This window comes from Streptomyces sp. NPDC091280, assembly GCF_044768565.1.
Classification (GTDB): Bacteria; Actinomycetota; Actinomycetes; order Streptomycetales; family Streptomycetaceae; genus Streptomyces.
Genome location: NZ_JBIVUZ010000014.1, coordinates 1 through 115,343, shown reverse-complemented (window position 1 = coordinate 115,343; position 115,343 = coordinate 1). Strand labels below are relative to the sequence as shown.

Here is a 115,343-nt window from a genome sequence, read left to right as displayed (position 1 = left end):
AGAACACCGGCAAGCCGATCGGGCTGACCCGCTCCGAGGAAATCCCGCCGATGGTCGACCAGATCCGCTTCTTCGCGGGCGCGGCCCGCATGCTCGAAGGCCGCTCGGCCGGCGAGTACATGGAGGGCATGACCTCCATCGTCCGGCGCGAGCCGGTCGGCGTCTGCGCGCAGGTCGCGCCGTGGAACTACCCGATGATGATGGCCGTGTGGAAGTTCGCGCCGGCGCTGGCCGCGGGCAACACGGTGGTGCTGAAGCCCTCGGACACCACTCCCGCCTCCACCGTCCTGATCGCCGAGATCATCGGCTCGATCGTGCCCAAGGGCGTCTTCAACGTCGTGTGCGGCGACCGCGACACCGGCCGCGCGATGGTCGAGCACCCCACCCCGGCGATGGCCTCCATCACCGGCTCCGTGCGCGCCGGCATGTCCGTCGCCGAGTCCGCGTCCAAGGACCTCAAGCGGGTCCACCTGGAGCTGGGCGGCAAGGCCCCGGTCGTCGTCTTCGAGGACACCGACATCGCCAAGGCCGTCGAGGACATCTCGGTGGCGGGCTTCTTCAACGCGGGCCAGGACTGCACGGCGGCCACCCGCGTGCTCGTCCAGGAGGGCATCCACGACGAGTTCGTGGCCGCGCTCGCCAAGGCCGCGGCCGAGACGAAGACGGGCCAGCCAGACGACGAGGATGTGCTGTACGGGCCGTTGAACAACCCGAACCAGCTCAAGCAGGTCACCGGCTTCATCGAGCGCCTGCCCGCGCACGCGAAGGTGGAGGCGGGCGGCCACCGGGTCGGTGAGGTCGGCTACTTCTACGCCCCGACCGTCGTCTCGGGTCTGCGCCAGGACGACGAGATCATCCAGAACGAGGTCTTCGGACCGGTCATCACCGTCCAGTCCTTCACCGACGAGGCCCAGGCGGTCGAGTGGGCCAACGGCGTCGACTACGCCCTCGCCTCCTCGGTCTGGACGAAGGACCACGCCCGCGCGATGCGCCTGTCCAAGGCCCTCGACTTCGGCTGCGTGTGGATCAACACCCACATCCCGCTGGTCGCCGAGATGCCCCACGGCGGCTTCAAGAAGTCCGGCTACGGCAAGGACCTGTCGGGCTACGGCTTCGAGGACTACACGCGGATCAAGCACGTGATGACGTCGCTGGGCGAGTAGGCGTCGGCAGGGCAGGTCGGCAGGTCGGCAGGGCAAGCAGGCAGGGCAAGTGCGCGGCCCCGGACGGGAGTTGACCGTCCGGGGCCGCGCTGCCGCGCGCGCCGGGTGTGAACGTCCGGTTACCTCACAGCCAACCGATCGACAAGGTGTCGGGTCCGCGGGGAGCCGCTCGACGCAGCGTCCATTGATCGGACACCGGCCGCCGGGTCATGCTGCGCGGGTGCCCAAGACTCCCAAGCCGTACTCGCCCTCCCGCCGCTCCCTGCTGCGCGCGCTCGGCGGTACCGCCGCGCTCGGCGCCCTCGCCGGGTGCGGTGTGCCCGCCGCCTATGTGAAGGCGGGCGATCGTGCCGGTGCCGATCTGTCCACCCAGGACAAGCGGCTGACCTGGGCGAACTGGCCGCTGTACATCGACACCGATGACAACGACGCCACCAAGCGGCCCACGCTGGACGCCTTCGAGAAGAAGACCGGGATCTCCGTCGACTACATCGAGGAGATCAACGACAACGACGAGTTCTTCGGCAAGATCAGCCCGGCCCTCATGAACCACCAGCAGACCGGCCGCGATCTGATCGTCATGAGCGACTGGATGTGCGCGCGGTTCGTCCGCCTCGGCTGGGTCCAGCGCATGGACCGCTCCGCGCAGCCCAACGTGGCGAAGTACCTCGACCCGCAGCTCAGCTCGCCCGCCTTCGACCCGGGCCGCCAGTACACCGTGCCGTGGCAGTCCGGCATCACCGGCATCGCCTACAACCACCGCAGACTCGGCCGCGAGATCCGGCACGTCTCCGACCTGTGGGCGAGCGACCTCAAGGGGCGGGTCACCCTGCTCTCCGGCCTCGACGAGGCGTTCGCGCTGCTGATGCAGGGCAACGGCGTCGACATCACCAAGTGGACGGCCGCGGACTTCCACAAGGTGTGCGACCAGGTCCGGACCCAGATCAGCCGGAACCAGATCCGCCGCTTCACCGGCAACGACTACACCAAGGACCTGGTCAGCGGGGACGTCCTGGCCTGTCAGGCGTACTCCGGCGACGTGATCCAGCTCCAGGCCGACAACCCGGACATCCGCTTCGTCGTCCCCGAGGAGGGCGCCGAACTCTGGGCGGACTCCCTGATGATCCCGGACCTGGCCCGCCACAAGACCAACGCGGAACGTCTGATCGACTACTACTACGACCCCGAGGTCGCCGCCGAACTCGCCGCCTGGGTCAACTACGTGTGCCCCGTCCCCGCCGCGCAGGACGTCCTGGCGGCCTCCAAGGACAAGGACACCGCGGCCCTCGCCGAGAACCCCCTGATCTTCCCGGACGCCACGATGCGCAAGCACCTCGTGATCGCCCGCGACATCACGTCGACGGAGCGGGTCGAGTTCGCGAAGGAGTGGAACAAGATCGTCGGGTTGTGATCCGGGGGGGGGGCTGGTCGTGGGGGCGGGGGACGCGCCGCCGGTGAGACGAGCGAGGACCCTCCCCGCGGGTCCGAAGAGGTTCGGCGGCAGCACGCGTACCCCCGACGCGTGCTGCCGCCTGCTGGGGGACCGTCAGGCGGTCACCGCCCGACGGGCGCGGGAGAGCTTCGGCAGGTCGACCTCCGGTCCTGTGGGCGGGTTTGTCGTGGTGTCCCTTTTGTAGGCGGGGCGCCCGCCCTCCGGCGGCCGTGTTCCAGCCCGCCGTCGCCCGTGCAAGAGCGGTTGCCGCCGCTCCTTGTCTCTGCTAGGTCACGTCCTCCGGGTTTCCGCTGGATGCCTGGTGCGTCCGCCGTGTCCGGAATCGGTCTCGTCGGTGCGGGGGCGGCAGGTCCAAAGTGGAGTGACTTCGGCCGGGCTCAGGTGGGGGCGAACATGACGCATTCGGTCCCGGCCGTGCCCGCGGTCATCGGCTGGACACCCTGGCAGGTGCGGGCCGGCTGGCTCCTGCGCTCCCACCGGCTGTGCCACGCGGATCCGGTGCTGCGGCGGCTGGCGGGCTTCGCCCGCGCGTATCGCGAGGACCGCCGCTATGCCCGGGGTGTCTCTCCCAGCTCCCTGTCACGCTGGGAGAACGGCCTGGTCCCGGTGCCCGCCTCGGCCGTCCGCCGCTACGAGGACGTGCTCGGTCTGAGCGCCTGCCACCTGCTGGCGCCGATCCAGACCATAGCCCGCCACGAAGGAGGCATGACCGCGGCGGCGTTCCTGCGCGCGGACCGCGGCGACAGCCCCTCCGCGAGCTCCGGGCCGCGCATGGAGCACCTGCTCGCCCGGACCCTGGACGGCGGAGTGCTCACCGGCACCGACTGGGACGATCTGACCCGTTGGGCCGCCTACGAGGGCGGACAGGTCTATCCGGGCCGGGTCCGTCACGCGGTCGTACAACGGCTGCTGGAAGAGACCGTGGTGGCGGGCGGAACCGCCTGGATGCTTCGCTTCGAAGCGCTCAACAGGCTGATGGCCGACCCCCTGTGGGGACCGGAGGCGATCGCCGTGTGCGCCGAGGTCGCGCAGCAACCCGACCACGTCGGTCTGATCGAGACGGTGTGCGCGCTGGACGGCAGCCCGCATCCGGATGCCGGCCGGGCCGTGCTGCGTCAGCTCACCGACCCCACGACCGGCGACACCCGCTACGGAGCCCTGCTCGCCGCCGCGCGCAAGACCCGCAAGGGCCACTTCACCGCCGAGCAGACGCGGACGCTGGTCGACGTGGTGCACGGTGTCCTGGCCGGCCCGCGGCTCTCCCAGCCGTCCTCCTTCGCGGAAGCCGCGGCGGTTCTCCTGCACCGCCTGCCGCTGTCCGCCGCTCACCGTGCGCAGCTGACCACTTCGGCCTCCGACCGCGGCTCCGCCGTCAACTCCATCGTGACGCACGGTTCGCTGACCGACCCGGCCACGGCCGCGATCACCGTCTCCCGCGTCCTGGGCCGCCTCGACGACCCGGGCCCCGGACCGGCGGCAACCGTCCTGGGCACGCTGATCGACGACCTCCTCCACCACCCGGTGGCCGACGTCCGGCTCTACGCGGCGATGATGTTGCGCGCCAGCCCCTACGGCCCCCGGATCGCGTCCGCGTTGGCCGCCGACGTGTGCCAGGTCGCGGTCCTGGGCACCGGGGACCGCGCCATCCCGATCCTGCACGCCCTGCGTGTCCTCGGCGGACCCGACCAGCGTGCCGTCGTCGCCGACCTCACTCTGGCGCGGGGCGTTCCCCGGGCGATCGCGCTCGCGGCCGTCCACGCACTGGGACACATCGGGGGCCGCAGCCCGGAGTCCTACTGGCGTGCCGTGTTCCACCAGCACGTCCGCGCCGCGCACGGCACGGCCGACCAGCGTGAGGTTCTCAAGCGACTCGTGTACGCCTTCGCCATGGGAGGCGAACTTGAGCTCCTCACCCGGCTGGTGGCCGAGCCCGAGCCTCGGGGCAGGCCGGCCCGTGACCTGTCGGGCTGGTGGACCAACCTGGACCATCACGTTCGCGACAGCGCCCAGCGGTGAGGCACGTCGCGTAGTCCCACCTGCCGATCCCGGTCACAGGACGCGCCGCCGCCCATCGCCCCTACGCCTCCCCGCCGCCCTCCATGGCCGACGGATTCAGTGACGCCAGCAGCTTGAGCAGCAGCGCGTGCGTCTGCTCCTGCTCGGCCGGTGTCAGGGCCCGGAGCGCCTCCGCGTGGGCCGCGTCCACCGCCTCGGAGGCCTCGGCCGCGAGCCGGACGCCGGCCTCGGTGGCGTGCAGCCGCTGGGTGCGCCGGTCGCCCGGAGTGGTCCGGCGTTCCAGCACGCCCCGCTCGACGAGCCCGTTGACGGCGGTCCCCATGGACTGCGGGGTGATCGCCGCCCGGCGGGCCGCCGTCGCGCTGGAGACCCCCGGATCGAGCACCGCCTGCATCAGGGCCCGGTGCTGGGCGAGGGTCAGCCGCAGCGGGCGCAGGGCGCGCTCCACCCGGGCCGCCATGATCTGGCCGATCTGCCAGGCGACGTAGCCGGTTCGGCGGTCGGGATGCTGCACGGAACGGACCCCACTTTTGGAAGGTGGCTGATTGTGATGTACAAATATTATCAGTTGCCTTCCAATCGAGGACGCCCGATGTCCCAGCAAGTCGCCACCCCGGCCACCGACGCCACCCGACCGTCGCACAGGCACGCCCTGGACGTGGCCCACCCGCCCCCCGGCCCCGGAAACACGCGCGCCGTCCTGCTCCCCGTCGCGGTCGTCCTGCTCATCGGCACCGTCTTCGTCAGCGTCTACCTCGCCGCCTTCCACGCCCCGCACCCGCACCGGCTCCGCGTCGGCACCACGGAGATCGGCACCGCGCAGGCCCACCTGAGCCAGGACCTGGAGCGCGTCGCACCGGGCGGCTTCACCGTCGTGACCTACCCGGACGAGACCGCCGCCCGCGAAGCCGTACAGGACCGGAAGGTCTACGCGGCCTACCTCGGCGACGGCGAACTCCTCTACGGCAGCGCGAACGGCGCCGCCGTCACCGCGACCGTCACCACCGCCTTCGGCTCCGTCGCCCACGCCGAGCACCACGAACTCGCCGTGGCGGACGTGGCCCCGGCCGCGGCGGGCGACACCCGCGGCCTCTCCGTCTTCTACGCCGCCTTCGGCCTGGTCCTAGCGGGCTACCTCTTCGGCATGACGACCTACCAGCTCGCGCCCCGCCTCCAGTACCGCTGGCGGATGGCCAGCCTGGCCCTGTTCGGCACGGTCGGCGGCCTGCTGATCGCGACCATCGCCGGCAGCACCGGCTTCGGCGCGCTGCCCGGCTCCTTCGTACCGCTCGTCACGGTCATCGCGCTGATGGGCGCGGCGGTCGGCGGTACGACCATGGTGCTGCTGCGGCTGTTCGGCTCGGCCGGCGTCAGCCTCGCCTCGATCCTGATGCTGATCCTCGGCAACAGCAGCAGCGGCGGCATCATGCCCGCGGCCTATCTGCCCGGCTGGCTGCGCCCGCTCTCCGAGATCCTGCCGGTCGGTGTCGGCGTCCGCGCGATGCAGGGCCTGTCCCGCTTCCAGGACGACGGCCTCACCCGCGCCCTGGTGATCCTCCCGGTATGGATACTCGGCGCCGCCCTCGTCCTCTACCTGAAGGACGTCTACCGCAGCGGCACACCGACCGCCCGGCCGGCTTGACCCGCCCGGTCCGGGTGACCGGCTTGACCCGCCCGGTCCGCCCGGTCCGCCCGGTCCGCCCGGTCCGCCCGGTCCGCCCGGTCCGCCCGGCCGGCCCGGCCGGCCTGACCGGGTCTGACCGGCTTGACCCGCCTGGTCCGCGTGACCAGCTTGACCCGCCCGACTGGCTTGACCCGCCTGATTGGCTTGACCTGCCCGGATTGGCCTGCCTGGCCAGCCCGCCCGGCCTGACCAGCCTGCCCCCAGACCAGCCGGACCAGCCCGCCCGGCCTGCCTGACCCGCCTGACCAGCCCGCCCGCCCGACCAGCCCAGCCGCCCGCCCGGCCTGACCAGCCTGCCCCCGACCGGCCCGACCGGCCCAACCAGCCCGCTCGACCGTCCGGCCCAACCAGCCCGGCCTGCCTGACCGATCGCCCGGCCTGTCCCGCCCGCCGGGCCTGACCTGCCTGACCAGCCCGCTCGCCCGACCAGCCTGCCCAGCCCGCCCGACCAGCCCAGCCTGACCAGCCCGCCCCCCGGACCGGCCCGACCAGCCCAGCCGCCCGCCCGGCCTGACCCGCCCGTTCCGCCTGACGCGGTCGTAGCCGCCCCCATGAAACGATCGGCCGCCGGACTTTGCCCGCTCTTTACAACCCCTCCTCCCCCCGCCTCGTCTCTCCGCTCGATCCCTGACCCGCCCGCCCCGCCGGTGCACCACCGGCGGTCCCGGCGGGCCGACAGACGAGAGAGAGCGATTCATGCGCCGAACTGTCCTCAGCGCCATGGCACTCGCGTGCGGCGCCGTACTGGCGAGCACCGTGCCCGCCTTCGCCCACGGGGCATCCGCGTCGCCCACCCGCGCCGCCACCGCCGTACCCTCCGCCGAGCCGAGCGCCACCAGGGCGGCGTCCCCGGTCCCCAGCGCCCCCGGCGAGGCGACCCGGACCGCGAGCGCCGAGCCCACCGTCGCGCCGAGCGCCGTCCCGAGCCAGGTCGCCACCGTCCCGCGCGGCGCCCCGGACACCGGTGTCGCCCCGGTGTCGAAGTCGTCGGGTGACCTGTCGACCACCCTGATCGGCGGGGGAGCCGCCGCGGCCGTCGTCGGTGGCGGCGCCTTCGTCGTCGTACGGCGCCGGAGGGCGACCGGGGCATGACCTCGTTCTCCAGGCGCGCCTTCGTCACGGTGTCGGCGGCTGCCCTGCTCACCGGCTGCGGTGGCGGAAACGACACCGCCCCGGCCACGAACTCCGCAGCGAAGCAAGGGAGTTCGGCCCCCGCGGCGCGGACCGGTACCAAAGTGGTGCACGCCCTCGCGCGGTCCGTCCCGGTCACCCTGCGCGTCCCGGCCATCGGGGTCGACACCCCGGTCATGCGGCTGGGGCTGGCCCCGGACGGCACCGTGCAGGTGCCGCCGATCACCGCGCACGACCGGGCGGGCTGGTACCGGTACTCGCCGACCCCCGGCGGCACCGGACCGTCCGTGATCCTCGGGCATGTGACGGTCGGCGCGTACGGGGACGGGGTCTTCCGCCACCTCGCGCGGCTGCGCGCGGGGGACCGGATCGACGTCGTCCTGGAGAACGGCACGACCGCGCTGTTCGCCGTCACCGCCGTACGCACGGTCGCCAAGGCCGAGTTCCCCTCGGACGAGGTGTACGGCAACGTGGACCGCCCCGAACTGCGGCTGATCACCTGCGGCGGAACCCGTACCGGTACGGGCTACCCCGACAACGTGATCGTCTTCGCGGCACTGACCGCCGCGCGCCCCTGACCCGGTCCGGACCCCGGACCGCCGGAACCCCCACCGGCGGTCCGGGGTCTTCCTCCGTGAACCTCACCACCCCCTACGGAGCATGTTGAAACGGTCCCGCGAGAGGGCAGCGTCCGAACTGTTCGCCGCCGTCTACCCGCGCCTCGCCGGCTGGTGCCGCCGGCTCGTCGACGACGACGAGACGGCCCACGAGATCGCCTCCGAGGCCTTCACCCGGCTCTGGGCCCGCTGGACGAAGGTCGCCGAACCCCGCGGCTTCCTCTACGTCACCGCGGCCAACCTGGTCCGGGACCACTGGCGCAAACTGGAGCGCGAACGCCGGGCCGTGCGCCGCGCGACCACCGAGGAGGCCGTACGCCCGCCGACCGAACAGACCGACCCGTCCGTACGGCTGCTCGTGCAGTCGCTGCCCGAACGACTGCGCGTCCCGATCCTCCTGCACTACTACGCCGACATGCCGATCCGGGAGGTGTCCGTGCTGACCGGACGCAAGGAAGGAACCGTCAAGGCCGACCTCCACGCGGCCCGCGAACTGCTCCGAGCCCATCTGAGGAGAAGCCTTGACCACACACTTTGACGAGGAGGACGAGGGGCGGGAGCCCGATCTCGCCCTCGACGACCCCCTCACGGTCATCCTGCGGCCCGCCTCCTCCGAGTACCTGGGCCCGCCCCCCGGCAGCTACGAGTCGATCCGCCGCGGCGCCCACCGCCGCCGTCTGCTCCGCGCCGCGGCCGGTGCCGGCGCGACCTGCGCGGTCCTCGTCCTCGCCGCCCTCCCGTTCCGGCTGGCCCACCACGACACCCCGGTGACCCCCACGGTCCCGCTGGCCCCGCCCCCCGCGAGCAGCGCCCCGGCGAGCGGCACCCCCGCGACGCGGCCCTCCCAGGCCGCCGGCGAGGCCGCCACCGCCGCCCCCACTCCCACCCCCGGCGCCGACCGGAGGCGTGCGAGCGTCTCTCCGACAGAACCGTCCAGAACACCCACGGCCTCGGCCTCGACCGCCCCCGAGGCCCGAACCGTCGCCCCCTCGGCCGTACCGACCCCCACGCGATAGCTCCCGCGCCGGCTCCCGTCCGTCCCCGCACGGCATCCGATCCGGCGCGGCGGCGGCCGTAAAAACTGTTATCGCGGCGGCCTTCACACCGTCTCCCTGTGCGTCCGCAGTCTCCTCACGCACCGGAGCCACCCCCATGGCCACGCAGGCACCCGAGCCGACCGGCACGCCCCAGCCGCCCCACGCCCGCAGCACCGCCAACAAGCACCGTCTCACCCGCCGGGGCCTGTTCACGCTCGGCGGCGGGGTCGCGGCGGCCGGAGTCGTCGGCGGCGGGATCGCCGCGCTCGTGTGCGGGGGCGCGGACGCGGCGCAGCCCGGCGCGGTCCTCGGCACCGCCACCGCCCGGCCGCGGGCCCTGACCCACCCGGGCCTGCTGCACAACGCCGGCGACCTGCACCGCGCCAAGGTCCGGGTCGCCGCACGCGAGGACCCCTGGCTGAAGGGCTGGACGCGACTGCTCGACAACCGCCATTCCGCGAGCACTTGGCGGCCCCGCCCGCAGGCCGTCGTCGTACGCGGCGGCACCGGCCAGAACTACGGCATCCTCTACAACGACATCCACGCCGCCTACCAGAACGCCCTGCGCTGGCGGATCGGCGGCACCGAGGCCAACGGCGCCACGGCCGTCGCCGTCCTCAACGCCTGGTCGGCTACGCTCACTTCGGTCGACGGCAACGCCGACCGCTTCCTGGCCGCCGGCATCTACGGCTACCAGTTCGCCAACGCGGCCGAACTCGTCCGCGACCGCCCGGACTTCGAGCTAGCCCGCTTCAAGAAGATGCTGCGCACCGTGTTCCTGCCCATGAACACCGACTTCCTGACCCACCACAACACCGCCAACATCACCAACTACTGGGCCAATTGGGACCTGTGCAACGTTGCCTCCCTCATGGCCGCCGGCATCCTCTGCGACGACCGCGCCACCTTCGGACGCGCGGTGACCTACATGAAGTCCGGCGCGGGCAACGGCTCGTTCAGGCACGCCATCCCGTTCGTCTACGGCGGCCAGAACCTCGCCCAGTGGCAGGAGAGCGGCCGGGACCAGGGCCACACCACGATGGGCGTCGGCCTCATGGGCGCGATCTGCGAGATGGCCTGGAACCAGGGCGTCGACCTCTACGGCTACCTCGACAACCGCTTCATGCGGGCCGCCGAGTACGTCGCCAAGTACAACCTCGGCGCGGCCGTGCCCTTCACGGCGTACGCCTGGCGCAGCGGACAGGGCACCGGCCGCGCCATGGAACAGCCTGTGATCTCCGACATAGCCCGGGGAACCGTTCGCCCGGTTTGGGAGATTCTGCACAACCACTACGCCCGCCGACGCCGGCTGACCACGCCGTTCATCACCCTCATGGCTGAGAAGGTGCGTGCGGAGGGCGGTGGCGGCGACTACGGGCCCAACAGCGGCGGCTACGACCAACTCGGCTTCGGAACACTGCTGTACAGCAAGTGACACCGCCGTACACGACGTGGCACCGGGGAGGGTGAGGGGCGACATGGACGGACGGCGGTGGCACTCCACCATCGAGGCGGCCCAGGCCGGTGACCGGCGGGCGCTGGACGAACTGGTCGCGGGCTGGCTGCCGTTGGTCTACAACGTGGTCGGCCGCGCCCTCAACGGCCACGCGGACGTCGACGACGTCGTCCAGGAGACGATGCTGCGCGCCGTCGACCACCTCGGCTCCCTCCGCGACCCCGACAGCTTCCGGTCCTGGCTGGTCGCCATCGCCATGCGGCAGATCCGCGACCGGGCCCGCCGCCGCAAGTCCCCCGACCGGCTCCCGGACCGACTCCCCGACGGGCTGCCCGGCGACGCCGCCGACTTCGTCGAACTGACCGTCCTGCGGCTCCAGTTGGAGGGCCAGCGACGCGAGGTCGCGGAGGCGGTCCGCTGGCTCGACGACGAGGACCGCCAACTCCTCTCCCTGTGGTGGCTGGAGGTCGGCGGCGAACTCACCCGCCGCGAACTCGCCTCGGCCGTGGGCATCAGCCGTCAGCACGCGGCGGTCCGCGTCCAGCGCATGAAGGAACGCCTGGAGATCGCCCGGTCCATCGTCCGCGCCCTCGACGGCGCCTGCCCCGAACTCCGCGAGGTCACCGCCCGCTGGGACGGCCGCCAGGACTCGGTCTGGCGCAAACGCCTGGCCCGGCACCTACGGGCCTGCGCCTACTGCGGCGACCCGCGCGAGTCCGTCGTACCGGCCGAACGCCTCCTCGTCGGCATCGCCCTGGTCCCGCTCCCCCTCGGCTTCACCCTCTCACTGGCCTTCGGCGCGAAGACGGCGGCGGCCGCGACGGGGCTGGCGGGGGCGACACTCGCGACCGGGGCCGGTGCCGCCGGTAGTTCTGGAATGGCAAGTGGGGCAAGTGGTGTAGCCGGCGCAGGAGTTGCGGGATCGGCGGGCGGCGTCGGCTCGGTCGGTGGAGCTACTGGTGCCGCTGGAGCCACTGGTGCCGGCGGGGCCACTGGTGCCGGCGGGGCCGCCGGCTGGTCGGGCAAGGTGCTCGGGCTGCTGACAAAGCCCGCCGTCGCCGTGACGGCGGGCGTGACGATCGCCGCCGGTGGTGTCTACGTGGCCACCCACACCCCGGACACCTCACCCCCGAAGGCCCTGACCCCCACGGCGGCCACCGACACCCTCGACCCTCCGTCCGCCAGAGCATCCGCGACCACGGCACCCCCCTCCGCATCGGCGTCCCCCTCCGCCTCTCCCACCCCTTCTCCTTCTTCCTCGAAGACGGCCGGCGGCCCGTACGGTTCGGTCGTCGACGCGGTCGACCGCGCCCCGAACCCCGACACCCCGCCCGCCGCCCTCCCGCACCGCCCGGCCGCCGGTCTCACCAGCACCGGCGGAGCGCACGCCACGATGAACCACCGCGGCGACAACGTGACGCTCAGCGGCCAGGGTTACGTCCTCGTCCGCTGGCAGATCTCCCCGCAGTACCGCTCCGGCGCGCTGGTCCCGCCGAGCTGGACCGCCCTGAAGGGCAAGCTCTTCCACGTGGCCTCGGGCGGCGGTCGCCGGATGGACGACCCGGTGAGCACCACCGACCCCACCGCCACCGGCATGGGCAGCACGGCCACCGGCTACGACGTCCTGCCCACCGGCACCCAGCAGATGTGGCAGAACGAGTACTTCTACGTCGACGGCAGCGTCACCCTCACCGTCAACGAACGCGGCGCCGACTACGGCCTGAACGTCTTCCCCACCACCTGGGACGCCGTGGAACAGGACATCACCACCGGCCCCGCCCAGGGCGCGACCCGCTACGGCCTGACCCGCGACACCGGAGCGGACGACACCCCGGTACCCCAGTACGCCACCCGCACCACCCCGTCCGACCCGGCCACGGTCGCGCAGGCGTCCCGCGTCTGACCGTGCCGGGCGCGCGCCGCCCTCACCCCTTCTTCCTGAGCCCGCACAGGACGCCGACGCGGTTGGTGGTGATCGAGTCGACGCCCAGGTCGAGCAGCCGGCGCATCGAGCGGCGGGTGTCCGGGGTCCAGACCGACACGAGGTAGCCGTCACGGTGGATCCGGGCGACGAGGTCCCGGTCCACCAGCGGGAAGCGGTAGTTGAGCCAGCGCGGCCGTACCGCGTCCAGCACCGCGGGGCGCGGCGGCGCGAGCGAGGTCCAGGTCAGGGCGATCTCGGCGGACGGGTCGGCCGCGCGCACGGCAAGCATCGAGTCGGCGCCCGCGCAGTAGTACGCCCGGTCGGCCGCGCCGTACTCGCGGATCACCTCCACGATCCGGCGCGCGGCCCGCGCGTCGGCGGCGCCGGGCAGGTCGACCATCACCCGGCTGCCCTCGGTCGCGGCCAGCGCCTCCACCAGCGTCGGCACCCCGCCGTCCGTGAGCCCGCGCACCTCGTCCACCGACAGCGACTTCAGCGGCCGGTCCACTTCCCACAGCCGTCGCAGCGTCTCGTCGTGCAGCAGCACGGGCACGCCGTCACGGGTCACTCGTACGTCGAACTCGACGGCGTCCGCGCCCTGTTCGAGCGCGGAACGCAGTGAGTCGACGGTGTTCTCACGGGCACGGTAGGGGTCGCCGCGATGGCCCACGGCGGTCACGTTCTCCATGGGCTCATTGTGCTGGTCGGCGGGGGAGCGCCGGGCGTCAGGGCGCGAGCCACGCCGAGGTGTAGGTGTCGATCTCCTCGGTGATGCGGGACTTGCCGGCCGCGTCCAGGAAGGAGGCGGCCACGGCGTTCTTCGCGAGCTCGGCGACACCGCGTTCGTCGAGGTCGAGGAGGCGGGCGGCGACCGCGTACTCGTTGTTCAGGTCGGTGCCGAACATCGGCGGGTCGTCGGAGTTGACCGTGACGAGGACCCCGGCCCGCACGAACTCCCTGATCGGGTGCTCGTCGAGGGTGCGGACCGCGCGGGTGGCGATGTTGGAGGTCGGGCAGACCTCCAGCGCGATGCCGTGTTCGGCGAGGTGCGCGAGCAGCCTGGGGTCCTGGGCGGAACTGGTCCCGTGTCCGATGCGCTCGGCGCGCAGGTCGTTGAGCGCGTCCCACACCGTCTCGGGTCCGGTGGTCTCACCGGCGTGCGGCACCGAGTGCAGACCGGCCGCGACGGCCCGGTCGAAGTACGGCTTGAACTGCGGCCGGGGCACCCCGATCTCCGGCCCGCCGAGCCCGAACGACACCAGCCCCTCCGGCCGCAGCCGGTCGTCGGTCGCCAGCCGCACGGTCTCCTCGGCCGCCTCCAGCCCCGCCTCACCGGGAATGTCGAAGCACCACCGCAGTACGGTCCCGAACTCGGCCTCGGCCGCCTTGCGGGCGTCCTCGATCGCGTCCATGAAGGCCCGCTCGTCGATCCCGCGCCTGGTCGAGGAGAACGGCGTGATGGTCAGCTCGGCGTACCGCACCTGCTGGCGGGCCATGTCCCGGGCGACCTCGTAGGTCAGCAGCCGGACGTCCTCGGGGGTGCGGATGAGGTCGACCACGGACAGGTACACGTCGATGAAGTGCGCGAAGTCCGTGAAGCTGAAGTAGTCGACGAGGGCCTCGGGGTCGGTGGGCACCGTGGAGTCGGCGTGCCGGGCGGCCAGCTCGGAGACGATCCGCGGGGAGGCGGAACCGACGTGATGGACATGCAGTTCGGCCTTCGGCAGCCCGGCGATGAAGGCGTGCAACTCGCGGGCCTGAGGGTCGGCGGACACGGCGCTGTGGTCGGACAAGGTTCCTCCCGGAACGGCGCCCCGGGGAGTGCCCTGCGGGACGCGGGTGATCGGCTGATCGATGACTCGGGATCATCGTAGGCGGGGGTGGGCGGGGACGGGGTGGGGGAGCGGTGGGTGCCCCCTGTGTGCCCCCGCGTGTCCCGCCGTGTCGGGGCGACGCTCTAGCATGGTCGGCCTGACGACGATCGACCGACGCGGACGGGGACGGGACGGGCCATGGGGGACCAGACACAGCCGGACGCCGGCGCGGGACCGAACGACGACCCGTGGGCGCCCCCGGAGAACAAGCCGTCCCTGGAGAAGCGCGCCCAGCCGCCCGCCCCCGGGCCGCAGCCTCAGCCCCCGCAGTCCCCGCCGCCTCCGTCGTCCCTGCACTACCAGCCCACGATGACCGCCCTCCCGTCCGACGGCTTCGCCCCGCCCGCTTCCGGCGCACCCGCCTCCACCCCACCCGTCTCCGGCGCCCCCGGCTACGGCCCGCCCGGTACGCCGCCCGGCCTCCCCGCCTACGGCGCCCCTGGCTACGGCCCGCCCAACGCCCCCGCCGGACCTGCCGCGCCGGGCCCTCCGGGTGCGCCCGGCGGCTACGGCTACCCGGGCTACCCCGGCTACCCGCAGGGCTACGGCTGGCCCGGTATGCCGATGGCCCCGCGGAACAACCTGGGCACCGTGGCCCTGGTGCTGGGCATCCTGTCCTGCTGCCTCTTCTGCATCTACGGTGTCGTCTCCCTGGTCCTCGGTGTCATCGCCGTCGTGCTCGGCGTCAAGGGCAAGCGGCGGGCGGACCGGGGCGAGGCCACGAACCGGGGCCAGGCCCAGGCGGGCATGATCACGGGCATCGTCGGCATCATCCTGGGCCTCGCCGTGATCGCCCTGCTGGTCATCAGCTTCGTGGCCTACGAGCGCGAGAGCGACCGCCGGGACTCCGACTCGACCCCGTCCTACAACTCGGCCCCCAGCGTGTCGGCACCGGTCCTGACCCGGGGCTGACCAGGACCGGCCGGGTCTGACGACGACGGACGAACCGCGCCCGCCCCCATCGGTTCCCCTACCCGAGCCGCCCCCGCGCCTCCATCAACGCGAACCCCAGCAGATTCGGCCCCCGCCACCGCTCCGGATCCTGCGCCGCCGGATCGTCCGCGGCCAGCCCGATGCCCCACACCCGGTCCACCGGGCTCGCCTCCACGAGCACGCGCTCGCCCGTGCCCAGCAGAAAGCTCCGGAGGTCGGCGTCCGCCGTGAACTTGTGGACGCTCCCCTCGACGACGATCCCGAACCGCTCCCTCGCCCAGGTCCCCTCGTCGAAGCCCCGCACCAGGCGCCCCGCCTTCTTCGCCTGGGAGGGGTGACCGGCGGCCAGCACGCGCGCGAGCGCCGCCTCGTCGCCGAACAGCCGGGCCTTGCCCGCCATCATCCAGTGCTCGGCGGTCGCGTACGCCGTCCCGTCCACCGTGAACGGGGACAGCCACCACTGACTCAGACAGCTCGCGCCCACACGGCCGTCCGGGCGGGGTCCGTGGCCCCAGAAGTGCAGATACTTGACCCTGGTACCGGCGCGCACTTCCCTGATCAGGGCTTCCTGCGAATCGATCTTTCGCGCGGCACCCGCCGCGAGCTTCCCCGTGATCCCGTCCATACACGCGAGTCTTGCAGGCACCACTGACACTCCGTCCCCCCTTTTCCATACGGACTCGACACCTGGTCGAAGGATTCCGTCGCGTAACCAAAAGGCAACAACGGAATCACTTGTTGGAGTCCCTTTGCTCTGTCAGGATCGGCATTCAAATCGAGCTGGAGCTACGCCACCCGCCAGCGGACGAAGCGGGGCGAAGGCGGAGGAGAGCGACATGCACAACCCGGGCAACGACATCCCGGAACGATTTCCCGCCCAGGAGTACTTCGCGGACGGCGCGCAGTTCATCGCGGGCCGCCTGACCAAGGGCACCTCGGGTCGTACCCACGCGGTCGTCGACCCCGCCACCGGCGAGGACGTGTACACGTACGAGCTGGCCGGTCCGGCCGACGTGGACGCGGCCGTGGCCGCCGCCCGCGCCGCGTTCCCGCGCTGGTCGGGCGCCACCCCCGGCGAGCGCTCCGACGCGCTGCACCGCTTCGCCGCCGTGCTCGCCGAGCGCGCCGACGATTTCGCCCGCGCCGAGTCCCTCCAGTGCGGCAAGCCGCTGAAGCTGACCCGCGAGTTCGACGTCCCCGGGACCATCGACAACACGGCCTTCTTCGCCGGTGCCGCACGGCACCTCCAGGGGCAGTCCGCCGCCGAGTACTCGGGCGACCACACGTCGTACGTACGCCGTGAGCCCATCGGTGTCGTCGGCTCCATCGCGCCCTGGAACTATCCGCTCCAGATGGCCGCCTGGAAGATCCTCCCGGCGATCGCCGCGGGCAACACGATCGTCCTCAAGCCCGCCGAGCTGACCCCGCTGACCTCGCTGATGTTCGCCCAGGCCGCCACCGAGGCGGGCATCCCGGACGGTGTCATCAACATCGTCACCGGCACCGGGAAGGAGGCCGGTGAGCATCTCGTCGGCCATCCCGACGTGGCCATGACGTCCTTCACCGGGTCCACCGCCGTGGGCAAGCGCGTCGCCGAGATCGCGACCGCCACCGTCAAGCGCATCCACCTGGAGCTGGGCGGCAAGGCCCCCTTCGTGGTCTTCGACGACGCCGACCTCGAAGCCGCCGTCAACGGAGCCGTCGCCGGTTCGCTCATCAACACCGGGCAGGACTGCACGGCCGCCACGCGCGCGTACGTGCAGAGGCCCCTCTACGAGGCGTTCGTCCAGCGGACCGCCGCCCTCATGGAGTCCGTCCGGGTGGGCGATCCCTTCGCCCCGGGCACCGACCTCGGGCCGCTGATCTCGCACGTGCAGCGCGACCGGGTCGCCGCCTTCGTCGACCGGGCGCGCGGCTACGCGCGCGTGGTGACCGGCGGCGAGGCTCCTCAGGGAGATCTCAAGAACGGCGCGTACTATCGCCCCACCCTGGTCGCGGACGCCGCCCAGGACAGCGAGATCGTGCAGTCGGAGCTGTTCGGCCCGGTACTCGTGGTCCTGCCCTTCGACACCGACGACGAGGGCATCGCGCTCGCCAACGACACCCCGTACGGACTCGCCGCCTCCGCCTGGAGCCGGGACGTCTACCGGGCCAACCGCGCGACCCGCGAGATCAAGGCGGGCTGCGTGTGGATCAACGACCACATCCCGATCATCAGCGAGATGCCCCACGGCGGCTACAAGGCGTCCGGCTTCGGCAAGGACATGTCCGCCTACTCGTTCGAGGAGTACACCCAGGTCAAGCACGTCATGTTCGACAACACCGCGGTCGCCGCGAAGGACTGGCACCGCACGATCTTCGGGGACCGATAGCAGAACTTGACGGCCGCCACAGCCGCGGCCGTCTCCTCCCGAAAGGGCAGCACGCGCATGAAGCAGTACGAGCCCGACCGCCTGACCCCGGCCGAAGTGGCCGCCGTGCGGCGCAGCTTCCGCAAGAGCAGGTCCGCGTGGACCCGCCGTTCGGTGCTGCGCGCCTCCGCGGGCGGAGCGCTCGCGGTCGGCGGACTCGGGGCCCTGAGCGGCTGCGGGATCCCCGCGGCAGGTAAGACACAGGGCGGTGTGTCCGCCGACGACCACTCGGCCACGGAGAAGGAGATCGACTTCTCCAACTGGCCCGAGTACATCGACACGGACGACAGCGGCAAGCACCGGCCCACGCTGGACGCGTTCACCAAACGGACCGGCATCAAGGTCAAGTACACCGAGGACATCAACGACAACGACGAGTTCTTCGGCAAGATCCAGCCGCAGCTCGCCGCCGGCCAGTCCACCGGCCGCGACCTGATCGTCCTCACCGACTGGCTGGCCGCCCGCATGATCCGGCTGGGCTACGTCCAGAAGCTGGACGCGTCCAATCTGCCGCACGCCTACGCCAACCTGTCGGACCAGTTCCGCAGCCCCGACTGGGACCCGGGCCGGGCGTACTCGTACGTGTGGCAGGGCATCTCGACCGTCATCGCCTACAACAAGAAGGCGCTCGACGGTGTCGAGGTGAAGTCGATCTCCGACCTGCTCGACAACCCGAAGCTCAAGGGCCGGGTCGGCTTCCTCACCGAGATGCGCGACAGCGTCGGCATGACCATGCTCGACATGGGCAAGGACCCGGCGAAGTTCACCACCGACGACTACGACGCGGTCATCGCCCGGCTCCAGAAGGCCGTCGACAAGGGCCAGATCCGCCGCTTCACCGGCAACGACTACACGTCCGACCTCACCAAGGGCGACTTCGCGGCCTGTGTCGCCTGGGGCGGCGACATCGTCCAGCTCCAGTCCGACAACCCGGACGTCGGTTACGTCATCCCCGAGGCCGGCTACATGACGTCGACCGACAACATGCTGATCCCCAACAAGGCGCGTCACAAGACGAACGCCGAGCGGCTCATCGACTACTACTACGAGCCCGAGCCGGCCGCCGAACTCGCCGCCTACGTCAACTACGTCAGCCCGGTCGGCGACGTGAAGCCGTATCTCGCGAAGATCGACAAGTCGGCGGCGGACAACCCGCTGATCCTTCCCGACAAGGCCATGGCGGCCAAGTCCCACGCCTTCCGCTCCCTGAGTTCGAAGGAAGAGACGGCCTACCAGCAGAAGTTCGCAAAGCTCACAGGGGCGTGACGACGATGAACACCAAGGACAACAGCGGCGACGTCCGCCTCTCCGGCATCAGCAAGACCTACGACAACGGCTTCACCGCCGTCCAGCCGCTCGACCTGACCGTGCCCCAGGGCTCCTTCTTCGCCCTGCTCGGCGCCTCCGGCTGCGGCAAGACCACCACCCTGCGCATGATCGCCGGACTGGAGGAGCCCTCCTCGGGGACCGTCCACCTCGGCGACCAGGAAGTCACCAGCCTCCCGCCCTACAAGCGGCCGGTGAACACCGTCTTCCAGTCCTACGCCCTCTTCCCGCACCTCGACATCTTCGAGAACGTCGCCTTCGGTCTGCGACGGCGCGGCATCAAGTCGGTGAAGCAGCAGGTCGTCGACATGCTCGACCTCGTGCAGCTCGGCGAGCAGGCGCGCAAGAAGCCGCACCAGCTCTCCGGCGGCCAGCAGCAGCGCGTCGCGGTGGCCCGCGCGCTGATCAACCACCCCAAGGTGCTCCTCCTCGACGAGCCCCTCGGCGCCCTCGACCTCAAGCTCCGCCGCCAGATGCAGCTGGAGCTCAAGCGCATCCAGACCGAGGTCGGCATCACCTTCGTGCATGTCACGCACGACCAGGAGGAGGCCATGACCATGGCCGACACGGTCGCCGTGATGAACGCGGGCCGCGTCGAGCAGCTCGGCTCGCCCACCGACCTCTACGAGAACCCGCAGACCACGTTCGTCGCCAACTTCCTCGGCACCTCCAACCTCATCGAGGCCGAGGTCGACTCCAAGTCCGGCGACGACATCGTCCTCAAGGCGGGCGGCGGCAAGCTCGTCCTGCCCGAGGCGCGATGTTCGGCGCCCACGACGACCGGCGGCAAGGTCCTGGTCGGCGTACGGCCCGAGAAGATCACCCTCACGCACGCCGACGACGCGGGCGAGATCCCGGCCGGCCGCAACCGCATCACCGGCCGGATCGCCGACTCCAGCTTCATCGGCGTCTCCACCCAGTACGTCATCGACAGCCCGGTCTGCCCCGAGTTCGAGGTCTACGCCCAGAACGTCGACCGCGACGCCCGGCTGCGGCCCGGCGCCGACGTCGTCCTGCACTGGAACCCGGCCCACACCTTCGGCCTCGACGCGGCGCAGGACATCGACGCGGGCGTCGACACCGAGGAGGAGGCCGCCTGATGGCCGCTGTCACCGAGGCGCCGCCGCTCGCGCCGGCGCCCGAGGAGAAGGCGCCGCGCAAGCGGCGGGGCCGCTGGACGCCGTACTGGCTGCTGCTGCCCGGCATTCTCTGGCTGATCGTCTTCTTCGCGCTGCCGATGATCTACCAGGGCTCCACGTCGATCCAGACGGGCTCCCTGGAGGACGGTTACAAGGTCACCTGGCACTTCGCGACCTACTGGGACGCGGTGTCCGAGTACTGGCCGCAGTTCCTGCGCTCGGGCCTGTACGCCGCCGCCGCGACGATCCTGTGCCTGCTGCTCGGCTATCCGCTCGCGTACCTCATCGCCTTCCGCGCGGGACGCTGGCGCAACCTGATCATGATCCTGGTGATCGCGCCGTTCTTCACCAGCTTCCTGATCCGCACGCTGGCCTGGAAGACGATCCTCGCGGACAGCGGCCCGGTGGTCGGCGCCCTCAACACGCTGCACGTCCTCGATGTCACCAACTGGCTCGGCTGGACGTCGGGGGACCGGGTCCTGGCCACGCCGCTCGCGGTCGTCTGCGGGCTGACGTACAACTTCCTGCCGTTCATGGTGCTTCCGCTCTACACCTCGCTGGAGCGCATCGACGGACGGCTGCACGAAGCGGCGGGCGACCTGTACGCCAAGCCCTTCACCACCTTCCGCAAGGTCACCTTCCCGCTGTCGATGCCCGGCGTCGTCTCCGGCACCCTGCTGACCTTCATCCCGGCGGCCGGTGACTACGTCAACGCCGAACTCCTCGGCTCCACCGACACCCGCATGATCGGCAACGTCATCCAGACGCAGTTCCTGCGCATTCTCGACTACCCGACGGCGGCGGCACTCTCCTTCGTCCTCATGGCCGCCATTCTCGCCATGGTGACCATCTACATTCGCAAGTCCGGGACGGAGGATCTGGTCTAAATGGCAGTCGTACGCTGGCTCAAGCGCCATTTCGTGGTCATCGCGGGCCTGTTGACCCTCGGTTATCTCCTGCTCCCGAACGTCATCGTCACGGTGTTCTCCTTCAACAAGCCGAAGGGGCGCTTCAATTACGAGTGGCAGCAGTTCTCGCTGGACGCCTGGAAGCAGCCGTGCGGTGTCGCCGACATGTGCGGCTCGCTCTCCATCAGCCTCCAGATCGCCGTCTGGGCGACCATCGGCGCCACCGTCCTCGGCACGATGATCGCCTTCGCGCTGGTCCGCTACCGCTTCCGCGCCCGCGGTGCCGTCAACTCGCTGATCTTCCTGCCGATGGCGATGCCCGAGGTCGTCATGGCGGCCTCGCTGCTCACCCTGTTCCTCAACATGGGCGCCCAACTGGGCTTCTACACCATCCTGATCGCCCACATCATGTTCTGCCTCAGCTTCGTCGTCACCGCCGTCAAGGCTCGTGTGATGTCGATGGACCCGCGCCTGGAACAGGCCGCCCAGGACCTCTACGCCGGCCCGGCGCAGACCTTCCTGCGCGTCACCCTGCCCATCGCGGCCCCCGGAATCGCGGCGGGCGCGCTGCTCTCCTTCGCGCTCTCCTTCGACGATTTCATCATCACCAATTTCAACGCGGGTTCGACCGTCACCTTCCCCATGTTCGTCTGGGGCTCGGCACAGCGCGGGACACCCGTTCAGATCAATGTCATCGGTACGGCCATGTTCCTCGTCGCCGTATTGTTGGTGCTCGTTTCCATGGCGATCACCAACCGCCGCAACAAGGTGAAGGCATAACCGCTAGCGCCCTGTAGGGAGTTGAAATCATGGCCCCGAGCGCCATGAGCCGTAACACCAAGTGGACGAAGTCCCTCTCCGAGGCCCGGCCGGTCCCGTACTGGCTGGACGACCCCGGCAGGCCGCATCCCGAGCCCGCGCTCACCGGCGCCGAGACCTGCGATCTGCTGGTCGTCGGCGGCGGTTACAGCGGACTGTGGACCGCGCTCATCGCCAAGGAGCGCGACCCGCAGCGGGACGTCGTCCTGGTGGAGGGCCGCGAGGCGGGCTGGGCCGCCTCGGGCCGTAACGGCGGCTTCTGCGCCGCCTCCCTCACCCACGGCCTGTCCAACGGCCTCACCCGCTGGCCCGACGAGATCCACAAACTGGAGGAGCTGGGCGCCCGTAACCTCGACGCGATCGAGGCGGCGGTCGCCCGCTACTCCCTGGACTGCGAGTTCGAGCGCACCGGCGAGATCGACGTCGCCACCGCGCCCCACCAGGCCGAGGAACTCCACGACTGGTACGGGGAGTTGCGCGGCCACGGCCTCGCCGAGGGGATCGAGTTCCTGGACACCGAGGCCGTCCGCGAACAGGTCGCCTCCCCGACCTTCCTGGCCGGTCTCCACGACAGCCGGGGCGTCGCGATGCTCAACCCGGCGAAACTGGCCTGGGGGTTGAAGCGCGCCTGCCTCGGGCTCGGCGTCCGCGTCTACGAACACACCCCGGCCCTCGCCCTCAAGCCGTACGGCGCGGGCATGGCCGTCCGCACCCCGTACGGCTCGGTCCGGGCCCGCCGGGTCGCGCTCGGCACCAACATCTTCCCGAACCTGGTCAAGCGGGTCCGCCCGTACACCGTCCCGGTCTACGACTACGCCCTGATGACCGAGCCGCTCTCCGCCGACCAGTTGGCGTCGATCGGCTGGAAGAACCGCCAGGGCCTGGGCGATTCGGCGAACCAGTTCCACTACTTCCGGCTCTCCGCCGACAACCGCGTCCTGTGGGGCGGTTACGACGCGATCTACCCGTACGGCGGCCGGGTGCGCGCCGAGTACGACGACCGGCCGGAGACGTACGCCAAGCTCGCCGAGCACTTCTTCACCTGCTTCCCGCAGCTGGAGGGCCTCAAGTTCAGTCATGCGTGGGGCGGCGCGATCGACACCTGCTCGCGTTTCTCGGCGTTCTTCGGCACCGCCCACCAGGGCAAGGTGGCGTACGCGGCGGGCTTCACCGGCCTCGGCGTGGGCGCCACCCGCTTCGGCGCCGACGTGATGCTGGACCTGCTCGCGGGGGAGCGGACCGAGCGCACGGAACTCGACATGGTCCGCAAGAAGCCGCTGCCCTTCCCGCCCGAGCCCTTCGCCTGGACCGGCATCGCGCTCACCAAGTGGTCGCTGGCCCGCGCCGACGACCACGGCGGCCGGCGCAACCTGTGGCTGCGCACGATGGACAAGCTGGGCCTCGGCTTCGACAGTTGAGCCCCCGCCGCGCGGTGTGACCCGGTTCACTCCTTCGGGGTGCCGGAACCCGCGTAATGCCACGTGAGGACCTCCCTCTCTCCTGTGACGCGACCGGCGTCGACACGAGAAAGGGAGGTCTCCTCATGACTGGGGCGAAGACGGCCGTCGAGTGGCTGGCATCGGTGGCTCCGGATCCGGAGGCCTGCCGCTGGGAATGGGAGCGCAACCCGCAGGGGATCGCGCTGCTGCCCGCCGGCAAGGCCTGGGACGTTCTCATCCTGCCGGGTGAGCTCGGTTATCCCACGCTCGATGTGCTCACCCGGGTCATCGACCAACTGGGCCCGGTACTGGTCGACTTCGGCGACGCGCGGATGGGTTTCCTGGTGCCGCCGGGCACCGCGGCCCGCTGGCTCGGCACCGGCATCCGCACGGCCGGACCCGGCACCTGGATCGTGGTGCCGTACCCGGGCCGGTCGACCGGCGGAGTGCGCTGGCTGGTGCCGCCGGACGGCTCCGGCACCCTCACCGATCCCGCGCTCCTCGAACTCGCCATGCACGAGGCGGCGGCGGGGCTGGCGACGGAGGGGGAGGACGGTTAACGGATCGAGGCCTTGACAAGCTAATTGGTCTGGACCAAATTGGGCGCGCTCCACCCCTCCAATTCCCCCATGCCCGGAGGCACTTGTGGAACGCTCCAGACCCGTCCTCGCCGTGCTCACGGCCGCCCTGCTGGCCGTGCCCGGAATCACCGCGCTCTCGTCGGCCGCCCGTGCGGCCGACGCGGACCTGGCGAAGAACGGAGGCTTCGAGTCCGGCCTCGACAACTGGTCCTGTACCGCGAACAGCGGTACGGCTGTCAAGTCGCCCGTGCACGGCGGCGGTTCGGCGTTGCAGGCGACCCCGGCCGGCAACGACTACGCCCAGTGCGCGCAGACGGTGACCGTGAAACCGAACTCGCAGTACTCGCTGGCCGGTTACGTCCGCGGCAGCTACGTCTACCTCGGCGCGAGCGGCACCGGCACCACGGACGTCTCCACCTGGACCCAATCCGCCCCCGACTGGCAGCGGTTGACGACGAGCTTCACCACCGGCCCGTCCACCACCAAGGTCACGATCTACACCCACGGCTGGTACGCCACCGGCGCCTACTACGCCGACGACATCTCCCTCACCGGCCCCGCGGTGGACCCGGGCCAACCCCCGACCGCCCCCACGGGCCTGGCCGTCGGCACGGTCACCTCTTCCTCCGTCGCCCTCTCCTGGTCCGCGGTCACCGGCGCGACGAGCTACGCGATCTACCGCGGCGGGGTGAAAGTCCAGACGGCGAGCGGCACTTCGGCCACCGTGAGCGGACTCTCGGCCGCGACGGCGTACAGCTTCCAGGTCACGGCGGTCAACGACGCGGGCGAGTCCGCGAAGTCGACGGCGGTCACCGCGACCACGTCCACCGGCTCGGGCCCCACCACCGGCCTGCCCACCCACGCCCTGATCGGCTACCTCCACGCGAGCTTCGCCAACGGCTCCGGCTACACCCGCCTGGCCGACGTCCCCGACAGCTGGGACGTCATCGACCTGGCCTTCGGCGAACCCACCTCCGCCACCTCCGGCGACATCCGCTTCAACCGCTGCCCGGTCACGGAGTGCCCGAACGTCGAGAGCGACGCCGACTTCAAGGCGGCCGTCAAGGCCAAACAGGCGGCCGGGAAAAAGGTGTTGATCTCGATCGGCGGCGCCAACGGCCAGGTCCAGCTCACCACGACAGCGGCGAGGGACACCTTCGTCTCCTCCGTCTCGAACATCATCGACACCTACGGCCTCGACGGCCTGGACATCGACTTCGAGGGCCACTCGCTCTCCCTGGACGCGAGCGACACGAACTTCAAGAGCCCCACAACTCCCGTGGTGGTCAACCTGATCGCCGCCCTGAAGACCCTGAAGGCCAAATACGGCGCGAAGTTCGTGCTGAGCATGGCGCCCGAGACCTTCTTCGTGCAGATGGGCTACCAGTTCTACGGCACCGGAAAGTTCGGCGGCCAGGACCCGAGGTGCGGCGCGTATCTGCCCGTCATCTACGCCCTGCGCGACGACCTCACCCTGCTGCACGTCCAGGACTACAACTCCGGCCCGATCATGGGCCTCGACAACCAGTACCACACCATGGGCGGCGCGGACTTCCACATCGCGATGACCGACATGCTGCTCACCGGCTTCCCGGTGGCGGGCGACACGAACAACGTGTTCCCGGCCCTGCGCCCCGACCAGATCGCCATCGGCATGCCGGCGTCGGTCAACGCGGGCAACGGCTACGTGGCTCCGGCGGAGGTCACGAAAACGCTGGACTGTCTGACGAAGAAGGTGAGTTGCGGCTCGTACGCGACCCACGGCAGCTGGCCGTCCCTGCGCGGCCTGATGACCTGGTCGATCAACTGGGACCGCTACTCGAACGGGGAGTTCCAGCGGACGTTCGACGGCTACTTCGGCTGAGCAGGAGCCGCAACGACGAGAGCAGCACCGTACCGAGGCACCAACTGGCCACCACGTCCAGTGGCCAGTGGTAGCCCCGCCGGACCAGCCCGAAGCTGACGCAGGCGACCAGGAGCACACAGCTCGCGACGGCTGCGCGGCGGGCGTACGACGTCCGGAGCCAAGGAAGGAGAACCAGGGCCGAGGCGCCGTAGGCGATCATCGCGGTGGCCGTGTGGCCGGAGGGGTAGTAGCCGGTGCCGGGCGGTACCGCCGGGGTGCCGCCGCGGGCGATCAGTTCCTTGACGGGGACGACCAGCGCCGGGACCAGGGCCATCAGGACGGCCGCCGCGAGCGGCGGCAGCCACCAGCGGTCCGTACCACTGGCACGGCCGCGCCGGGCGACGTGCACGAGGACCACGACGAGAACGGGCACCGCGACCTGCACGTTGCCGAGGTCGGCGAGGAGTTCGGAGAAGCGGTCCGGGTGGACGAGCGCGCGGCTCAGGCGCTCGTCCAGGCGGAGCAGCGGGCCGTCGGCCGCGACCTGCCAGGTGATCACCGCGAACAGCAGCGCGGGAAGGGCGAGAAGCAGCCAGAAGAAGGAGGTCGGCCGGCCCGGAACAGGGGGGGTAGTTCCGAGCCGGCCGTCCGGACCGGATCGTCGGCCGCCCCGGGGGGTTTGGGGCGGCCGATTGTCCGATCGGTGAGGAGATTCGGAGCCGGAGGCTCCTGTTGTGTGCGCGAGGGCACGACCAGGGCGAAGCTGGGGAGGCCTCGTCCTGAAGTCGCCCACAGTCCCCTGTGGGCGGGGTGTATCTCTCATCTGGGTAGAACCTACGGCAGTGACTGGGGGGAAGACAGGCGGATTCGGGTCCCGTCATGCACCCCGCACACCTTCTTCACACGGCCTGCCGTCCGCCCCCGCAGCCTGTGAATCCGGTACGACAGGGATTGGCTCAGATGCGTGCGAACGCCTGCTCGATGATGTCGAGGCCCTCGGTCAGCAGGTCGTCCCCGATGACCAGCGGGGGCAGGAAACGCAGCACGTTGCCGTAGGTGCCACAGGTCAGGACCAGCAGCCCCTCCTGGTGGCAGGCCTTGGCCAGCGCGGCCGTCGCCTCCGGGTTCGGCTCCTTCGTCGTACGGTCCTTGACCAGCTCGATCGCGATCATCGCGCCGCGCCCCCGCACATCGCCGATGACCTCGAACTTCTCGGCCATGGCACCGAGCCGCGCCTTCATCACGGCCTCGATGTTCTTGGCCCTGGCGTTGAGGTCCAGCTCCTTCATGGTCTCGATCGAGCCGAGCGCGCCCGCGCAGGCGACGGGGTTGCCGCCGTACGTCCCGCCCAGGCCGCCCGCGTGCGCCGCGTCCATGATCTCGGCGCGCCCGGTGACGGCCGCGAGCGGCAGCCCGCCCGCGATGCCCTTCGCGGTGGTGATGAGGTCCGGGACGACACCCTCGTCCTCGCACGCGAACCACTGACCCGTACGGCAGAACCCGGACTGGATCTCGTCGGCCACGAACACGATCCCGTTGGCCTTGGCGAACGCGCTCAGCGCCGGCAGGAAGCCCTTGGCCGGCTCGATGAAACCGCCCTCGCCGAGGACCGGCTCGATGATGATCGCGGCGACGTTGTCGGCGCCGATCTGCTTGTTGATCATGTCGATGGCCTGCGCGGAGGCCTCGGCACCGGCGTTGTCGGGACCGGTCGGCCAGCGGTAGCCGTAGGCGACCGGAACGCGGTACACCTCGGGGGCGAAGGGCCCGAAGCCGTTCTTGTACGGCATGTTCTTCGAGGTGAGCGCCATCGTCAGGTTGGTGCGCCCGTGGTACCCGTGGTCGAACACGACGACGGCCTGCCGCTTGGTGTACGCCCGCGCGATCTTGACCGCGTTCTCGACGGCCTCGGCGCCGGAGTTGAACAGCGCGGACTTCTTGGCGTGGTCGCCCGGGGTCAGCTCGGCGAGCGCCTCCGCGACCGCCACGTAGCCCTCGTACGGGGTGACCATGAAACAGGTGTGGGTGAAGTCGGCGAGCTGCGCGGTGGCACGGCGGACCACGGCCTCGGCGGAGGCGCCGACGCTCGTCACCGCGATACCGGAACCGAAGTCGATGAGCCGGTTCCCGTCGACGTCCTCGATGATCCCGCCGCCCGCGCGCGCGGTGAACACGGGCAGCACGGACCCCACACCGGCCGCGACCGCCGCGGTACGGCGGGCCTGCAACTCCTGGGACTTGGGGCCGGGGATCGCGGTGACGACGCGGCGCTCCTGCGGAAGTGCGGTCATGAGGGGCTCCTGGGGTGGTGCGGACGCTTGCGCGCTGTCCTGTTTCTTTTTTCCTTTCTCGCAGGCTAGGACCGGGGGCGGGGGGTGGGCATGCTCCATGTGGGCGGTGTCGGCGCCGCGGGTTGTCCGCCGTGGACAGTGCCGGGTTCACCGAGCTTGTTCCGCACCCGGCCGCGTAAACGGTGAACTCCCCTTCCCGGCGCGTTAGATTGACTCGCTGACGATGCACGGAACGGCTGGTCAAGGGGCGAGGGCGAGAGCGATGGACAGCGACGGCACGCGGGACGCACGGGGCACGCATGCGAATCCTGTACCGCGGCCGGCGGGGCCGGTGGGCGGGCCGGCGGAGCACGTCGTACCGCCGAGGCCGACGCACGCCCCGGCCGCGGTCGCTACGACCGTGGCCGACTGGCTCAACGAGTCCCGGCCTGCCGCGAAGCCTGGAATCTGGCGGTTCGGGTACCGCGTGCCCAAGCCCGAGAAGAACACCGAGCGGCTGTCACCCATCACCATCGTCGGCGTCGTCGTCCCGCTCGCCGTGGGCATGGTGCTGTGGTCGCTGTGGCGGCACGGCAGCATCCCCTACCAATGGGCGCTGCTCAAGGTGTTCACCCCCGACGACTGGTGGTGGGCCGGCACCACGACCCCCAAGGGCAAGGGCGTCGACGCCGTGACGGTGGCCGACGGCGTGTTCTTCGGCGTCCTCGTCTACGGCATGGGGCGCCTGGGGAGCTGGCCGGAGATCATCCGGCACGTCGTCACGCGCCGCCCGCAGCCGGCCCGGGCACTGCTCGCGCTGCTGGGCGCCGTGATCGCGGAGAACCTCGTCGTGATCCCGAGCGTCTTCGACGTCAGCTGGAACGCGCTTCCGGTGGCCGGTCCCGTCTACCACCTCATCAACCTCTTCCCGGGCGGCTACGACTTCATCTCCACGCCCCTGACGGGCAACCTGCTCTACCTGGTCATCGGCCTGCTGCTCCTGTGGCCGTTCGCCCGGATCGGCGGCTGGCTGCCACTGCTCCGGGGGCGGCACGCCCCGGGCGACACCGCCGCCGCGACGGCCGCCGCCGAGCAGGCGCGGGCCGCCGGATCAAGGGCCCACTGGCCCGAGCTGCGGGAGGCGGGGCAGTTCGAGGCCGCGGACGTCCTCACCCACGAAGTGCTCGCGGGACGGATGAACGACGTGGACTGCGCGCGCGTCGAGCACGCCTGGGGACGGGCCCGGCGCACCGGCGACCTCTCCTCCTTCACCCGCACCGTGCTGCGGGCCGCCGGCGGTGCCTGGACCCACCCCTCCGGCTCCCGCGACCTCCCCGGCCGCAGCGCGCGGCACGACCTGCTCACCGGGCAGGTGCGGATCGGGACCTGGGTGCCGGGCGAACGCACCGCGCTCGCCTACCGCGGTGTCGGCTCCGCGCTCGGCCCGGACACCCTGGGCACCTCGCTGCTCGTCGTCGGACCCTCCGGTTCGGGCAAGACACGGCACGTGGTGCGGCCGGTGGTCGAGAACCTCACCCTCCAGGCCCTCACCGGCCGGTGCGCCGTCGTCGCGGTGTGCGCGGCCGGTGCGCCGCTCGGCCCCGACGACGCGTTCGACGTGGTCGTCCGCGTCGGGGACCCGGCGTCCGTCCACGACCTCGACCCCTACGCCGAGTCCACCGACCCCGACGAAGCCGCCGCCCTGCTGGCCGAAGCCCTGGTCGGAGACCTCGATTCGGTGGACACCCAGCGGGCCGCCGGAGCCCTGGCCCAGCTCCTCGGGCCCTACCGGGCCGCGAGCGGCAGGTTCCCCACCCTGCCTGTGCTGCGCGAACTCCTTGAGGGCGAGCCGAGGGTGCTGGCGGAGCTGAGCGCCGCGCTCACCGGCGACGAGCACGGCATGATGCGCCGAGAACTCGACTCCCGCATGCGCCACGCCGGCGGCGGCAACGACCCCGGCCAGGCCCTCGCCGACCGGCTCGCGCTGCTCGACCGCCCGGTGTTCGCGGAGTTCTTCGGCGCGGGAGGCGGGACGGCCCGCCCGTTCTCGCTGCGAGCCGTCGCCCATCACCCGCTGCGGGTCCGTATCGACCTGCCCGAGCACGGGCACGACGAGGCGGCCCGGTTGCTCACCCGGCTGGTCCTCGCCCAGTTCACCGCGGTCGTACGGGGCCGTGAGCGCGGGCACTTCGCCTGCCTCGTCCTCGACGACGCCACCGGCACCGTGACCACGGAGTCACTGCGCCGCATCCAGCGGCTGCGCTCCGAGGACGCGGGGGTCGTCCTCGCCCTGCGGACCGTGGGCGATGTGCCCGAGGCCCTGCACGGCCCGCTGTACGGCGCGGTCGGCTGCCGGATGGCGCTGGCCGGCGTCACCACCTGGGACGGCAGCCGCTTCGCGCACGCCTGGGGCACCGAGTGGGTGGAGACCACGGACGTCGCCAAGCACACGGTCTTCGCCGACCAGCCCATGACCCGCGCCATCCACGCCCTCCGCAAGCTGATCACCGGCAAGGCCGTCACCACGGAGGCCGTCACCGTCCGCCAGGTGGAGCGTGAGCGCTGGTCCGCCTCCGAGTTGGCGCACGGTGTCCCGGCCGGGCATGCCGTGCTGTCGCTGACCAGCGTGAAGGGGGAGCACGCGCCGCCGCTGCTGGTGGACCTGCGCGGTCAAGGGCACTGAACCGGACATACGGGGGCGTCACGACCGTACGGTGAGGCAGAATCGGGGCAGGTCGTTCGTACGTGGCGGCCAAATGATCGCCATGATCGGCCGCGCTTGATCGTCCGGTCTTCGGATCTTTCGACCGCCCTCGCTCTGACTCCCGACCTCACCCTCTTCCCGACCTGAAGGCCCCATGCCCCCCACGCTCGCCTCGCTCGTCCACCACTCCGCGCTCAAGCTCACCGTGCGCGCCGGCGAGGACCGCCTGGACGTGCCCGTGCGCTGGGCCCATGTCAGTGAGCTGGCCGACCCGGTGCCGTACATGGAAGGCGGGGAACTGCTGCTGATCACCGCGTTGAAGCTGGACGCGGAGGACCCCCGGGCCATGCGGCGGTATGTGCGGCGGCTGGTGGGCGCGGGTGTCGTGGGGCTGGGGTTCGCGGTCGGGGTCAATTACGACCAGATCCCGAAGGCGCTCGTCGACACCGCCGCCGAGGAGGGGCTGCCGCTGCTCGAAGTGCCCCGGCGGACTCCGTTCATCGCGATCAGCAAGGCCGTCTCCGCCGCCATCGCCGCCGACCAGTACCGTGCCGTGACCGCCGGGTTCGCCGCGCAGCGCGAACTGACCCGGCAGGCCCTCGCCGACGGCCCGCAGGGGCTGCTCACCGTGCTCGCCGCGCAGGTCGACGGGTGGGCCGCGCTCTACGACACCTCCGGCGCCGTCGTCGCCACCGCACCGGAGTGGGCCGGCCGCCGAGCCGCCCGGCTCACCGCGGACGTGGAACGGCTGCGCGAGCGCCCCGCGCCCGCCTCCTCCGTGGTCGGCGGCCCGGACCACGAGGACCGCGTCGAACTGCACTCCCTGGGCACCGGCCGACGCCCGAAGGCCGCCCTCGCGGTGGGTACGGCCGCCGCGCTCGGGACGGCGGAGCGCTACGCCGTCCACTCGGCCATCGCGCTGCTGACCCTCACCACCGAACGTTCCCGCTCCCTCCAGGCCGCCGAGCAGCGCATCGGCGCGGCCGTGCTGCGGATGCTCCTCGCCGGGCAGCCGGACCACGCGCGGGCCGTCGCCGGTGAACTGTTCGGGGCGCTCCTCGACGCACCGTTCCGGGTGATCGTGGGGGAGAGCGGCACCGCCGACCACGACTCCCTGGCCGGGCTCGCCGAGGCGATGGAGTCGGCGGCGGCCCGCTCCGGGGAGGCGGTACTCGTCGTACCGGAAGGGCCGGAAGGGCCGGAGCAGCTGGAACGGTCGGACGAAGCAGCGGGACCGGGGACAGCGGCCCGGCTCGTCGTGCTCGCCGTCGACGGGGGTGCCGCCGTCGACGCCTGCCGTGAGTACGCCTCGGCGCTGGAGGCCGAGCGGGCCGCCACCGACGTACGGGAGCAGGGCGGTGGTGAGGACGAGCCGCCGGTCGTCGGGCTCTCCGCGCCGGCCGGGCCCGTCGCCGCCGCTGTCGCCCACAAGCAGGCCGAGCAGGCGCTGTCGGTGGCCCGGCGGCGCGGTCGGGTCTTCGTCGAGCACGAGGAGATGGCCGCCGGGTCGGTGCTGCCGCTGCTCGCCGACGACGCGGTACGGGCCTTCGCGGACGGGTTGCTGCGACCGCTCTCCGAGCACGACGCGACCGGGCGCGGGGACCTGGTCGCCTCGCTGCGCGCGTGGCTGTCCCGGCACGGGCAGTGGGACGCGGCGGCGGCCGACCTCGGAGTGCACCGGCACACCCTGCGCTACCGGATGCGCCGGGTGGAGGAGATCCTCGGCCGGTCGCTCGACGACCCGGACGTACGGATGGAGCTGTGGCTCGCGCTGAAGGCGACGGCCGCCACCGAGTGACGGGCCCTGCCGAACTGTAGTGTTCCCGTCCGGCACCACTACGACTCGGCTAAACGCACCGCGGCCTTCCCGCCCCTACGGTTGACCGAGAAGCCCCAAGACCACCCCCAACGCGGAAGGGCCGGGACATGACTTCCACCCACGCCTTCTGGCTCGCCGGCCGTCAGGCCCACGGCGAGGACACCTTCGACGTCACCTCCCCGTGGGACGGACGCCTCGTCGGCAAGGTCAGCGTGCCGACCGACGCCCAGGTCGAGGAGGCGGTGGCCGCCGCGTACGCCGTACGGGACGAGTTCGCCGCGACCCCCGCCCATGTCCGCGCCGCCGCCCTCGACCACGTCAGCCGGCGTCTCGTCGAGCGCACCGAGGAGATCGCGCAGCTCATCTCCGCCGAGAACGGCAAGCCGATCAAGTGGGCGCGCGGGGAGGTCGGCCGTGCCGTGTCGGTGTTCCGGTTCGCGGCCGAGGAGGCCCGGCGGTTCAACGGCGGCGAGGCGCAGCGCCTCGACACCGACGCCGGCGGTCAGGGCCGGCTCGCCCTCACCCGGCGCTTCCCGAAGGGTGTCGTCCTCGGCATCGCGCCCTTCAACTTCCCGCTGAACCTCTGCGCCCACAAGATCGCCCCGGCGATAGCGGCCGGTGTGCCGATCATCCTCAAGCCGGCCCCGGCCACCCCGCTCTCCGGCCTGATCATCGGCGACCTGCTCGCCGAGAGCGAGCTGCCGGCCGGCGCGTGGAGCGTCCTGCCGGTCGCCAACGACCACATGCCCGCCCTCGTCCAGGACGAGCGGCTGCCGGTGATCTCCTTCACCGGTTCGGAGAAGGTCGGCTACGCGATCATGGACTCGGTGCCGCGCAAGCACTGCACCCTGGAGCTGGGCGGCAACGGCGCGGCCGTGGTCCTCGGGGACTACTCCTCCGACGCCGACCTCGACTGGGCGGCGACCCGCATCGCCACCTTCTCCAACTACCAGGGCGGCCAGTCCTGCATCTCCGTGCAGCGGGTCATCGCCGACGCGGCCGTCTACGACCGTCTCCTCCCGCGCATCGTCGCCGCCGTCGAGGCCCAGGTCACCGGTGACCCGTCCGACGCCAAGACCGATGTCGGCCCGCTGGTCAGCGAGGCCGCCGCGCAGCGCGTGGAGTCCTGGGTCCAGGAGGCCGTCGACGCCGGCGCCACCCTCCTCACCGGCGGCAAGCGCGACGGCGCCTCGTACGCGCCGACCGTGCTGACGGACGTGCCCGCCGACGTGACGATCTCCTGCGAGGAGGTCTTCGGACCGGTCCTGACCGTGACGAAGGTGGACGGCGAGGCCGCCGCGTTCGCCGCCGCCAACGACTCCAAGTACGGCCTCCAGGCAGGGGTGTTCACCCACGACGTGCAGGTCGCCTTCCGTGCCCACCGCGCCCTTGAGGTCGGCGGTGTGGTGATCGGCGACGTCCCGTCCTACCGCGCCGACCAGATGCCCTACGGCGGCGCCAAGCAGTCCGGTGTCGGTCGCGAGGGCGTGAAGTTCGCGATGGACGACTACACCTACGAGCGGGTGCTGGTGCTGACCGGGCTCGCGCTGTAGCGGACCGGCTTCAGCGGGTCGGCTGTGGCGGACCCGCTCTAGTAAACGGTAACCATTTTCATATAGTCTCCGGGGAGGGGCCCGGCGCCGATGCCTTCCGGTGCCGGGCCCCTCCCCGTGTCGGCCTGCTTCCGGACCCTCAGCCGGAGAAGCCGACGTGCGCGAGCCGCAACGGGCCGCGCAGCCCGATCCGCACGTCGTGCGGTCCCTCGGCGACGATTCCGGCGCCGAGCGTGGTGTAGTCGTACGGGCCCGTCGTGGGGGCGGACAGGGTGAGCCGGGCGAGTACCGGGCCGCCGTCGAGGGACAGTTCCACGGTCCCCTCGCCCGCCACCTCCACGGTCGTCTCCGTGACTCCGGTGCCGAAGTCGCAGTGCCGGTAGGTCAGTTCGGCCGTGCCGCCGTCCACCGGTGTCACCGCGTCGCCCGCCGCCTTCGTCCGGTCGACGATCTCGGCGCCCGACTGCTCGTCGAAGTCCGCCGCGGACAGGCCCCGTTGCCGCACCGGACGCGGCGTCGCCGGCTCGCCGGTGAGTGTCACGGTCGTCCGTAGGCGGATGTCCTCGCTGGAGGCGCCGACGAGCAGCTCGTAGGCGCCCGGTTCGAGGCGTCGGCCGCCCCGGGCCACGTCCCAGAACTCGAAGGCGGACAAAGGGACTTCGAAGGAGAGTTCCGCCCGCTCGCCCGGTGCGAGCGTCACGCGCCGGTGCGCGGCCAGCTCGCGGCGCGGGCGCGGGACCGAGGGATCGACGGCGCGCGTGTACAGCTGCGCGACCTCGTCGGCCGTGACGTCCCCGGTGTTGGTCACCGTGAACGACACGCGCACCGCGCCGAGTTCGGTCCGCGCCCGCAGGTCGCCGTAGGCGAAGGACGCGTACGACAGGCCGTGGCCGAACGGGAACAGCGGGGTGCCCTCGAAGTAGAGGTACGTCTGCCGGCCGCCGATCACGTCGTAGTCGAGCAGGTCGGGCAGGTCGCCGTCGGCCGCGTACCAGGTCTGGGGGAGGCGGCCGGCCGGGGAGACGTCGCCGGCTAGGACGCGGGCCAGTGCGGTGCCCGCCGCCTGGCCGCCGTGCGCGGTCCACAGGATCGCGGGGAGGTCGGCGGCGTCGACCGTGTACGGGTAGGCGGAGACCAGCGCCAGCACCGTGTCCGGGTTCGCGGCGCGGGCCGCGCGCAGCAGCCGCCGCTGCTGGGCCGGGAGCCGCAGGGTCGTACGGTCCTCGGTCTCGCGGCCGTTGATGTGCGGGTCGTTGCCCGCGACGACGAGCACCACGTCGGCCGCCTCGGCGACCCGGGCCACCGCGTCCTCGCCGCGCTCGGCGACCACCAACTCGAAGACCTCCGCGTCCTCTTCGGCAACCTTCACGCCGTCGGCGGCGACAGAGACGTGGCGACCCGTGCCGATGTGCAGCAGGAGGTGACCGTTCTCGTGGGGTTCCAGGCGGAAGGTCTCCTGGACGACCCAGCCGCCGGGCTGGTCCGCGGAGGCACGCACATAGCCGTCCTCGGCGACCGAGAGGTAACGGCCGTCCGGGGCGCGGAGGGTGAGGACGCCCTCGCCCCAGTCGACGAGCGCGAGTTCGGTGCCGGGGCCGGTGGCGTCGGTGGTGAGCGGGGGGAGGTCCGTGCGGCCGGACAGGAGGGCGGGGTCCAACGCGCCCTCCGCGCCGCGCACTTCGTCGGGCACGTCCACCGGCGGCACGTGCAGACAGGCCCCTCGGGAGGTGCGCAGCCGGACCCGGTCCACACCCTCCGCGAACTCGACGCGCTCGGCGCCGAACCGCTCGTACAGGGCCTCCAGCGGAGTGGAGCGGTGGATCAACGTGCCGCTGTACCAGTCGAGTTTGCACTCGTCGGCGAGCAGGCCGACCACCGCGAGGCGGGTGTCGTGGGCGAGGGGCAGCAGGTCGTCGGCGTTCTTGAGGAGGACGACCGCCTGCTCGGCGGCCTCCTGGGCGAGGGCGCGGTGCGCCGGTGTGTCGAAGCCGCCGCCGGTGTGCGGGTCGTGCTCCGGATCGAACTCGCCGAGCCGGAACCGGACCGAGAGCTGCCGGCGCACCGCCGCGTCGAGGTCCGCCTCGGTCAACAGGCCCTGGTCCAGGGCGCCCCGGACCCGCGCCACGATCGTCGAGCCGTCCGTGCCGTGGTCGGTGAAGCTGTCCACACCGGCCAGCAGCGAGGCCGCCGTCGCCTCCTCGTGGGTGTCGAAGTAGTGCTCGGATTCGACCAGGTTGGAGGGCGCGCCCGCGTCCGAGCAGACCAGCAGGTCCTCGTCGGTCCAGCTGCGCAGGTGCTCGCGCAGATACGGCGAGACGTGGTTGGGGCGGCCGTTGACCAGGTTGTACGCGGGCATCACCCCGGCCACCGCGCCCGCCTCGACCGTCTCGCGGAACGCCCGCAGGTCGTACTCGTGCAGCACGCGCGGGCGGACGGAGGACGAAGTGACGGCGCGGTCCGTCTCGTTGTTGTGCGCCAGCCAGTGCTTGAGGACGGGGGCCGTGCGCCAGTACGTCGGGTGCTCGCCGCGCAGACCGCGCGTGTAGGCGGTGGCGATGGCCGAGGTCAGCCTAGGGTCCTCCGAGTAGCCCTCCTCGTTGCGGCCCCAGAGCGGGTGGCGCAGCAGGTTCACCGTGGGGGACCAGACGTTGAGGCCGACGCGGTCGTCGCGGGCGCGCATCGCGCGGACCTCCTTGGACACCGCGTCGCCGACCCGGCGCACGAGCTCCTCGTTCCAGGTCGCGCCCAGGCCCACCGCCTGGGGGAAGACCGTCGCCGGGCCCATCCACGCCACGCCGTGCAGGGCCTCCTGGCCGGTGCGGAACGCGGCGACGCCCAGACGCTCCACGGCGGGCGCGTACTGGTGCAGAAATCCGATCTTCTCGTCGAGGGACAGCCGCGCCAACAGATCGTCGATGCGCTTCGCGAACGGCAGCTGCGGGTCGCGGAAAGGCGGCGTAGGCGGCGTTTGTGCGGTCACGTGGGGTTCCCCTTGCGATGGAGCGGCACGGCTCTTTCGAAGCGCTTCGATGCTGATTCGACGAGGGACGGGTGTCAAGAGACCTTCACCGTAATTTCAAGCCGCACATACGGACAGGTCACCCCGCACACCTCGGAGGAATCTTGGAAGCGACCCTTGTGCACCCTCGGACGTTCACTTAACCTCGCAGCAACATCGAAGCGCTTCGACTAGATGCTCCGTTAAGTGCTCTGATCCACTCAAGACACCGCAGCCGACGGCCCACCGCCGGGTGTCCTGGTGCGCCATGAAGGGTTGACGCAATGACGCCGAACGCCTCCGCCGCCTCCGCTCCCAGCCGGAGAAGCTTCCTCGCCTCCACGGCGGTCGTCGCCGCAGCGGTGGCGGGAGGGGTGCCGCTGCTCTCCGCCTGCGGCGCCTCGGACAGCGGTTCGGGCGGGGGCACCTCGCAGGGCAAGGGTGTCAAGAAGCTCCTGCCGGCCTTCGTCGCCGGCAGTGTGGTGACCCCGGACATCGCCTCCAAGAACGGCTCGTCGATCGGCTTCACCGCCAAGCTCGACCTCGCCACCCTGAAGACCTCGGTGCCCAAGAAGCTCGGCAAGGGCGGCAAGGTCTCCATCATGTCGCCGTTCTGGGGCTCCCCGCCGAAGAACGACAACGCCTACTACAAGGCGATGAACGCGCTGATCGGCGTCGACGTGGCCTGGCAGAACCAGGACGGCAACACCTACGACCAGAAACTCGGCGCGGTGCTCGCCTCCAGCGACATCCCCGACGTCGTGGTCGTCCCGGGCTGGAACATGGGCGGCAAGATACCCAGCGCGATCATCGGCAAGTTCGCCGACCTCGGCCCCTACCTCTCCGGCGACAAGGTCAAGGACTACCCGAACCTCGCCGCGATCCCCTCCGACGCCTGGCAGCGCTGCGTCTTCGGCGGCAAGCTGCGCGGACTGCCGATGCCCTCCTCGTACGTCCCCAACATCGTGCCCTTCTACCGCAAGGACATCTTCGACAAGGAGGGGTACCAAGTCCCCACCTCAGCCGACGAGTTCATGGCCCTGGCCAAGGAGATCACCAACGCCAGGGCCAAGCGCTGGGCCTGCATGGACATGAAGTGGACGGCCTTCAACGCCTGGGGCGTGCTCTCCGGGAGCGAGAAGTCGCTCGGCTGGAACCTGGTCGACGGCAAGCTGGTCAACCGCATCGAGACGCAGGAGTACCTCGAAGCACTGGAGTGGACCCGCAAGCTGTTCGCGGCCGGGTACGTCCACCCCGACGCCAAGCTCGGCAAGAGCCAGGCCACCGACCCCGGGCCCAAGTTCGCCGCCGGCGAGTTCCTCATCTACAACCAGGACATCTCGCAGTGGTGGAGCCGCACCGCCGAACAGGCCACCCAGAACCCGGACTACCGGATCTGGGGCATGGACATCTTCGCCCACGACGGCGGCGACCCGACCTTCTGGGCAGGTGAACCGGCCGGCATCTTCGCCTTCATCAGCAAGAAGGCCTCCGAGTCGGTGATCCGCGACGCGCTCGCCGTCGCCAACGTCACCGCCGCGCCGTACGGCACCAAGGAGTACATGCTCACCAACTACGGCGTGGAGGGCACCCATTACACCGTCAAGAACGGTGTGCCCACCAAGACCGACCAGGGCAACAACGAGGTCATCAACGCCTACGTCATGGTCGCCAGCCCCGCCTCGACCATCGCCCACCCCGACTTCCCCGACGTCGCGAAGGCGCAGGTCGAGTGGCAGCAGCGGATGGGCGCCTTCACGAAGAAGTCGGCCTTCTACGGCCAGCAGATCACCGAGCCGAGCCGCTACACCAACCTCTCCAACGACTTCGAGCAGTTGGAGGACGACATCACCCGGGGCCGCAAGAAGATCAGCGACATGCAGCAGGCCGTGGCGGACTGGAAGAGCAAGGGCGGCGACCAACTCCGCGCCTGGTACCAGAAGTTGCTCGACGACAACGGCACCGCGACGAGCTGACCGGGTACCGAGGCGAGGAGAACGGCCGTGTCCCACAGCACGGTGCCTCGGAGCAGGACCGAGGCCGACACGACGGGAAAGACCCCGGTGGCGTCCGGCGGCGCCACCGGCACCCGACCCAACCGCCCCAAGGCCAGGCTGAGTCGGCGTCTCAGGTTCCGACGCGACCGCGTCCTGCTCCTGATGACCCTGCCCGCCGTCCTGCTCATCCTGGTCTTCAACTACCTGCCGATCCTCGGCAACATCGTCGCCTTCGAGGACTACGACCCCTACGTCAGCGACAACGGCATCGTCTCGATGCTGCACAGCCCCTGGGTCGGCCTGGAGAACTTCCAGCAGATCTTCGCGGACTCGGCGTTCTGGAGCGCCGTACAGAACACGCTCGTCCTGTTCTTCCTCCAGCTGATCCTGTTCTTCCCGATCCCGATCCTGCTCGCGCTGCTCATCAACAGCGTGGTCAGGCCCCGGGTGCGGGCGCTGTCCCAGGCCATCCTCTATCTCCCGCACTTCTTCTCCTGGGTGCTGGTCATCGCCGTCTTCCAGCAACTCCTGGGCGGGGCCGGGCTGTTCTCGCAACTCCTGCGGCAGCACAGCTTCGACGGCCTCGACGTGATGACCGACCCCGACACCTTCAAGTTCCTCGTCACCGCGCAGAGCGTCTGGAAGGACGCGGGCTGGGGGATCATCGTCTTCCTCGCCGCGCTGTCCTCCGTCAGCCCCGACCTCTACGAGGCCGCCGCGATGGACGGCGCCGGCCGCTGGCGCCGCATGTGGCACGTCACGCTGCCCGCGCTGCGGCCGGTGATCGCCCTGCTGCTGGTCCTGCGCGTGGGCGACGCGCTCACGGTCGGCTTCGAACAGATCCTGCTCCAACGCGACGCCGTGGGACCGGGAGCGGCGGAGGTCCTCGACACCTTCGTGTGGTGGAACGGCGTCCGCAACCAGGACTTCGGCTACGCGGCGGCGGCCGGACTCGTCAAGGGCGTGATCAGCCTCGGCCTGGTCCTCGCCGCGAACAAAGTGGCCCACCTGATGGGCGAGCAGGGGGTGTACAAGAAGTGACCGCCGTCCTCGACAAGCCCGTCGAACCCGCCAAGTCCGCACGGCGGCCCGGCCGTTGGGCCGCGCCGCCCCGGCCGACCTGGGAGGAGGAACCGAGCCGGGCCGGTCTCGCCGGCAAGGGACTCGTCCTCACCCTCGCCTGCCTCGGCATCCTCTTCCCGCTCTGGATCGTCCTCGTCACCAGCCTCTCGTCACGCAGGACCATCGACGAGGCGGGCGGCCTCGTCATGGTGCCCAAGGGCATCACCTTCGTCGCCTACAAGGAACTCCTCAGCGGCGGCCAGGTCACCCGCGCGGCCGTCATCAGCGTTCTCGTCACCGTCGTCGGCACAGCGTTCTCCATGACCGTGTCCGTCCTGTGCGCCTACGGCCTCTCGCGCATCGGCTCGCTCGGGCACCGGTGGATCCTGATGCTGCTGCTCGCCACGATGTTCTTCAGCGCGGGACTCATCCCGACGTATCTGCTGGTGCAGTCGCTCGGTCTCACCGACAGCTATCTCGCGCTGATCCTGCCGAGCGCGCTCAGCGTCTTCAACATCCTTGTGCTGCGCGGGTTCTTCATGGGCATCTCGCAGGAACTCGTCGACAGCGCCCGGATCGACGGGGCCGGTGACTTCCGGATCCTCTGGCAGATCGTGATGCCCCTGTCGCGCGCCGTACTGGCCGTCATCACGCTGTTCTACGCCGTGGGCTATTGGAGCGCCTGGTTCAACGCGTCCCTGTACCTCAACGACCAGGACATGATGCCGCTCCAGAACGTCATGATCCAGCTGGTGCAGAAGCAGGAGGCCCCGGTCGGGCTAGCCCAGGCGATCAAGACGGGCGAACTGTCGGGGCTGGCCGTGCAGATGGCCGTCATGGTGCTGGCGCTGCTGCCGGTGGCCGTGCTGTCGCCGTTCGTGCAGCGGCATTTCAAGAAGGGGATGCTGACGGGCGCGGTCAAGGGCTGAACCGCTCGTGCCGTAGGCCCCTCAGGCAGGACTGCTCACCCCATCTCACAGAGCGAGGTATGTCTCATGCGTGCGTCCCGCCCGAGCCGGCGTGCTGTTCTGGCCGGGGCTGCGGCTGTCGCCGCGCTCACCACCGTGCCGCTCGGCACGACGAGGGCGCGGGCGGCCGAAGCCCCCGCCTACCGCTGGCGCAACGCCGTCATCGGCGGCACCGGATTCATCACCGGCGTCCTCTTCCACCCCTCCGTACGCGGCCTCGCCTACGCCCGCACCGACATCGGCGGCGCCTACCGCTGGGACGACCGGACCGCCCGCTGGACCCCCCTCACCGACCGACTCGGCTGGGACGACTGGAACCTCCTCGGCGTGGAGGCCCTCGCCGTCGACCCGGCGCATCCGGACCGGCTGTACCTCGCCGTCGGCACCTACGCCCAGTCCTGGGCGGGCAACGGAGCGATCCTGCGCTCCGAGGACCGGGGCGCCACCTGGACCCGTACCGATCTCGCCGTGCGGCTCGGCGCCAACGAGGACGGGCGCGGTGTCGGCGAGCGGCTGCTCGTCGATCCGCGCGACAGCGACACCCTGTGGCTCGGCACCCGGCACGACGGACTGCTCAAGTCGCCCGACCGGGGCGCCACTTGGGCACCCGTCAGCGACTTCCCGGCCACCGCGAGCGGGTCGGGGCAGGGCGTGACCTTCCTCGTCGGCGTCGGTCGCGCCGTCTACGCCGGGTGGGGCGACGGCGACGGCACCCCGACCGCCGTAAACCTCTACCGCACCACGGACGGCGGCACGTGGGAGGCCGTTCCCGGGCAGCCCACCGGCACCTCCGCCAAGGTCCCGATCCGCGCCGCCCACGACCGCCACGCGCACGAGCTGTATGTGACGTACGCCGACGCCCCCGGTCCCAACGGGCAGTCCACCGGCAGCGTGCACAGACTCGCCCCCGCCACCGGGCGCTGGACGGACGTCACCCCCGTCCCGCCCGGCGGCAGCGACACCTTCGGCTACGGCGGGGTCGCCGTCGACGCCCGTCGCGCGGGCACCGTCGTCGTCTCCACCAACAACCGCTGGGCGGCCGTCGACACCCTGTACCGGACCACCGACGGCGGTCGCACCTGGACGTCCCTCAAGGACTCCGCCGTCCTCGACGTGTCCGAGACTCCTTTCCTCAAGTGGGGTGCGGACGAGCCCAAGTTCGGCTGGTGGATCCAGGCCGTCGCCGTCGACCCCTACGACTCGAAGCACGTCCTCCACGGCACCGGCGCCACCCTCTACGGCACCCGTGACCTCAGGCACTGGGCGCCGAGGATCCGTGGCCTGGAGGAGACGTCCGTGATCCAGCTGATCTCGCCCCCGGTCGGGGAGGCACACCTGATCAGCGCCTCGCGGGACATCGGCGTGATGTACCACGAGCGGCTCACGGCGTCTCCGTCGCGCGGCATGGCGACGAACCCCGTGTTCGGGTCGGCGACCGGGATCGCGCAGGCCGCGGGCAGGCCGGAGTACGTCGTCCGCACGGGCTGGGGCGACAACGGCAACGGCGCTTCCTCGGGCGACGGCGGCCGGACCTGGGCGCCCTTCGCGGCCCAGCCCTCCCTCGCCCATGACGCACCGGGGCCGATCGCCACCAGCGCCGACGGCGGTACGCTGCTGTGGTCCTTCGTGCACTGGGACGGCACGAAGTACCCCGCTCACCGCTCGGCGGACAACGGCGCGACCTGGTCCGAGGTCTCCTCCTTCCCGAAGGGCGCCACGCCGGTCGCCGACCCGGCCGACCCGACGCTCTTCTACGCATACGACACCGACACAGGAACGCTATACGCCAGCACTGACAGTGGCCGTTCGTTCACCCCGCGTGCGGGCGGACTGCCCGCCGGGGACAGCCAGTTCCAGCTGGTCGCGGCGCCGGGCAGGTCCGGCGACCTGTGGCTGAGCGTGAAGTGGAACGGGCTGTACCGGTCCGTCGACGGCGGTGCGGGTTTCACCAGGATCGACAGCTGCTGGGCCTCCTACACCCTCGGCTTCGGCAGACCCGCCCCCGGCGCCGACTACCCGGCGATCTACCAGGTCGGCTCGACGGAGGCCGTCACCGCGGTCTACCGCTCCGACGACGAGGCGAAGACCTGGGTGCGGATCAACGACGACCTGCACCAGTGGGGCTGGACCGGGCAGTGCGTCGTCGGTGACCCGCGGGTCTACGGCCGGGTCTACCTCGCCACCAACGGGCGCGGCATCCAGTACGGGGAGCTGATCTGATGCCCGGGCTCGGCGACGCCACCCGGGGCCGCGTCTTGTTCGGCGGTGACTACAACCCCGAGCAGTGGCCCGAGGAGACCTGGCCCGAGGACGTCCGGCTGATGCAGGACGCCGGCGTCAACTCCGTCACCCTCGGGGTCTTCTCCTGGGCCAGGCTCGAACCCGAGCCGGGAGCAAGGGAGTTCGGCTGGCTCGACCGGCTGATGGATCTGATGCGCGACAGCGGCATCGGGGTCGTGCTCGCCACCCCCACCTCCTCCCCGCCGCCCTGGCTGGGCCGCCTCCACCCGGAGACCCTGCCCCGGGACGCCGACGGCCGTGTCGAATGGTGGGGCGGACGCCAGCACTTCTCCCACTCCAGCGCCGTCTACCGCCGGCACGCCGCCGCCATCACCGAGGCTCTGGCCGCCCGCTACGCAGACCATCCCGCCCTCACCATGTGGCACATCAACAACGAGTACTGCACCTTCGACTACGGCGACGAGGCCGCGGCCACCTTCCGCCGCTGGCTGCGCGCGAGGTACGGCACCCTCGACGCCCTCAACTCCGCCTGGGGCACGGCGTTCTGGAGCCAGGGCTACGACACCTGGGACGGCGTCCTGCCCCCGCGCCACGCCCACTACCTCAACAACCCCACCCACGTGCTCGACTTCCGGCGCTTCACCTCCGACATGCTGCTGGAGTGCTACACCGCCGAGCGCGACATCGTCCGCAGGCACACCCCGCACCTCCCGGTCACCACCAACTTCATGCCGCTGTGGATCGGCCAGGACGCCTGGCGCTGGGCCGAGGAGGAGGACGTCGTCTCGGTCGACCTCTATCCCGATCCCCGCGATCCGCTCGGCGCCCAAAGCGCCGCCCTCGTACAGGACTTGACCCGTTCGCAGGCGCGCGGCCCCTGGATGCTCATGGAACAGGCGGCCGGACCGGTCAACTGGCGCGGGGTCAACCACCCCAAGCCGCGCGGCCTCAACCGCCTCTGGTCCCTCCAGGCGGTGGCCCGCGGCGCCGACGCCGTCTGCTACTTCCAGTGGCGCCAGTCCCGGCAGGGCGCCGAGAAGTTCCACTCCGGGATGGTCACGCACGCGGGGGAGCGGGGCCGCACCTTCCAGGAGGTCAGGCAACTGGGCGCCGAACTCGGCCGCGTCGGCGCCGAGGTGACGGGCACTCACATCGTCGCGGACATCGCGATCCTGCACGACTGGCAGGCCTGGTGGGCCGGTGCCCAGGACGGCCGCCTCTCCACCGAGGTCGACCACCCCGAGGTCGTCCGCGCCTGGCACCGCGCGCTGTGGGAGTCCCATCTCACCACCGACTTCGCCCACCCCGAACACGACCTCTCCGCCTACGAGTTGGTCGTCGTCCCGCAGCTCTACCTCCTCACCGACACCGCGATCGACAACCTCCTCGGGTACGTCCGCGGCGGCGGCACCCTCGTCTGCGGCTTCCTCACCGGCATCGCCGACGAGGACGACCGGGTCCGCCCCGGCGGTATGGACGCCCGCCTCCGCGACCTCTTCGGCATCCGCACCCTGCACGAGTGGTGGCCGCTGGACCCGGGGGAGAGCGTCGAGTGCGAGGGCTTCCGGGGCACGCTCTGGTCGGAGGAGATCGAGCCCGAGGACGGCGCCGCCGACGAGGCGATCCCCTACAAGGGCGGGGAGTTGGACGGCCTGCCGGCCGTACTCCGCAGGGGCCGGGCCTGGTACGTCTCCACCCTCCCCGACCCCTACGCGCTCCGCGCCCTGCTCGCCCGGGTCGCCGCCGAGGCGGGCGTCCGCCCGGTGCTCGAAGGCCTGCCGACCGGCGTCGAGGCGGTACGGCGCGGTGAGCTGCTGTTCCTGCTGAACCACGGCCGCGAACCGGTCACCGTCGAAGTCCCGCCCGGCCGCACCGACTTGCTCACCGACACGACCGCCGGGGGCGAACTCACCCTCGGCCGCTACGGCGCGGCGGTGCTGCGGCCATGAGGGCAGAAGCCGCGTCCGGCGGGGAAGTGCTGGCGACGGCCGGGTCCGGTGCGGCCGTCCCTGAGGCGCACCGGTCCGCCGGCCCCGCACCGGCCACCGCTCCTCACCACGGCACCTGGGAGCCCGCCCCCGCCGCCCGCTGGGAGGACGCCTACCTCAGTGGCAACGGCCACCACGGCGCCCTGGTGTTCGGCGATCCGGACGACGACCGTGTCATCGTCACCCACCACACCCTCGTCCGGCCCAACGGCGGCGAGCGCGCCCGGCCACCGCGCCTGGCCGCCGAACTCCCCGCGCTCCAGGACCGGTTGCTCGCCGGTGACCGTGCCGCCGCCGAGAGCTTCACGGACGGTCGCCCGCTCCAGTGGGTCCAGCCCTTCCATCCCGCCTTCCGGACCCGGCTGCGCGGCCGGTCCGCCGCCGGCGCGGAACACGGCTACCGCCGGTCCGTCGACTTCACCAGCGGCGAGGTCTCCGCCCACCGCGGCGACCGGCGCAGTCGCGTCTTCGTCTCCCGCGCCGACGACGTGATCGTCCAGCACGTCACCGCCTCCGAGCTCACCCTCGATCTCACCCTGGAGCACCAACTGCCCGGCGCACCAGCGGGGTTGGCGGTCGGGCACGGCGCGTTCCTCACCCCCGGCGGCGCCCTGCTCAACATCCGGGTCCGCTACCCCGGCAGCGACCGCGCCTACACCGGAGTGACCCTGGCCCTGGTCACCGGCGGCACGACCCGGCTCGCGCCGACCGGAGTCCGCCTCACCGGCGCCACCGAGGTCCTGCTCCTCACCCGGGTCCGACGCCACACCGGCGAACTGGACGTCGCGGCACAGACCCGCGCCCTCCAGGCCCTCCTGCCGGACGACCGACAGCCCTACGACACCCTCCTGGACCGCCACCTCGCCCACCACCGCACCGCCTACACCCGCGTCACCCTCGACCTGCGCGCCGACCCCACTGAACGCGCCCTCCCCGGCACGGAGTTGCTGAAGCGGACCCGCAGCCCGGCCCTCCTGGAACGCCTCTTCGCCGCCGGCCGCTACCACCTCCTGTCCGCCAGCGGACTGCTGCCGCCCCGGCTCACCGGACTGTGGACCGGCGACTGGAACACGGCCTGGTCCGGCGCGTTCACCAACGACGCGAACCTCAACCTCCAGACCGCGTCCGCCGCGAGCACCGCCCTCCCCGAAGTCACCGACGCTCTGGCCTCCCTGATCCACCGTCAGCTCGGCGACTGGCGGGAGAACGCCCGCGTCGTCTTCGGCGCCCGGGGCGTCGTCGCGCCCGCGCACAGCGACGGCGAGTCCGGGCTGTCGTACCACTTCAGTCGCGAATACCCGCTGCACCTGTGGACCGCGGGCGCGGACTGGCTGCTCAAGCCGCTGGTCGACCACGACGAGACACGGGGCGCCCGCGACCCCCGCACCGCCGCCGCGCTCGCCGAAGTCGCCCTGTTCTACGAGGACTTCATCACCCGCACCGACCAGGACGGCCGACTCGTCCTGGTCCCCTCCTACTCGCCCGAGAACCGTCCGGCGAACGGCAGCTGGGGCGCGATCAACGCGGCGATGGACCTCTCCGCCGCCCGGCACGCGCTGCGCACCGCCGCCGACTACCACCCGGGCACCCCGGAGGCCGGCCGCTGGCGCGCGCTCGCCGACCGGCTGCCGCCGCACCGGGTCAACTCCGAAGGCGCGCTGGCCGAATGGGCCTCGCCGGGACTCGACGACAGCTACGACCACCGTCACCTCAGTCACCTCTACGGCGTGTGGCCCCTGGACGAGATCAACCCCTACGACACCCCGCAACTGGGCAGGGCCGCCCATCGCGCGCTGCGGCTCCGGGGCGCCGAGAACGACTCGGCGCACGGCCACCTCCACCACGCGCTCGTCGCCGCCCGCCTCCGCGACGGCGAGCGGGTCGCGCACGCCCTCGGGCAGGTCCTCGACGGCGACTTCTTCCACGCCTCGCTGATGAGCGCGCACTACCCCGACCGCGAGGTCTACAACGCGGACGCCGCGCACACCCTGCCCGGCGTGCTCGTCGAGGCGCTGGTGCAGTCGACGCCGGACCGGCTGGTGCTGCTGCCCGCGCTCCCGGAGGCGTACCCGGAGGGCCGACTCACCGGCGTACGCACGAGGTTCGGGGCGGAACTCGACCTGACCTGGACGCCGGACTCGGCCGTGGCGGTGCTGCGCCCCGCCCGCACCCACCGCGTCGAACTGCGGACTTCCTCCGGCGCGCAGCCGCTCGAACTCGTCGCCGGAGAAGACCGCGTCCTCACCCTGGGGGCGCGGTAGCCCCACCCGAATCCCCCCACCCATGGAAGGGACACCATGGCAACACGCACCCGCAGCAGGCTGATCACGGCCCTGCTGGCCCCCGCACTCGCGCTCGGCGCCACCGTCGGCCTCGCCTCGGCCCCCGCCTCCGCCGCCGTCTGGAGCTCCTGCGACCAGTGGGGCAGCACGACCCTGAACGGCTACACGCTCTACAACGACATCTGGGGCTCCGGCGCGGGCACCCAGTGCATCTGGGCCAACTCCGGCACCAACTGGGGTGTCACCGCCAACCACCCCAACACCGGCGGCATCAAGGCCTATCCCAACGCCAAGAAGGTGATCGGCAAGTCGATCACCTCGCTCGGTTCGCTCAAGAGCAGCTACAACGTCACGGTGCCGTCGTCCGGCGCGTACAACACGTCGTACGACATCTGGGACACCAACTACGCCTACGAGATCATGCTCTGGGTCAACAAGACCGGCGCGGTCGGCCCGCTCGGCACCTCGCAGGGCAGCCTGACGCTGGGCGGTTCCACCTGGACCGTCTACAAGGGCAACAACGGCAGCAACGACGTGTTCTCGTTCGTCCGCAGCTCCAACTCCTCGTCCGGGACGGTCGACATCCTGCCGATCCTCAAGTGGATCAAGGACACCAAGGGCTGGTTCGGCAATGTGACCATCGGGGACCTTCAGTTCGGCTTCGAGATCACGTCCTCGTCCGGCGGGCTCGCCTTCACCACCAACAGCGAGAGCGTCACCAGCAGTTGACCCACCCGGTTGTGCTCAGCCGCCCGGTCCCCGCACCCAGCGGGGGCCGGGCGGCTCCGCGAACACGAGCGCGGCGACCCAGCAGCCGAGCGCGGCCAGTGTGAGGCCGCCCACCGCCGGGTTGACGTAGCCGGGAACGGTGTCGGACGTGAAGCCGCCGCCGTCCTTCGTCTCGCAGACGAACCGCAGCGGGACGTAGTCCACCGAGTAGTCGACGACCTGTGAGGTCCGTTCGTCGTACTGCCCGTTGACCGTACGACACGGCGGCCACGGCGCCGAGCCGGTGCCGCCGTCGCCCACCTCCAGCAGCGCGCCCATGATGTGCAGCAGACCCCACAGGTACAGGGCGAACGCGGCCAGGCCCGCCCCGCCGGCGAGCTTGCGCAAGACCATCGCAGGAGTCCACCAGAACAAGATCGGCGCGGCTGTGACGGAGCCCACAGTTCCGGGCAACGGAAGCGTCACAGCCGCCGGGGCACCCGGCGGGGAGGCCCAACTCCCCTCCGTATCAAGCCACTTCGCTACTCCGTCACCGGCAGCGTCGCCCCGTCCCGCAGGAACAGCGGGATGCGGTCCAGCGGCGCGTCGACCGTGACGGCCGTACCGCCCTCGTACGCCTCGCCCGTCCACGCGTCCGTCCACCAGGCGCCCGCCGGGAGATACGCGGTACGGGTCGTGGCCCCGGCGGTCAGCACGGGGGCGACCAGCAGGTCCGGGCCGAAGAGATACGCGTCGTCGACCGACCAGCTCGCCGGGTCCCGGGGGAACTCCAGGAACAACGGCCGCATCACCGGCAGCCCCTCCTCGTGCGCGGCCCGCATCACATCGAGCACGTAGGGCCGCAGCCGCTCGCGCAGCCGCAGGTACTTCTCCAGGATCGGCAGGGCCCGATCGCCGTACGACCAGACCTCGTTGGGGCCGCCCGTCATGTCGGGGCCCAGCGGCATGCCCGGATCACGGAAGCCGTGCAGACGCATCAGCGGGGACAGCGCGCCGAACTGGAACCAGCGGACCATGACCTCCTGGTACGCCGGGTCGTCCGGGTCGCCGCCGTGGAAGCCGCCGATGTCCGTGTTCCACCAAGGGATGCCGGACAGGGCGGTGTTGAGGCCCGCGGCGATCTGGCGGCGCAGGGTCGGGAAGTCGGTGCCGATGTCGCCCGACCAGAGCGCGGCGCCGTAGCGCTGACTGCCCGCCCACGCCGAGCGGTTGAGCGTGATGATCTCGTCCTCGCCCGCGCCGGAGGCCCGCAGGCCCTCGTGGAACGTACGGGAGTTCTCGGCCGGATAGATGTTGCCGACCTCCAGCCCCGGGCCCGCCCAGTACCGCAGGTTCTCCTGGAAGCCCGGCTTCAGCTCGGGCTCGCAGGCGTCCAGCCAGAAGGCCGTGATGCCGTACGGCACAAGGTAGTTGTCGCGGATCCTCGACCACAGGAACTCGCGGGCACCGGGGTTGGTGGCGTCGTAGAACGCGACCTGGACGGTCGACGCGACGCCCTTGTCCGGCCAGTCGGCGTGGGCCATCGGGCCGTACTGCGTGCCGATCAGGAACCCTCGCTGCTCCAGCGGCGAGTGGTTCTCGCTGAGCGGGGAGACGGACGGCCAGACGCTCACCACCAACTTGACGCCCAGCTCGTCGAGTTCGCGGACCATCGCCGCCGGGTCGGGCCACTCGGCCGGGTCGAACTTCCAGTCGCCCAGGTGCGTCCAGTGGAAGAAGTCGCAGACGATCGCGGAGAGGGGGAGTCCGCGGCGCCTGTACTCCCGTGCCACGGCGAGGAGTTCGGCCTGCGTGCGGTAGCGCAGCTTGCACTGCCAGAAGCCCGCCGCCCACGTCGGCAGCATCGGGGTCCGGCCCGTCACCGCGCTGTAGCGGCGCTGGCCGTCGGCCGGGTCGCCGGCCGTGATCCAGTAGTCGATCTGCCGGGCCGAATCCGCCACCCAGCGGGTGCCGTTGCCGGCCAGCTCCACGCGGCCGATCGCCGGGTTGTTCCACAGCAGTGTGTAGCCGCGGCTGGAGACCAGCACCGGGATGCCGACCTCGGCGTTGCGCTGGACCAGGTCGAGGACCAGGCCCTTCTGGTCCAACTGGCCGTGCTGGTGCTGTCCGAGGCCGTACAGCTTCTCGTCCTCGTAGGCGGCGAACCGCTGCTCCAGCCGGTGGTGGCCGCCGCCGACCGCCGTGTAGAGCCGCGAGCCGGGCCACCAGAAGTGCGCGCGGGCCTCGGCGAGGATTTCGCTTGAGTCGTCGGTGCGCAGGAAGCGGACCAGGCCCTCGGAGTCGACCACGACCGTCAACTCGCCCACGGTCAGGGTTCCTTGACCGCCCTCGATCTTGACGCTCGCCTCGGTGGGCGGTGCCTCCGCCAGGAGCGCGCCCGGGAGTCCGTCGAGCAGCGGGCCGCCGAGCCGGGCCCTGACCCGGACCGCGTCCGGCCCCCACGGTTCGATCCGCAGGGTCTCCTGACGGCCGCTCCACTCCAGCGCGCCGTCCCGCTCACGGAACGTTCCGACGGTGGGGGAGGACTGCGCGAGACTGACCTCGGACTGTATTTCGGCAGGCTGATTCACGAGGAGTGCTCCTGGAGGAAAGCGGAACAGGGGGTGACCGCGCACACACGTGGAGCGTGGCCGGTCAAGCGGCCGACGGCGCCGGACCCGTACTCGCCCGGACCGTCAACTCCGGTGCGATCAGCACGACTTCGTCACTGCCGTGACCGTCCAGCTTGGCCACCAGATGCTCGACGGCGTAACGCCCCATCTCCTGTGCGGGGATGGCGACGGACGTCAGCCGCACCGAGGCCTGGGTGGCGACCTGGTCGGGGCAGACCGCGACCACCGACACGTCCTCCGGCACGGCCCGGCCCTGCTGGCGCAGCAGCGCGAGCAGCGGCTCGACCGCCGACTCGTTCTGCACCACGAAGCCCGTGGTGCCGGGGCGCTCGTCGAAGATCCGGGCCAGTGTCACCGCCATCGCGTCGTACCCGCCCTCGCACGGCCGGTGCAGCACCCGGAGGTCCAACTCCCGTGCGCGGGACCGGAGTCCGTCGAGGGTGCGCTCGGCGAAACCGGTGTGCCGTTCGTAGACGGCGGGTGCCTCGCCGATGACAGCGATGTCGTGGTGACCGAGCTTCGCGAGGTGCTCGACGCACAGCGCGCCGGTCGCCCCGAAGTCGAGGTCGACGCAGGTCAGTCCGGTGGTGTCGGCGGGGAGGCCGATCAGCACCGACGGCTGGTCGGTGCCGCGCAGCAACGGCAGCCGCTCGTCGGCGAGTTCGACGTCCATGAGGATCATCGCGTCGGCGAGCCCGCTGCCGGTGACCCGGCGTACCGCGTCGGGGCCCTCCTCCCCGGTGAGCAGCAGCACGTCGTAGCCGTGCAGCCGGGCGGTGGTCGCCACCGCGATGGCGATCTCCATCATCACCGGCACATACATGTCGGTGCGCAGCGGCACCATCAGCGCGATGATGTTCGACCGGCTGCTGGCCAGGGCGCGGGCGCCCGCGTTCGGGTGGTAGCCCAGCTCGCGGATGCTCTGCTCGACCCGCTGCCGGGTGGCTCCGGAGATGGACCGCTTGCCGCTGAGGACATAGCTCACCGTGCTCGCCGAGACTCCGGCGTGCTGGGCGACCTCGGCGAGGGTGACCATCCAGCTCTCCAAGCTTTGTGAAGCGCTTCGACAGTGCGCATTGCTGACAGGGGCGGGTGGGGGTGATTCCGAGGTTAGCTTCAGGCGGGGTGGGTGTCCATAGGTTGTCGAAGCGCTTCGACACTTTCTCGCGGGGCCGGGATCCGTGAATTCCGGGGCAACCTCCGGGCAGGTCGGCGGCCACTGAGAGGTCGTAGACGAACCGTCCCCCGGAAGGACCCCCGATGCAACACCGCAGACCCCGTCTCTCCAAGCGGCGCAAGGCGCTCGTCGCCACCGCCGTGGCCCTCGCCGCCGCCGCGGGCGTCACCGTCGCCCAGGCGGGCGAGACCGGCAAGAAGTGCGGGGCCTTCGACACCGTCACGCTCGGCAAGTACTACGTGAACAACAACCTCTGGGGCCAGGACAAGGCCACCGGCAGCCAGTGCGTCTGGGACAACTCCCGCTCCGGATCCACCATTTCGTGGGGCACGTCCTTCAGCTGGGCCAACAACGCCCAGGGCACCGACGCCGACGTGAAGTCGTACGCCAGTACCGTCCTCGGCTGGCACTGGGGCTGGAAGGTCGACAAGGCCACCACCGGACTGCCGATCCGGGTCGGCGACCGCAAGCCCGTGCGCACGAGCTGGGACTTCTCGCTCAGCAGCGACCCCGGCACGCTCGACGTGGCCTACGACCTGTGGCTGCACGCCAAGAACACCGCGGACTGGCAGGACCAGCCCACCGACGAGATCATGATCTGGCTGAACCGGCAGGGCGGCGCGGGCCCGCTCGGCACCAGGTACGGCAGCGTCAGCCTCGGCGGCGCCATGTGGGACATCTACCAGGGCGACATCGGCTGGAACGTGTACTCCTTCGTCCGCCGCGCCAACACCACCAAGGCCACCCTGAACATCGACGACTTCACCCAGGCCCTGGTCCGCCGCAAGCTGCTGAGCAACGACAAGTACCTCTCCGGCATCGAGTCCGGCACCGAGGTCTTCAAGGGCTCGGGGCGCCTCGACACGAAGGCCTACTCCGTCGACATCGGCTGAACAGCCGCGCGAAGGGTGGCCGCTTCGCGGCGGATCGGGTAGATACGAACGGGTAGCACCCATCGGTAACCACCGAGGGCCGAGGGATCGATTCGCGGCGAGGTGAGCCTCATGTCCGCTCCATCCAGCAAACCCACAGTCACCGAGCGAGAGGCCCGGCAGGTGGCGGAGGCCGCCCGGGAACAGGACTGGCGCAAGCCCAGCTTCGCCAAGGAACTGTTCCTCGGCCGCTTCCGTCTCGACCTGATCCACCCCCACCCGCTCCCGCCCGACGCCGACGTCCGACGCGGCGAGGAGTTCCTCGCCAAGTTGCGCGCCTTCTGCGAGACGGAGATCGACGCGGCCCTCATCGAACGCGAGGCCCGCATCCCCGACGAGGTCATCGCCGGTCTCAAGGAACTCGGCGCCCTCGGCATGAAGATCGACCCCAAGTACGGCGGCCTCGGCCTCACCCAGGTGTACTACAACAAGGCGCTGGCGCTGGCCGGATCGGCCTGCCCGGCGGTCGGCGTGCTGCTCTCGGCACATCAGTCGATCGGCGTACCCCAGCCGCTGAAACTGTTCGGCACCGACGAGCAGAAGGAGCGGTTCCTGCCGCGCTGCGCCCGCACCGACATCAGCGCCTTCCTGCTCACCGAACCGGACGTCGGCTCCGACCCGGCCCGCCTGGCGACCAGCGCGGTCCGGGACGGGGACGCGTACGTCCTCGACGGCGTGAAGCTCTGGACCACCAACGGCGTGATCGCCGACCTCCTGGTGGTGATGGCCCGGGTGCCGAAGTCCGAGGAGAGCCGGGGCGGCATCACCGCGTTCGTCGTCGAGGCCGACTCGCCGGGCATCACCGTCGAGAACCGCAACGCCTTCATGGGCCTGCGCGGCATCGAGAACGGCGTCACCCGCTTCCACCAGGTCCGGGTCCCGGCCGCCAACCGCATCGGCCCCGAGGGCGCGGGCCTGAAGATCGCCCTCACCACCCTCAACACCGGCCGCCTCTCGCTGCCCGCGTCCTGTGTCGCGGCCGGCAAGTGGTGCCTGAAGATCGCCCGCGAGTGGTCGGCCGCCCGTGAGCAGTGGGGCAGGCCCATCTCCGACCACGAGGCCGTAGGCGCGAAGATCTCCTTCATCGCGGCGACCACCTTCGCCCTGGAGGCCGTCCTCGACCTCTCCTCGCAGATGGCCGACGAGGACCGTAACGACATCCGCATCGAGGGCGCGCTCGCCAAGCTCTTCGCCTCCGAGACGGGCTGGCTGATGGCCGACGAGCTGGTGCAGATCCGCGGCGGCCGGGGCTTCGAGACGGCAGCCTCGCTCGCGGCCCGGGGCGAGAAGGCCGTCCCCGCCGAACAGGTCCTGCGCGACCTGCGCATCAACCGCATCTTCGAGGGCTCGACGGAGATCATGCATCTCCTCATCGCCCGCGAGGCCGTCGACGCCCACCTCACGGTCGCCGGTGACCTCATCGCCCCCGACAAGTCCCTCGCGGACAAGGCGAAAGCGGGCGCCAACGCGGGCGTCTTCTACGCCAAGTGGCTCCCGAAGCTGGTCGCGGGCAGCGGCCAACTCCCGGGCACCTACGGCGAGTTCCGTCACGGCGTCGACCTCTCCAGGCAACTGCGCTACATCGAGCGCAACGCCCGCAAACTGGCCCGCTCCACCTTCTACGCCATGTCCCGCTGGCAGGGCCGGATGGAGACCAAGCAGGGCTTCCTGGGCCGGATCGTCGACATCGGCGCCGAACTGTTCGCCATGAGCGCGGTCTGCGTCCGGGCCGAACTCCTGCGCACCCAGGGCGATCACGGCCGCGAGGCCTACCAACTCGCCGACGCCTTCTGCGAACAGGCCCGCATCCGGATCGAGGAACTCTTCGGCCGCCTGTGGACCAACACCGACTCCCTCGACCGCAGGGTGGTCAAGGGAGTCATGTCCGGCGCGTACACATGGCTGGAGGAGGGCATCGTCGATCCGTCGGGCGAGGGGCCCTGGATCGCCGACACGACCCCGGGCCCGTCCAAGGCGGACAACGTGCACCGACCCGTCGACTGAGCCCGGATCAGCAGTACTTGTCGCTCGGATCCCGCGTCGTCCACGAACAGGTGTCGACCTTGCTGCCGTTGGACTTCGTCAGCGTCGCCGTGTCGCTGGTGTTGTTCCAGACGTAGGCGGCCCGCCCCTGGTACGTGTTCGACGCGGTGTCCGTGCCCTTGCCGGTGTGCACCTTGATGTACTTGCCCGCGCCGATCTTGATGTTCTTGAAGACGTACCGGTGGTTCGAGACGTCCTTGAGCACCCACCCCTTGAGCGAGATCGCCGACCGGCCGGTGTTCTTGATCTGCACCCACTCGCCGTTCAGGCTCGTGTTGGACCGGTTGTCCGAGCCCGGACTGTCGAACCAGACGTGGTAGATCGTGACTCCGCCGGCGGCCTCGGCCGGGGTGCTCAGCAGGGTGCCGGTGAGTATCGCGGCGCCCGCGAGCGCGGGCAGGGCAGCGCGTATCCGCATGGAGAATCCCCCCAGGATCTCAGTCCTCCGCCGGTCGTCCCCCGGCGCAGAAACAAGTCAGGGCTGAAGTGTTATCACATGACCTTCACGCCGTATTCACAAAGGGGGATTTCCCTTCAATCACCGACGAGAGCCGATAAGCCACCCGCCCGAGGGAACCGCTGTCCACCCGCCCACCCCTTGCGGCAACAATGGAGGGATGAGCGACAGTCCAGCACCCCTCGCCGACCCGCATCTCGTCTACGACCCCGTCGTGGGCGACGGTCCCAAGGCCCTGGTGATCCTCGGCTCCACCGGGTCCATCGGCACCCAGGCCATCGACCTCGTGCTGCGCAACCCGGACCGCTTCCGGGTCACCGCCCTCTCCGCCAACGGCGGCCGGGTCGGGCTCCTCGCCGAGCAGGCGCACCGGCTCGGGGCGCGGACCGTCGCGGTCGCCCGCGAGGACGCCGTACCGGCACTGCGCGAAGCGCTCTCCGCGCGGTACGGCACCGGCCAGCCGCTCCCCGAGATCCTGGCCGGACCGGACGCGGCCACCCAGGTCGCCGCCTCCGACTGCCACACCGTGCTGAACGGCATCACCGGGTCCATCGGCCTCGCGCCCACCCTCGCCGCCCTGGAGGCGGGCCGCGTCCTCGCGCTCGCCAACAAGGAGTCGCTCATCGTCGGCGGACCGCTGGTGAAGGCGCTCGCCGAGCCCGGCCAGATCATCCCCGTGGACTCCGAGCACGCGGCGCTCTTCCAGGCCCTCGCGGCCGGCACCCGCGCCGATGTCCGCAAACTCGTCGTCACCGCGTCCGGCGGCCCCTTCCGCGGCCGTACGAAGGCGGAACTGGCGAACGTGACGGTCGAGGACGCCCTCGCGCACCCCACCTGGGCGATGGGCCCGGTGATCACGATCAACTCCGCGACCCTGGTGAACAAGGGCCTCGAAGTGATCGAGGCGCACCTGCTGTACGACATTCCCTTCGATCGCATTGAGGTGGTCGTGCACCCGCAGTCGTATGTCCACTCGATGGTGGAATTCAACGACGGATCGACGATCGCCCAGGCGACGCCCCCCGACATGCGCGGGCCGATCGCCATCGGGCTCGGCTGGCCCGAGCGGGTCCCGGACGCGGCGCCCGCGTTCGACTGGAGCAAGGCCTCGACGTGGGAGTTCTTCCCGCTCGACACCGAGGCGTTCCCCTCCGTGGGCCTCGCCCGGCACGTGGGACAGCTCGCGGGCACCGCCCCGGCGGTGTTCAATGCGGCGAACGAGGAGTGCGTGGAGGCCTTCCGCGCGGGCGCGCTGCCGTTCAACGGCATCATGGAGACGGTGACCCGGGTGGTCGAGGAACACGGGACACCGGCCACGGGAACTTCCCTGACCGTGGCGGACGTCCTCGAAGCGGAGACCTGGGCACGCGCCCGGGCCCGTGAACTGACAGCGCAGACGACCACAGCTCAGACGACCACGGCGAACGCGGAGGCGCGTGCATGACAGCCCTGATGATGATCCTCGGCATAGTCGTCTTCGCGGTCGGCCTGCTGGTCTCGATCGCCTGGCACGAGCTGGGGCATCTCTCCACGGCGAAGCTCTTCGGCATCCGGGTGCCCCAGTACATGGTCGGCTTCGGCCCGACCATCTGGTCCCGGAAGAAGGGCGACACCGAGTACGGGTTCAAGGCCATCCCGTTCGGCGGCTACATCCGCATGATCGGCATGTTCCCGCCCGGCGACGACGGCCGGATCAGCGCCCGCTCCACCTCGCCCTGGCGCAGCATGATCGAGGACGCCCGCTCGGCCGCCTTCGAGGAACTCCAGCCCGGCGACGAGACCCGCCTCTTCTACACCCGCAAGCCCTGGAAGCGGGTCATCGTGATGTTCGCGGGCCCCTTCATGAACCTCATCCTGGCGGTGGCGCTCTTCCTCACCGTCCTGATGGGCTTCGGCATCTCGCAGCAGACCAACACGGTCAGCTCGGTCTCCCAGTGCGTGATCGCGCAGAGCCAGAACCGCGACACCTGCAAGTCGACCGACGCCGCCTCCCCGGCCGCCGCGGCGGGCCTCAAGGCCGGCGACAAGATCCTCAGCTTCAACGGCGTGCGGACCACGGACTGGAACAAGCTCTCCGACCTGATCCGGGCCGCCCCCGGCAAGACCGTCCCGATCGTCGTCGAGCGCAAGGGCCAGGACGTCACCCTGCACGCGAAGATCGCGAGCAACCAGGTCGCCAAGAAGGACTCCAGCGGCCAGATCGTCCAGGGGCAGTACGTCACCGCCGGCTTCCTCGGCTTCAGCGCGGCCACCGGCATCGTCCGCCAGGACTTCGGCGACTCGGTCACCTGGATGACCGACCGCCTCGGCGAGGCCGTCGACTCCATCGCCGACCTCCCCGGCAAGATCCCGGCCCTGTGGAACGCGGCCTTCGACGGCGCCCCCCGCCAGGCCGACTCCCCGATGGGCGTGGTCGGCGCGGCCCGCGTCGGCGGCGAGATCTTCACCCTGGACATCCCGCCCACCCAGCAGCTGGCCATGGCCCTGATGCTGGTCGCCGGCTTCAACCTCTCCCTGTTCCTCTTCAACATGCTCCCGCTGCTCCCGCTCGACGGCGGGCATGTCGCGGGCGCCCTGTGGGAGGCGCTGCGCCGGAACCTGGCGAAGGTGCTCAAGCGCCCGGACCCGGGCCCGTTCGACGTGGCGAAGCTGATGCCGGTCGCCTATGTGGTGGCGGGGATCTTCGTCTGCTTCACCCTGCTCGTCCTGGTGGCGGACGTGGTTAACCCGGTGAAAATCTCCTAGCAACCCCCGGTTCGTGGCGGCCTCGCATTCTTTCTGCGGGGCCGCCCTCCATTGAGTGGGTTTACCTCCGGGATGTGCTCCGGCCCGTGCGGTTGACGTAATCTCGAAGCCTGGAGCCCGCTGTTCCGGGACCGGGGTTTTGATCCACGACTTGGGGTTGCACAGCAGATGACTGCGATTTCTCTCGGCATGCCGTCCGTTCCGACCAGGCTCGCCGAGCGCCGCAAGAGCCGGCAGATCCAGGTCGGATCCGTGGCGGTCGGCGGCGACGCGCCGGTGTCGGTGCAGTCCATGACGACCACCCGTACGTCGGACATCGGCGCCACCCTCCAGCAGATCGCCGAGCTGACCGCGTCCGGTTGCCAGATCGTCCGCGTGGCCTGCCCCACGCAGGACGACGCCGACGCGCTCGCCACGATCGCCCGCAAGTCGCAGATCCCGGTCATCGCCGACATCCACTTCCAGCCGAAGTACGTGTTCGCCGCGATCGAGGCCGGCTGCGCGGCGGTCCGCGTGAACCCGGGCAACATCAAGCAGTTCGACGACAAGGTCAAGGAGATCGCGCGCGCCGCGAAGGACCACGGCACCCCGATCCGCATCGGCGTGAACGCAGGTTCGCTGGACGCCCGACTGCTGAAGAAGTACGGCAAGGCGACCCCCGAGGCGCTGACCGAGTCCGCCCTCTGGGAGGCGTCCCTCTTCGAGGAGCACGGCTTCCAGGACATCAAGATCTCGGTGAAGCACAACGACCCGGTCGTCATGGTCGAGGCCTACCGCCAGCTCGCCGCCCAGTGCGACTACCCCCTCCACCTCGGCGTCACCGAGGCGGGCCCGGCCTTCCAGGGCACGATCAAGTCGGCCGTCGCCTTCGGCGCCCTCCTCTCGCAGGGCATCGGCGACACCATCCGAGTCTCCCTGTCGGCCCCGCCGGTGGAGGAGATCAAGGTCGGCCTCCAGATCCTGGAGTCCCTGAACCTCAAGCCCCGCCGCCTGGAGATCGTCTCCTGCCCCTCCTGCGGACGCGCCCAGGTCGACGTCTACAAGCTGGCCGAGGAGGTCACGGCGGGCCTGGAGGGCATGGAGGTCCCGCTGCGCGTGGCCGTCATGGGCTGTGTCGTCAACGGTCCGGGCGAGGCCCGCGAGGCCGACCTCGGCGTCGCCTCCGGCAACGGCAAGGGCCAGATCTTCGTCAAGGGCGAGGTCATCAAGACCGTCCCCGAGTCGAAGATCGTCGAGACCCTCATCGAGGAGGCCATGAAGATCGCCGAGCAGATGGAGGCGGACGGGGTCGCCTCCGGCGAGCCGACGGTGGCGGTCGCGGGCTGAAAGCCCGCCGGTGACCGTCGGCCCGTCCGGCGCTTGAGGACGAGGCCGTCCAGGCCGAAGCGGGGGTCCGGGGGCGGCAGCCCCCAGAGACGCCCACCTGTCCCACCCCACTGAAAAGCGAACGGCACACAACGCGGCACCGCTCAGCTTCCGCGGGTACAGTGCGGAGATCAGCAGACCCTCAGGGTGAGGCCCCGTACGTGTTGACCCAGACCACCTCTCGGGTGCTCGAACCGAGCGACCTGGACGCCGCACTCGCCGTACTCGACCGCGAGCCGGTCACGAACGCCTTCGTGACCTCGCGGGTCCAGGTCGCGGGCCTCGACCCGTGGCGGCTCGGCGGCGAGATGTGGGGCTGGTACGAGGACGGCATGCTGACGTCCCTCTGCTACGCGGGCGCCAACCTCGTCCCGATCTGCGCCACCCCCCGCGCGGTCCGCGCCTTCGCCGACCGCGCCCGCAGGGCCGGCCGCCGCTGCTCCTCGATCGTCGGCCCCGCCGAGGCCACCGGCCGGCTCTGGCGCCTCCTCGAACCCAGCTGGGGCCCGGCCAGAGAGGTCCGCGCCCGCCAGCCCCTCATGGTCACCGACCGGATGCCCACCGACATCGCTCCCGACCCCTACGTCCGGCGCATCCGCAAGGACGAGATGGAGACGATCATGCCGGCGTGCGTGGCGATGTTCACCGAAGAGGTGGGCGTCTCCCCGCTGGCGGGCGACGGCGGCCTCCTCTACCAGGCCCGCGTGGCCGAACTCGTGGGCTCCGGCCGCTCGTTCGCCCGCCTCGACGAGTACGGCAAGGTCGTCTTCAAGGCGGAGATCGGCGCCGCGACCCCGCAGGCCTGCCAGATCCAGGGCGTCTGGGTGGCCCCCGAGTACCGGGGCAGGGGAGTGGCGGCCCCCGCGATGGCATCGGTGCTCCGCTACGCCCTCGCCGACGTGGCCCCGGTCGTCAGCCTCTACGTCAACGACTTCAACACCCCGGCGAGAAGGGCGTACTTGAGGGTCGGCTTCCAGGAGATCGGCGCCTTCATGAGCGTCCTGTTCTGACGGTTCCCGCAACCGCGGGTCCGTGACACGCGCGGCTCCGCCGCGCGAGCGCGCTCGGCCGGGTACGGCCCGCACTCGAACACAACAACCGCCACCCCCCTGTACTCTCCCCACATGCGATTTCCCGGTCACGGCCACCGCCACCCCGAAGACGTCGTGATCGCCCCCCTGGACCTCTCGGCCCATGTCGACGAAGCCCTCGCCGTACAGGCCGTCGCGTTCGGCCTGGGCCCGGACGAGGTGGCGGTGAGACGCCAGATCGTCCTGCGCCACATGACCTACCCCGGCGCCCGCGCCCTCGGCGCCACCGCCGAGGGCCGCCTCGTGGGGTTCGTCTACGGCATGCCCAACAACCGCGCCCACTGGTGGTCCACGGTCGTGGAGCCGTACCTGCGCGGCGGCGGCCACGAGATCTGGCTCGACGACTCCTTCGTGATCACCGAACTGCACGTCCACCCGCGCTTCCAGAACCGCGGCGCGGGCCGCTCCCTGATCACCACGATCACCGACGCCGCCGCCGAACCCCGCTCGATCCTCTCCGCGATCGACACCGACAGCCCGGCCCGGGGCCTCTACCACTCCCTCGGCTACGAGGACCTCGCCCGCCAGGTCCTGTTCCCGAGCGCCCCCAAGCCGTACGCCGTCATGGGCGCCCCCCTCCCGCTCCGCCGCCGCTAACCGATTTCCACCGGCACAGCGAGCCCGGCTAACCTCCTAGCCATCACCCTTTCCCGGCAGGAGTACAGGAACCATGGCGAACGCACCGGTCCAGCGCATGTCCCAGTTGATGGCGAAGACGCTGCGCGACGACCCGGCGGACGCCGAGGTCCTCAGCCACAAGCTGCTCGTGCGGGCCGGATACGTCCGCCGCACCGCGGCCGGCATCTGGAGCTGGCTGCCGCTGGGCAAGAAGGTCCTCTCGAACGTCGAGCGGATCGTGCGCGAGGAGATGGACGCGATCGGCGCCCAGGAGGTGCTGCTCCCCGCGATCCTGCCCCGCGAGCCGTACGAGGCGACCGGCCGCTGGGACGAGTACGGCCCCGAGCTGTTCCGCCTCAAGGACCGCAAGGGCGGCGACTACCTCCTCGGCCCCACCCACGAGGAGATCTTCACCCTGATCGTGAAGGACCAGGCGTCCTCCTACAAGGACCTGCCGGTCATCCTGTACCAGATCCAGCACAAGTACCGTGACGAGGCCCGCCCCCGGGCCGGCATCCTGCGCGGCCGTGAGTTCCTGATGAAGGACTCGTACTCCTTCGACACGGAGGACGAGGGCCTCGCCAAGTCGTACGCCCTGCACCGCGAGGCCTACCAGAAGGTCTTCGCGCGCCTGGGCCTCGACTACCGCATCTGCGCCGCCACCGCCGGCGCGATGGGCGGCTCCAAGTCGGAGGAGTTCCTCGCCCCCGCCGAGGCCGGCGAGGACACCTTCGCGGACTGCCCGAACTGCGACTTCGCCGCCAACACCGAAGCGATCTCGTACGAGTTGAAGCCCGTGGACGCCACCGGCGTGCCCGCGCTCGAAGAGATCCCCACCCCCGACACCCCCACCATCGAGACCCTCGCCGCCCACCTCGGCGTCGAGGCCTCCGCGACCCTGAAGAACCTCCTCGTGAAGGTCGACGGCGAGATCGTGGCCGTAGGAGTGCCCGGTGACCGCGAGGTCGACCTCGACAAGGTCGAGGCCCATTTCGCCCCCGCCGCCGTGGAGTTGGTGACGGCGGAGGACTTCACCGGCCGCCCCGACCTGGTGCGCGGCTACGTCGGCCCGCAGGGCCTGGGCGAGAAGGTCACCTACATCGCCGACCCGCGCGTGGCCCCCGGCACGAGCTGGATCACGGGCGCCAACAAGGAGGGCACGCACGCGAAGAACGTCGTCGCGGGCCGTGACTTCGAGGTCGGCGAGTACGTCGACGTCGTGGTCGTCCAGGAGGGCGACCCCTGCCCCAAGTGCGGCACCGGCCTGAAGCTGGACCGCGCCATCGAGATCGGCCACATCTTCCAGCTCGGCCGCAAGTACGCCGACGCCCTCAAGCTCGACGTCCTCGGCCAGCACGGCAAGCCGGTCCGCGTGACCATGGGCTCCTACGGCATCGGCGTCTCCCGCGCGGTCGCCGCCCTCGCCGAGCAGAGCGCCGACGACAAGGGCCTGTGCTGGCCCGCCGAGGTCGCCCCGGCCGATGTGCACGTCGTCGCCGCCGGCAAGGCCCTTCAGACCGAACTCGCCCTGGACGTCTCGGAGCGGCTGCGCGCGGCCGGCCTGCGCGTCCTGGTCGACGACCGCGCCGGGGTCTCCCCGGGCGTGAAGTTCACCGACTCCGAGCTGATCGGCGTACCGAAGATCCTGGTCGCGGGCCGCCGCTCCGCCGAAGGCGTCCTGGAGCTGAAGGACCGCAGGACCGGTGAGCGCGAGGAGCTGACGGTCGACGAGGCCGTCGCGCGCCTCACCGCATAGCCGACGCTTGAACATTTAAATAAAGCTCTCAGAGAGTTCTCGGGAGGCGTATGGGCGCCTCACAGACTTCTCTCAGGCCGGTCCCCGACCGTAGTGCGTGACAGAGAGTCACTGCGGAGGGGAACGGTCATGACAGTCAAGGAGCGTGGGGCCGCTGCGGCGGTCCGCAGAGGCAAGCGGCGCATCGCGGCGGCCACGGCAGCGGTCACGCTGGCGGCGGCCGCCGGGGTGTTCGCCCTGGTCGGCACGATGCAGTCCGACACGGAAGCGGCCACGACGGCGAGCAACACCGGCACCAGCACCAGCACTTCGTCATCACCGTCGCCGTCCGCTTCCGCCTCTTCTTCCAGCACGTCCACGTCGGACAGCTCGTCCTCGTCGGACAGCTCTTCCACGTCGGACAGCTCGTCCGCGTCGGACAGTTCCTCCTCATCGTCCTCGTCCTCTTCCTCGTCTTCTTCTTCCTCGTCGGGTGTCACGTCCTCGTCCGGCGGCTCCACCGACTCCACGTCGGGAGCCTCGTGATGACGACGACGACCCTGCGCACGACCGCCGCCGCCGACTGGCGTGCCCTCGGGACCGCCGTCCGGCTGGTCGTCACCGACCCGGCCCTGCTGGACTCCTGCAACCTGCTCCTGGCCCGGCACCTCGCCGAGGTCGACGCGGCGTGCAGCCGCTTCCGCGCCGACTCCGAACTGGCCGCGCTGGACGCCTCTGCGGGCCGCCCGGTGACCGTCAGCCCCCTGCTCGCTGAAGCCCTCGCGGTCGCCCTGCGCGCCGCCGAGGCGACGGACGGCGCCGTCGACCCGACGGTCGGCTCGGCGATGAACGCCATCGGCTACGACCGCGACTTCACCCTCGTCCGCGAGGACGACCGCCCGGTCCGGCTCACCGTTAAGCGCGCCCCGGGCTGGCGCATGATCCACCTCGACGGCACGACGGTCACCGTCCCGGCGGGCGTCCGTCTCGACCTCGGCGCCACCGCGAAGGCCTGGGCCGCCGACCGGGCCGCCGCGATGCTCGCCGAAGTGGCGGGCTGCGGAGTCCTGGTGAGCCTGGGCGGCGACACCGCCGTCGCGGGGGAGCCCCCGGCCGGCGGCTGGAACATCCGCGTCCAGGACGTCACCGGTGCCGTCGACGAGACGCCCGCGCACGGCACGTACGCCACGATCGGCCTGCGCTCCGGCGGCCTCGCCACCTCGGGCACCTCCGCCCGCAACTGGCGCCGCGGCGGCCAGGAACTGCACCACATCGTCGACCCGCGCACCGGCCTCCCCGCCCGCAGCCCCTGGCGCACGGTCTCGGTCGCCGCCGCCACCTGCGCCGACGCCAACGCGGCGAGCACGGCCTGCCTGGTCAAGGGCGCGGGCGCCGAACGCTGGCTGACCCGCCTCGGCCTCCCGGCCCGCCTGGTCGCGCGGGACGGCACCGTCGTCACGACCCCCGGCTGGCCCACCTCCCTGGTGGCCGCCGCATGAGCTCCGAGACCCTCTGGTACGCCAACCGCGCCACCGGCGCCGTCTGCCTGGTCCTGTTCACGGTCGTGGTCCTGCTCGGCATCGCGGTCCGCCTGCGCGCCCGGCTCCCCGGCCTGCCCCGCTTCGGCACGGTGAACCTCCACCGCACGCTCTCCCTCTCCGCGACCGCGTTCCTGGCCCTGCACATCGCGGTGGCGGTGATCGACGGCTACGTGAACATCACCGTCCTCGACGCGGTCGTCCCCTTCGTCTCCGACTACCAGCCGTTCTGGCTGGGCCTGGGCACGGTCGCCCTCGACCTGCTGCTCGCGGTCCTGGTCACCAGCCTCCTCAGGGAACGCCTCGGCCACCGCACCTGGCGGGCTGTCCACTGGCTGGCGTACGCCTCCTGGCCCGTCGCCCTGATCCACGGCATCGGCATCGGCACGGACACCGGCACCGACTGGATGACCTGGCTGACCGTGTCCTGCGTGGCCGCGGTGACCGTCGCCTTCGGCATCCGCCTGGCCCACTCCGCCCGCGCCGCCCGCCGCACCCCCGCAGCCCTGCTCCGCACCCCCGAAGGAGCCCGCTCATGACCACGACCACGACCTTCACCGACGTCTACATGTCCCCCCGCCTCCTCGCCCCCGGCGGCACGGCGGCCGACCTCGCCACCCACGAACAGCGCTACGGCCCACTGTCGTACGGCGATCCGGACGCGGTCCTGAGAACGGTCGCCGAATCCGGCCTCACCGGACGCGGAGGCGCCGCGTTCCCCACGTACCGCAAGCTGGTCGCGGTCGCCGACGCGGGCCGCCGCACGGGCCGCGCCCCCGTGGTCGTGGCGAACGGCGCCGAAGGCGAACCGGCCAGCCGCAAGGACAAGACGCTGCTCCGCCTGTCGCCCCATCTGGTCCTGGACGGGCTCCAGTTGGCGGCCCGCGCGGTGGGCGCGGGGGAGGCCCACCTCGCGGTGGAGGACGGCGCCTCCTACTTGGAATCGGCCCTGGCGCAACGCCGGGACCCGCTTGAGGTGAGGGTGGTCCGCCTCCCCAAACGCTTCCTCTCCGGCCAGGCCTCGGCGCTCGCCCAGTACGTCTCCGGCAACGCCCCGCTGCCCCGCCACCAGCGCCCGCCGGTCCGCGAACGCGGGGTGCGCAAGGCGCCGACCCTCGTCCAGAACGTGGAGACCCTGGCCCACCTCGCCCTGGTGGCCCGCTACGGCGCCGACTGGTTCCGCAGCGCGGGCACTCCCACGCAGCCCGGCAGCACGCTCTGCACCCTGCATCTGCCGGGCCGCGAAGTCCGGGTCGTGGAAGCCCCGTTCGGCCTCCCGCTGGACCGGCTGCTCCCGCTCCACGGCATGTCGGCGGTGCTCGTGGGCGGCTACCACGGCACCTGGATCCCGGCCGCCGAGGCGGCCCGACGCACCCTGGACGCCGCCGACCTGGGCGCAGGCGTCCTCGCCACACTCCCCGCCACCCGCTGCGGAGTGACCGAAACCGCCCGCGTCCTGCGCTACTTGGCCCTCCAGTCGGCCGGCCAGTGCGGTCCCTGCCTCAACGGCCTCCCGCGCATCGCCTCGGCGTTCCGCACCCTGGCCGGCCCGGGCCCGCACGGCAACACCCGCCAGGACGTGGCGCGTTGGGCCGGCCTGGTCGAGGGCCGGGGCGCCTGCCACCACCCCGACGGCACGGTCCGCCTGGTCCGCAGCGCGTTGACGACCTTCGCCCCCGAACTGGACGCCCACGCAAGGGGTCTGTGCACGGCGACCGACCCCACCCCCCTGCTCCCGATCCCGAACGAGGCGCACTGACCATGGACCAGCACATCGACATCGACTGGACGGCCTGCCAGGGCCACGGCCTGTGCGCGGAGCTGCTGCCGGACCACATCACGCTGGACGAGTGGGGCTACCCGCTGGTGAACGGCGGCCCGATCCCGCCCCGAACGCGCAAACGAGCCCGCAAAGCGGCCCTGGACTGCCCGGTCCTGGCCTTGAAACTGACGTCGGCCGGACAGGGGCGCGGGGCCGTCTAGAGCCACCCGGCGAACTCCAGCAGCAACTCGGCATCCCGAGGCCGCCCCACGCGCAGTGCCCGCACGCCCGACTCGACGGCCCGGAACAGCGTCCAGCCCCGCAACCGCTCCTGGTCCACGTCCAAGGACTCGGCAAGTCGCTTGACCCGCCGCCGAGTTGTGGAGGCCCCCGAAGGCGTCGCGATCAGGTCCTCCACCCGGTCCCGCACCAGCCGGGCGAGATCGAACGCGCACTCACCCACCACCGGGTCCGGCCCCACGGCCAGCCACGGCACCCGGTCCGCGGCCAGCACCTTGCTCTGCCGGAACGTCCCGTGCAGCAATCGCGCCTCGGGCGGCGCGGCCAGCAACCCGTCCCGGGCGTCGAGCGCGGCCGAGACCAGCGAAGCCACCTCCGGCCCGCCGTCCCGCATCGCCGCGGCCTGCCGCCCGGTCCGTTCCGCCACCGTCTCGAACGCGTGCCCCGCCGGCGGCTCCACCCACAGCCGCCGCAGCGTCCCCGCCGCCTCCAGCAGCGCCTTCGCCTCGGGCAGCGATCGCACCGACACATCGGGATGCAAGCGCTCCAGCACGAGCACACCCTCGGCGGTGAACGGCTCGACGAGCTGCACGGCACCGAGGCCGCCCCAGTGCGCGAGCGCGGCCCGCTCGCTCTCCGGCCGGGCCCGGCGCGGGGCCAGCTTCAGCACCGCGGGCGTCCGGTCGGCCCGCCGCACCAGTACCACCAGGCTGCTGCGCCCACCGGGCACCTGCACCCGCTCCGCCGTCAACTCGCGTAGATCAACGGCCTGTCGGGCCACCTCGGGCAGCTTCTCCAACCAGTCGTCACCGCTGGGTGCCGTCTCACCGAGCGCCCTCACCAGACGCTGCGGCGGTTCGAAAGCCATGCGCGAGTTGTTCCCTTCCTACGGTCCTGCCCTCCCGCACCCCGGTGCGGATCACGCCGTGGGTGTCGCCGAGGCCGTGGGGGTCGCGGCCCGCTCGGCGAGACCAGGGAAGGGTACGCTCCCGCCCCGCCAGCGCACCGCCCGGACCGCCGCTTCCCGCAGCGCCTCGGCCGCCGTGGCGCGCACCCCGCCCGTGGACGCCCGCACCAGGTCGGAGTAGACCCCGGCCACCCGCTCCTCCAGCTCGGCGGCGAGTTCCACGGCCGCCGCCGAGTCCGGCACCGCGAACGGCAGCGCGTACGCGGCCGACGCGGCGACCGGCCTGCCGCCCAGGTCCCGCACCTCCCGCACGAGCGCGTCCCGCCGGGCCCGGTGACCGTCGTAGGCCGCCTTGGCCTCGGTGCGCCGGCCCTCGCGGATACGGCCGCCGACCACGCCGTAGCCGTAGACCGCCGCGTGCTCGGCGGCCAGTGCCGCTTGCAGCGCGGTGAGTTCCGCCGCCTTCTCCTCGCTCACTTGGCATCCTCCGTCAGCAGATACGCGTGCCCGGCGCCGGCCGCGGCCACCGAGGCCAGCAGCCGGGCCAGCTCGCCCGGTACGTCCAGCAGTGCCTTGGCCCGCCGGTCGGCGAGGCTCCGCTCGGCCGCCGCGAGCCCGGCGAGGGCGTCACCCGCGGTCGCGGGTACGGCGGAAGCGGAGGCGGAAGTCGAGGCCGACGGCGGGACCGTGGCCGTGGGGGACGGCGTGGCATCGCTGCCCCCGAAGGCCGTGCGGTGCCGGACGACCTCCGCGCGGAGGGGGGCCAGACGGTCCGCCAGGGTCGGGTGGGCGGCGACGACCGCGTCGTACTGCCGGAGCAGGCTCGCGCTGTCGGAGGCCGCACGCGCGCGTGCCCGTGCGGTGGCCGACTCGCTGCCGCCCGTGGTCTCCGAGTCGTCGGCGGTGCCGGAGCAGCCCACCAGGAGGGCGGCTCCGGCGGCCGAGGCGAGCAGGCTCCGTCTGCGCGGTCCCGTGAGGGTGCGCGGAGGTGGGGGGAACGGCACGGCGAATCGTCCTCGGGGGGCTCGTACGAACGAAAACACGGGAAGGGCTGCGCGCCCGTGATCACGGTACCCGCGTGCCCGCCCGGTGGCGGTCACCGGCACCGATCGGCCAGCAGGTGGGCGGCAACACGCTCCGGGACCGGATACCCTTTGAGCAGACACGCGCCCTACCCACAACAGCACACGCGGCCGAGGAGTCACCCGGATGAGCACCACCCAGAGCGAGAGGCTGCGAGTACTGCTGGAACCGCTCGTCAGCTCCCAGGGACTCGATCTCGAAGAGGTCGAAGTGGACTCGGTCGGACGCAAGCGGGTGCTGCGCGTGGTCGTCGATTCCGACACGGGTGCCGATCTGGACCAGATCGCGGATGTGAGCCGCGCGCTCTCCGCGAAGCTCGACGAGACCGACGAGATGGGCGCGGGCGAGTACACCCTTGAGGTCGGTACCCCCGGTGCCGAGCGCGAGCTCACCGAGCACCGCCACTACGTGCGTGCCACCGACCGGCTGGTGCGTTTCCAGCTGGCCGGGAGCGATGAACTGGTCGCGCGGATCCTCGACGTGGACGACGACGGCGTCGATGTGGAGGTGCCGGGCGTGAAGGGCCGCAAGCCCACCGGCCGGCGGCTCGCCTTCGCGGATGTGCTCAAGGCCCGCGTGCAGGTCGAGTTCAACCGTAAGAACAAGAACGACGACAGCGACGACAACGAAGAGAACGCAGAGGAGGCGTAGCCGTGGACATCGACATGAGTGCCCTGCGGGGCCTGGTACGGGAGAAGGAGATCTCCTTCGACCTGCTGGTCGGAGCGATCGAGTCGGCCCTCCTCATCGCCTACCACCGCACCGAGGGAAGCCGCCGCCACGCGCGCGTGGTGCTCGACCGTGAGAACGGCCATGTGACGGTCTGGGCGAAAGAGGACCCCGAGGACCTGGAGGAGGGGGAGGAGCCGCGCGAGTTCGACGACACTCCGTCCGACTTCGGCCGGATCGCCGCCACCACCGCCAAGCAGGTCATCCTGCAACGGCTGCGGGACGCCGAGGACGAGGTGACGTTCGGCGAGTTCGCCGGCCGGGAGGGCGACATCGTCGCCGGTGTGGTCCAGCAGGGCCGCGACCCGAAGAACGTGCTCGTCGACATCGGCAAGCTGGAGGCCATCCTGCCGGTGCAGGAGCAGGTGCCCGGCGAGGAGTACCCGCACGGCCTGCGGCTGCGGTCGTACGTCGTCCGGGTGGCGAAGGGCATGCGCGGTCCGTCCGTGACCCTCTCCCGTACGCACCCCAACCTGGTGAAGGCACTGTTCGCCATGGAGGTGCCGGAGGTCGCCGACGGGTCGGTGGAGATCGCCGCCATCGCGCGCGAGGCCGGCCACCGCACGAAGATCGCCGTCCGCTCCACCCGCAGCGGCCTGAACGCCAAGGGCGCCTGCATCGGTCCCATGGGCGGCCGGGTGCGCGCGGTGATGGGCGAGCTGCACGGCGAGAAGATCGACATCGTCGACTGGTCGGACGACCCGGCCGAGATGGTGGCCAACGCGCTGTCCCCGGCGCGGGTCTCCAAGGTCGAGGTGGTCGACCTCGCGACCCGCTCCGCGCGCGTGACGGTGCCGGACTACCAGCTGTCGCTGGCGATCGGCAAGGAAGGGCAGAATGCCCGCCTCGCGGCCCGCCTCACGGGCTGGCGGATCGACATCCGTCCGGACACCGAACAGCCGTCCGACCAGCCAGGGGAATAGTTCTCGGCCGCCGGTGGCTTAGATCACGACAACAGCCGTTCGATTCTTGCCCCGAAGGGGTGAGGTCGGTGCGGGGAGGTAGACTTAGACGTGTCTGGCCGGACGCGAGCCCGCGCATGCCCTGAACGCACCTGTGTGGGGTGCCGGGAGCGAGCGGCCAAGAAGGAACTGCTGCGGATCGTGGCGGTCGAGGGCGAATGCGTCCCCGATCATCGCGGTACGCTGCCCGGCCGGGGCGCATATCTGCACCCCGCCCAGGTCTGTCTCGACCTGGCGGTACGCCGCCGGGCGTTCCCACGGGCGCTGCGTGCCCAGGGAGCGCTCGACACCAAGGCGTTGCGCCTCTACGTCGAGCAGGCGACACCGTAAGAGCGAGTCGTACGGAACCTCCGTGCGGCCCGGTATTCCGCGAGTTGGAAGTAGGTCGAGATTGCGATGAGCACTCGATGAGCACGCGATGAGTACGCCCATGAAGTAGCGACGGTCCGGACGCACCCGGACCTAAAAGGAGCGAAGTGGCTAAGGTCCGGGTATACGAACTCGCCAAGGAGTTCGGGGTGGAGAGCAAGGTCGTCATGGCCAAGCTCCAAGAACTCGGTGAATTTGTCCGTTCGGCGTCCTCGACGATCGAGGCGCCCGTTGTACGCAAGCTGACAGACGCCCTCCAGCAGGGCAGCGGAGGCGGCAGGCCCGCCCCCGCGCGCAAGGCTGCCCCGGCCCGTCCGGGAGCCCCCTCTCCGGCGCAGGGTGCCCGTCCGGGCCCCGCCGCGCCGCGTCCGCCGGCCCCGAAGCCGGTCGCCGAGCGCCCCGCCGCGGCTGCCGCCGCTCCGGCCGCGCCCGCCGCCCCGGCCTCCACCGGCGGCCCCCGTCCGGGCCCGCGCCCCGCGCCGCGCCCCGCCCCGGTCTCGCCGGCGCCCACCGCGCCCGAGTTCACCGCGCCCCCGGCGGCTCCCGCGGCTCCGGCCGCGCCCGCCTCCAACGGCGGCTCCGCACCCCGTCCGGGCGCCCCGCGTCCCGCGGGCCAGGCGCCCCGTCCCGGCGGTGCCCGTCCGGCCGGTCCCGGCCAGGGCGGCCAGGGCCGCGGCGACCGCCCCGAGCGCGGCGGCGACCGTCCCGGCGCACCCCGTCCGGGTGCCCAGGGCGCCCGTCCCGGTGCTCGTCCGGCCGGTCCCCGTCCGGGCAACAACCCGTTCACCTCCGGCGGCTCCACCGGCATGGCGCGCCCCTCGGCGCCCCGTCCCGGCGGTGCCCCGCGCCCCGGCGGCCAGGGTGGCCCCGGTGCCGCGCCCGGCGGCGCCCCGCGTCCGCAGGGTGCCGGTCAGGGCGGTCCCCGTCCCCAGGGCGCCGCGGGCGGTCCCCGTCCCGGTGCTCCCGGTGGCGCGCGTCCGACCCCGGGCGGCATGCCCCGCCCGCAGGGCGGCGCTCCGCGTCCGGGCGGCGGCCCCGGTGGCAACCGTCCGAACCCGGGCATGATGCCGCAGCGTCCCGCTGCCGGCAGCCCCCGTCCCGGTGGCGGCCCCGGTGGCCGTGGTCCCGGTGGCGGCGGCGGTCGTCCCGGCGGTCCCGGTGGCGGCGGTCGTCCCGGTGGCGGCGGCGGCTTCGCCGGTCGTCCGGGTGGCGGCGGTGGCGGTTTCGCCGGTCGTCCCGCGGGTCCCGGTGGCGGTGGCGGCGGTTTCGCCGGCCGTCCGGGTGCTCCCGCCGGTGGCGGCGGTGGCCGTCCCGGCTTCGGCGGCCGTCCCGGTGGTCCGGGTGGCCGTGGTGGCACACAGGGCGCCTTCGGCCGTCCCGGTGGTCCCGCGCGTCGCGGTCGCAAGTCGAAGCGGCAGAGGCGCCAGGAGTACGAGGCCATGCAGGCCCCGTCGGTCGGCGGTGTGATGCTGCCTCGTGGCAACGGACAGTCCGTCCGTCTGTCGCGCGGTGCCTCGCTCACCGACTTCGCCGAGAAGATCAACGCCAACCCGGCGTCGCTCGTCGGCGTGATGATGAACCTCGGCGAGATGGTCACGGCCACGCAGTCCGTCTCCGACGAGACGCTGAAGCTCCTCGCGGACGAGATGAACTTCGTCCTGGAGATCGTCAGCCCGGAGGAGGAGGACCGCGAGCTCCTGGAGTCCTTCGACATCGAGTTCGGCGAGGACGAGGGCGGCGAGGAGTTCCTCGTCGCGCGTCCGCCGGTCGTGACCGTCATGGGTCACGTCGACCACGGTAAGACCCGACTGCTGGACACCATCCGCAAGACGAACGTCGTCGCGGGCGAGGCCGGCGGTATCACGCAGCACATCGGCGCGTACCAGGTCACCACCGAGGTCAACGACGAAGAGCGCAAGATCACCTTCATCGACACCCCGGGTCACGAGGCGTTCACCGCCATGCGTGCCCGCGGTGCCAAGTCGACCGACATCGCGATCCTCGTGGTGGCGGCCAACGACGGTGTGATGCCCCAGACGATCGAGGCGTTGAACCACGCCAAGGCGGCCGACGTGCCGATCGTGGTCGCGGTCAACAAGATCGACGTCGAGGGCGCCGACCCGACCAAGGTGCGCGGCCAGCTCACCGAGTTCGGTCTGGTGGCCGAGGAGTACGGCGGCGACACCATGTTCGTCGACATCTCCGCCAAGCAGGGTCTCAACATCGACCAGCTGCTGGAGGCCGTGGTCCTCACCGCGGACGCCTCGCTCGACCTGCGGGCCAACCCGGAGCAGGACGCGCAGGGCATCGCGATCGAGTCCCACCTCGACCGCGGTCGCGGCGCCGTCGCGACCGTCCTGGTCCAGCGCGGCACCCTGCGGGTCGGCGACACCATGGTGGTCGGCGACGCCTACGGCCGTGTCCGCGCGATGCTCGACGACAAGGGCGACAACGTGGAGGAGGCGGGTCCCTCGACCCCGGTCCTCGTCCTCGGTCTCACCAACGTCCCGGGCGCCGGCGACAACTTCCTCGTCGTCGACGAGGACCGCACGGCACGCCAGATCGCCGAGAAGCGCGCGGCGCGCGAGCGCAACGCCAACTTCGCCCGGCGCGGAGTCAGGTTCTCCCTGGAGAACCTGGACGAGGCCCTCAAGGCCGGTCTGGTGCAGGAACTCAACCTCATCATCAAGGGCGACGCGTCCGGTTCGGTCGAGGCCCTTGAGTCCTCGCTGCTCCAGCTCGACGTCGGCGACGAGGTCGACATCCGCGTCCTGCACCGCGGTGTGGGTGCGGTCACCGAGTCGGACATCGACCTGGCGACCGGCTCCGACGCGATCGTCATCGGCTTCAACGTCCGCGCGGCGGGCCGCGCGGCGCAGATGGCCGAGCGCGAGGGCGTCGACGTCCGGTACTACTCGGTGATCTACCAGGCCATCGAGGAGATCGAGGCGGCCCTGAAGGGCATGCTCAAGCCGGAGTACGAGGAGGTCGAGCTCGGCACGGCGGAGATCCGCGAGGTCTTCAAGTCGTCCAAGCTGGGCAACATCGCCGGTGTCCTGGTCCGCTCCGGAGAGGTCAAGCGCAACACCAAGGCGCGCCTCATCCGCGACGGCAAGGTCATCGCGGAGAGCCTCACCATCTCCGGTCTGCGTCGCTTCAAGGACGACGTCACCGAGATCCGCGAAGGGTTCGAGGGCGGTATCAACCTCGGCAACTTCAACGACATCAAGGTCGACGACGTCATCGCGACGTACGAGATGCGCGAGAAGCCTCGCGGCTGATCGTCACAGCACGCGATCGGGGCCGGTCGGCGGGGAAGTTCCTCCACGGAATTTCCGTCGATCGGCCCCGGCCGTTGCGTGTACGGTTCCTGTATCGGCGTCCGAGACCGGCGCCCATACCCCGAACCGGCGGGACATCCGGACACACATGTACGTGGGGACTCTGTCCTTCGATCTGCTCCTCGGCGACGTCCACTCGCTGAAGGAGAAACGCTCTCTCGTCCGTCCGATCGTGGCCGAGCTCCAGCGCAAGTACGCGGTGAGCGCGGCCGAGACGGGCCATCAGGACCTGCACCGCAGGGCCGAGATCGGGCTCGCGGTGGTCTCCGGGGACACGGGACACCTCACCGACGTACTGGACCGCTGCGAGCGACTCGTCGCCGCGCGGCCCGAGGTGGAACTGCTCTCCGTTCGACGCAGGCTCCACAGCGACGAAGACTGAAGCAAGCAGCACGACGTGGTTACAGCACGACGTAGTTACAGCACGACGTAGTTACTAAGGAGACGGACCAGTGGCCGACAACGCGCGTGCCAAGAGGCTGGCGGACCTCATCCGAGAGGTGGTGGCCCAGAAGCTACAGCGCGGGATCAAGGACCCGCGGCTCGGCTCGCACGTCACCATCACGGACACCCGGGTCACCGGGGACCTGAGGGAGGCGACCGTCTTCTACACCGTGTACGGGGACGACGAGGAGCGCGCGGCTGCCGCCGCCGGTCTGGAGAGCGCCAAGGGCGTGCTCCGCTCGGCCGTCGGTGCCGCGGCCGGCGTGAAGTTCACGCCGACCCTCACCTTCGTCGCGGACGCCCTGCCGGACACCGCCAGGACCATCGAGGACCTCCTCGACAAGGCCCGGCAGTCCGACCAGAAGGTGCGCGAGACCTCGGCGGGCGCCGCCTACGCCGGTGACGCCGACCCGTACAAGAAGCCGGGCGAGGACGACGAGGACGACGCCGCCGAATGACGCAGAAGCCCCAGACGCCCGACGGCCTTGTCATCGTGGACAAGCCGTCGGGCTTCACCTCGCACGACGTGGTCGCCAAGATGCGCGGCATCGCCCGCACCCGCCGCGTCGGCCACGCGGGCACCCTCGACCCCATGGCGACGGGCGTGCTCGTCCTCGGGGTGGAGAAGGCGACCAAGCTCCTCGGCCATCTCGCGCTGACGGAGAAGGAGTACCTGGGCACGATCCGCCTGGGCCAGAGCACCCTGACCGACGACGCCGAGGGCGAGATCACGAGGTCGCTCGACGCCTCGAAGGTCACCCGGGAGACCGTCGACGCCGGGATCGCCAAGCTCAGCGGCGAGATCATGCAGGTCCCGTCCAAGGTCAGCGCCATCAAGATCGACGGCGTGCGCTCCTACAAACGGGCCCGTGACGGCGAGGACTTCGAGATCCCCGCCCGCCCCGTCACCATCTCCTCCTTCGCGGTGTACGACGTCCGGGACGCCGTCGCCGAGGACGGCACCCCCGTCCTGGACCTGGTGGTATCCGTGGTCTGCTCCTCCGGCACCTACATCCGGGCGCTCGCCCGCGACCTGGGCGCCGACCTCGGCGTGGGCGGCCATCTGACCGCCCTGCGCCGCACCCGCGTCGGGCCCTACAAGCTGGACTCGGCCAGGACCCTGGACCAGCTCCAGGAGGAGCTGAGGGTGATGCCGATCGCCGAGGCCGCCGAAGCGGCGTTCCCGCGCTGGCCGGTGGACGAGCGGCGGGCGAAGCTGCTGCTCAACGGCGTCCGTCTGGACATCCCCGAGGAGTACGCGGGCGTCGGCGCGGTCGGTGTCTTCGACCCCCAAGGCCGCTTCCTGGCGCTCGTGGAGGAACAGAAGGGCAAGGCCAAGAGCCTTGCCGTCTTCGCCTGAGCGACACCCCCGGAGACCGCTCCGGGGGGTTCGGCTCCTGCCCGTGGAGCGGCGGTCACGGGGTCCACGTTCCCGCCGCTCCACGGTCCCCCCTCGGTTCCCCCACCCCTAGGGTGTATCCAACCCTCCGCTTCTATTCACCCGACCGGGCAGGCGCTCGGAGTGAACCGAGGGAGCGGAAGGGGGCGCGTTCACCACACGGTCTGTCCCGTTGATCACGATCCGCCTACCGTCGAACACAGGGCAGCGGTACGGCGGGGAGGTTCGGCCATGGTGGGACGGGGCCCGCGGGCGGGCGGCGGCCGTCACACGCAGGGGGAGCGCGCCACCCCGGCCGACGCGCGGGTGCGTGACGACGCGCCGGGCGATGCGCTGGGCGATGTGCCGATGCCGGGCGACGAGGCCCTGGTGCGCATCCGCGATCTGGCCGGCCGCCCCCGCGGCACCGGATTCGTCGCCGACCACCACGGCACGGTCATCACCAGCCACGAAGCCGTCGACGGACTGCCCCGGCTCGCCCTGCACGCCGCCGGCGACCGAAGCTGCCTGGTGACCGCCGACGCGGTGACCCCGCTGCCCGCCCTCGACCTGGCCCTCGTCCGCACCCAGGGACTCGGCGTGACCCCGCTCCCCGTCACCGTCCGGGACCGGATCGGAACCGGCACCTACGTCCGGATCGCCGCCGGCCGCTGGCGCGAGGCCCGTGTCCTGGGCGCGGCCTCCGTCACCTACACGGCCACCGACCGCTTCCATCTCCTCGACGACGCGCTGGAGTTGGCGATCGGCACGGCCGGCCGGGACGCGCTGCGCCTGGGCGGTGGCGCGGCCGGCGGCCCGGTCCTCGACACGGCGACCGGCACGGTGATCGGCCTCCTGGGAACGGCACTGCGGTCCGGGCAACGGGACACCGGCTTCGCGGTCCCCCTGCGCGCGCCCGACGGCCCACTGGCCGACCTCCTCGCCCGCAACGCGGCGACCGTGCCCGCGTACGGCGCCGACCTCAACCTCGCCGGCGTGCTGGAACTGACGGCCACCTCGGTGGGCTCGGACGGACCGCCCGGCACCCTCGCGGGCTCCGTCGGCCGCGAGCGCGACGGCTCATGCCTGCCGGCGCCGGTCGAACGCCCCGCGGTGACAAGGGAGTTCACCCGCTTCACCGAGAGCCGGGCCGCCGTACTCGGCCTGGTCGGACCCCCGGGCAGCGGTCGTACGACGGAACTCGCGGCGTTCGCGGCCCGGCGCGGCGGCGGTGCGGAACCGGCCCCCACGCTGTGGCTGCGCGGCGCCGATCTGTGCGACGGCGACACCTCGATCGCGGACGCGGTACGGCGGACGGTGGAGCGGGCGTCCCGCATCCTGGCCGCGTCCGTCGCCCCGCCCGGCAGCCTCGGCGACCTCGGCCCCGAACGGCTGGCCCGGGTCGCGCGCGAGGCGCACCGGCCCTTGCTGCTCCTGCTCGACGGACCCGAGGAGATGCCTCCCGTGCTGGCCCACCGGCTGGCGGCGTGGACCCGGGGGACGGGGGAGTGGCTGCGGGAGCACGGGGCACGCCTGGTCGTGGGCTGTCGCGCGGAGTACTGGGAAGTGGCGGGATTCGCACCGGAGTTGCTGTACGGAGGGGACACCTCGCAGAGCGGTGTGCGACTCGGTGACCTGCGGCCCGACGAGGCCCACCGGGCCCGTGCGGCCTACGGTGTCCCGGAGGGCGCCCTCGCCGACTCCGACGCCGGGCACCCCCTCACCCTCCGGCTGCTCTCCGAGGTCCTGGCCGCGCTGCCCGCCGCCCCCGCCGCCGCCCCGCTCCACCGGGACGACGTGTTCTCGGCCCACCTCGACCTCATGTGCCTGCGCATCGCCGTCCGGCTCGCCGCCGAGAACGGGCTGCGCGGAACCGCCGTACGACGGCTCGCCGCCAAGGTGTCCGGGCAGGTGCACGAGGCGGCGCGGCGCAGTCTCGGGCCGGGGCAGGGGGAGTTGGGCCGGGAGGCGTTCGAGGCGGTGTTCCCGTGGGGTCCCGCGCCGGCCCGGCTCGGCGGCGGTACCGGCTGGGCGTCCGCCGTCCTCACCGAGGGCCTGCTCGTGCCGGCCGGCAGCGGATACCGCTTCGCCCACGAGGAGTTGGCCGACTGGATCCAGGGCACGCACCTCGACCTCGACGAGGCGCTGCGCGCCCTGGTGCACCGGCGCCGCACCCCACGGGCGGCACATCCCCTGCCCGTACCGCACCACCGCATCGGCCCCGTCGTGCAGGCCCTGCTGCTGCTCGCCCGCGAACACGGCACCGCGCAACTCGCCCTGCGACTCAAGGAGTTGGCGCAGGCCCTGGACGCCGACCCGCACTCCTGGTGGGCCGCCCGGCTGCTCGCCGAGGTGCTGGTACGGGTCCCCGACGCGACACCGTACAGCGGCGTACTGCGCCTGCTCGCCGACCAGTTGGCCGGACGACGGAAGCAACAAGGCGACTTCCCGGCGGAGTTCGCGCCGGACTTCTGGACCTCGCTCGCGCTGCCGCAGGCCGAGCGGTTCGAGCTGTTGCGGCGGCTGGTGCTGGCCGACGGCGCGCCGCAGGAGGGCGGTGGGCCCCGGTTCCTGGACACCGCCGCCGAGTTGCTCGCCGCCGACCCCGCCGCCGTACAGCCGCTGCTGACGGGGTGGTTCGACGACGAGCGGCCGTTGCCCGCGACCCCGCACGCGACCGTGGCGACGGCCGCGCAGGCGCTGCTGCACACGCATCGGCGGCGGGCGCTGGACGATCTGACGGAAGTGCTGGTCGGCCGGGCGCACGGGCGGGCCGACGAACTCCTCGCCGTGCTCGCCGAGGAGGAGCCGTCCGCCGTGTGCCGGGCCGTGGACCGGTGGGCGCACGACGAGCGGCCGGGGCGGCGGGTGGCGGCGGTGGCCTACGGACTGCGGGCCGCACCGCACGTACGGACCGAGGCGGACCGTGAACTCCTGCGCTACGCGGCCCAGTTCCTGCTGGCCCGCCCTGCCGACCGCTCCCTGCACGGCGGCGCGCTCGCCCTTCTCGTGCGCGATCCGCACACCCGCGCCCGCCATCTCCCGCAGGCGCTGCGGCACTTCGCGTCCGGCGACCCGCAGTTCCCGCCGAGCGCGCTGGCCGCCGCGCTCACCACCCACTCGGACCCCGTCCTCGAAGCCTTCCGGGCCAGGCTGCACGGACCCGACGCGGGGGAGGCGGTCCGCACCCTCGCCGACGTCACCGACCCCGCACTCGCCCGCCGGGCCGCCGCCCTGGTCCGCGAGACCGTCGTACGGTGGCCGGAGACGGCCGCCCACCTCGGGGTCTACGTCGACCGGCGCCTCGACCGCGGCCCCACCGCACGGGCCGACCTCCTCCCCCTGGTCACCGGCCTCCTGGACGGCGGCCCACAACCGGTGCGCACGGCCCTCGCCGCCGCGCTCGCCGCGCCCGGCACCCCCGCCTCCCGGCCGCTGCGCCGCGAACTCCTGGAGTTCCTGCTCGCGCACGAGCACGACCCCGTCGTCCTGGACGCGCTGCTGCGCGCGGCGGGCCGGCGCGACGACGGCGAACTCCGCGACCTCGTCCACCGGACCGGGCGGCTGCTGGTGCGCACCCCCGCCGGCGCGACCCGTTTCGACCGCGGACTGGTCGACCTCGGCCGCCAGGTGCCGGGCTTCGCCGCCCTGATGGCCCGCTGGCTCGCGGACACCCCGGAGGACTGGGCTGCGGTGGTCGGACCGAGCACCCGGCGCATGATCGAGAACCTCGCCGGGGTCGGTGTTCCCGTGTAAAGGGACGCGTACGTGCGCCCGGTCACAGCCACCATGCCGATGCGGGCCGAAAGCCCCCGGCATGGCACCCTTAGACCTTGCGAGGCCGCACGAATTGCGCGCCCGCGCGACTTGCGAGCCCGCAAGCCAAAGACGGACACGGTGCGACGAGGAGCAGTGACAGTGCAGCGCTGGCGTGGCTTGGAGGACATCCCCGAGGACTGGGGGCGCAGCGTCGTCACCATCGGTTCTTACGACGGGGTCCACCGCGGGCACCAGCTGATCATCCGGCATGCCGTGGACCGCGCCCGTGAGCTGGGCGTTCCCTCCGTCGTCGTCACCTTCGACCCGCACCCCAGCGAGGTCGTGCGCCCCGGCAGCCACCCGCCGCTGCTCGCCCCGCACCACCGCCGTGCCGAACTGATGGCCGAGCTGGGCGTGGACGCGGTCCTGATCCTGCCGTTCACCAAGGAGTTCTCGAAGCTGTCCCCGGCGGACTTCGTGGTCAAGGTCCTGGTGGACAAGCTGCACGCGAAGGCGGTCGTCGAGGGCCCGAACTTCCGCTTCGGCCACAAGGCCGCGGGCAATGTGGCCTTCCTGATCGAGCAGGGCAGGACATACGACTTCGAGGTAGAGGTGGTGGATCTTTACGTGAGCGGTGCGGCGGGCGGCGGCGAGCCCTTCTCCTCCACGCTGACCAGGCGGCTGGTCGCCGAGGGCGACGTCGAGGGCGCCCGCGAGATCCTCGGCCGCCCGCACCGCGTCGAGGGCGTCGTGGTGCGCGGAGCCCAGCGCGGTCGCGAACTCGGCTTCCCCACGGCCAACGTCGAGACCCTGCCTCACACGGCGATCCCGGCGGACGGCGTCTACGCCGGCTACCTCCACGTCGAGGGCGAGGCCATGCCGGCCGCGATCTCCGTCGGCACGAACCCGCAGTTCGACGGCACCGAGCGCACGGTCGAGGCGTACGCCATCGACCGCGTCGGCCTCGACCTCTACGGCCTGCACGTCGCCGTCGACTTCCTCGCCTTCGTGCGCGGCCAGGCGAAGTTCGACTCGCTGGAGGGCCTGTTGGAACAGATGGCCCAGGACGTGAAGCGCTGCCGGGAACTGATCTCGGCGGACACGCCCGAGGGGGAGTAGCCGGTCCGGTTCTACGACGCCGAAGGGCGGCCGGTGCTTGCGGGCACCGGCCGCCCTTCGGCGTTCGGGGTGGAGCTGCTGCGGTCGCGCTACTGCTGCGGGGGCGCGGACGGCGGGGGAGGCGGAGCCTGGCCACCGTCCTGCTGCGGATACGGCTGGGGCTGCTGCCCCGGGTGCTGGGGGTAGGGCGGCGCGGGCGGCTGGCCGTAGGGCTGCTGGGGTTGTTGGTGCTGCGGTTGTGGTTGCTGCTGCGGTTGCTGCGGGGCGTACGGCTGCTGCTGGTTCTGGTACGGCTGTTGCTGCGCCGGATATCCCTGCTGCTGACCGGGGTGGCCCTGGGCTCCCGGATACCCCTGTCCTCCCGGATACCCCTGCCCTCCTGGGTATCCCTGTGCTCCCGGGTACCCCTGCTGGCCCGGCATCGGCGGGGCCAGTACCGGCGGGGGGTTGCCGTCGCTCGTCCACAGGCCGTGCATCTGCTGGTGGCGCACGAAGTCCTCGGCGACCAGGGCCGCGAGGTGGAAGTACGACTCCCTGACCTTCGGCCGCATCATGTCGAGGTCGACCTCCGCGCCGGCGGCGAGATGCTCGTCGAACGGCACGACCACGACACCCCGGCAGCGCGTCTCGAAGTGGCTGACGATGTCCTCCACCTTGATCGTCTTGCCGGTCTCGCGCACCCCCGAGATGACCGTGAGCGAGCGGGAGACGAGGTCCGCGTACCCGTGCGCCGACAGCCAGTCCAGCGTCGTGCTCGCGCTGCTCGCACCGTCCACGGACGGCGTCGAGATGATGATGAGCTGGTCGGCGAGGTCCAGCACCCCGCGCATGGCGCTGTAGAGCAGACCCGTGCCGGAGTCGGTGAGGATGATCGGGTACTGCTTGCCCAGCACGTCGATCGCGCGCCGGTAGTCCTCGTCGTTGAAGGTCGTGGAGACGGCCGGGTCGACGTCGTTGGCGATGATCTCCAGACCGGAGGGCGCCTGGGACGTGAACCGCCGGATGTCCATGTACGAGTTGAGGTACGGGATCGCCTGGACCAGGTCGCGGATCGTGGCACCGGTCTCGCGGCGCACGCGGCGGCCGAGCGTGCCGGCGTCCGGGTTGGCGTCGATCGCGAGGATCTTGTCCTGGCGCTCGGTGGCGAGCGTGGAGCCGAGGGCGGTGGTGGTCGTGGTCTTGCCGACACCGCCCTTGAGGCTGATGACCGCGATGCGGTAGCAGGACAGCACGGGCGTGCGGATCAGGTCCAACTTCCGCTGCCGCTCGGCCTCTTCCTTCTTGCCGCCCAGCTTGAACCGCGAGGATCCGGCACCGGGCCGGCCGCTCTTCGCCCGCTGCTTCTTGTTGTTGAGCAGCCGGTCCGACGACAGTTCCACGGCAGCGGTGTAACCCAGCGGCGCGGCACCGGGGTTGGTCGGCTGCCGCTGGTCGTGCTGCATGGGCTGCGGCCAGGCGGCACCGGTACGGGGGTCGACCGGGGGCGCGGAGGGAGCCTGGGGGTGGGACTGCGGCGGCAGCGGTTGCGCCTGCGGCTGAGCTTGGGGCTGCGGTTGGGGCTGCGCCTGTGCGGGCGGAGCGGGGTGACGCGGGTCGCCGGTCTGCTGCGGGATGTGGGGTGCGTGCGGGGGCGGCGGCGCGTCGGACCAGGACTCCGGGGCGAAGCCGGGGCGGGGCGCCTCGTGCGCGGGGGCCTGGGGGAAGCCGTAGCCGCCCTGGTGGTCCTGCGGTGAGGGGGGCGGGAAGCCGTAGCCGCCTTGGTCGTTCGGGGTCGGCGGAGGTGTGGGCGGCGCGGTCGGCGCGGCAGGCGGGGGCGACTGGGGTGCCTGGGGTGACTGGGGGAAGCCGTAGCCGCTCTGCGGTGGGCCCTGTGGGGCGGGGGCGTGCCATGCGGCCGGTGCGGCCGGTGCGGCCGGTGTGGGCTGGGGGGCCTGTGGGGGCTGCGGGGGCTGCTGCGCCTGCGCCTGGGGCTGCACGGGCCACTGGTCGGCCGTGGCCGGTGCTGCCGGTTGGTAGGACGGCGGCAGCGGCGGGACTCCGCTCGGCGGGGTCGGCGGGCGACTCCACGCGGGGGGAAGATCCGGTACGTCGTTGGTGGCGTCCTTGGCCGGGGTGTCGGCGGCGGTGCCGGCGTCGGTTTCGGCGTCGGTTTCCGTGTCGTTCGGCTCGTCCGTGGGGGTGTCGTCGGCGCTCTGGTCTGCGGCTTCGGCATTGGCTTCGGCTTCGGCGGCGGTCGAGTCCGCGCTCTCCGGGGCGGTGACCGCGTCGTCCTCGGACTGAGCGCCCGCCTCGGTGGTGTCGGTGCGTTCGGCGTCATCGTTCGCCGGAGTCTCCGCCGGGTCGGCGTCGGCCGGAAGCACTTCACCCTCGGGACCGTCGGGATTCTCGGGACCCGTGGCCGGAGTGGGAGTGGGAGCGGAATCCGGGGCCGCAGCCGCCGGAACCTCCGTGTCGGCCGGACCTGCCGTCGGACCCGGCGTCGGTCCCGTCGCGGGGCCCGTCACCCCGCCCCGGTCCGTGATCTCCCGCTTCAGCGCGGCGGCCGAGATACGCATGGTCGCGCCGCTCACGAGGTCGCCGTGCTCCGCGTCCTCGTCGTCCTCGTCGGACACCAGGGCCGCGGCCGTCCAGGCGGACGGGAAACCGGAGTTGCCGGGAGGCGTCGGAGTCGAGAACGGGAGGCCGGCCGGAGGCTGTACCGAGGGCGGCACCGGGGGCGTCGCGGGAACTGCGGGAGCCGGAGCAGCCGGAGGAGCCGTAGGAGGAGCCGTAGGAGGTGCAGGCAGTGGAGGCGGTGACGTCGGCGGGGGTGTCGGCGGAGCCTCCGCGGGCGTGCCCGACGAGTTCTGCGTGTACCAGGCCGGCGGGGCGTAGTCGATCGTGAACTCGCCCGTCATGTCGATGGCGGACTCGTCATCGGGCTGGTCATCGCCGGGCGTGGCCCAGCCCCCGCGGATCCCGTCCCGATCGCTGCTCACAATTCCTCCTGGTGTGGTCGAGCACCCTCATGCCGTGCTGGGGCGACCGTTCTCGGCATCCGATACATCCGAATACGCCCGATGTGTCGGGTCGTCCCCCTGAGCCCCTGCCCTGGGCGACGCACCACCCGCTCGCGGATACTCGTGACGTGCCCTGTCCCAGCCTAATCACCAAAACGGTGGACTCGGCAGGCCCGCCCACCCCTTCGTGCACACCCACACGACCGAGACCGGTGATAGCGGATCAAATCCCCCTGGAAATCGACCAATCCTGACAGCTGGGGCGTTTCGATCTGCCCGTTCCGAGCCGTGGACGCGAAGAGCCGTGGCAGCGGCGCACCGTGGACCCGGCGCACCGTGGACGCGGAGCGGCCCCGAGCCGGAACCCTCCGTCAGTCCATCCGCCGGGCCGCGCCCAGCAACCCCACCTCGGCGTCCGTCGGCTGGGTCATCACGTACTGCCGGTCCCGCTCGGTGCACCACAGCGTGACGCCCTCGGGCAGCGTCGGCAGCGACTCCAGGTCGGCGCGCGGCAGACCGATCACCCGCCCGATCTCGGCCGCCTCGTCCGGCGAGACCCGCTGCACACCCACCAGCCGCGCCTGCCGCATCAACCGCGGTGCGACCGGGCTGAGATACGGCAGCAGGGTCAGCACGGACTGCCAGGGCGCCGACGTCACCCGCCCGCGCGGAGGCCGCATACCGCAGTCCCGCACCACGAGCACGGGCGTACCGGCGGAGGCGCCCTGCGGGGGGACGCGGCCGACGTCGTACACCGCGAGGCCGTTCTGGCCGCCGCCCATCGCGTGCACCATCTGCATCCAGGCCTGCGGCCGTCCCGTCTCGACGGCGACGCGCGCCCCGGTGGCCGCCGCGCGCAGCGCCAGCACCTGGGCCGTCCACAGGCCGCTGATGAGCAGGATGTCGTACGGCGTCGGGCGGTTGATCCCGAGCACGGCCGGCCGGCCCTCGGGGTCGACGCCCACCACCACGCCGTCGTCCCCGATGGGCAGCGACAGCTCCTCCACCTGGTCGACGGGCAGCGAGTGCTGGGGGTGGCGCGGGCCGAGCAGCCCGAATCCGGTGCGCAGTCGCGAGGCGATACCGGTGGTGGCCCCGGGCTCCGCTGCGGTCGACATGGCCGGAGTGGTCGACGTGGTCGGGATGGTCGGCGCGGCCATCAGCGGGCACCTCCGAGGGGCAACGTGGCGAGGACGCCGGGGAGTTGCTCGCGGTCGAGCCGGGACAGGCCGGTGCGCGACTGCCGGGCCGCGTGCTCCAACTCGCGCCGGGCGTCGGTCAGTTCCTGGTTGCTGCGGCCGGTGATCCGCAGATGTCCGGTGAGCGCCACGTCCTGCCGCTCGCCGCGGGCCAGGGTCAGACTGAAGGTCGTCGCCAGCGCGGGCACCGTAGTCAGTTGGGCCACGAGCTGCGCCAACGACGTGCCGGAACCGCCCAGTTGGGGCCAGCGGCGCACCCAGTAGGTGGTGTGCCGGCGGTTGTCGCAGCGCCAACTGCGGCTGGATTCCTCGGTCCGCCGCTGCGGTGCCTCGCTCCGCCCGGCCTGCGCGGTCACCATCGGGTTGGCGCACGCGGAGGTGGCGATGGCGGCTGTCAGCTCCTCCTCCGTGAGCACGTTGGCGCGCAGCCCGGCACCGGACAGCCGGCTCGACAGATGCTCGGCCGACCGCACCAGGCACTTCTGCGCGCCGACCAGTCCGCCGCCGCGCGCGGCCACCGCCTCGGGGCACAACTCAGGGTCGAGCTTCAGCGCGATCCAGGTGATGCGGACGGCGGGAGAGCCCGTGCGGGCCTGGAGCGGCGCGTAGTTGCTCACCACGACCGACTGCTGCGGCAGCTGTATCGCGGGCGCGGGCTGGGTGTGCACCACGATCTGCGCGGATTCGAGACGGATGCCGTCGACTTCGAGGGTGTCCCGGACCAGCCCCACGGGCAGCGGTCTGCGTCCGCGCTCGGCACGCAACGCGCCCGCGTCCGACTCCACTTGGAGCACCGCGGTGAGGAAGTCGCCGTCGCCGATCATCCCGACCGGCCGCTGGTCGCGGTCGTCACCGCGCTGGTAGCTGTACGTCCGCAGGCTCGGGTCGCACTCCACGGCGGGCGCGAGTCCGGCGTCCGTCCCCGGCGGCACCGGGGTGTTCGCGGCCCGCCGCACCCGGGACCGCAGTGCCAGCAGCGTGCCGAGCCAGTCCGGCAGGGAGCGGCCCCGGCGTCGTACGACGGCGAGGACGACGAGGACGGCGGCGAGCGCGGTCGCGGGCACCAGCGCCAGCGGACCGGCGAGCCAGCCGCACACCACGAGCGCCGCCGCGACCTCCAGCAGCACCAGCCGCTGGGTCGTGAACGAACCCCCGCGCCCCGAGCGCGACTTCAGATGCGGCGTGAAGGAACCGGACCCCGACGCCGGACCCGCCGTCGACCCGGACGCGACTGGCGACGCCGACCCTGTCGTAGATCCTGACGCGGCCGTCGACGGCGATTGCGATCGCGACCGGTTCCGTGTTGCGGCAGCCATCACTCCAAATCCCCCGAACTCTCCCGAACTTCCCCGCGCTCCGCTCCCGGCAGGGCCACAGCACCCTACCCGTGACACAAGCACACCCACGCAACAGGCATAGTAGGGGGCGGGTCTGACACCTGAGGTATCACCTGGGGTACCAGAGGCAATCGGGGGCGGGGGACGTTTCTCCACAGGTCCTCCACGGCTCCGCACGGGGAGAGAGCGGACACAGATGGCATCACGGCGCGACGAACTCAACGCCTACACCTTCGCGAAGCGCCGCACGCTCGCGTCCTTCCTGCGGCCGTCCCCGACGGGCTCGGAGGAGGGCGCGCCGAAACCGCTGGGCGCACTGGTGCCCGGCGTGGTCGTCGGCGTGGTGATCCTCGCGGTGTTCGGCGGTATCGGCATGTTCAAGCCGACCGCGCCCCGGGGATGGTCGGACGTCGAGTCGCACGTCATCGTCGCCAGCAAGTCGACCACCAGGTACGTGGTGCTGAAGACCGGCAAGGAGGCCCAGCTCCACCCGGTCCTCAACATGGCCTCCGCCAAACTCCTGCTGGACCCCGGCAAGGACAGCGTCATCACCGTCGACGAGAACGTCCTCGACAACGGCAAGCTCCCGCACGGCGCCACCATCGGCATCCCGTACGCCCCCGACCGTCTGCCCTCCTCCGGCGAGGCCGAGGCGGCGAAGCGCTGGGCGGTCTGCGAGAGCCCCTCGGCCGGCGGCCGGTCCATCCAGAAGGCGGCGTTCGTCCTCGCGAAGAAGGACTGGTCCAGGACCGAGGGCAGCGGCCGGCTCTCCGGCGGCGACCTGATGTACGTCGTCGGCCCCGACGGCAAGCACCAGTACGTCGTCGACGCCAAGGGCACCGCCTACCCGATCGCCGACCCCTCCGACAAGCAGGTCCTCAAGGCCCTCGACACCCAGAGCCGCGCACCGCAGCGCGTCTCCCAGGAGTGGCTCGACACCTTCCACAAGGGCGACCCGATCGAGATCCCGAAGATCACCGGTGTCCCGGGCGCGGAGGCGAACGCCCTCGCCGCGCCGGAGGTGAAGAAGTACGACAAGGTCGGCATGGTCATCAGCGCCAACGACGGCCAGGTGCGCAAGTACTACGTGGTGCTGCCCGGAAAGGTCGCCGGCATCTCGGAGTTCGTCGCCACGCTGCTGCTCAACAGCAGGGCCCTCCTCGACGCGGGCCAGACGGGCGAGGCGCAGCCGGTCGGGCCGGGCGCGGTCACCGACAGCTCCACCTTCGAGGCCGACAAGAACTGGCCGACGTACACACCGAAGACGGTCAACGACGGCACCAGCGCCGCGCACGGCCGCAACACGGTCTGCAACGTGCTGCGTTCGGTCGGCGAGAACAACAGGACAGCCCTCTCCACCTGGGTGGGTACGGACTTCCCCGCCCCCCTCCCCACCGGCTCCTCCAGCGCGTACGTCACCGCCGGCTCCGGCCAGCTCTACCGCCAGGTCATGGGCACCGAGGCCGACGCCGGCCCGGTCTTCCTGGTCACCGACACGGGCCTGCGCTACGCCCTCCAGTCCAACAGCGACAGCGCCACCGACGACAGCGGCATCGGTACGACGGCCAAGCGCCGCAAGGAAGAACTGAGCGAGGCCAGGATCGCGCAGACCCGCCTCGGCTACGAGAAGGTCACCCCGGCCCCCGTCCCCGCGGAGTGGTCGACGTTCCTGCCGACGGGCCCCCGCCTGTCGGAGGCGGCGGCCCGCCAGCCGCAGGGTTCGTAGGCGCGACGGAGGACCAACTCATGCTGATCGCACGGATGTCGAGGACGCCGAGGACGATGCCGAGGACCAGGCCGAGGACGACCCCGCGGATGCCGAGGGTGACGATGGCGGTGGCGACCGCGACGTTGGCCGTACCGCTGTCGGTGCTGCCTCTGTCGGCGACCCCGGCCTGGGCGGACGACGGCCAGTGCACCTTCCCGTCGAAGGCGTACACGGGCCGCCCGTGGGCCCTTCAGCGCGTCAATCTGGACGAGTTGTGGGCGCAGTCCACCGGCAAGGGCGTCAAGGTGGCCGTGATCGACACCGGAGTGGACGTCAAGAACAAGCAGTTGACGTCGGCGGTCGACGCGTCCAGGGGCGAGAACCTGCTGCCCGCCAAGAACTCCAAGGGCGAGACGATCGACCGCGGCAACAACCGGGGCACCACCGACACGGTCGGCCACGGCACCCGGGTCGCCGGCATCATCGCGGCCCGGCCCGCCAAGGGCACCGGCTTCGTAGGCCTGGCACCCGACGCGACGATCATCCCGATCAAGCAGAACGACGCGGAGGGCGACGGCACGGCCGCCACCCTCGCGACGGCGATCCGCGACGCGGTGGCCAAAGGCGCCGGTGTCATCAACATCTCCCAGGACACGGCGAACGCCGTCGCCCCCGACGACCGGCTCCGGCAGGCCGTGGACTTCGCCCTCGCCCAACGGGTCGTGGTCGTCGCCTCCGCGGGCAACGACGGCCTCGGCGGCAACGTCAAGGTCACCTACCCGGCCTCCTACGACGGCGTCCTCGCCGTGGCCGCCTCCGACCGCAACAACGAACGCGCCTCCTTCTCCCAGTCCGGCGAGTTCGTCGGCGTGGCCGCGCCCGGCGTCGACATGATCTCCACGGTGCCCGGCGGCGGCCACTGCTCCGACAACGGCACGAGTTTCTCGGCGCCCTATGTCGCGGGCGTGGCCGCCCTGTTGAAGGCCAAGTACCCGCACTGGACGGCCCGGCAGATCGTCGCCCAGATCGAACAGACCGCGGAACGCTCGATCTCCGGCCACGACCGCCTCGTCGGCTGGGGCGTCATCGACCCGGTCAAGGCCCTCACGGACGTGGACCCCGAACACCCCGTCGAATCCCCGGCCCCCGAGGGCGGAGTCGCCAAGGCCGAGGCCCCCTCGGTGACCCCCCTCCACTTCGGCGAGACAACGGACGAACGCAACACCCGCCTGGGCACGTACGTCGTCGTGGGCGGCCTGCTGACGGTGGCGGCACTGGGCGGCACCGCGGTGGCGGTGCGGGATGCCCGGGGGCGGCGGGGGAGGGTGGCGGGTGGTGGCCGGGCGGGGAGTTGACGGCCGGAGAGTAGGGGGCCGCCTCAGTAGGAGGACCGCTTCTTGCAGGGCCCCTGTTTCTTGACCTTCGCCGTGTAGTCGGTGATCAGACTCTTCATGGCGGACTCGTCCGAGCGGGCGGGCTTGAGTACCTTGACGAGGGTGCTGATGTCCTCGTTCTGCACATCGGCTCCACGGCACTTGAGCAGTGACACAGCGGCGTCGTCGGCGTACGCGATGCTGGTGCCCTCCGCGAACTTCGGCTGTGTGATGCGGAGTTGGGTGTACAGGATGTGCCGTGCCGAGTCACCGGCGACGATGCGCTCCCTGCTCAACGCCAGCACCATGACGTCGTCGACGTTGATCTTGCAGAGCAGCACATCGTCGGTCGATCCGTCCGCCTCGGTGGTGAGCTTCTTGCCGGAGGCGGGCAGGAGCCGGGACAGTGCGTCGACCGGCACGGACACCCCGCACAGGGCCTTGGGCACCGTGAACTCCCGACGCGGCTCGTCCGCCGAGCACCCGGCCGCGGCGAAGACAGCGGCAGCGGCGACGCCTGCGGAGACCCCCCGCAGGATGTAGGTCTTGTGCCTCACTTCGCGTCACTCTCCGAGTTCCACAGAGCACCGTCCGAGTGGCTGACGCCTGCGGCCGTGCGAATGGCACGCCTCAGATCGTCGGCTGTGTCGGAGTTGATGTGCTGATTGTTCACCAATGCGTTGTCGAGAGCGGCTTGGGCCGAATCGATGGCCGCGTCACGGCCATCGCTGTATTGCTTTCCGGCCGCTAGTTCCGCTTCGGTAGTGGTGTCCTTCTCGATGCTCTTCATGATGGACTCCTGGATGTCCTCGGAGGCCCATTCGAGAGGGGCGCCGGCGATGGGAATGCGTTCGCCGATCTTCTCGATTCCCATGCCCAGAATGCGGTTGACCCATTTCTGCTTGTCGGCAGCCGCCTCGTTGAACTCCGTGTCCGACGCCGCGTGATACTCGTAGATGGCGTTGGCCCTGGAGTCGCTCATGATGCCCGCGATGGCCGAACCGGGCGCGACCACGTCGCCCAGGCGTCCGTCCAGCGAGGCCGTCGAGTCGCTGCTGCCGTTGACGACCTGGTCCACGACCTCGGCGGTGTACGCCTGCTGCGCGCTCGTGATCGCCGCATAGGCATCCGGATCCTCCCCTACGACGCTCAGGAAACGAGCTGCGTGACCGCTGTCCAGGCCGGCTGCGGCACCGAACGTCGGGAACAGGTCGCTGTTGGGGTCCTCCTTGTACATGGCCCGCTGGAAATCGCCCATGTACTCGGCGGTGATGTCTCCGAGGCTGTCGCGCATTCCGTACAGGGGACCCGATTCCTGGTCGTCCAGGTCGCCGTTCTCGTTGTGCCGAAGAAGTTCCGGATGCTCACCGAACTTGTCGACGATCTCGCTGACCAGGTGCGCCCGCGCCTCCGTGTGCTTGACGGCGTCGCCCGTATCGTCGTCGTACGGTCGCCCGGTCGTCGCCGATTCCAGTGCGTGCCCGAGTGCTTGGGGGCCGAAGGTGAGCGCGTTCCTCGTCTTGTCCTCGTCGGCGAGGATGTTCGTGTCGTTGGTATCGACCGTCCAGTCGAAATCCTCGTCGGTGAAGAGATCGAGGTACGACTCGAATCCCGGGCTGCCGCCCTTGACCGTGCCGTCCTCGTTGTACGCGGTCGGCGGTTCGGTGAAGAACTTCTCCGAGGCCTCCGGACTGTGCCCGAGCGCCTCCAGCACGCTGTTGAGCGGATCGTTGCCCGAACCCAGCCGGCCCGACGGGTTGAAGCCGTAGACGTCCTCCTGGCCCGCGGCCTTGCCATTGAGGAAGAAGTACGGGTCCTTCTTGTGCAGTTGGGTGACGTGTTCGGCGATCGGGTCGAGGAACCGGGGGTCGTAGTTGCCGTAGCGCAGCAGGCCGCCGAGGACCTGGTAGCCGTACGGCTTGTTCCACTGGCCTTGTTCCCAGCCGATCTGCTGGGTGCCCAGGCGGCGGAAATCGGCTCCCCAGCTCGCGGGGAGGTGGTTGCGCGTGTCCGGGTCCGTGGCGTTGGCCAGCGCGAACCCCATGTTCTGCTGGAGGTCCTTCACCGCGTTCAGCCGGAGCTTGCTCGCGTCGGGGCTCGTCCCGTCGATCGACATCTCGGCGTAGAACTCAAGCGTCTTCTCCGGCCCGCCCAGCCCCTGGTAGAACTCGGTCGCGAACTCACCGTCCTGCTCACGGCCGTTGAAGCGCATCAGCCGGTTGAACTCCTGGAGTTCCGCGTCGCTCATCTCGTCGCCCTTGCGGGCGAGTTCGAGGGCGCGTTCGGCCTGGGCGTCGTTCAGGGACCCGTAGGTGCTGTGGCCGGCGTTGTGGGCGTCGTCGCCGTGGCTCTTGCGCAGCGCCCGCGCGACCGAGGCGTCGATCTCCGCGGCATGGGAGAGGATCCCGTTGATCCGGTTCTCCAACTCCCGCTTGGCGTCCAGCTGTTCCTGGGTGCGTTCGTCGGTGTCGCCGCGGACGTGGGGGAAGAAGCAGACGACCGTGCCGTCCCCGATGTCGTTGACGCGTACGCCCAGTGCGCTCGCGTCCTTCCCCGAGGCGTCCTTGGCCTGCTGCTGGAGCCGGACGAGTTCCGGATGCCCGTCGGCGAGCACCTGGTAGATGCTGTTCGCCTCGGCGTGGAGGTCCGAGACCTCCTTCGCGGTCTTCGTGATGAAGCCGCGGGTCACGGTCGCGTTGACACCGGCCCACTGCGCGGAGTCCGACTTCGCCCGCATCCCTTCGCGGGCGTTCTCCGCCGCGGTGTTGAGGCTGTCGACGGTCTTCTTCCAGTCCGCCACGGCGGTACCGAGCTTGCCGAGATCGACCTCGACGAGGTCCGTGAAAGTGAGAGCCACGTCTGGTTCCCCTACTTGAAGTACTCGTTGAGTTTCGACACCGACACGGCCGAGCCGTCACTCGCGCGCAGGACGGTGCCGATCTCCGCGTCGTCCTCGGAGTGACGCTTCTTGCTGTAGTCGAGGTGGTCGGAGATGTGCGCACAGGCCTGGAGCACGGACGTGACCTGGGACGTCCACACCTCGACGGTCCTCTCCAGCGCGCCGCCCGTCTCGAACCCACGCGATTTCAACGCACCGGCGGCCTGCGCGGTCGAGCTGGCACCGTCCTTGCCGGCTCCCGCGCCGGCGATGTCCGCGCCGGCGCGGATGTCGTCGTAGAGGATGCGCGCCTCATGCCCGACGGCACCGAGATCGTCCTGATGCGCGACGAGTTCGCCGGAGCCGCTCCCGCCCCCGCTCCCGCCCCCACCGTCCGGAGCCAACTGATTGAGCCGCATATGGGCCGACTGCCGCTCAGCCGCCTGCGACTTGAGCCGCTCCCACTCCTCCCACGCCATGCGTGGCCCCCTTCCCCGTGCGTCCTACGGCAGGTGCCTCCACCCGGCGAACACGACCGCCCCGGCACTTCCGCGCGGTCAAGTTAGCAACCCCGTCTGAGCAAAGTCCCGGTCATGTCCGTATTAGGTGGATTGTTCCTGTGTGAAGTTTTGGAGGGGGTGGGCTGGTCGGCCCTGCCTGGGGTGGGCGTCAATCCGGCGGTCGGTGGTGCCCCTGTCGCGTGCCGATCGCGTGTGGAAATTTGATGGAGGTCGCGAGGGGTGGCGATTTCGTGGCGGTCGGCCGCGTCCCCGGTTGGTCGGCCTGTGATCGGGGAAGTGGACCTCGGCCATGTGGTCGGCGGGGCGCAAACCGGCAAACCGGGCAAAGCGTGATGCCTGCTCAGGTGTCGTAACTGAGTTAACACACAGGCCGGTTGGAGCCGATGTGCACGTTGACTACAGTGGTAAACGCGTTGTCAGGTGCGGCTCGGTTTGCGATCGTACGGTGAGCGGATGAGATCGGAGCGGCTCGGCCGCAGCCGATGAATGTACGGGGAACGGGGGAGGGGCGTCGTGCTTCCGGCAGACATGGTGGGGGGCGTGTCGGCTACCAGGGCCAAGGACCTGGAGGCGAGTAGCGAAGCGCTGACAGACTTCGTGAACCGCGTGGACAAGGTTCTGCGTGATCTTGAGGGTTCGGCGGGGAATCCGAAACGGGTGGGCGCGCAGACGGTCAGCGCGGGGTCGCTCCACAGGGGTGGCCGAGGCGCTTTCCCCGAGGCGGACGGGCTGTACGACGAGTACCACGCGGTCCACAACAAGCTCACCGCTCTGTCCAAGACGCTGCATCTGCAGATCGAAGCGATCGGCATCGCCGTGCAGGGTGCCAGAGGCACCTTCGACGGAGTGGAAGAGGACCAGCGTCGGCGGTTCTGGGAGATCCAGACGGAGATCAAGAGGATCAACGGCGCCTCGGGTCCCGAGCGCACCAACACCGCCAACTCCGGTATGAGTGGGTGACGATGACTGACGACCAGCACAAGGCGGACCTGAGCAGGGTCACCGACCAGAATCAGTTCACCGACCTGGCCCGGGGTATCGAGGAACGACCGAGGCCAAGCGGGCTCCTGGCCGGCCTCATCTACAACCCTCTGCGCGCGGTGGTCGAGAGCACGTCGCAGGGCCAGGCTGTCCATGACTCCGTGCACGGGCCGTCCAGCGACCGTCGTACGAACTTCGAGAACCGCCCGCTCAACGAGATGATCGACCTCGTGGAGCGGACGAACCCGGAGGATCTGGAGTCCTCCGGCAAGGCCCTGTGGGACGCGCGTGACGCGATCAAGGCGGCGGCCGACGAGCTCAGCGGTCACATCGACAGGGTCCAGTGGGCCGGGAAGTCGGGCGACGCGTTCCGGAAGTGGGGAAGTGAACTCGTCACCCAGACGCTCGGTCTGAGTGGTTTCGCCGGAGGCGCGGGGGACCAGATCACCGCCGCAGCCATGGGACTGGCATCGGTGCGCAGCGCCATGCCCTCTCGCGATACACAGGCGGAGCGGAAACACCCCACGAAGTTCACGGCGGCCGAGAAGATCGCGGACAAGGACGAGTACGCGGCGGCTGTACGCGTGGAGAAGGATCGCCAAGAGGCGATCAACCAGATGAACCGGCTTTCGTCGTACTACGTGGTGTCCAAGGACGAGTTGGCGGCGTTGAACAGCAAGGCGCCTGAGTTCACGGCCATGCCGAATGTCGGTGTGCCGAGGCCCCAGACGACCGGGCAGAGCGGCTACAACCGAGCTGTATCCGCGAAGGCCGAACAGACTGGCGCTTCGAGCATTGCGGATCACCGCGCCACGGTCGCTTCAGCCACGGGCCATACCGACAAACATGCTGTCCCGGACAGTGTTACGTCGCACGTGAAACACGGCACCGAACATGTGGCTCCACCTGATGTGCCGACGCGCACCACTATCGACAGTGTCGGCACGCTTCCGCCGGCCACCACGATCCACAATCCGCCAGTGACGGGCTCACCTGCCCCGGGGGGAGGCCCGGTCAACGCGGTCGAGGGCGGTCTTGGGACTCCCCTCCCTGGTGGTCCCGTGAGCAGGAGTGTCGGTGGCTTCCGGAACACCTTCTCCGCGCAAGGACGAAGTGGCGCTTCCGGTCTGGGTAATTCGGGCACGGAGCGGGCTGCCGGTCGCGGGTCCACGAGTCAGATCGGCCGCACCACGGAGACCGGCCGGTCACTCGCCAAGGGCACTCCTTCAGGAGCGAAGTCGTCGCCGATGGGGCGAGGCGTTACCGGTGGTGTCCCGCGAGCGGGCGCTACGGCGACACCGCGCGGCGGCTCCGGCTCGGCCACCGGCGCCGGACGTACGAACGGTGTGGTGGGCGGGCGGCCCACGTCCACGGGCAATCCGGCGAAGGGCGCGGCGAGGATTCCGCGTGGCACTGTGATCGGGGCCGAGGAGACGGCCGGTTCCCAGCGCCCGGGAAGTCGGCCAGGGCAGCGCGGGGTCTTCGGAGCGCCTGAGACCGCGACAAGGCCGGGTCCGAGTTCACCGGGAGTGCGTGGTGGTAAGGGCACTCCGGAGAGCGTCACGGCCAGGCCCGCCCAACGGAAATCCGTTGCCCAGGCGGAACGCAACGGCATGACGCGGGGCGGCTCCGGCCTCGTACGCGGACCGGGTAACCATCAAGGCGAGCGCGACGACAGGGAAGCCACGGACGGAGTTCAGTGCGCAGACCACCTCGTCGAGAACGAAGCAGACAACCACATCCCCACCCCGCCGCGGCGTGATGTGCCGCCGGCCGTCAACTGAGCGCGAGCGAGGACAGTCAACGTCATGAAGTCAGGGACCAGCCGAGGAGCCCAGAGGACTGCGCTGTTCGGGACGCGCCGTGTCGGACGAGTGCGCGCCGTGAGCGCGGTAGTCGGCGCCCTGGCCGTAATTGGCGCGGGATTCGCGCCGAATGCCGTTGCTGCTGATGTCCGTTCGAAGCAGTGGTACCTGGACCAGATGCAGGCCGAGAAAATGTGGAAGGTCAGCACGGGCAAGGGCGTCAAGGTCGCCGTCATCGACACCGGAGTGAACCCCGACACGCCGTCCTTGAAGGGGCAGGTGCTCGTGGACGAGGTGCCGAAGGCGGTCTCGTATCACTCCACCGTCGACTTCGACGGCCATGGCACGACCATGGCCGAGCTGATCGCGGGTACCGGGGCGGAAGGTAGCCTGCAAGGGTTGGCGCCTGGTGCGAAGATCGTCCCGTATCGCGTCGACCTCAAAGGCCTGAAGGTTGGTTCGGCGGAGCAGAAGAAGACCCCCGAGCCCTGGCAGGCGATCAGAGCTGCGGCCGATACCGACGCACAGATCATCAGCATGTCGATCGGCGGGTACGTCAGCCCCGAGGAAGAAGAAGCGGTCAAGTACGCCGCTTCCAAGGGCAAGCTGATGATCGCGGCCGTAGGAAACTCGGGTACGGGGTCGGGCGACGGCAATGTCGACTATCCCGCCGCCTACCCCTACGTCATCGGCATCGCTGCGGTCGACTCGTCCTTCACCGTGGCGAAGTTCTCCGCGTACGGAAACTACGTCGACCTAGTGGCCCCCGGTACAGGTATTCCGGGGTGGTGCGACGACACCTTCCGCTCGTACTGCGATACGGGTGGCACAAGCCAGGCGACCGCGATCGCCTCGGCTGCCGCCGCCCTCATCTGGTCCGCCCACCCCGACTGGACGGTTAACCAGGTCACTCGGTCCCTGATCGACACGGCGAGCCGCACGTGGCCGGAGGACGATCCGAGCAAGTACGCCGGTTACGGGTTCGTCCGTCCTCGCATGGTGTTGGAGAACGCCAAGTACGACGCGGGCGCCCCCAACGTCGACCCACTCGCGAAGGAGAATGGCGGCAACCTGCTGGCCAAGTCGGCGAGTTCCTCCTCGGCCACCTCGACTCCGTCTGCGTCGGCCACGTCGAAGAATCCGGGCAAGGGTTCTGTGGGCGGTACCTCAGCGGCAGGGTCGAGTGCCGAGTCTTCCAGCGACAGCAACACGCTCTGGATCGCACTCGGCGGTGTCGCCGCAGTGCTCGTCATCGGCGGCGCGGGCGTGGCCGTAGCACGTGCGCGGCGTGCCAGGTGACCGGGATTTCCAGCCGGACCGCGCATCAGTCAACACAAGAAGGGTGAGCTGACCATGTCCAACAAGCAGAAGCTCGAAGACGCCGCAGTAGTCGATATCCAGAAGCAGATGCTCGACAAGTACGACGGCATCGCCAAGCGTGTGCACGGGCTTCAGGGTGTCATCGACGGGCTTGAAGGCCAGTGGCACGGTATCGGGCGTGCCGCGTTCGACAAGAAGCAGTACGAGATCAACGAGTCGTTGCAGAAGATCGGCACCATCCTCGGTGACGTCATCGAGGCGATGACCGCGACGCGCAACATCAAGGACAGCAAGGAAGACGAGGTCCGCGCGGCGGTCAACAAGATCGACCTCCAGGACGGCGCCCCTACCGTGCCCACGTCCTCGCTGAGTTCCTACTGAGTCACGACCTGAGTCACCCCCCGAGGCATGACCTGAGTCACGACGCCCACAGACCCATACGAACGAGACGAGGTACACACGCATGAGCCGTAACTCCGACGGCCTTTCCGTCACTTATGACGGGCTGGACTTCGCGGCCACCAAGATCGGCAACGAGGCGAAGCAGCTGGAGCAGGACCTTCAGGAGCTTCGCGCGCTGGTCGTGAAGAGCCTGCAGTACTGGGAGGGTGACGCGCAGAACACCTTCAACGAGAAGCTGCACCGGTGGGACAAGGAAGCCAACGACATCCACACCGCGCTGACCGGTATCGGCCACGTCGTGTACACGTCGGGCGGTACCTACATGGAGGGCGACAAGAAGGCCGCCAGCTATTTCCAGTAGCACCAGGACAGTCGAAGGCACCGGGGTGGGCGCGCGCGGGAGGCGCCCACCCCGGTGTCGTACCGAGAACGAAATGATCGGTGCCGATGCCCACCGGTCACGCGCTCTCGGGGCGCGCTCCATGGCATCGAGGGCATCCGTCCGTGTTGTGTTGTGTGGTGTGGTGTTGTGGACAGGCCTGCCGCGGTGGAGTAGTCGTACGCGCAGCTCAGCGGGGCAGTCGGAGGTCCGTGCAGTCAGGGCGCGCCGCCGTCGCCCAGGCCTCGTCCTGCTCGATGCCGGAGTCCGTGCTGTAGCCGTTCTTGTCGGGCGGTGAGCGCACAGGCGCTGGGCGTAGGGGCCGAAGGCGGCCTCCAGATGGTAGAGCGCCGCCCCTTCGCCCTCGCCGGCGCCGAACTCGCCGCGCACGCAGCTCTCCAGCGGGGTCTAGCCGGACGCCTTGGTCTCCTCGGTCCAGTCGACGCCCTCGTCCTCGGACGCGCCGATACCGCGGCACGTGCCTGTCGCGGCCTCAGGTGAGTGGCGCCCGAGCCCGGTCGCGCGTTCCGCGTACGTCGCCAGTTTGTCGGCGTAGCGCCTGCCTTGGCGGTGTCGCTCCACTGGTACCGGTACCAGCCGTACCCCGCCGAGAACTCCGTACTCCGTGTCTCTGTAAGTCCTTGACTCCGTAGCTCCGTAGCTCCGTAGCTCCGTCACTCCGTCGTGTCTGCCACCCTGCCCACCTGAACCAGCGGCTTCCCCCGCTTCCTGGACACGAACACGCCCCGCCCCGCGGGCATCGGTCGCGGCCGGACGCCGCCCAGCAGGTCGCCCTCGGCCGGGTCGCCCGCCAACACCACGCCCTGGGCGCCGAGTTCCTTCATGCGTTGCATGAAGGACTCGTAACCGGCGCGTCCCGCGCCCGCCGTGGAGCGGGCGATGATGAAGCGCACGCCCACGTCCCGGGCGAACGGCAGGAGTTCGGTCAGGCCGGACAGCGGGTTGCCGCTCGACGTGGACACCAGGTCGTAGTCGTCGATGATCACGAAGACCTGCGGGCCCCGCCACCAACTCCGGTCCCGGAGCTGCTGCGGAGTGACGTCCGACGTCGGCGTCCGGCGCTGCATCAGGTCGGCCAGCGCGTCCATGTGGTGCTGCATCTGGTTCGACATCGGGATGTACTCGGCCAGGTGCGAGGTCGGGGTCACGCCCAGCAGGGAACGCCGGTTGTCGACCACGAACAGCTTGCACGCGTTGCCGTCGTAGCGCTCGCTGAGGCGCTTGATCAGCAGCTTCAGCAGGTTCGACTTGCCGGACTCGCTCTCGCCGAAGACCAGGAAGAACGGGTCCTGGTCGAAGTCGACGAACACCGGCTCCAGGTTGTCCTCGTCGAGGGCGAAGGAGATGCCCCGGTTCGGGAAGCGGTCGCCCGGCGGGAGCTGGGCCTCCGCGAACTCGCGGGGAAGCAGGCGGACTTGGGGCGCGCCGGGCTCCTGCCAGTGCCGGGCGACCTCGGCCGTGAGAGCCGTCGTCGCCTCCGCGAGGTCCGTGTCCGAGGAGAGGCCGTCGATGCGCGGGACCGCCGCCATGAAGTGCTGCTTCTGCGGGGTCTGGCCGCGTCCGGGCACACCCGTGGGCACGTTGGCGGCGACCTTGCGGTCGAACTCCGAGTCCATCGGGTCGCCGAGCCGCAGCTCCAGCCGGTTCATCAGGTGGTCCTTCATGTTCGCGCGGACCTCCATGGAGCGCGAGGCGGTGAGGATCACATGGATGCCGTAACCGAGGCCGCGGGCCGCGATGTCCAGCACCAGCGGCTCCAACGCCTCATAGTCCGTACGGAAGTTGCCCCAGCCGTCGATGACGAGGAACACGTCGCCCCAGGGCTGGTCCGTCACGGAGATGTCCCCCCGCGCGCGGCGGGCGCGGAACTCGGCGATCGAGGAGATCCCGGCCGTACGGAAGTACTCCTCGCGGCGGGTCATCACGCCGTAGACCTCGGCCGCCGTGCGCCGGACCTTCTCGGGGTCGAGGCGGGAGGCGACCCCGCCCACGTGCGGCAGACCGACCACCGCCGACAGGCCGCCACCGCCGAAGTCCAGTGCGTAGAACTGGACTTCCTGCGGGGTGTGGGTGAGCGCGAACGACGCGATGAGGGAGCGCAGCAGCGTCGACTTGCCGGACTGGGGGCCGCCGAGGATCTGCATATGGCCGGCCGCGCCGCCGAAGTCGGTCCACAGCGGGTCACGGCGCTGCTCGTAGGGCTTGTCGACCAGGCCGACCGGGACGACGAGCCGGCCCGCGCCCTCGTAGCCCGGCTGTGTCATGCCCCGGCCGGGGACCGCCGCGAGTCCGGGCAGCAGGGAGTCCAGCGACGGCGGGCTGTCCAGTGGGGGCAGCCACACCTGGTGGGCGGCCGGACCCTGTGCCTCAAGCCGCCGTACGATCACGTCGAGCACGGTGTCGGCGAGCGCGTCGTCCTTCTCGTCCGCCGGCGCCTCCTGGCGCTGACGCGGCACGGGCGCGTACTGCACCGGCACCCGCGCGGCCGTGAACAGCACCGGCCTGCGGTCGACCGGGAGCGGCCCGCCGAGCGCGGCGGCCTGCTGCGAACCGGTGCGGTACACCCCGGAGACGTACGCCGCCTTGAAGCGGACCATCTCGTCGGTGCCGTACTTCAGGAAGCCGGAGCCGGGGACGTTCGGCAGTTCGTAGGCGTCCGGGACGCCGAGCGCGGCCCGGGACTCGGCGGCCGAGAACGTGCGCAGACCGATCCGGTACGAGAGATACGTCTCCAGGCCGCGCAGCCGGCCCTCCTCCAGGCGCTGCGAGGCCAGCAGCAGATGCACGCCCAGGGAGCGGCCGATGCGGCCGATCTGCACGAACATCTCGATGAAGTCCGGTTTGGCGGTGAGGAGTTCGCTGAACTCGTCGATCACCAGGACGAGGGAGGGGACGGGTTGCAGGGGTGCGCCCGCCGCACGCGCCTTCTCGTAGTCGTGGATGTTGGCGTAGTTGCCCGCGTCGCGGAGCATCTCCTGACGGCGGTTCAACTCGCCGCGGATCGAGTCACCCATCCGGTCCACGAGCGTCAGGTCGTCGGCCAGGTTGGTGATCACGGCCGCCACGTGCGGCATCTGCGCCATACCGGCGAAGGTCGCACCGCCCTTGAAGTCCGCGAGGACGAAGTTCAGCGTCTCGGAGGAGTGGGTGACCGCGAGGCCGAGGACCAGGGTGCGCAGCAGCTCCGACTTGCCGGAACCGGTCGCGCCGACACACAGTCCGTGCGGGCCCATGCCCTCCTGGGCCGCCTCCTTGAGGTCGAGCATCACCGGCCGGCCGTCCTCGCCGAGCCCGATCGGCACCCGCAGCCGCTCCGCAGTGGAGCGCGGTCGCCAGGTCCGCTTGGGGTCCACGGAGGCCGCGTCGCCCAGGTTCAGCAGATCGGTGAACTCCAGGTTGGCGAGCAGCGGTTCGTCGTCGTCACCGCCCGACACCATGCGTAGCGGCGCCAGTTGCCGGGCCAGCGCCTCGGCGGCCTCGTACGACAGGACGTCCGGCGTGCCCTCGTAGACCATGCCGTGCCCCGACTCCAGGCGGAGTTCCTTCGGGTGTACGACGACCGAGAGGTCACCGCGTCCGCTGGTGAGGTCGCCGGGTACGACCTCGACGATCGTCACCCCCTGGAGGCCCTCGGGGCTCGCCAGGAAGGAGGTGGGCGGCAGGGAGACGCCGTCCAGCACGACCACCAGGTGCGGCTGTTCGGGCACCGGCGCGCCGGCCGGGTGGAAACGCGGGCGGCCCTGGAGCCGGTCCGCGAGCAGTTCCTCCAGCTCCGTGGGGTCGGTGGTGATCAGGCGCCTGCTGCCCGCGCCGTCCGCCAACTCCGGTGCCTGCGCGTGGGGGAGCCACTTGGCCCACTCCCACTCGGGCACCGACGCGCGCCCGGTGGCGACGGCGACGACCAGGTCCTCGGGGGAGTGCATCGAGGCGAGGGAGGCGACGAGGGCGCGCGCGGTGCCGCGCACGGTGGACGTTTCGCCGCTGACCGTCACGTGGTAGAAGGCGCGCAGCGAGACCGCCATGGGCAGGTCCTCAAGGGTGCTGTGCGTGGCCAGGAAACGCTGCATGGCGCCCGCCGTGAGCGGCTCCAGCTCGTCGACCGGGGCGGTCTCCGGCGGGACCAGGGGAGTGGCGAGACCCTGCGGTCCGAGGCCGACCCGCACCTGCCCGAAGTCCTCGTCGCTGGTGCGCCGTTCCCACACGCGGCTGCCCTCGGCGACCAGCGCCCACAGTTGCTCCGGCGAAGGGTGCAGGTAGTACTGGGCGTCGCGCTGGGCCCGCGCGGTCTCCAGGGCCGTACGCCGGGTCTGCGACAGGTAGCGCAGATAGTCACGGCGCATGTCGGCCATCTGCCCCTGGTTGCCCCGGCGGTAGCGGACCAGCATCGAGATGCCCATCGCGATCGTGGACGCGATCATCACCATGCCCATGATCTTCATGAACGGCTGGGCGCTGGGATTGAAGAAGAACACCACGGACCCACCCATGCCGAGCATGGGCAGGAGCTGCATCAGGGCGCCCTCCTGCTGGCCGCGCGGCAGCTCCGGCGGAGCCTGCAACATGACCTCGTCCGTGGGCACTTCCTTCGGCAGCGACCTCGGCGGGCGCTTCACGACGATCTGGCTCACTACGCACCAATTCCCTTGCCGGACCGAGTTGTTTCGTCCGCCGCCCCGTGTCGGGCGGACGCCGATCCGCACTGCGCGATCCTACTGACCGCCACTGACAACCACGGGCGGTAAGGTGCCCGTGAGACGTGTGAGCAGTTGCGAATCGTTCCGGGAAAACCGGGCAAAACCGCAGTGTTCGCGGCGGGCGAAGCCCGTCGGACCCCGTCGAGTGCCCTGCGCGACGGCGCGGTCGAGCGACGGGACGGGCGGCACCGCGCGACCTGCACAGGATCTTTACGGCGGGACTTCACTGCGGACGCCCGCGGCACCTTCGCGAACCGTCCGTCACTGACAAGGGGGAACAGCAGGTGAGCATCACGGCCTCCGCGCCGGCCGGCGCGACCGGCGGAACGGGCACCGGAGCCCCGTCCGGGGCGGGCACGGGCTTCGGCTTCTGCCGGGTCACCATCGTGGCGCCCGACAGCCGGATCGACGTGGCCCTGCCCGACGACGTACCCGTCGCCGACCTGTACCCCGAGATCCTGCGGCTGTCCCAGCAGAGCCTCGCCGAGGGCGCCCCGGTCGGCTACCACCTGGTCCGCCGCGACGGCGCCGTCCTCGACGGCGCCCGCTCCTTCGCCGCCCAGCGCATCCTCGACGGCGAACTGCTCACCCTGCGCCCCTTCGCCGACTCCCTGCCGCCCGCCGTCTACGACGACGTCTCCGAGGCGGTCGCCGCCGCCGTCACCCGCGACCGCGCCCTGTGGAACGGCGAGTTGACGCGCGCCGCAGGTCTCGTCGCGGGCGGCGTCCTGCCCGCGCTGCTCGCGTTCGTGGCCTGGAGCTCCCAGATCCACCACGACATGTACAGCCTCCAGGGCATCGTCGCCGGCCTCGCCGGCATCCTCCTGGTCACCATCGCCTGCGTACGAGCACGCGTCTACGACGACCGGGGCTCGGCCGTCGCCCTGGGCCTGGGCGCGCTCCCGAACATCGCCGTGGCGGGCTCCGGACTGCTCCCCTTCTCCGAAGGAGAAGGCATGGGACGGCTCCAGTTCCTGCTGGCCTGCGCCGCCGTCCTCGTCGCCGCCGTCGTCCTCACCCTGGTGTCACCCGGCGGCGACGGCCCCTTCGTGGCCTTCGTCTTCGCCTCCGCCATCGGCCTGCTGACGACGTTCACCGCGATGCTCACCCACCTGAAGCCCATCGAGACGGCCGCGATCTGCGCCCCGCTGTCCGTGTGCGCGCTCGCCTTCCTGCCGGGCCTGTCCATGCGCTTCGCCCGCCTGCCCATCGGCTTCGAACCGCCCAACCCCAACCGCGGCTACGGCGACGGCGAACCCGTGGCCCAGGAGCCCGTCGACGCCGAACGCATCGCGGCCCGCGCCCGGCGCGGCCACGAACTCCTCGTCGGCCTGGTCGGCGGCTGCGCGCTCGTCTCCGTGGGCGCCTCGATCGTCCTCGGCTTCTCCCACGACGTGTGGGCACAGCTCCTCGCCCTCGCCACCGGCGTCGCGATGCTGATGCGCGCCCACCTGTTCCGCTACACCGCCCAGGTCGGCGCCACCCTCGCCGCGGGCCTGGCCGCCCTCGTCTTCCTGGGCCTGGGCCTCGCCCTGAACCCGCCCCACGCGTACGTGCGGGACGCGTTCCTCGGCGACCCGAACTCCCTCGACATCCGCAGTGTCTGGCTCGCGGCGGCCGTGGCCGCGTCGACCGCGCTCGTCACCGCGGTGGGCCTGATCACCCCGAAGCGCGGAGTCACCCCCTTCTGGGGCCGCTTCCTGGAGATCGCCGAGAGCTTCGTCCTGCTCACCCTGATCCCGCTGTCCCTGGCCGTCTTCGACGTGTACGCGCAGGCACGGGCGATGACCAGCTGAGGACCGCGACACGAAAAGAGGACCACGGACACGAAGAAGGGGCGGCACGCGTGCGTGCCGCCCCTTCTCGCATACAGACGACTACTGCTGCTCCTCGGGAGCCGGCTCCAGGTCGAACTCGCCGTCCCGGGCGCCCAGCACGAAAGCGGTCCACTCCGCCTCCGTGTAGCGCAGCACGGTGTCCGGGTCGAGCGACGAGCGCATGGCCACCGCGCCGTCGGGCAGGTCGGCGATCTCGACGCGCTCCTCGTGCTCCTCCGTGCCCGGCGCGCTCCGCCACTCCACACCCGAGATGTCGAGGGCGTACAGCTCGTCCCGCTCCCGCTCCTTGCGTGCCTTGATCTCCTGCTCCGTCTCCGCCATGGCGAAGCGACCCCTTCCCGACGAACCGACGTGACCTACGGTCCACGCGTAGACGTAGACGCAGATCACCCTAGTGGCCGTATCCGCCCCGCTCAGGGCCCTTCACCGAGCCGGACCGGGGCATCCCCCCGGGCTGGTACGCTGTGTAGCGGCCGTTTGTGTACGCACCCCTGGAGCTTGTGCTCCGGAGGCCGCGCCCAGCGGATCCCGCCACCCGAGTCACGGAAGCTCCCCTGAGAAGTGGACCAGGGGCACTCGGTGGCACATCAAAGACTACGAGGAGTACGCGTGTCGCTCGACGCCGCTACGAAGAAGCAGCTCATCAGTGAGTTCGGCCAGAAGGAGGGCGACACCGGCTCCCCCGAGGTCCAGGTCGCCATGCTCTCGCGCCGTATCTCGGACCTGACCGAGCACCTCAAGACCCACAAGCACGACCACCACTCCCGTCGTGGTCTGCTGATCCTGGTCGGTCAGCGCCGCCGGCTGCTCCAGTACCTGGCCAAGAAGGACATCCAGCGCTTCCGTACGCTGGTCGACCGCCTGGGCATCCGTCGCGGTGCGGCGGGCGCCAAGTAAGACGCCGTGAGGGGAGCGGGTCCCGAAACGATCGGGAGCCGCTCCCTTTGCCGTATGTGCGGATTGCCCGTACGTGCGGAAACGTGCGGAGTGTCACTGCCGCTTTGTAGTGTGGTAGCACAACGCAATACGCAGGACACCGCACGACAACGCAGGACAGCACGACACCGTGCGAAACGAACGAGGAGAAGCGCGCCTCGCAGCCGCCGGTCCTCGGTAGTGGCCCCCGGGCAGGAAACCCCGGGTGCTTCGATCGAAGACCGGCCCGCACCAGACAGCGCTTCTCCGCCACCGTCCCCCCGCCACACGGGCGGGCAGGGACGAAAGACGACAAGTAACGGAGAAAACGCTAGTGGAGAACGAGACCCACTACGCCGAGGCCGTCATCGACAACGGCTCCTTCGGCACCCGCACCATCCGCTTCGAGACGGGCCGCCTGGCCAAGCAGGCCGCCGGCTCCGCCGTGGCGTACCTGGACGACGACACCATGGTGCTGTCGGCCACCACCGCCTCCAAGAACCCCAAGGACCAGCTCGACTTCTTCCCCCTCACGGTGGACGTCGAGGAGCGGATGTACGCCGCCGGCAAGATCCCCGGCAGCTTCTTCCGCCGTGAGGGCCGGCCCTCCGAGGACGCGATCCTCACCTGCCGCCTGATCGACCGCCCGCTGCGCCCGTCCTTCAAGAAGGGCCTGCGCAACGAGATCCAGGTCGTCGCCACGATCATGGCCCTCAACCCCGACCACCTGTACGACGTCGTGGCGATCAACGCCGCCTCCGCGTCCACGCAGCTGGCCGGACTGCCCTTCTCCGGCCCGGTCGGCGGCGTCCGCGTCGCGCTGATCAACGGCCAGTGGGTCGCGTTCCCGACGCACACCGAGCTTGAGGACGCCGTCTTCGACATGGTCGTCGCCGGTCGCGTCCTGGAGGACGGCGACGTCGCGATCATGATGGTCGAGGCCGAGGCCACCGAGAAGACCATCCAGCTCGTGCAGGGCGGCGCCGAGGCGCCGACCGAGGAGGTCGTCGCCGCCGGTCTGGACGCCGCGAAGCCCTTCATCAAGGTGCTCTGCCGGGCGCAGGCCGACCTCGCCGCGAAGGCCGCCAAGCCGACCGGCGAGTTCCCGATCTTCCTCGACTACCAGGACGACGTCCTGGAGGCCCTCACCGCCGCCGTCCGCCCGGAGCTCGCCTCCGCGCTGACCATCCCCGGCAAGCAGGACCGCGAGGCCGAGCTGGACCGCGTCAAGGGTCTCGCCGCCGAGAAGCTCCTCCCGGAGTTCGAGGGCCGCGAGAAGGAGATCTCCGCCGCGTACCGCTCGCTGACCAAGTCCCTGGTCCGTGAGCGCGTCATCAAGGAGAAGAAGCGCATCGACGGCCGCGGTGTCACCGACATCCGCACCCTGGCCGCCGAGGTCGAGGCCATCCCGCGCGTGCACGGCTCGGCGCTGTTCGAGCGTGGCGAGACCCAGATCCTGGGCGTCACCACCCTCAACATGCTCCGCATGGAGCAGCAGCTGGACACCCTCTCCCCGGTGACCCGCAAGCGCTACATGCACAACTACAACTTCCCGCCGTACTCGGTCGGCGAGACCGGCCGCGTCGGCTCCCCCAAGCGTCGCGAGATCGGCCACGGAGCGCTCGCCGAGCGCGCCCTGGTCCCGGTCCTGCCGACGCGCGAGGAGTTCCCCTACGCGATCCGCCAGGTCTCCGAGGCCCTCGGGTCCAACGGCTCGACGTCCATGGGCTCGGTCTGCGCCTCCACGATGTCGCTGCTGAACGCCGGTGTGCCCCTCAAGGCCCCCGTCGCCGGTATCGCCATGGGCCTGATCTCCCAGGAGATCAACGGCGAGACGCACTACGTCGCCCTCACCGACATCCTCGGTGCGGAGGACGCCTTCGGCGACATGGACTTCAAGGTCGCCGGCACCAAGGAGTTCGTCACCGCCCTCCAGCTCGACACCAAGCTGGACGGCATCCCCGCCTCCGTCCTGGCCGCCGCCCTCAAGCAGGCCCGTGACGCCCGCCTCCACATCCTCGACGTGATGATGGAAGCGATCGACACGCCGGACGAGATGTCCCCGAACGCCCCGCGGATCATCACCGTCAAGATCCCCGTGGACAAGATCGGCGAGGTCATCGGCCCCAAGGGCAAGATGATCAACCAGATCCAGGAGGACACCGGCGCCGAGATCACGATCGAGGACGACGGCACCATCTACATCGGTGCCCAGGTCGGCTCGCAGGCCGAGGCCGCCCGCGCCACGATCAACGGCATCGCCAACCCGACCATGCCGGAGGTCGGCGAGCGCTACCTGGGTACGGTCGTCAAGACCACCACCTTCGGCGCGTTCGTGTCGCTGCTCCCGGGCAAGGACGGTCTGCTGCACATCTCGCAGATCCGCAAGCTCGCCGGCGGCAAGCGCGTGGAGAACGTCGAGGACGTCGTCGGCGTGGGCCAGAAGGTCCAGGTCGAGATCGCCGAGATCGACTCCCGCGGCAAGCTCTCCCTCATCCCCGTCATCGAGGGTGAAGAGAACGCCGAGGACGACAAGAAGGACGACGGCGACAAGTGACGTCGACCAGCACCACGACGACGGCCCGCACCTCCTCGGAGGCGCGGGCCGTCGCCCGTACCCAAACCCTCATCCAGGGCACCAACGGCATCGGCACGGTCCGCAAGACCACCCTCCCGGGCGGGCTGCGCATCGTCACCGAGACGCTGCCCTCGGTCCGCTCCGCGACCTTCGGCATCTGGGCACACGTGGGCTCCCGCGACGAGACGCCGTCGTTGAACGGCGCCACGCACTACCTGGAGCACCTCCTCTTCAAGGGCACGCACCGGCGCAGCGCGCTGGACATCTCCTCCGCGATCGACGCGGTCGGCGGCGAGATGAACGCGTTCACCGCGAAGGAGTACACGTGCTACTACGCGCGCGTGCTCGACACCGACCTGCCGCTCGCCATCGACGTCGTCTGCGACATGCTGACCGGCTCCCTCATCCGCGAGGAGGACGTCAACGTAGAGCGCGGCGCCATCCTCGAAGAGATCGCGATGACGGAGGACGACCCGGGCGACTGCGTGCACGACCTGTTCGCGCGCACGATGTTCGGCGACAACCCCCTCGGCCGCCCGGTCCTCGGCACGGTCGACACCGTCAACGCCCTCACCGCGGACCGCATCCGCCGCTTCTACAAGAAGCACTACGACCCGACCCACCTCGTGGTCGCGGCGGCCGGCAACATCGACCACGACAAGGTCGTACGACAGGTCCGTGCCGCCTTCGACAAGGCCGGTGCCTTCAAGAACGCGCAGGCCGCGCCCATCGCCCCGCGCGACGGCCGCCGCACCCTGCGCGGCACGGGCCGCGTCGAGCTGATCGGCCGCAAGACCGAGCAGGCGCACGTCGTCCTCGGCATGCCCGGCCTGGCCCGCACCGACGAGCGCCGCTGGGCCCTCGGGGTCCTCAACACGGCCCTCGGCGGCGGCATGTCCTCCCGCCTCTTCCAGGAGGTCCGGGAGAAGCGCGGCCTGGCCTACAGCGTGTACTCGTACACGTCCGGTTTCGCCGACTGCGGACTCTTCGGCGTCTACGCCGGCTGCCGTCCCTCGCAGGTCCACGACGTGCTGAAGATCTGCCGCGACGAACTCGACCAGGTCGCCGCGAACGGCCTGTCCGACGACGAGATCGGCCGCGCGGTCGGCCAGCTCCAGGGCTCCACCGTCCTGGGCCTCGAAGACACGGGCGCGCTGATGAACCGTATCGGCAAGAGTGAGCTGTGCTGGGGCGAGCAGATGTCGGTCGACGACCTGCTGGCCAGGATCGCGTCGGTCACCCCGGACGAGGTCCGCGAGGTCGCCCGCGAGATCCTGGGGCAGCGGCCCTCGCTGGCGGTCATCGGCCCGCTCAAGGACAAGCAGGCGGCCCGACTGCACGACGCCGTCGCCTAACACCCGTCGTAAGGAAGCAAGAACGATGAGCAAGCTGCGTGTGGCGGTCCTCGGTGCCAAGGGCCGGATCGGCGCCGAGGCGGTACGAGCCGTCGAGGCCGCCGAGGACATGGAACTGGTGGCGGCCCTGGGCCGGGGCGACACCCTGGAGGCGCTCACCGCCGCGGGCGCCCAGGTGGCGGTCGAACTGACCACCCCCGCCTCGGTGATGGACAACCTCGACTTCTGCGTCCGCAACGGCATCCACGCCGTCGTCGGCACCACCGGCTGGACCGACGAACGCCTCGCGCAGTTGAACGGCTGGCTGGAGGCCTCCCCGGAGACGGGCGTCCTCATCGCGCCCAACTTCTCCATCGGAGCCGTCCTGACCATGAAGTTCGCGCAGCTCGCCGCGCCCTACTTCGAGTCGGTCGAGGTCATCGAACTGCACCACCCGAGGAAGGTCGACGCCCCCAGCGGTACGGCCACGCGCACCGCCCAGCTCATCGCCGAGGCACGCGCGAAGGCGGGCACACCCGCCGCACCGGACGCGACGGAGACGGCGCTGGACGGCGCGCGCGGCGCGGACGTCCAGGGCGTCCCCGTCCACTCCGTCCGCCTGCGCGGCCTGCTGGCCCACCAGGAGGTCCTGCTGGGCGGCGAGGGCGAGACGCTGACCGTCCGCCACGACTCGCTCCACCACAGCAGCTTCATGCCGGGCATCCTGCTCGGCGCCCGCCGCGTGGTGACCACCCCGGGCCTCACCTTCGGCCTGGAACACTTCCTGGACCTGGGCTGAGGCTCACGACATGCGCGCCAAACTCACCTACGTCGTCACGGCCGCCGTCCTGGTCTTCTACTTCGTCCTGGTCGGCAGCCGAGGCGTCCTGCTCATACAGTCGGGCACGGTCATCACCGTCACCTTCGGGATCGCGGTCCTGATCCTGCCGGTGATCGGCGTGTGGTTCCTCTGGAAGAACACCCAGTTCGTCCGCGACGCCAACCGTCTGGCGGCCCTCCTCGACGCCGAAGGCGGCCTGCCCGTCGACGAGTTGAGGCGCACCCCGGGCGGCCGTATCGACCGGGACTCCGCCGACGAGGTCTTCGCCAGACGCAAGGCCGAGACGGAGGCGGCCCCCGACGACTGGCGCAGCTGGTTCCGCCTCGCCGTCGCCTACCACGACGCCCGCGACACCCCCCGCGCCCGCAAGGCCATGCAACGCGCCATCGCCCTGCACGCCGGGCGTCCCGTCCAGGCCTGAACACCCGCCACGCCCGTACGACGAAGGGGCCGGCCCGCGCACACGGCGGACCGGCCCCTTCGGGGTGTTCTCGGCCGGTCAGCTCCGCCGGTACTCGTCGGACCACACCTCGACCGAGTCGGCGGCCCGGTCGAAGGCGGAGGCACGCGCCAGGAAGTCGATGTCGTGCGTGGTCAGCAGCGCGGCCACGTCCTCCGCGGCACGGTCCTTCCGTACGAGGAGCAGTGCCTGCCCCTGCACCGTGCGCGGCAGCCCGAGCCAGCGCACCGGCTGCTGCACCGTCCGCACGGCGGCGACCCGGTCCCACGGCACCGTACGGGTGACGAGGAACCGCACCCGGCGCAGACCGCGCGCGCTCACCCACACGCCCATGCGCAGCAGCCGCAGGGCGCAGAGGATGACGGCCACCGCGATACCGAGGATCACTCCGGCCTCGGACCGGGATCCGGTGAGCGCGATGATGACGGCGGCGAACAGCACGTACGACGCGAGCAGCAGCACGAGCGCCGACGCCGCCACCCGCCACGGTCCGGGCCGGTAGGGGCGCCGCCAGCGGTCGCGGTCGTCGAACGGCAGCGCGAGCTCGTCTGCGGCCTCGAATGCGCGGTCGGCCGTAAGGAAGGGCAGGGGCACGGCTGGTGTCCTCACTGAATCCATGCGTGGGCTGTGCCCGGTGAGGCTATCCGGCCGTGTTCCCGGCCACCACCATTGGGGGCCCGGATGAGTCAAAGTCGGCTGCGCCGCAGGTCAGCGGTTGTCGGCGGCCTGCGACTGCTGATTCTGTGTCGAGAGGTCGTTCTGGGACAGCGCCGGCATCCCGAGGACCAGGGAGCCGACGATGCCGGCGATGATGGTGAGCCCCAGGAGCCAGCGCCCGGCTATCTGACCGGCGGACGCGCGCTCACGGGGCGGCGGGGCGACATTGCTGCGGAAGCGGTCGGTCTCGGCGATGAAAGCGAACGGGACGGGTTCGCGCCGACGGGGCATCGGGGGTGCTTCTTCCTTCGGGGGTCGAATCGGGATCGAACGGGTGGCTCTCACCAAGACAGACGAGCGAACGCCCCAAAAGGTGCCCTGTTTCGCCGAATTCGCAGAAGTTCGCCAACGAATGTCGCGGCACGGCACCGAACGCCCCGATGTCAGTGCCGGGCCGTAGAGTGGGCGCCGCCCGAGCGACGTGATGGAAGGACCCTCCGAGCCGTGACCGACACTCCCGCCGACGACCTCAAGCCCAGTTTCCGCAGCGATGTCACCGTCGAGCTGGTCAAGCACACCGCGTCCGACGCGGACGTGCTCTTCGCCGCCCGCGTCTCGACGATCGGCGAACAGTCCCTGGAGGAGATGGGCAAGGACCCCGAGCGCTCCAAGGGCCTGATCAACTACCTGATGCGCGACCGGCACGGCAGCCCCTTCGAGCACAACTCGATGACCTTCTTCATCAGCGCCCCGATCTTCGTCTTCCGCGAGTTCATGCGGCACCGGGTGGGCTGGTCGTACAACGAGGAATCGGGCAGGTACCGGGAGCTCCAGCCGGTCTTCTACGTCCCCGGCGAGTCCCGCAAGCTGGTCCAGGAGGGCCGCCCGGGCAAGTACGTGTTCGTGGAGGGCACCCAGGCCCAGCAGGAGTTGGTCGGCCGTGCCATGGAGGACTCGTACCGCCAGGCGTACGAGGCCTACCAGGAGATGCTCGCCGCCGGTGTGGCCCGCGAAGTCGCCCGCGCGGTGCTCCCCGTGGGCCTCTTCTCCTCGATGTACGCCACGTGCAACGCCCGTTCGCTGATGCACTTCCTCGGGCTGCGCACCCAGCACGAGCTGGCGAAGGTGCCGTCCTTCCCACAGCGCGAGATCGAGATGGTGGGCGAGGCGATGGAGGAGCAGTGGGCCAAGCTCATGCCGCTCACCTACTCGGCGTTCAACGCCAACGGCCGTGTCGCCCCGTAGCGCACCTCTGTTTGCCATGCGGGCACACATGTACGGGTCGGTTACGCGAAGTGTCCGTATTGCGGCATTTAGAGAAGTTCATCTAGCCTGATCAAACGGACCCGGCACTGCTTGAACCCCCGAGCAGGCAGTGCCGGGCTCCATATTTGTCACGACTTGTCGCCTGCCCCGAGGGCAGACCCCGCATTGAGCAGCGAGTAGCGTATTACCCATGGCTCCGACCTCCACTCCGCAGACCCCCTTCGGGAGGGTCCTCACCGCCATGGTCACGCCCTTCACGGCGGACGGCGCGCTCGACCTCGACGGCGCGCAGCGGCTCGCCACCCACCTGGTCGACGCAGGCAACGACGGCCTGGTCATCAACGGCACCACCGGTGAGTCCCCGACCACCAGCGACGCGGAGAAAGCGGATCTCGTACGAGCCGTACTGGAAGCGGTCGGCGACCGCGCCCATGTCATCGCCGGCGTCGGCACCAACGACACCCACCACAGCGTCGAACTCGCCCGCACGGCCGAACGCACCGGCGCACACGGCCTGCTCGTCGTCACGCCGTACTACAACAAGCCCCCGCAGGAGGGCCTGTACCGCCACTTCACGACCGTCGCCGACGCGACCGGACTGCCGGTCATGCTCTACGACATCCCCGGCCGCAGCGGCGTCCCGATCGGCACCGAGACCCTGGTCAGACTCGCCGAGCACCCCAGGATCGTCGCCAACAAGGACGCCAAGGGCGACCTCGGCCGGGCCAGCTGGGCCATCGCCCGGACCGGCCTGGCCTGGTACTCCGGCGACGACATGCTGAACCTGCCGCTGCTCTCCGTGGGCGCCGTCGGCTTCGTCTCGGTCGTCGGACACGTGGTCACACCCGAACTGCGCACCCTGGTGGAGGCGTACGTCTCCGGTGACGTCCACAAGGCCACCGAGATCCACCAGAAGCTGCTCCCCGTCTACACCGGCATGTTCCGCACCCAGGGCGTCATGACCACCAAGGCAGCGCTCGCCCTCCAGGGACTGCCCGCCGGACCGCTGCGCTCACCGATGGTCGAGTGCTCGTCCGAGGAGATCGCCCAGCTCAAGATCGATCTTGCCGCCGGCGGGGTACAGCTCTGACAACAGACTTCACAACTGAATACGCGGGGCCTCGGTGCCCGCATCCCATCGATAACTGCATTTGCACGAACGTCATGCGCGCCACGTGCCCACCGGTACGTGGCGCGCATGGGTAGGAGAGTCTTTTGAGCCATCCGCATCCTGAACTCGCCCCTCCGTCGAAGCTCCCCGAAGGCGGCCTGAGGGTCACCCCACTCGGCGGCCTCGGGGAAATCGGCCGAAACATGACGGTCTTCGAATACGGCGGCCGTCTGCTGATCGTCGACTGCGGCGTACTCTTCCCCGAGGAGGAGCAGCCCGGAATCGACCTGATCCTGCCGGACTTCACGTCCATCAGGGACCGCCTCGACGACATCGACGGCATCGTCCTCACGCACGGCCACGAGGACCACATCGGCGGTGTCCCGTACCTCCTTCGCGAGAAGGCGGACATCCCGCTGATCGGCTCCAAGCTGACCCTCGCCCTCATCGAGGCGAAGCTCCAGGAGCACCGCATCCGCCCGTACACGCTTGAGGTCGCCGAGGGGCACCGCGAGCGCATCGGGCCGTTCGACTGCGAGTTCGTCGCGGTCAACCACTCGATCCCGGACGCCCTCGCGGTCGCCATCCGCACCCCCGCGGGCATGGTCGTCCACACCGGCGACTTCAAGATGGACCAGCTGCCGCTGGACGGTCGTCTGACAGATCTACACGCGTTCGCACGTCTCAGCGAGGAGGGCATCGACCTCCTCCTCGCCGACTCGACGAACGCCGAGGTCCCCGGATTCGTCCCGCCCGAGCGCGACATCTCGAACGTGCTGCGCCAGGTCTTCGCGGGCGCCCGCAAGCGCATCATCGTGGCGAGCTTCGCCAGCCATGTGCACCGCATCCAGCAGATCCTGGACACGGCCCACGAGTACGGCCGCCGGGTCGCCTTCGTCGGCCGCTCGATGGTCCGGAACATGGGCATCGCGCGTGACCTCGGCTACCTCAAGGTGCCACCGGGCCTGGTCGTCGACGTCAAGACGCTCGACGACCTCCCGGACAGCGAGGTCGTCCTGGTCTGCACGGGCTCGCAGGGCGAACCGATGGCCGCCCTCTCCCGGATGGCCAACCGCGATCACCAGATCCGCATCGTCGCCGGTGACACGGTGATCCTTGCGTCGTCGCTCATCCCGGGCAACGAGAACGCCGTGTACCGGGTGATCAACGGCCTCACCCGCTGGGGCGCCAACGTCGTCCACAAGGGCAACGCCAAGGTCCACGTCTCCGGACACGCCTCGGCCGGCGAGCTGCTGTACTTCTACAACATCTGCAAGCCGAAGAACCTGATGCCGGTCCACGGCGAATGGCGCCACCTACGGGCCAACGCCGAGCTGGGCGCCCTGACCGGCGTTCCGCACGACCGGATCGTCATCGCCGAGGACGGCGTGGTCGTCGACCTCATCGAGGGCAAGGCCAAGATCTCGGGCAAGGTCCAGGCGGGCTACGTCTACGTCGACGGGCTCTCGGTCGGCGACGTCGGCGAGCCCGCGCTGAAGGACCGCCGGATCCTGGGGGACGAGGGCATCATCTCGGTCTTCGTCGTCGTGGACTCGTCCACCGGCAAGATCACGGCCGGCCCGCACATCCAGGCCCGCGGCTCCGGAATCGACGACTCGGCCTTCGTGGACGTGGTCCCGAGGATCACCGAGGTCCTGGAGCGCTCGGCCCAGGACGGCGTGGTCGAGCCCCACCAGCTCCAGCAACTGGTCCGCCGCACCCTGGGCAAGTGGGTCTCCGACAACTATCGCCGCAGGCCGATGATCCTCCCGGTGGTCGTGGAGGTCTGACCGTCGTACGGCCCCTCGTACGCGTGAACCTGGAGCGGGGGGGGGGGGGGGGGGGGGGGGGGGGGGGGGTGGGGGGGGGGTTTGTGGGGGGGGGGGGGGGTGGGAGGGGACGAATCGGGTGGGGGTGTGGGACGGCCGGCGGGGGGGAACAAGCTCGAGACG

Annotated in this window: 91 protein-coding genes and 1 pseudogene (1 of these 92 running past the window's edge); 66 read left to right on the top strand and 26 right to left on the bottom strand. The window is 70.9% G+C overall.

Annotation, left to right across the window (positions count from 1 at the left end):
• From ACIQPR_RS36815 to ACIQPR_RS36805, 3 genes are all read left to right on the top strand, one after another.
• On the top strand, positions 1-1,163 hold the 3' portion of the coding sequence (locus tag ACIQPR_RS36815; RefSeq protein ID WP_403657604.1) for a gamma-aminobutyraldehyde dehydrogenase. The gene continues 277 nt to the left of window position 1, outside the view; only the last 1,163 of its 1,440 coding nucleotides appear in the window; its start codon lies off the left edge, out of view; the stop codon is at positions 1,161-1,163.
• Positions 1,164-1,383: 220 nt separating this feature from the next.
• Entirely contained in the window at positions 1,384-2,574 is a 1,191-nt protein-coding gene (locus ACIQPR_RS36810; protein ID WP_403657601.1) for an extracellular solute-binding protein, read from the top strand.
• A 435-nt stretch (positions 2,575-3,009) separates the two neighbouring features.
• Positions 3,010-4,632 (top strand): helix-turn-helix domain-containing protein, encoded by a 1,623-nt coding sequence (locus tag ACIQPR_RS36805; protein WP_403657598.1) that lies wholly within the window; start codon positions 3,010-3,012, stop codon positions 4,630-4,632.
• 61 nt (positions 4,633-4,693) lie between these two features.
• On the opposite strand, the gene ACIQPR_RS36800 is transcribed toward ACIQPR_RS36805, so the two are convergent.
• Positions 4,694-5,146 (bottom strand): MarR family winged helix-turn-helix transcriptional regulator, encoded by a 453-nt coding sequence (locus ACIQPR_RS36800; protein WP_403657596.1) that lies wholly within the window; start codon positions 5,144-5,146, stop codon positions 4,694-4,696.
• 78 nt (positions 5,147-5,224) lie between these two features.
• Between ACIQPR_RS36800 and ACIQPR_RS36795 the strand changes: the two genes are divergently transcribed.
• The 7 genes from ACIQPR_RS36795 to ACIQPR_RS36765 all read left to right on the top strand — a co-directional run bounded on the left by ACIQPR_RS36795 (position 5,225) and on the right by ACIQPR_RS36765 (position 12,460).
• Complete coding sequence (locus ACIQPR_RS36795) at positions 5,225-6,274, top strand: ABC transporter permease (RefSeq protein WP_403657593.1); 1,050 nt, start codon at positions 5,225-5,227, stop codon at positions 6,272-6,274.
• Positions 6,275-7,012: 738 nt separating this feature from the next.
• Positions 7,013-7,408 (top strand): sortase-dependent protein, encoded by a 396-nt coding sequence (locus ACIQPR_RS36790; RefSeq protein ID WP_403657590.1) that lies wholly within the window; start codon positions 7,013-7,015, stop codon positions 7,406-7,408.
• Complete coding sequence (locus tag ACIQPR_RS36785) at positions 7,405-8,025, top strand: class F sortase (RefSeq protein ID WP_403657586.1); 621 nt, start codon at positions 7,405-7,407, stop codon at positions 8,023-8,025. Before ACIQPR_RS36790 ends, ACIQPR_RS36785 begins: the two co-directional genes overlap by 4 nt.
• Positions 8,026-8,110: 85 nt before the next feature.
• Entirely contained in the window at positions 8,111-8,602 is a 492-nt protein-coding gene (locus tag ACIQPR_RS36780) for an RNA polymerase sigma factor (protein ID WP_403658159.1), read from the top strand.
• Positions 8,586-9,080: a hypothetical protein gene (locus ACIQPR_RS36775; RefSeq protein WP_403657583.1), complete on the top strand. Its 495-nt coding sequence runs from the start codon at positions 8,586-8,588 to the stop codon at positions 9,078-9,080. Before ACIQPR_RS36780 ends, ACIQPR_RS36775 begins: the two co-directional genes overlap by 17 nt.
• Before the next feature lie 136 nt (positions 9,081-9,216).
• A complete protein-coding gene (locus ACIQPR_RS36770) occupies positions 9,217-10,536 on the top strand; it encodes an alginate lyase family protein (RefSeq protein ID WP_403657580.1) in 1,320 nt (439 codons plus the stop codon).
• A 43-nt stretch (positions 10,537-10,579) separates the two neighbouring features.
• A complete protein-coding gene (locus ACIQPR_RS36765; protein ID WP_403657577.1) occupies positions 10,580-12,460 on the top strand; it encodes an RNA polymerase sigma factor in 1,881 nt (626 codons plus the stop codon).
• A 22-nt stretch (positions 12,461-12,482) separates the two neighbouring features.
• Here ACIQPR_RS36765 and ACIQPR_RS36760 read toward each other — a convergent pair whose 3' ends face one another.
• Both ACIQPR_RS36760 and ACIQPR_RS36755 read right to left on the bottom strand, forming a co-directional pair.
• Positions 12,483-13,169, bottom strand: coding sequence for a glycerophosphodiester phosphodiesterase (locus ACIQPR_RS36760; RefSeq protein ID WP_403657574.1), 687 nt, complete (start codon positions 13,167-13,169; stop codon positions 12,483-12,485).
• Between the two features lie 37 nt (positions 13,170-13,206).
• Positions 13,207-14,360 (bottom strand): annotated as a pseudogene (locus ACIQPR_RS36755) (adenosine deaminase); the annotation flags it as partial.
• A 133-nt stretch (positions 14,361-14,493) separates the two neighbouring features.
• On the opposite strand from ACIQPR_RS36755, the gene ACIQPR_RS36750 reads away from it, so the two are divergent.
• Complete coding sequence (locus ACIQPR_RS36750; RefSeq protein ID WP_403657571.1) at positions 14,494-15,267, top strand: DUF4190 domain-containing protein; 774 nt, start codon at positions 14,494-14,496, stop codon at positions 15,265-15,267.
• 58 nt (positions 15,268-15,325) lie between these two features.
• Here the strand turns inward: ACIQPR_RS36750 and ACIQPR_RS36745 are convergent, their stop codons facing one another.
• The gene (locus ACIQPR_RS36745) at positions 15,326-15,913 is read right to left on the bottom strand and encodes an NADAR family protein (protein WP_403657568.1); all 588 of its coding nucleotides are present in this window, start codon (positions 15,911-15,913) and stop codon (positions 15,326-15,328) included.
• Positions 15,914-16,124: 211 nt separating this feature from the next.
• On the opposite strand from ACIQPR_RS36745, the gene ACIQPR_RS36740 reads away from it, so the two are divergent.
• The 8 genes from ACIQPR_RS36740 to ACIQPR_RS36705 all read left to right on the top strand — a co-directional run bounded on the left by ACIQPR_RS36740 (position 16,125) and on the right by ACIQPR_RS36705 (position 25,775).
• Positions 16,125-17,660 (top strand): gamma-aminobutyraldehyde dehydrogenase, encoded by a 1,536-nt coding sequence (locus tag ACIQPR_RS36740; protein WP_403657565.1) that lies wholly within the window; start codon positions 16,125-16,127, stop codon positions 17,658-17,660.
• A gap of 57 nt (positions 17,661-17,717) precedes the next feature.
• Positions 17,718-18,965 carry a PotD/PotF family extracellular solute-binding protein gene (locus ACIQPR_RS36735; RefSeq protein WP_403657562.1) on the top strand — a complete coding sequence of 416 codons (1,248 nt, stop codon included), beginning with the start codon at positions 17,718-17,720 and terminating at the stop codon, positions 18,963-18,965.
• Positions 18,966-18,970: 5 nt separating this feature from the next.
• On the top strand, positions 18,971-20,125 hold the full coding sequence (locus tag ACIQPR_RS36730) for an ABC transporter ATP-binding protein (RefSeq protein WP_403658156.1): 1,155 nt from the start codon (positions 18,971-18,973) through the stop codon (positions 20,123-20,125).
• Positions 20,125-21,051: an ABC transporter permease gene (locus ACIQPR_RS36725; protein ID WP_403657559.1), complete on the top strand. Its 927-nt coding sequence runs from the start codon at positions 20,125-20,127 to the stop codon at positions 21,049-21,051. Before ACIQPR_RS36730 ends, ACIQPR_RS36725 begins: the two co-directional genes overlap by 1 nt.
• Positions 21,052-21,852 (top strand): ABC transporter permease, encoded by an 801-nt coding sequence (locus ACIQPR_RS36720; protein WP_403657556.1) that lies wholly within the window; start codon positions 21,052-21,054, stop codon positions 21,850-21,852.
• A gap of 29 nt (positions 21,853-21,881) precedes the next feature.
• Complete coding sequence (locus tag ACIQPR_RS36715; RefSeq protein WP_403657553.1) at positions 21,882-23,309, top strand: NAD(P)/FAD-dependent oxidoreductase; 1,428 nt, start codon at positions 21,882-21,884, stop codon at positions 23,307-23,309.
• A gap of 125 nt (positions 23,310-23,434) precedes the next feature.
• On the top strand, positions 23,435-23,890 hold the full coding sequence (locus ACIQPR_RS36710; RefSeq protein ID WP_019074774.1) for a hypothetical protein: 456 nt from the start codon (positions 23,435-23,437) through the stop codon (positions 23,888-23,890).
• A gap of 85 nt (positions 23,891-23,975) precedes the next feature.
• On the top strand, positions 23,976-25,775 hold the full coding sequence (locus tag ACIQPR_RS36705) for a chitinase (RefSeq protein ID WP_403657550.1): 1,800 nt from the start codon (positions 23,976-23,978) through the stop codon (positions 25,773-25,775).
• On the opposite strand, the gene ACIQPR_RS36700 is transcribed toward ACIQPR_RS36705, so the two are convergent.
• Together ACIQPR_RS36700 and gabT are read right to left on the bottom strand one after the other, a co-directional pair.
• Positions 25,714-26,316, bottom strand: coding sequence for a phosphatase PAP2 family protein (locus ACIQPR_RS36700; protein ID WP_403657547.1), 603 nt, complete (start codon positions 26,314-26,316; stop codon positions 25,714-25,716). The two genes, ACIQPR_RS36705 and ACIQPR_RS36700, sit on opposite strands and share 62 nt — an antisense overlap.
• Positions 26,317-26,713: 397 nt before the next feature.
• Entirely contained in the window at positions 26,714-28,048 is a 1,335-nt protein-coding gene (gene gabT, locus ACIQPR_RS36695; protein ID WP_403657544.1) for a 4-aminobutyrate--2-oxoglutarate transaminase, read from the bottom strand.
• A 262-nt stretch (positions 28,049-28,310) separates the two neighbouring features.
• Here gabT and ACIQPR_RS36690 point away from each other — a divergent pair, with 262 nt between their 5' ends.
• From ACIQPR_RS36690 to ACIQPR_RS36680, 3 genes are all read left to right on the top strand, one after another.
• Positions 28,311-30,710 carry an ATP/GTP-binding protein gene (locus ACIQPR_RS36690; protein ID WP_403657542.1) on the top strand — a complete coding sequence of 800 codons (2,400 nt, stop codon included), beginning with the start codon at positions 28,311-28,313 and terminating at the stop codon, positions 30,708-30,710.
• A 175-nt stretch (positions 30,711-30,885) separates the two neighbouring features.
• Complete coding sequence (locus ACIQPR_RS36685) at positions 30,886-32,529, top strand: PucR family transcriptional regulator (protein WP_403657539.1); 1,644 nt, start codon at positions 30,886-30,888, stop codon at positions 32,527-32,529.
• Between the two features lie 128 nt (positions 32,530-32,657).
• Positions 32,658-34,103, top strand: a complete 1,446-nt coding sequence (locus tag ACIQPR_RS36680) for an aldehyde dehydrogenase family protein (protein ID WP_403657536.1) — start codon at positions 32,658-32,660, stop codon at positions 34,101-34,103.
• 139 nt (positions 34,104-34,242) lie between these two features.
• Here ACIQPR_RS36680 and ACIQPR_RS36675 read toward each other — a convergent pair whose 3' ends face one another.
• Complete coding sequence (locus tag ACIQPR_RS36675; RefSeq protein ID WP_403657534.1) at positions 34,243-37,083, bottom strand: glycoside hydrolase family 3 C-terminal domain-containing protein; 2,841 nt, start codon at positions 37,081-37,083, stop codon at positions 34,243-34,245.
• Positions 37,084-37,385: 302 nt separating this feature from the next.
• On the opposite strand from ACIQPR_RS36675, the gene ACIQPR_RS36670 reads away from it, so the two are divergent.
• The 7 genes from ACIQPR_RS36670 (at position 37,386) to ACIQPR_RS36640 (ending at position 48,368) form a co-directional block, all read left to right on the top strand.
• Positions 37,386-39,077 carry an extracellular solute-binding protein gene (locus tag ACIQPR_RS36670; RefSeq protein ID WP_403657531.1) on the top strand — a complete coding sequence of 564 codons (1,692 nt, stop codon included), beginning with the start codon at positions 37,386-37,388 and terminating at the stop codon, positions 39,075-39,077.
• Positions 39,078-39,104: 27 nt separating this feature from the next.
• On the top strand, positions 39,105-40,139 hold the full coding sequence (locus ACIQPR_RS36665; RefSeq protein WP_403657528.1) for an ABC transporter permease: 1,035 nt from the start codon (positions 39,105-39,107) through the stop codon (positions 40,137-40,139).
• Positions 40,136-41,089: a carbohydrate ABC transporter permease gene (locus ACIQPR_RS36660; RefSeq protein WP_403657525.1), complete on the top strand. Its 954-nt coding sequence runs from the start codon at positions 40,136-40,138 to the stop codon at positions 41,087-41,089. Before ACIQPR_RS36665 ends, ACIQPR_RS36660 begins: the two co-directional genes overlap by 4 nt.
• Positions 41,090-41,155: 66 nt before the next feature.
• Entirely contained in the window at positions 41,156-43,348 is a 2,193-nt protein-coding gene (locus tag ACIQPR_RS36655; RefSeq protein WP_403657522.1) for a 1,4-beta-glucanase, read from the top strand.
• Positions 43,348-45,318: a beta-galactosidase gene (locus ACIQPR_RS36650; RefSeq protein WP_403657519.1), complete on the top strand. Its 1,971-nt coding sequence runs from the start codon at positions 43,348-43,350 to the stop codon at positions 45,316-45,318. The genes ACIQPR_RS36655 and ACIQPR_RS36650 overlap by 1 nt, the downstream gene beginning before the upstream one ends.
• Entirely contained in the window at positions 45,315-47,618 is a 2,304-nt protein-coding gene (locus tag ACIQPR_RS36645; protein ID WP_403657516.1) for a glycosyl hydrolase family 95 catalytic domain-containing protein, read from the top strand. The genes ACIQPR_RS36650 and ACIQPR_RS36645 overlap by 4 nt, the downstream gene beginning before the upstream one ends.
• A gap of 36 nt (positions 47,619-47,654) precedes the next feature.
• The gene (locus tag ACIQPR_RS36640; protein WP_403657513.1) at positions 47,655-48,368 is read left to right on the top strand and encodes a hypothetical protein; all 714 of its coding nucleotides are present in this window, start codon (positions 47,655-47,657) and stop codon (positions 48,366-48,368) included.
• 15 nt (positions 48,369-48,383) lie between these two features.
• Here the strand turns inward: ACIQPR_RS36640 and ACIQPR_RS36635 are convergent, their stop codons facing one another.
• The 3 genes from ACIQPR_RS36635 to ACIQPR_RS36625 all read right to left on the bottom strand — a co-directional run bounded on the left by ACIQPR_RS36635 (position 48,384) and on the right by ACIQPR_RS36625 (position 52,016).
• The gene (locus ACIQPR_RS36635) at positions 48,384-48,761 is read right to left on the bottom strand and encodes a hypothetical protein (RefSeq protein ID WP_403657510.1); all 378 of its coding nucleotides are present in this window, start codon (positions 48,759-48,761) and stop codon (positions 48,384-48,386) included.
• Positions 48,762-48,889: 128 nt separating this feature from the next.
• Positions 48,890-50,938 (bottom strand): TIM-barrel domain-containing protein, encoded by a 2,049-nt coding sequence (locus tag ACIQPR_RS36630; RefSeq protein WP_403657507.1) that lies wholly within the window; start codon positions 50,936-50,938, stop codon positions 48,890-48,892.
• Positions 50,939-51,002: 64 nt separating this feature from the next.
• Positions 51,003-52,016 (bottom strand): LacI family DNA-binding transcriptional regulator, encoded by a 1,014-nt coding sequence (locus ACIQPR_RS36625; protein WP_403657504.1) that lies wholly within the window; start codon positions 52,014-52,016, stop codon positions 51,003-51,005.
• A gap of 224 nt (positions 52,017-52,240) precedes the next feature.
• Between ACIQPR_RS36625 and ACIQPR_RS36620 the strand changes: the two genes are divergently transcribed.
• Both ACIQPR_RS36620 and ACIQPR_RS36615 read left to right on the top strand, forming a co-directional pair.
• The gene (locus tag ACIQPR_RS36620; RefSeq protein WP_403657502.1) at positions 52,241-53,050 is read left to right on the top strand and encodes an endo-1,4-beta-glucanase; all 810 of its coding nucleotides are present in this window, start codon (positions 52,241-52,243) and stop codon (positions 53,048-53,050) included.
• 111 nt (positions 53,051-53,161) lie between these two features.
• Positions 53,162-55,093 (top strand): acyl-CoA dehydrogenase family protein, encoded by a 1,932-nt coding sequence (locus ACIQPR_RS36615; protein WP_403657499.1) that lies wholly within the window; start codon positions 53,162-53,164, stop codon positions 55,091-55,093.
• Between the two features lie 7 nt (positions 55,094-55,100).
• On the opposite strand, the gene ACIQPR_RS36610 is transcribed toward ACIQPR_RS36615, so the two are convergent.
• On the bottom strand, positions 55,101-55,550 hold the full coding sequence (locus tag ACIQPR_RS36610) for a lamin tail domain-containing protein (RefSeq protein WP_403657496.1): 450 nt from the start codon (positions 55,548-55,550) through the stop codon (positions 55,101-55,103).
• 199 nt (positions 55,551-55,749) lie between these two features.
• On the opposite strand from ACIQPR_RS36610, the gene dxr reads away from it, so the two are divergent.
• The 6 genes from dxr to ACIQPR_RS36580 all read left to right on the top strand — a co-directional run bounded on the left by dxr (position 55,750) and on the right by ACIQPR_RS36580 (position 63,164).
• Complete coding sequence (gene dxr, locus ACIQPR_RS36605) at positions 55,750-57,033, top strand: 1-deoxy-D-xylulose-5-phosphate reductoisomerase (protein WP_403657493.1); 1,284 nt, start codon at positions 55,750-55,752, stop codon at positions 57,031-57,033.
• Positions 57,034-57,041: 8 nt separating this feature from the next.
• Positions 57,042-58,334 carry a M50 family metallopeptidase gene (locus ACIQPR_RS36600; protein ID WP_403658153.1) on the top strand — a complete coding sequence of 431 codons (1,293 nt, stop codon included), beginning with the start codon at positions 57,042-57,044 and terminating at the stop codon, positions 58,332-58,334.
• 168 nt (positions 58,335-58,502) lie between these two features.
• On the top strand, positions 58,503-59,660 hold the full coding sequence (ispG, locus tag ACIQPR_RS36595) for a flavodoxin-dependent (E)-4-hydroxy-3-methylbut-2-enyl-diphosphate synthase (RefSeq protein WP_403657490.1): 1,158 nt from the start codon (positions 58,503-58,505) through the stop codon (positions 59,658-59,660).
• A gap of 200 nt (positions 59,661-59,860) precedes the next feature.
• Positions 59,861-60,709 carry a GNAT family N-acetyltransferase gene (locus ACIQPR_RS36590; RefSeq protein WP_403657487.1) on the top strand — a complete coding sequence of 283 codons (849 nt, stop codon included), beginning with the start codon at positions 59,861-59,863 and terminating at the stop codon, positions 60,707-60,709.
• Between the two features lie 114 nt (positions 60,710-60,823).
• Positions 60,824-61,387 (top strand): GNAT family N-acetyltransferase, encoded by a 564-nt coding sequence (locus ACIQPR_RS36585; protein ID WP_403657484.1) that lies wholly within the window; start codon positions 60,824-60,826, stop codon positions 61,385-61,387.
• Between the two features lie 73 nt (positions 61,388-61,460).
• On the top strand, positions 61,461-63,164 hold the full coding sequence (locus ACIQPR_RS36580) for a proline--tRNA ligase (RefSeq protein ID WP_403657481.1): 1,704 nt from the start codon (positions 61,461-61,463) through the stop codon (positions 63,162-63,164).
• A gap of 59 nt (positions 63,165-63,223) precedes the next feature.
• On the opposite strand, the gene ACIQPR_RS36575 is transcribed toward ACIQPR_RS36580, so the two are convergent.
• Positions 63,224-63,673 (bottom strand): hypothetical protein, encoded by a 450-nt coding sequence (locus ACIQPR_RS36575; protein ID WP_403657478.1) that lies wholly within the window; start codon positions 63,671-63,673, stop codon positions 63,224-63,226.
• A gap of 15 nt (positions 63,674-63,688) precedes the next feature.
• Here ACIQPR_RS36575 and ACIQPR_RS36570 point away from each other — a divergent pair, with 15 nt between their 5' ends.
• Genes ACIQPR_RS36570 through ACIQPR_RS36555 form a run of 4 tightly spaced genes read left to right on the top strand, consistent with a single transcriptional unit; the run spans position 63,689 to position 66,664 of the window.
• Positions 63,689-64,642, top strand: coding sequence for an FAD:protein FMN transferase (locus tag ACIQPR_RS36570; protein WP_403657475.1), 954 nt, complete (start codon positions 63,689-63,691; stop codon positions 64,640-64,642).
• The gene (locus ACIQPR_RS36565) at positions 64,639-65,220 is read left to right on the top strand and encodes a ferric reductase-like transmembrane domain-containing protein (protein ID WP_403657472.1); all 582 of its coding nucleotides are present in this window, start codon (positions 64,639-64,641) and stop codon (positions 65,218-65,220) included. The genes ACIQPR_RS36570 and ACIQPR_RS36565 overlap by 4 nt, the downstream gene beginning before the upstream one ends.
• Positions 65,217-66,440: an NADH-ubiquinone oxidoreductase-F iron-sulfur binding region domain-containing protein gene (locus ACIQPR_RS36560; RefSeq protein WP_403657469.1), complete on the top strand. Its 1,224-nt coding sequence runs from the start codon at positions 65,217-65,219 to the stop codon at positions 66,438-66,440. Before ACIQPR_RS36565 ends, ACIQPR_RS36560 begins: the two co-directional genes overlap by 4 nt.
• Before the next feature lie 2 nt (positions 66,441-66,442).
• A complete protein-coding gene (locus tag ACIQPR_RS36555) occupies positions 66,443-66,664 on the top strand; it encodes a ferredoxin (RefSeq protein ID WP_403657466.1) in 222 nt (73 codons plus the stop codon).
• On the opposite strand, the gene ACIQPR_RS36550 is transcribed toward ACIQPR_RS36555, so the two are convergent.
• Genes ACIQPR_RS36550 through ACIQPR_RS36540 form a run of 3 tightly spaced genes read right to left on the bottom strand, consistent with a single transcriptional unit; the run spans position 66,661 to position 68,594 of the window.
• Positions 66,661-67,551 carry an aminoglycoside phosphotransferase family protein gene (locus ACIQPR_RS36550; protein WP_403657463.1) on the bottom strand — a complete coding sequence of 297 codons (891 nt, stop codon included), beginning with the start codon at positions 67,549-67,551 and terminating at the stop codon, positions 66,661-66,663. The genes ACIQPR_RS36555 and ACIQPR_RS36550 overlap by 4 nt on opposite strands.
• A 51-nt stretch (positions 67,552-67,602) precedes the next feature.
• Positions 67,603-68,067, bottom strand: a complete 465-nt coding sequence (locus ACIQPR_RS36545) for a ferritin-like domain-containing protein (protein ID WP_403657460.1) — start codon at positions 68,065-68,067, stop codon at positions 67,603-67,605.
• On the bottom strand, positions 68,064-68,594 hold the full coding sequence (locus ACIQPR_RS36540) for a hypothetical protein (RefSeq protein ID WP_403657457.1): 531 nt from the start codon (positions 68,592-68,594) through the stop codon (positions 68,064-68,066). Before ACIQPR_RS36540 ends, ACIQPR_RS36545 begins: the two co-directional genes overlap by 4 nt.
• A 205-nt stretch (positions 68,595-68,799) precedes the next feature.
• On the opposite strand from ACIQPR_RS36540, the gene rimP reads away from it, so the two are divergent.
• The 9 genes from rimP to ACIQPR_RS36495 all read left to right on the top strand — a co-directional run bounded on the left by rimP (position 68,800) and on the right by ACIQPR_RS36495 (position 80,774).
• A complete protein-coding gene (gene rimP, locus ACIQPR_RS36535) occupies positions 68,800-69,324 on the top strand; it encodes a ribosome maturation factor RimP (protein ID WP_403657454.1) in 525 nt (174 codons plus the stop codon).
• A gap of 2 nt (positions 69,325-69,326) precedes the next feature.
• A complete protein-coding gene (gene nusA, locus ACIQPR_RS36530) occupies positions 69,327-70,325 on the top strand; it encodes a transcription termination factor NusA (RefSeq protein WP_019074814.1) in 999 nt (332 codons plus the stop codon).
• A gap of 90 nt (positions 70,326-70,415) precedes the next feature.
• Entirely contained in the window at positions 70,416-70,694 is a 279-nt protein-coding gene (locus tag ACIQPR_RS36525) for a YlxR family protein (RefSeq protein WP_403657451.1), read from the top strand.
• Between the two features lie 146 nt (positions 70,695-70,840).
• Positions 70,841-74,014, top strand: a complete 3,174-nt coding sequence (gene infB / locus ACIQPR_RS36520) for a translation initiation factor IF-2 (RefSeq protein WP_403657448.1) — start codon at positions 70,841-70,843, stop codon at positions 74,012-74,014.
• A 148-nt stretch (positions 74,015-74,162) separates the two neighbouring features.
• Positions 74,163-74,456: a DUF503 domain-containing protein gene (locus tag ACIQPR_RS36515; protein WP_403657446.1), complete on the top strand. Its 294-nt coding sequence runs from the start codon at positions 74,163-74,165 to the stop codon at positions 74,454-74,456.
• Positions 74,457-74,526: 70 nt separating this feature from the next.
• Positions 74,527-74,976, top strand: coding sequence for a 30S ribosome-binding factor RbfA (gene rbfA, locus ACIQPR_RS36510; RefSeq protein WP_403657443.1), 450 nt, complete (start codon positions 74,527-74,529; stop codon positions 74,974-74,976).
• Positions 74,973-75,878 (top strand): tRNA pseudouridine(55) synthase TruB, encoded by a 906-nt coding sequence (gene truB / locus ACIQPR_RS36505; protein WP_403657440.1) that lies wholly within the window; start codon positions 74,973-74,975, stop codon positions 75,876-75,878. The genes rbfA and truB overlap by 4 nt, the downstream gene beginning before the upstream one ends.
• A gap of 270 nt (positions 75,879-76,148) precedes the next feature.
• Positions 76,149-79,652 carry a trypsin-like peptidase domain-containing protein gene (locus ACIQPR_RS36500; protein ID WP_403657437.1) on the top strand — a complete coding sequence of 1,168 codons (3,504 nt, stop codon included), beginning with the start codon at positions 76,149-76,151 and terminating at the stop codon, positions 79,650-79,652.
• Positions 79,653-79,814: 162 nt separating this feature from the next.
• Positions 79,815-80,774, top strand: a complete 960-nt coding sequence (locus ACIQPR_RS36495; RefSeq protein ID WP_403657434.1) for a bifunctional riboflavin kinase/FAD synthetase — start codon at positions 79,815-79,817, stop codon at positions 80,772-80,774.
• An 89-nt stretch (positions 80,775-80,863) separates the two neighbouring features.
• Here ACIQPR_RS36495 and ACIQPR_RS36490 read toward each other — a convergent pair whose 3' ends face one another.
• The 3 genes from ACIQPR_RS36490 to eccE form a co-directional block, all read right to left on the bottom strand.
• On the bottom strand, positions 80,864-83,752 hold the full coding sequence (locus ACIQPR_RS36490) for an SCO5717 family growth-regulating ATPase (protein ID WP_403657431.1): 2,889 nt from the start codon (positions 83,750-83,752) through the stop codon (positions 80,864-80,866).
• Positions 83,753-84,144: 392 nt separating this feature from the next.
• On the bottom strand, positions 84,145-84,891 hold the full coding sequence (locus ACIQPR_RS36485) for a hypothetical protein (protein ID WP_403658150.1): 747 nt from the start codon (positions 84,889-84,891) through the stop codon (positions 84,145-84,147).
• 41 nt (positions 84,892-84,932) lie between these two features.
• Complete coding sequence (eccE, locus tag ACIQPR_RS36480) at positions 84,933-86,288, bottom strand: type VII secretion protein EccE (RefSeq protein ID WP_403657428.1); 1,356 nt, start codon at positions 86,286-86,288, stop codon at positions 84,933-84,935.
• A gap of 217 nt (positions 86,289-86,505) precedes the next feature.
• Here eccE and eccB point away from each other — a divergent pair, with 217 nt between their 5' ends.
• Positions 86,506-88,035: a type VII secretion protein EccB gene (gene eccB, locus ACIQPR_RS36475; RefSeq protein ID WP_403657425.1), complete on the top strand. Its 1,530-nt coding sequence runs from the start codon at positions 86,506-86,508 to the stop codon at positions 88,033-88,035.
• Positions 88,036-88,124: 89 nt separating this feature from the next.
• Positions 88,125-89,372 (top strand): type VII secretion-associated serine protease mycosin, encoded by a 1,248-nt coding sequence (gene mycP / locus ACIQPR_RS36470; protein WP_403657422.1) that lies wholly within the window; start codon positions 88,125-88,127, stop codon positions 89,370-89,372.
• 23 nt (positions 89,373-89,395) lie between these two features.
• Here the strand turns inward: mycP and ACIQPR_RS36465 are convergent, their stop codons facing one another.
• From ACIQPR_RS36465 to ACIQPR_RS36455, 3 genes are read right to left on the bottom strand one after another with little or no spacing between them, the layout of a single operon-like run.
• A complete protein-coding gene (locus tag ACIQPR_RS36465; RefSeq protein ID WP_403657419.1) occupies positions 89,396-89,947 on the bottom strand; it encodes a hypothetical protein in 552 nt (183 codons plus the stop codon).
• Positions 89,944-92,247: a hypothetical protein gene (locus tag ACIQPR_RS36460; RefSeq protein WP_403657416.1), complete on the bottom strand. Its 2,304-nt coding sequence runs from the start codon at positions 92,245-92,247 to the stop codon at positions 89,944-89,946. The genes ACIQPR_RS36465 and ACIQPR_RS36460 overlap by 4 nt, the downstream gene beginning before the upstream one ends.
• An 11-nt stretch (positions 92,248-92,258) precedes the next feature.
• Positions 92,259-92,747: a hypothetical protein gene (locus ACIQPR_RS36455; protein WP_403657413.1), complete on the bottom strand. Its 489-nt coding sequence runs from the start codon at positions 92,745-92,747 to the stop codon at positions 92,259-92,261.
• A gap of 582 nt (positions 92,748-93,329) precedes the next feature.
• Here ACIQPR_RS36455 and ACIQPR_RS36450 point away from each other — a divergent pair.
• The 5 genes from ACIQPR_RS36450 (at position 93,330) to ACIQPR_RS36430 (ending at position 97,658) form a co-directional block, all read left to right on the top strand.
• Positions 93,330-93,749, top strand: a complete 420-nt coding sequence (locus tag ACIQPR_RS36450) for a hypothetical protein (RefSeq protein ID WP_403657410.1) — start codon at positions 93,330-93,332, stop codon at positions 93,747-93,749.
• Positions 93,750-93,751: 2 nt separating this feature from the next.
• Positions 93,752-95,554 (top strand): WXG100 family type VII secretion target, encoded by a 1,803-nt coding sequence (locus tag ACIQPR_RS36445; RefSeq protein ID WP_403657407.1) that lies wholly within the window; start codon positions 93,752-93,754, stop codon positions 95,552-95,554.
• 90 nt (positions 95,555-95,644) lie between these two features.
• Positions 95,645-96,874, top strand: coding sequence for a S8 family serine peptidase (locus ACIQPR_RS36440; protein WP_403658147.1), 1,230 nt, complete (start codon positions 95,645-95,647; stop codon positions 96,872-96,874).
• Between the two features lie 54 nt (positions 96,875-96,928).
• A complete protein-coding gene (locus ACIQPR_RS36435; protein WP_200683897.1) occupies positions 96,929-97,276 on the top strand; it encodes a WXG100 family type VII secretion target in 348 nt (115 codons plus the stop codon).
• A gap of 82 nt (positions 97,277-97,358) precedes the next feature.
• Positions 97,359-97,658 carry a WXG100 family type VII secretion target gene (locus ACIQPR_RS36430; protein ID WP_043683472.1) on the top strand — a complete coding sequence of 100 codons (300 nt, stop codon included), beginning with the start codon at positions 97,359-97,361 and terminating at the stop codon, positions 97,656-97,658.
• 426 nt (positions 97,659-98,084) lie between these two features.
• Here ACIQPR_RS36430 and ACIQPR_RS36425 read toward each other — a convergent pair whose 3' ends face one another.
• Both ACIQPR_RS36425 and eccCa read right to left on the bottom strand, forming a co-directional pair.
• Positions 98,085-98,258, bottom strand: coding sequence for a hypothetical protein (locus tag ACIQPR_RS36425; RefSeq protein WP_403657402.1), 174 nt, complete (start codon positions 98,256-98,258; stop codon positions 98,085-98,087).
• 92 nt (positions 98,259-98,350) lie between these two features.
• Entirely contained in the window at positions 98,351-102,325 is a 3,975-nt protein-coding gene (eccCa, locus tag ACIQPR_RS36420) for a type VII secretion protein EccCa (RefSeq protein ID WP_403657399.1), read from the bottom strand.
• 350 nt (positions 102,326-102,675) lie between these two features.
• Between eccCa and eccD the strand changes: the two genes are divergently transcribed.
• Complete coding sequence (eccD, locus tag ACIQPR_RS36415; protein ID WP_403657396.1) at positions 102,676-104,187, top strand: type VII secretion integral membrane protein EccD; 1,512 nt, start codon at positions 102,676-102,678, stop codon at positions 104,185-104,187.
• 81 nt (positions 104,188-104,268) lie between these two features.
• On the opposite strand, the gene ACIQPR_RS36410 is transcribed toward eccD, so the two are convergent.
• Positions 104,269-104,550: a DUF397 domain-containing protein gene (locus ACIQPR_RS36410; RefSeq protein ID WP_093629502.1), complete on the bottom strand. Its 282-nt coding sequence runs from the start codon at positions 104,548-104,550 to the stop codon at positions 104,269-104,271.
• 288 nt (positions 104,551-104,838) lie between these two features.
• Here ACIQPR_RS36410 and rpsO point away from each other — a divergent pair, with 288 nt between their 5' ends.
• The 5 genes from rpsO to ACIQPR_RS36385 all read left to right on the top strand — a co-directional run bounded on the left by rpsO (position 104,839) and on the right by ACIQPR_RS36385 (position 110,318).
• On the top strand, positions 104,839-105,126 hold the full coding sequence (rpsO, locus tag ACIQPR_RS36405; RefSeq protein WP_403657392.1) for a 30S ribosomal protein S15: 288 nt from the start codon (positions 104,839-104,841) through the stop codon (positions 105,124-105,126).
• Between the two features lie 352 nt (positions 105,127-105,478).
• Entirely contained in the window at positions 105,479-107,701 is a 2,223-nt protein-coding gene (locus ACIQPR_RS36400) for a polyribonucleotide nucleotidyltransferase (RefSeq protein ID WP_403657389.1), read from the top strand.
• Entirely contained in the window at positions 107,698-109,077 is a 1,380-nt protein-coding gene (locus ACIQPR_RS36395; RefSeq protein WP_403657386.1) for a M16 family metallopeptidase, read from the top strand. Before ACIQPR_RS36400 ends, ACIQPR_RS36395 begins: the two co-directional genes overlap by 4 nt.
• A gap of 25 nt (positions 109,078-109,102) precedes the next feature.
• On the top strand, positions 109,103-109,855 hold the full coding sequence (dapB, locus tag ACIQPR_RS36390) for a 4-hydroxy-tetrahydrodipicolinate reductase (protein ID WP_403657383.1): 753 nt from the start codon (positions 109,103-109,105) through the stop codon (positions 109,853-109,855).
• Between the two features lie 10 nt (positions 109,856-109,865).
• Positions 109,866-110,318, top strand: coding sequence for a hypothetical protein (locus tag ACIQPR_RS36385; protein WP_403657380.1), 453 nt, complete (start codon positions 109,866-109,868; stop codon positions 110,316-110,318).
• 78 nt (positions 110,319-110,396) lie between these two features.
• On the opposite strand, the gene ACIQPR_RS36380 is transcribed toward ACIQPR_RS36385, so the two are convergent.
• Together ACIQPR_RS36380 and ACIQPR_RS36375 are read right to left on the bottom strand one after the other, a co-directional pair.
• Positions 110,397-110,951, bottom strand: a complete 555-nt coding sequence (locus tag ACIQPR_RS36380; protein WP_403657377.1) for a hypothetical protein — start codon at positions 110,949-110,951, stop codon at positions 110,397-110,399.
• Between the two features lie 114 nt (positions 110,952-111,065).
• Positions 111,066-111,305: a hypothetical protein gene (locus ACIQPR_RS36375; protein WP_403657374.1), complete on the bottom strand. Its 240-nt coding sequence runs from the start codon at positions 111,303-111,305 to the stop codon at positions 111,066-111,068.
• Positions 111,306-111,518: 213 nt separating this feature from the next.
• On the opposite strand from ACIQPR_RS36375, the gene thyX reads away from it, so the two are divergent.
• From thyX to ACIQPR_RS36360, 3 genes are all read left to right on the top strand, one after another.
• The gene (gene thyX / locus ACIQPR_RS36370; RefSeq protein ID WP_403657371.1) at positions 111,519-112,259 is read left to right on the top strand and encodes an FAD-dependent thymidylate synthase; all 741 of its coding nucleotides are present in this window, start codon (positions 111,519-111,521) and stop codon (positions 112,257-112,259) included.
• A gap of 211 nt (positions 112,260-112,470) precedes the next feature.
• Entirely contained in the window at positions 112,471-113,370 is a 900-nt protein-coding gene (gene dapA / locus ACIQPR_RS36365) for a 4-hydroxy-tetrahydrodipicolinate synthase (protein ID WP_403657368.1), read from the top strand.
• A gap of 125 nt (positions 113,371-113,495) precedes the next feature.
• The gene (locus tag ACIQPR_RS36360; protein WP_403657365.1) at positions 113,496-115,181 is read left to right on the top strand and encodes a ribonuclease J; all 1,686 of its coding nucleotides are present in this window, start codon (positions 113,496-113,498) and stop codon (positions 115,179-115,181) included.
• Positions 115,182-115,343: the final 162 nt, after the last annotated feature.

Excerpts from the sequence above, each read along its gene's own strand:
- gabT (WP_403657544.1), bottom strand. The coding sequence starts at position 28,048 with ATGACCGCACTTCCGCAGGAGCGCCGCGTCGTCACCGCGATCCCCGGC.
- ACIQPR_RS36730 (WP_403658156.1), top strand. The coding sequence starts at position 18,971 with ATGAACACCAAGGACAACAGCGGCGACGTCCGCCTCTCCGGCATCAGC.
- ACIQPR_RS36455 (WP_403657413.1), bottom strand. The coding sequence starts at position 92,747 with ATGGCGTGGGAGGAGTGGGAGCGGCTCAAGTCGCAGGCGGCTGAGCGG.
- ACIQPR_RS36680 (WP_403657536.1), top strand. The coding sequence starts at position 32,658 with ATGACTTCCACCCACGCCTTCTGGCTCGCCGGCCGTCAGGCCCACGGC.
- ACIQPR_RS36795 (WP_403657593.1), top strand. The coding sequence starts at position 5,225 with ATGTCCCAGCAAGTCGCCACCCCGGCCACCGACGCCACCCGACCGTCG.
- ACIQPR_RS36610 (WP_403657496.1), bottom strand. The coding sequence starts at position 55,550 with ATGCGGATACGCGCTGCCCTGCCCGCGCTCGCGGGCGCCGCGATACTC.
- ACIQPR_RS36720 (WP_403657556.1), top strand. The coding sequence starts at position 21,052 with ATGGCAGTCGTACGCTGGCTCAAGCGCCATTTCGTGGTCATCGCGGGC.
- ACIQPR_RS36690 (WP_403657542.1), top strand. The coding sequence starts at position 28,311 with ATGGACAGCGACGGCACGCGGGACGCACGGGGCACGCATGCGAATCCT.
- ACIQPR_RS36600 (WP_403658153.1), top strand. The coding sequence starts at position 57,042 with ATGATGATCCTCGGCATAGTCGTCTTCGCGGTCGGCCTGCTGGTCTCG.
- rimP (WP_403657454.1), top strand. The coding sequence starts at position 68,800 with ATGAGCACCACCCAGAGCGAGAGGCTGCGAGTACTGCTGGAACCGCTC.
- ACIQPR_RS36555 (WP_403657466.1), top strand. The coding sequence starts at position 66,443 with ATGGACCAGCACATCGACATCGACTGGACGGCCTGCCAGGGCCACGGC.
- ACIQPR_RS36790 (WP_403657590.1), top strand. The coding sequence starts at position 7,013 with ATGCGCCGAACTGTCCTCAGCGCCATGGCACTCGCGTGCGGCGCCGTA.
- ACIQPR_RS36750 (WP_403657571.1), top strand. The coding sequence starts at position 14,494 with ATGGGGGACCAGACACAGCCGGACGCCGGCGCGGGACCGAACGACGAC.
- ACIQPR_RS36760 (WP_403657574.1), bottom strand. The coding sequence starts at position 13,169 with ATGGAGAACGTGACCGCCGTGGGCCATCGCGGCGACCCCTACCGTGCC.
- ACIQPR_RS36765 (WP_403657577.1), top strand. The coding sequence starts at position 10,580 with ATGGACGGACGGCGGTGGCACTCCACCATCGAGGCGGCCCAGGCCGGT.
- ACIQPR_RS36635 (WP_403657510.1), bottom strand. The coding sequence starts at position 48,761 with ATGGTCTTGCGCAAGCTCGCCGGCGGGGCGGGCCTGGCCGCGTTCGCC.
- ACIQPR_RS36570 (WP_403657475.1), top strand. The coding sequence starts at position 63,689 with ATGACGACGACGACCCTGCGCACGACCGCCGCCGCCGACTGGCGTGCC.
- ACIQPR_RS36410 (WP_093629502.1), bottom strand. The coding sequence starts at position 104,550 with ATGGCGGAGACGGAGCAGGAGATCAAGGCACGCAAGGAGCGGGAGCGG.
- ACIQPR_RS36655 (WP_403657522.1), top strand. The coding sequence starts at position 41,156 with ATGCGTGCGTCCCGCCCGAGCCGGCGTGCTGTTCTGGCCGGGGCTGCG.
- ACIQPR_RS36785 (WP_403657586.1), top strand. The coding sequence starts at position 7,405 with ATGACCTCGTTCTCCAGGCGCGCCTTCGTCACGGTGTCGGCGGCTGCC.
- ACIQPR_RS36640 (WP_403657513.1), top strand. The coding sequence starts at position 47,655 with ATGGCAACACGCACCCGCAGCAGGCTGATCACGGCCCTGCTGGCCCCC.
- ACIQPR_RS36560 (WP_403657469.1), top strand. The coding sequence starts at position 65,217 with ATGACCACGACCACGACCTTCACCGACGTCTACATGTCCCCCCGCCTC.
- ACIQPR_RS36445 (WP_403657407.1), top strand. The coding sequence starts at position 93,752 with ATGACTGACGACCAGCACAAGGCGGACCTGAGCAGGGTCACCGACCAG.
- ACIQPR_RS36740 (WP_403657565.1), top strand. The coding sequence starts at position 16,125 with ATGCACAACCCGGGCAACGACATCCCGGAACGATTTCCCGCCCAGGAG.
- ACIQPR_RS36745 (WP_403657568.1), bottom strand. The coding sequence starts at position 15,913 with ATGGACGGGATCACGGGGAAGCTCGCGGCGGGTGCCGCGCGAAAGATC.
- ACIQPR_RS36485 (WP_403658150.1), bottom strand. The coding sequence starts at position 84,891 with ATGTCGACCGCAGCGGAGCCCGGGGCCACCACCGGTATCGCCTCGCGA.
- ACIQPR_RS36805 (WP_403657598.1), top strand. The coding sequence starts at position 3,010 with ATGACGCATTCGGTCCCGGCCGTGCCCGCGGTCATCGGCTGGACACCC.
- ACIQPR_RS36685 (WP_403657539.1), top strand. The coding sequence starts at position 30,886 with ATGCCCCCCACGCTCGCCTCGCTCGTCCACCACTCCGCGCTCAAGCTC.
- dapB (WP_403657383.1), top strand. The coding sequence starts at position 109,103 with ATGAGCAAGCTGCGTGTGGCGGTCCTCGGTGCCAAGGGCCGGATCGGC.
- dxr (WP_403657493.1), top strand. The coding sequence starts at position 55,750 with ATGAGCGACAGTCCAGCACCCCTCGCCGACCCGCATCTCGTCTACGAC.
- ACIQPR_RS36430 (WP_043683472.1), top strand. The coding sequence starts at position 97,359 with ATGAGCCGTAACTCCGACGGCCTTTCCGTCACTTATGACGGGCTGGAC.
- ACIQPR_RS36620 (WP_403657502.1), top strand. The coding sequence starts at position 52,241 with ATGCAACACCGCAGACCCCGTCTCTCCAAGCGGCGCAAGGCGCTCGTC.
- dapA (WP_403657368.1), top strand. The coding sequence starts at position 112,471 with ATGGCTCCGACCTCCACTCCGCAGACCCCCTTCGGGAGGGTCCTCACC.
- ACIQPR_RS36585 (WP_403657484.1), top strand. The coding sequence starts at position 60,824 with ATGCGATTTCCCGGTCACGGCCACCGCCACCCCGAAGACGTCGTGATC.
- ACIQPR_RS36735 (WP_403657562.1), top strand. The coding sequence starts at position 17,718 with ATGAAGCAGTACGAGCCCGACCGCCTGACCCCGGCCGAAGTGGCCGCC.
- ACIQPR_RS36625 (WP_403657504.1), bottom strand. The coding sequence starts at position 52,016 with ATGGTCACCCTCGCCGAGGTCGCCCAGCACGCCGGAGTCTCGGCGAGC.
- ACIQPR_RS36500 (WP_403657437.1), top strand. The coding sequence starts at position 76,149 with ATGGTGGGACGGGGCCCGCGGGCGGGCGGCGGCCGTCACACGCAGGGG.
- eccE (WP_403657428.1), bottom strand. The coding sequence starts at position 86,288 with ATGGCTGCCGCAACACGGAACCGGTCGCGATCGCAATCGCCGTCGACG.
- ACIQPR_RS36515 (WP_403657446.1), top strand. The coding sequence starts at position 74,163 with ATGTACGTGGGGACTCTGTCCTTCGATCTGCTCCTCGGCGACGTCCAC.
- ACIQPR_RS36375 (WP_403657374.1), bottom strand. The coding sequence starts at position 111,305 with ATGCCCCGTCGGCGCGAACCCGTCCCGTTCGCTTTCATCGCCGAGACC.
- mycP (WP_403657422.1), top strand. The coding sequence starts at position 88,125 with ATGCCGAGGGTGACGATGGCGGTGGCGACCGCGACGTTGGCCGTACCG.
- ACIQPR_RS36385 (WP_403657380.1), top strand. The coding sequence starts at position 109,866 with ATGCGCGCCAAACTCACCTACGTCGTCACGGCCGCCGTCCTGGTCTTC.
- ispG (WP_403657490.1), top strand. The coding sequence starts at position 58,503 with ATGACTGCGATTTCTCTCGGCATGCCGTCCGTTCCGACCAGGCTCGCC.
- ACIQPR_RS36715 (WP_403657553.1), top strand. The coding sequence starts at position 21,882 with ATGGCCCCGAGCGCCATGAGCCGTAACACCAAGTGGACGAAGTCCCTC.
- ACIQPR_RS36725 (WP_403657559.1), top strand. The coding sequence starts at position 20,125 with ATGGCCGCTGTCACCGAGGCGCCGCCGCTCGCGCCGGCGCCCGAGGAG.
- ACIQPR_RS36550 (WP_403657463.1), bottom strand. The coding sequence starts at position 67,551 with ATGGCTTTCGAACCGCCGCAGCGTCTGGTGAGGGCGCTCGGTGAGACG.
- ACIQPR_RS36710 (WP_019074774.1), top strand. The coding sequence starts at position 23,435 with ATGACTGGGGCGAAGACGGCCGTCGAGTGGCTGGCATCGGTGGCTCCG.
- ACIQPR_RS36770 (WP_403657580.1), top strand. The coding sequence starts at position 9,217 with ATGGCCACGCAGGCACCCGAGCCGACCGGCACGCCCCAGCCGCCCCAC.
- ACIQPR_RS36435 (WP_200683897.1), top strand. The coding sequence starts at position 96,929 with ATGTCCAACAAGCAGAAGCTCGAAGACGCCGCAGTAGTCGATATCCAG.
- truB (WP_403657440.1), top strand. The coding sequence starts at position 74,973 with ATGACGCAGAAGCCCCAGACGCCCGACGGCCTTGTCATCGTGGACAAG.
- ACIQPR_RS36580 (WP_403657481.1), top strand. The coding sequence starts at position 61,461 with ATGGCGAACGCACCGGTCCAGCGCATGTCCCAGTTGATGGCGAAGACG.
- ACIQPR_RS36650 (WP_403657519.1), top strand. The coding sequence starts at position 43,348 with ATGCCCGGGCTCGGCGACGCCACCCGGGGCCGCGTCTTGTTCGGCGGT.
- eccB (WP_403657425.1), top strand. The coding sequence starts at position 86,506 with ATGGCATCACGGCGCGACGAACTCAACGCCTACACCTTCGCGAAGCGC.
- ACIQPR_RS36565 (WP_403657472.1), top strand. The coding sequence starts at position 64,639 with ATGAGCTCCGAGACCCTCTGGTACGCCAACCGCGCCACCGGCGCCGTC.
- ACIQPR_RS36670 (WP_403657531.1), top strand. The coding sequence starts at position 37,386 with ATGACGCCGAACGCCTCCGCCGCCTCCGCTCCCAGCCGGAGAAGCTTC.
- ACIQPR_RS36615 (WP_403657499.1), top strand. The coding sequence starts at position 53,162 with ATGTCCGCTCCATCCAGCAAACCCACAGTCACCGAGCGAGAGGCCCGG.
- ACIQPR_RS36645 (WP_403657516.1), top strand. The coding sequence starts at position 45,315 with ATGAGGGCAGAAGCCGCGTCCGGCGGGGAAGTGCTGGCGACGGCCGGG.